This window comes from Mycolicibacterium sp. HS_4_1 (assembly GCF_054515875.1).
This window is the reverse complement of sequence record NZ_CM137261.1, coordinates 1-115,343: the sequence shown is the minus strand read 5'-3', so window position 1 is coordinate 115,343 and position 115,343 is coordinate 1. Positions and strand designations below refer to the sequence as shown.

Sequence of the window (115,343 nt, the reverse complement as noted above, 5' to 3'; positions counted from 1 at the left end):
GCACGCCCGTCCGGCCGCCGTCATCTCCGAAGCCGTCGTCAACTCGGGCGCGCAAGTGACCCTTGCGGTCGACGACGGTGAACCCGTGGACGCGGGTTCGGCGCTCATGATCATGACCCTCGGGGCCGGCAACGGAGCGCAGGTGACCGTGGCATCCGACGACGAGACCGCCCTCGCCGTGGTCGCTGACCTGGTGGCGCAGGACCTAGACGCCTGACGCGCATCGTTCTGGGCCACTCCCGGCGGGCACAGAAAGCGCACAGAGCCCCCGCTACGCACCACTAGTATGAATTCGTGCTACATGCGTATGGGGAGGGCATCGCGGTTCGCGGCGATGTCGTAGCGGGAAAAATGTCACGGGGGACTCGGAAGTTCACGAGCGGTCGTCCCCATGGTGGGGGCGGCAGCTCGTGCGTCGTCTAGCCGCCGTCGCCGCGGCGTTGCTGCTGGCTGTCGCCAGCGCCCCGCCCGTCCTGGCCATCGAACCGCCGGCCATTGACCCCGGCGCCGTCCCACCCGATGACACCGGCCCCGATCAGCCCATGGAGCAGCGCAAGATCTGCTCCGCGCCGACCGTGCTGCCCAATACGAACTTCGCCGACAAGCCGTGGGCGGCCGACTATCTGCACCTCGCCGAGGCGCAGAAATTTGCGACCGGGGCCGGCATCACCGTCGCGGTGATCGACACCGGTGTGAACGCCTCGCCCCGCGTGCCCGCCGAACCCGGCGGCGACTTCGTCGACAAGGGCGGCAACGGCCTGTCGGACTGCGATGCCCACGGCACCCTGACCGCGTCGATCATCGCCGGCCGCCCGGCGCCGACGGACGCGTTCATCGGCGTCGCCCCTGAGGCACGCATCCTGTCGCTGCGCCAGACTTCGGAGGCGTTCCAGCCGAAGGACTCCCGCAGCGACCCGAACGACCCGAACACCACCCAGACCGCCGGGTCGCTGCGCAGCCTGGCGCGCGCCATCGTGCACGCAGCGAATCTCGGTGCCCAGGTCATCAATATCTCAGAGGCCGCCTGCTACAAGGTGACCCGCGCCATCAACGAGACCACTGTGGGTTCGGCCATCGCCTATGCGGTGAACGTCAAGAACGCCGTGGTCGTCGTGGCGGCCGGCAATACCGGCCAGGACTGCACCCAGAACCCACCACCAGACGCCGGGGTGCCCTCGGACCCGCGCGGCTGGAAGCAGGTGCAGACCATCGTCTCTCCCGCCTGGTACTCGCCGCTGGTGCTGACGGTCGGCGGTATCGGGCCGCAGGGCCAGCCGAGCAACTTCTCGATGTCCGGCCCATGGGTGGGTGCCGCCGCCCCCGCGGAAGGCGCCACCGCCCTGGGCTACGACGGCAATCCCGTCAACGGGCTCAACGGGCAGGACGGCCCTATCCCCATCAACGGCACGTCGTTCGCCGCCGCGTACGTTTCGGGCCTGGCCGCCCTGCTGCGGCAACGGTTCCCGGACCTCACCGCGGCCCAGATCGTCACCCGGATCACCGCGACCGCGCGGCACCCCGGTGGGGGAGTGGACAACTACGTCGGCGCCGGCGTCATCGACCCGGTGGCGGCGCTGACCTGGGACGTTCCCGCCGGCCCCAAGCAGGCGCCCTACCAGGTCAAGAGCATCCCGCCGCCGGTGTACATCCCGCCGCCGGACCGCGGACCCATCACCATGGTCGTGGTGGCCGGCGCTGCGCTGATACTGCTGCTCGGCCTGGGTGCGCTGACCCGCCGTGCGCTGAGGCGCCGATGAGGCACTTCGGGTTCCGCTTCACCACGGGCCACCTGCTGTGGGCGGCGACGCTGGTGCCCGCCGTCGTGCTGCTGTGCATACATTTCCACCTGCTGTGGCTGGGTATCACGCTGGGCGTCCTGATCGCGCTGCTCTCGGTCCTGGCCATCCGCGGACGGCGGCTGACCGGCTGGATCGCTGCGATGTTCGCCTGGCGGCGCCGGCACAAAGTTGCCCCGCCGGCGCCGTCGGAGCCGGCCGTCGGCGCGACGGTCATGCCCGGCGACCACGTCGCGGTCCGCTGGCTGGGCGATCACCTGATCGCCGTGGTCGAACTGGTGCCGCGGTCGTTCACGCCGACCGTGATCGTCAACGGCGAGGCCTTCACCGACGACAATCTCGACACCCGGCTCGTCGAGCAGTTGCTCACGGCACACGGTCCGGACCTGGAGGCCGACATCGTCTCCGCCGGGTATCGCGTCGGCAAGACCGCGCCGTCGAGCGTCGTCGCGCTGTATGAGCAAGTCGTGGGCCCCTACGCCGCGCCCGCCAACCGGCGCACCTGGATCGTGTTGCGCGCCAGTCCCGACGAAACCCGCCGCTCGGCGCTACGCCGCGGCACCGGGGTGTCCGGCCTGGCCAGCTATCTAGTGGCGACCACAACCCGGATCGCCGACCAATTGGCCAGCCACGGCATCGACGCCCGCCCTGCGCGCAGCTTCGAGGAGTTCGACCGGGCCACGGCGATCAGCTTCGAGCGCGAAACCTGGTCAACCATCAAGGGCCGCAGCACATTTACCGCGGCCTACTCCGCACCGGGCGGGCCCAACATGTGGTGGTCTGCCCGCGCCGACCACACAATCACCCGGGTCCGGGTGAAGCCGGGTCAAGCTCCGACGGCGACCGTACTGCTGACGACGCTGGCCACGCCGACCACGCCCCGCGGCTTCTCTTGCCTGTTCGGTGGGCAGCGGGCCGCACTGGAGGGGTTGAGCCCGATCACCGACCGACACTACGAGCTGCCGATCGGCTCGGCGGGCGTGTTGGTGGGGGAGACCGCCGACCGCTATCCGGTGTACATGCCGTTCGACAACGTCGACTCCACGATCAACCTGGGTGACGCGCACCTGTTCACCCAGTTCGTGGTCCGCTCGGCGGCGGCAGGAGCCGTCGTCACGTTGGCACCGCAGTTCAAGGAATTCGCGGGGTTCATCAACGCCCGGATCGGGAACGTCCCCAAGGTGGTGTGGCCCAATGCAACAACCTATCTGGGCCCACACCCGGGAATTTCACGAATTCTGTTGCGCCACAACTTCATCGACACTCCTCGCCACCGTCAGCTGCCGATCCAGCTGATCAACCCGCGCGAGGAAAGCCGGTTCCAGATGGCGCTGGAGAAGTAAGGGGGAGCAGTAGATGGCTGGGAAATTGAAAGTGTCCTCGGAGACGCTGAACGCCAAGGCCGCTGAAGTTGACGTGGACCTGCCGACTTTGCCGCCAGCACCCAATGCGCCGTGCGGGTTGACAATCGCACAGGATGCCGCCGGTTTCCTCAAGAACAACCTGCAGCAGCTCGACGCCGCACTCAAGGCTGGGCGGGCCCAGAATCGGCGCTTGGCCGCCTGCCTGCGGGCGGCGGCCGCGGCCTACGACGCCGCCGACGCAGCCGCGAAATCCGGCATCAATGCCACCGAACTGGGCGGCGGCGGGGGTGCACCGATCACTCCTGACCTGCCTCCGGCGCCGGCTCCATCCGACCCGGTCGGCAGCTTGCCCTGGATGCTCGAATCGCTCGGCGGAGCCGAATCGCACCCCAGTAATCCCGGCATGGACTGGGAGGTGGCCGCTTCGCAGATCAACAGCGGCGACCAGGGGTCCTCGATGATCGAGTTCGGCGCGCAAATGGCCGGAGTGGCAGCGAAACTGGCTGAATTGAACGGCAAGTTCAACATGGCCGGCGTCGAGTGGGAAGGCGCAGCTGCCGAAGCGGCGGAGAACGCGCTGAAGGACTACTCGACATGGCTGACGGCGATGACCCAGGCGGCGAACAATCTCGCCGTCCAGGCCATTGACCTGTCCGCGATCCATGGCGGGAGGCGGCCCGAGCACCCCAGCATGCAGGACGTCGCGGACTACGAGAACGCCAGTGTGCTCGCGACGGCGGGTCAGGCGGCATACGACTTCTTCACGGGCCACGCCACCAAGCAGCAAGAATCCGACACCGTGCGGGCCAGGTACGCACAGCAGGCCTCCATCCGTTCCCTCGTCACACCGCCGCCGCCCAATTTCGGGTCGAGCGCGTGGCCCGCCGTCAAGCCCGGCGATGTAGCGCCCAAGAAGGGCGACCCGGGCAAGGACACACCTCAGGGTCCTGGCGGGGGTGGCCCGTCCGGGGGCGGCGGCGGGACCCCGAGCGGTGGGGCACCGGCGATGCCGGAATCGCCGAGCGTCAATCCGGCGAGCGCCGGAGCCCAGAAACCCGAGGGCGGTGGATCACCTTCTGGCGGTTCACCTTCCGGCGGCGACAAGCCCTCCGGCGGATCGGGACAAGGTTCGCCGAGCGGCGGGATGCCCGGCGGCTTGGGCGGCGACAAGCCCGAGATGCCGAGCCTGCCCGACAGCCCGAGCGTGAGTCCGGCCTCCGCCGGTGGTGGCTCTGGTGGGGGAGCAGGCAGCGGCGGACTCGGCGGTCAGCCGATGCAGCCGGCTGCCGTCGCGCCAGCGCTGGGTGCGGCCGGTGGTGCGGCAGCGGGCGGCGCCAGCACGGCCGCGGGTCGGCCCCCCGTCGGTGGCGGCGGGATGGGTGGCGGCATGGGTGGCGCGGGCCACGGTGGTGGCCGCGAAGGCGGCAAGGAGAAGAAGCGCAACGCGAATCTGTCGCCCGACGAGGTCCTTTACAAGGAGGACCGCGCCTTCACCGACGGCGTCATCGGACACCGGCGGCGCACCAAGATCGATGACAAGAAAGACAACAAATGATTGAGATGCACCCCGAGGTCGCTGCTGTACTCCAGCAGGCCCAGCGCCTGCAATCGATCATGGACGAACAGCTCGCCAAGATGAACACGGAGTCCTTCACCGCGACCGACGAGGCCAAGACCGTCGAGGTCACCCTGAACGGCCACCACTGGCTCACGGATCTGTTCATCGAGGACGGCCTGTTGCGACTCGGCGCGGACACCGTGGAAGCGCGGATCAACGAGGCCCTCGGCAACGCGACCGCGAAGGCGACCGAGTCCATCGACGCTGATCGGGCCCGGCTCAACGAGCTTGTCGCCGAGATCACTGCCGCCAATCCGCCCGTTGAGCCTTAACTATCACGGGATGAAAATCGCCAAGTTGGCCGCAGTGGCCGCGGCGGCGTCGCTGCTGGCCGGCTGCACCACAGTGACGAACGGCGACGCGACGAAGGACCCGTCGTTCAAGCCTGGTGACGCCATCGTCAGCCTGCTGAATCCAGGGAACTACCCGACGGCACCCAAGCCGGGGCCCGCGATGAAACCGGGCGCCGAGACCGGACGGATTATCGACGCGGAACGTCTCAGCGAGTTCGTCGTCGGGCCCTGGGAAGTCGATCCCGCTCTGATCAGCATCGGAGTGGACGTGACCGGCCTATACCTCGATGCCGAAAGCCTAATCAGCATCGAACGGCCCATGGTCCAGATCGCCAAGGATCATCAGCTGATCAACGGATTCGGCTCCGGTCGCGGAACAGTTCGCAACGCGGATCATCGGCACAGATTGACGATTCTGGTGCTGCGCTTCCCAACGGCCGATCTGGCCAACGATGCCGCACGCCAGTTCTCGGCCCAGGCCCCGCCCTTGGCCGGAGCCTCACCTCCCCAGACGCTGACGATTCCCGGGCACCAGGAGGCACTCGCTCATCAGGCCACACTGGCGGACGGCGCATTCGCGGTCACGTCCGTTACGCCGCACGGACCGTATGTCGTTTACCAGTTCGCGACGAGCGACCAGACCCTAGATGCGGCAACACAACTCATCATCAAATCCCTGGAGCTGCAGGTGCCCAGGATTGACGGCTTCAAGCCGACCGACCCTGGTCAGTTCGCTACCATGCAAACCGATCCCGACGGATTGCTCCCGCGAACCGTTCCCACCAAGGAACACATCGGCAATCAAGGCTTGTGGGGACCCCGGGGAATCACTCACTACGACGACGACCCGGTCGAAGTAGCCGCGGCGCTGACAGCAGCCAGTGTCGACGTCGTTTCGGTGCGCGGCACCCAGCTCTACCGGGCCAAAGACGCCGCCGCAGCGACGCAGCTCGCACAGAAATTGGCTGAGCCTGACGACAAGAACCCCACCGAGCCCGGCCCTATCGTGCCGGGCCTGCCCTCGGCGAAGTGCCGGGCAACCGACAACGCTGACGTGAGAGCGCGGATATTTACCTGCGCTGCACCGCTGGACCGGTGGGTATACGCGGCATCATCGTTACAGCCATTCGACGCCACACAACGAATGGCCTCCCAATATCTTTTGTTGACAGCGAAGTAATCGACGCACGCCGGCATAACGGGCGGTTCGCCGGCAGTTCCGCCCCGCCGAACTGTGGCGACAGCGGCTGAGGCAGCCAGGTGGTCGAGTGCGTACAGTTCGCGGAGAGTGACTGCGCGCCTCATGGGGCTCTGCAGTCGGGGGGAGACGATGGGGAGCGTCATGAAGACCGCCAAGTTGGCTGCAGCGACGGCAGTAGTGTCACTGCTGGCCGGCTGCGCGACGGTGACGAACGGCGACGCGACGAAGGACCCGTCATTCAAGGCGGGCGATGCCATCGTCAGCCTGCTGAATCCGGGGAACTACCCGACGTCACCCAAGCCGGGTCAAGCGATGAAACCAGGCGCCGAATCTGGACGGCTCATCGACACAGAGCGCCTTGGCGAGTTCGTGGTGGGACCGTGGGAAGTCGATCCCACTCTGGTCAGTATCGGCGTCAACGTGACTGGCCTATTTCTCGATGCCGACCGTCTGAACAGCGTCGAACCCGGCCCCATGAAGCAGATCGCCAAGGATCATCAACTGATCAACGGCTTCGGCTCTGGTCGCGGAACCATTCGCGGCGCGGATCACAACAACCAATTGGTGATTCTGGTACTGCGCTTCCCGACAGCTGACTTGGCCAACGATGCCGCCCGCCAATTCTCCGCGCAGGCCCCGACAATAGATCGAGCCTCACCCAATCAGCAGATACCGATTCCAGGTCATCCAGAGGCCCTGGCACACGAATCCACTACGCCCGACCGCGCGTTCACAGTCACCTCGTACACGTCGCACGGTCCATACGTGCTGTACCAATACGCATCGAGTGACGGAAACGTCGACACCGCAACACAATTCGTTGCCAAGTCGCTCGATCTGCAGGCATCCAGGATCGACAGCTTCAAACCGACCGACCCCGCTCAATTCGGCACCATGCAAACCGATCCAGACGGGCTGCTCCGACTGACCGTCCCCACCAAAGAACACATCGGCAATCAGGGCTTATGGGGGCCGCGAGGCATTCTTCATTTCAGTGACGACCCGCTGCAAACGGGCACCGCCCTGACGGGAGCCGGGGTAGACGTCGTTTCGGTGCGCGGCACCCACCTCTACCGAGCCAAAGATGCCTCCGCTGCAATGCAGCTCGCGCAGAAGTTCGCCGAGCCTGACAGTAAGAACCCCACCGAGCCGGGTCCAGCCGTGCCCGGTCTCCCCTCAGCGAAGTGCCAGGCAACCGACACCGCCGAGGTCCATGCTCGGATCTACTCCTGCGCTGCAGCACTGGATCGTTGGGTCTATACGGCATCATCGCTGCAGCCGTTCGACGCCACACAGCGAATGGCATCCCAGTATCTGCTGCTGACTGCGAAATAATCGGACGACAATGACATCGACCTTCAACCCCGGCGACATAGTCGCTGGTTACACCATCGAATCCGTCCTCGGTGTCGGCGGCATGGGTGTGGTCTACAAGGCCAAGAATCCGCAGCTGCCCCGCAGCGACGCCCTCAAGGTCCTCACCACCTCCGTTCAAGGGGACGGCCAGTTTCGCGAGCGCTTCCTCCGTGAAGCGAACGTAGCCGCCACGCTGGACCACCCCAATATCGTCGCGGTCTACTCACGTGGTGAAACCGAGGCGGGCCAGCTGTGGATCGCCATGCAGTACGTCGCCGGCACCGACGCCGACCAGGAAGTACGGTCCGGCCGGATGTCACCGACTCGCGCGGCGCGGATCATCACCGAAGTCGCCAAGGCGCTCGACTACGCGCACCGGCGCGGCATCATGCACCGCGACGTCAAACCCGCGAACTTTCTCCTGGCCAATGCCGAGGATCCCGGCGACGACGAACGAGTGTTCTTGGCCGACTTCGGGATTGCCCGTGCATTCGACGATGCCGCACACCTGACCACGGACGGTTCCGTAATGGCGTCCATCGCCTACGCGCCACCTGAAGCGCTCAGTGGCCAGCACGTCGATTCTCGCGCCGATGTCTACTCCCTGGCCTGCAGCCTCTTCGTGCTGCTCACCGGCAGGACACCGTACGGGGGGCTGCCCGGCGGCATTGCTGCGATCGCCGCGGCACACGTGACGGGGGAGATCCCACGCGTCACCGATCGGGTGCCTCACCTGCCATGGGCATTGAACGAGGTGATCGCCCGCGGGATGGCAAAAGATCCCAGCGCCCGGTACCAGACCGCGCGGGAATTCGCCACCGCGGCCATGGCCGCCGTCGCCGGTAATGGTGGCGCCGCGCCACGGCCACCCGGTCAACTACCGCCTCCGGGGCCACGGTCCTGGCCGCCGCACCAGGTGACGCCGCCCGGTGGCGTATTGACCTATCCGAGCGGACAGCTGAGCGGGCCCTATCCGCCGGGCCCACCACGCGGCCCGATGCCTCCGCAACTGTCGTCGTCCCGCCCGTCGCCTGCTCCGCCTAACAGCGGGCGCAAACGTCGGTGGATCATCGGCACCGGGGTCGTTGTCGTGGTCACAGTCATCGCGGTCGTCGCCTCGATCATGCTATTCGGCAAGCCGGATGCGCCGGCCTACACCGCGCAGTCGTTCGCGCACGCACACGGCACCACCGAAATCGCCAGCGCGCCGACAGCTATCGCTGCACTGGGCCCAGGTGATGCCGACGCGGTGCTGTCGCTCGGTCTCCAACCCGTGGCGATCGCCGGCGCAGGCACAAACCTGCCCTCGTGGTTGCAGTCCAAGATCACCGGTAACCCCTCGGTCAAAGACACCGTCGGTTTCATCGACACCAGCGCCATCCAGGCCGCGAAACCCGACGTCATCCTCGCCACAGGCGACATCGATGACGCGACCTACCAGCGTCTTGCGGCCATTGCACCGACCGTGACCCAACCGAAAGACACCAGCCGAGCGTGGAATTGGCAGACGCAGCTCAAATGGATCGGCAAGATCGTCGGCCGCGACAAGGAAGCCGACAAACTGATCGACCAGGTGTCGTCCCAACAGACCGATCTGAAGAATCAGAATCCGAGGGCTGCGGGGAAGAGCGTCCAGGTGATCCATGTGTCGGACGATGGCGTCAGTCAGACACTGACACCGTCCAACGCAGCGGACTATCTCAGTTCGCTCGGCTTGAACTACGACCCCGACTTGCGTCGTCAACCCAGTGAGAGTAGTTCAACCCGGTCGATGCCAGAGCTTGGCAAACTGTATTTGGTTCACAGCGAGGTGTTGGTCGTCGTGCGCACCGACAAGGCCGCCGGTAACGGCGGGGCGGCAGGTCTCCCGTACCAGTTGGCCGCCTACCGGGGGTCGATGATCATCGTTGACGACCCGAATACCGTTGCGGCATTTGCCGATCCCGGCGGTTACCTGGCGACCGAGTATCTCGATGCCAACTTCGTGCCATTGATGAGCGTCATTCGCTGATTCACAGGCCGGCGGCGATCTTCGCCACGAGCTCGCGCCCCTTGTTAGCCACGCTGGGAGCGCACACCCGCACGTCGATGATCACGTTGCGCCGAGCACCCAACGAGTGCTGACACATAACCCGGGTGCCATCTCCGGCCGTGGCTGACATCGAAACGCTGGCAATGGAATCGAGTGAGTCGACGCTATCCAGGTCATATGTCACGGCTTCCTGACCGCCCGTAATTGTCGCCTGCTGGTGCTGGCACGACCGCCACTGTCTGGCAGTGCCATCCCGGAAGTCTGCCGCATCTGAATCTGTCGGAAACGAGGCGACCACCTGCACGACTTGCGCATGTTGATCCCCATGGAGCAGCTGCGCCGCGAAACCTGTTCGGCTGTAATACGAAATGGTGTCGAGCGCCGGCATGACAGCTTCGAGGCAGCGGGTCGGGTCGACCCTCAGCTTGGTGTCGGGTTTCCTGAAGATCGCCTCCGGCGTCATGGCCACGCCCGCCAGCTCGCTGATCTCGGACACGGAACCCAACAACCGCGGCAGCCCGGCACCATCAATTGGTCTGGCGGCAGCTGACGTAGACGTCGTCGGGGAAGCGGCGGCCGTGGCTGTCGTCGCGGTGCCCGAGACTCTCCGGTCCGTGGCAGAACATCCCGCCACCTCCGCAACCGCTAGTCCTATCAGCAGTGCAGCACGCCAGAGGTTCATCTTTACCTTCCGTCAGCTGACTTTGTCAGCGATCTGCTTGGCCAGGTCCGCGGCCTGAGTGCCGCCGCCTGGACTGCACGCCAACACGTCGATCACCACATCAGCCTTCGTGGTCAGCACGTGCTGGCAGCTGTGCCCCGGCTCGGTGAAGACCGCGGTGAGAGTGCCCTTGTCAGCGGTCACCGCGCCGACCGCGAGCTGGCGCGGGGGCTGGCCGTCGGCCGTGAAGGTGCCGGTTGTATTCGCGCATCCCGTCCATGTCGCGGTGGCCGGAATACCTGCTGCCGCTCGAGGTCCCGGGTATCCGACGGCGTATGCAACCACCCAGGTGTTCGGATCCGCCGGGTTGTGCAATTCCATGCCCGACATGCCGGTAAATCCCGGCGCGAAGGTCGCGGAACTGCCCGCGTCCGCGATGCCGGCGCACGGTGGGGGAGTCGCTGTACCGCGGCGCGGGATTGTCGCTGTGACGATCGTGGCGGTGGCCATCGGCGGCGACTGCATGACGGCGCTCACCGCCTTGCCGTCAGGGAGCAGGTTGGCCAGATCGATGCGGTGCCCAGGGGTGGCCGCCTTGGGCGGCGCCGCGGGTGCCGTCGGTTGCGTGGGCCGGTTTCCGGAGTCCCGGGTCAGGTACGTCATGCCAGCCACAAACCCCACGGCCAGCACCACGGCGACGACGATCACCGCAGCTTTCGGCATCCCCGCTTTCGCGGCGCCACCAGGCAGACGCAGCCGCCGGTAGACCACTAACGCGGCTACCGCGCCCAGCAGCAACAGCACCCCGATATCCAGCGCCCACCAACGCAATTCGTGGTGCCACAGCTGATCGTCGACCGACATCAATGGCGCGATCTTCAGGAGGTCGACAACGCTGGCCGAGGCCGCGAACCCCCACCGGCCCGGCAGGAACCAGGACGCCTGATCCAGCCCGACTCGTCCGGTGACGGGAATCATGCCGCCGGAGAACACTATCGACAGCATGATGACGACGACGAGCATCGGCAGGATCTGCTCGCTGGAGCGCGCCACCGAGGACAGCAGCAGCCCCAGAATCGCCGAAACAATCGCTGCCACAGTCAGACTCACGTAGAGGTCCAGGGTCGGGCTACCCAACAGCAATGCGCCTTGAGTGGGCGCGCCTTTGCCGATCACCACGATCGCCACTACGATCGCCGTCTGAATGGCGGTAAACGCGCTGTAGACAACGATTTTCGCGAAGAGGTAGGCCGCCGCCGACAACCCCACCGCCTGCTCCCTACGGAAGATGGTTCGCTCACCGACCAGGTCGCGAATCGTCAGGGCGGTACCCATGAACACCGCCGCGATATTGGCGACGATTAACAACTGGTTCGGTTCATTGGGGGAGTGGCCCACAGTGGCCACACCAAAGCCGTTATCCCCCGGCACAATCAGTGACATCGCACCCAGGATGAACGGCAGCAGCAACAGGAAGCTGGTATAGATCCGATCGGCAAAGATCAGCTGCAACTGCCGGCGCGCGACGGTGAGCATCTGGCGACCGGTACTGGTACGGGCCGGGGCGCCCAACGGACCCGCCGGTTCGGGCGGTGCCGGCGATTGGTTTGCGGCCGGGTTGTGCTGCAGGAACACGGCATGCGCCGCATCGGGATTGGCCGAGACCCAGGCGAAGATGTCGGCCCAGTCCTGGGTGCCCATCGCCGATCCGACCGCTTGCGGCGGTCCCGCGTAGACCGTCTTGCCACCGGGTGCCAGGAGCAACACCTGGTCGCACATGTTGAGGTAGGTGAGGGAGTGCGTGACCACCAGCACCGTGCGCCCGGCATCGGCGAGTCGCCGCAGCATCTGCATGACCTGCCGATCCAGCGCCGGGTCCAGGCCAGAAGTGGGTTCGTCGAGAATCAAAAGCGATGGACCGGTGAGCAATTCGAGTGCCACCGAGGCCCGCTTCCGCTGGCCGCCCGACAACTTGTCCACGCGCTTGTCGTGGTGCTGGGTGAGTTCCAGCTCGGCGAGCACCCGTTCCACCACCGCATGGCGATCGTCCTTTCTGGTGTCCGGCGGCAACCGGAGTTCGGCCGCGTAATTGAGGGCCTGGCCGACCGTCAACTGCCGATGGACGACGTCGTCCTGGGGCACCATGCCGATCCGCGACCGCAGCGACGCATAGTGCGCATGGACGTCGTGCCCGTCGAAGGTGACCAGCCCGGAGGTGGGTTTCGTCACGCCACCGAGCAACCTGATCAACGTCGACTTGCCCGCGCCTGACGGGCCGATCACCGCCGTGAGGGTGCCGGGCCTGGCGTCGAACGAGACGTTTGTCAGTAGTTGGTGGCCGTCGATGGCGAGGCCGACCTGGCGTACCTCGATACCACCGGTAGCGACCGCCTGCCGGGGCTTGACCCCCGTACCACCGGTGAACACGAGGTCGGTGTTGCCGACGGTGATGACGTCACCGGGACGCAGGGTGACCGCCCCGATGCGGTGGCCGTTCACGAATGTTCCATTGCCCGAACCGTTGTCGTACAACTGGGTTCCGGTCGGGGCGGGCACCAGGTACGCGTGGATGCGGGAGGCCAGCGAATCCTCGACCTTGATGGTCGCTGTCGAGTGCCGCCCGATGGTGACCGCACCCGCGGGCGGGCCGGCCGAACGTTGTGGGGCGGGCACGGGTGGGCGCTGGGGTGTCGGCGGTCGAGGGAACGGCCGGTGCGGCGAGGGAGCGGGTTGGGGCGGCCGCGGCGGAGCAGGCTGAGCCAGGGGATGCCGGAACTTCGCGACAGGAATGACCTGTGTCGCGGTGCGGAATTGCAACTGTGGCCCGTCCGGAGCGCCGACCGCTAGTACAAGGTCGTCGCTGATGACGGCCGACGGGACCCGTGTGCGGTTGGCGAAGATTCCGTTGCGGGACTTGTCGATGGCCACCCACTGACCGACTGCGGGGTCGACCCGGATGATCAGATGCAGCCGGGACACCACGTGCTTGGCGCCGGGCCCGGCGTCAGGGATTCTGACGTCCGACGCCTCGCCGCGACCGACGGTGACCTCCTTGCCGGGCGGAAAGGTGAACATGGCGCCGCCGAGCGTCACGATGAGCGGCGGAATGGTGCTCAAGGATGCACTCTCCTCACTGGTAGCGCTTGTAGCAGCCCTCGGCGTCGGTGGCCAGGCCCGCCCGGAACGCCGCGATCCGGGTGAACGCCGCCGGCACACCCTCTCCGTCGACCGCCGTGGCTACATAGCCGTTGGTCAGCAGCCCGGCCACGGCCTTGTCCAGATCGCCGGCCGTCAGCTGCAGACTGTCGCCACTGGGTAGGTCATGCGGCTTTGCCATCTGGCGCTGGGCCTGAGCGGTCAGACAGGCTGTGCGTAGCGCCGCCGTCGGGTTGTCGAGCTTCACTCCGCGCTGGTTCTCCAAAGCCATGACGTACCGCGACACGACGATCGAGAACGCGGTGTTGTCTCCCTGGATGAGGGACTTCTCGGCCATGTCGGCTGGTGTGCCGATCTGCTGCAGGGCAGGCAGATTCACCGAGATCGTGTTGGTCGACGGGCAGTAGGAAGCGGGCGAATCACCTTGGGAAATATCGCATTTTGCCGGTTCGTAGGTTAGCTTCGGGGGCTGCTTGGGGGAATAGATAACCCCCAGCAACTCGACCAGAGTACCGATCGTGCCCTTGTCGACAGGCAGGTCGGAGGACCGGTGTTCATCGTCGGTCGGCTGGTCCTCGAGTTCCATCGGCAGCCCCTTGCGGCGCTGCTTGATGTCCTCCAGGTCGATGGCTGCGCAGGCTTGCGGCCCCACGGTGAAACCCTGCTGGAACGCGCTGACCCGGTCCAGCGCGGTTCCGTGGCCATCGGTGAGCATGTCGTCGTCGTGGGGACCGAGCGTTGGATCACGGACGGTGATCAATCCGGCCAGCACATGGTTGAGGCCGTCTCCGGTGCTCATCGTGAACCGCTTGGAATCGCCCGCCGCGACGTAGTGCAAGTATGCACCGGCAAAGCAGTCGGCCTGTTGTTCACGCACGATGACCGGCGTACTGCGGGTCACCAACTTCGCCATGTACTGGATGGCGTGGCCGTATTCGTGTCCGATCAGCCCAGCCACGGAGACGTCGCCGAAGTACTTGCGCCCCGTCGGCACCATGACGCCGCGGTCCCAGGCCATCAGCTTCTCGCTCGGGCAGTAGAAGGCGTTTACCAAACCGGCGGTGTCCTCGTCGCACGCCTCCGGACTGTTCCGATCGCGGGCGTCGTACGACAGGAACTTCTCGATGGGCTTGAACGAACCCTTCAGACCCGAAGCGCCGTAATCGTGTTGCCAGTACTCGGCGATGTCGTTGATCGCCTGCAACGCCAGCCGGTCGACATCGCCGTTGTTGGTGTTCTGCACCTTGCCGACCGCTGCGGGCGCGTTGTCCCGCAAACCACTCGGACCATCTTTGGCCGGTAGATCAGCGACGTGGAAGGGGTCGTTGACGGGTGACACCGCAGTGCCGGCGACAGTCGGCGCGCAGCCCGCCAACAGCGTCACGGCGCACACCGCGACCGAACGCCTCAGCGCTGTTCCGCGCATCACCCGCAATCCGAAGTCGTCTGTCATCGTGCCCCCCTGACGCTCCCGTCCAGACTATGGCCTGCCGGCAGCCTCAGAACAGCGAACGGTGCACCCCGAACTCAGGGTGCACCGTTCATCGTTCGGGTTGTCAGAACTGACCGGAAGCGATCTTCTGCATCCCCTTGTGGACCTGAATTCCGATGTAGCCCAGCACAACTGCGATGACAACATCGATCACGATGGCCAGGATCAGCATCGCCGTGAGGGTACCGCTGATGTAGGGGCTGCTGCTCACTCCCGCGAGGCCGATGACGCCGACCAACACACCCAGCAAACTGGCTGCCGCGCCCACACCACAAATGCCATAGGCGACGAACTGCGCAGCCAGCTTCGTCCCGAGCGCCAGGAAGCAGTACGCCAACCCGAGCCAGACCACGCATGCGATGAGGGACCCGATGCCGCCGAACAAGCTCAAGAACAGCCCGAGCAGCACCGCGCCGGCGTAGCCGAGATAGACGAACTGGTTGGAGCCCTGCGGGTTGGTCCGCATGTTCTGGAACCACGGCTGCTGGATCAGCTCGCCACGGACACCGCGCGTCATCAACCGGAAGATGAACGAATCACCTTTGTTGAGAAGCGATTTGGCCATGTCGACGGGCGTCTGCTGTGGTCCGGGCTGTCCCGGGAACTGCGGTCCACCCGGGCCGGGGTATCCGCCCGGCTGCGGTGCGCCAAAACCCGGCTGGGCACCAAAACTCGGCTGGGCACCAAAACTCGGCTGGGCACCAAAACTCGGTTGGGCACCACCCGGGCCGAATCCCGGCGGCGGCACCTGAGCACCGAAACCCGGGGCGCCATACGAGGGAGCGCCGAACCCCGGCGGGGGCGGCGGCACGGGCGCGCCCACCGGATTCCACGGCTGCTCAGGCTGCGGCGGCACCGGCGCGCCGGACTGACCGAACTGCGGCTGCGGAGCCGGCGGCTGATAGCCCGGCGGCGGCGGCTGCCACTGCGGCACTACGGGCGACGCGTCCTGGCCATAGGGATTCGGCGCGGCGGGAGGCTGTGGCGGCTGCCACTGCGGAGCCGTGACCGAGGGCGGCACAATTTGAGTCTGGTCACCGGCCTCCGAGGCGGTTGCGGTCGGCTGCTGGAACGCCGTCCGGTCGACGAACTGCGTCTTCTCCTCGAGATCAGCTGCCACCGGCGGCTGCTGGCCGCTCACCGAGCCGGCTTCATTGTTTTCGGACATATCGTGGTCTCCCTACAAATTCGACTACTCAAGACACCGTACGGGCGCCCACAGCCCCGCCGCGAAGCGGTCTCACGCGTCTGCGCGACCGAATAATCCCGTCAGAACCGGATGTTCCGGATGTTGTCGTAGACCCCAGCGATCCACAGCAGCAACGGAATCACCGCCGCTATCGCCGCACCGTCGGTCAGCTCGAGGATGCGCTTCGTCACCGGTGACACCCGACCGACGCCGTCCGTTGCTCCGACCATGATCAGCGTCACCACCGCGAGGGCGACATACAGCACGATCACCAGCCAGGCACCGTCCGGATCCCACGACGCCAACTTGATCATCACACCCGTGGGGATGGCCACCGTCGCCGCCAAAAGCGCCCAACCACACCACCGCTCGGCATACAGCCGCGACCGGAAGCCACAGACCACCGTGACCAGTCCCGCGACGATCAGTGAGTGCACGAAGAAATGTCCCTGCACGACGATCGTTATGGCGCCGTAGGTCAGCACCGACACGCCCGCGCCCAGGAATCCGATCAACAACTGCCGCGCCAGCGTGCTGCGTTCGGTCAGCCGGGCCGCGGAGTCGGGCACCGAATCGATGATCGCGCGCCAGGTCGCCGACTCCTCGTCCGTGACATTACTGTGCGCGGCAACAGGATCCAGCAGTTCTTCGTTCGCGATCACCTCACCGGGCGCCGGGATCGGCGGGAGCGCGATGCGCGCCACCGCGACAGTGAGCTTTGCCGCGTTGGTGATCACGATGAGGCCGAGGGCAATGGCGCCGGCGGGGACCCACGAGCCTCCGCCATATCCGTAGGCGATCGCGGCGCCCGTCACCGCGGCCGCGATGACCGCCAGGAAAGACGCGACAGCCGCACGTTTCCGTGGCCCGCCACGGGTCGCCAGCACGACGATCAGGATCACCGCGGCCGCACCCGCGAGTTGCGGCGCGCCCATGTCGTTGATACCGCGGGGCAGTGGCACGGCCAGTGCCGCCGCGCCGCCCAACAGCGGCAGCGACGCCACCAGAAGACTTTCGGCCAGGTCGGCATTGTCGTATCGCCCCTTGGCGATGAAGCTACCGGCCAACACCAAGGCACCCAGCAGACCGAGGGCGACCGGCCACCACCAACCGTGGCCGGACTGCGACCACGACCACAACGACACTCCCGCGGTAACGAGCGTACCGACTGGGATGGCAAGTCCGACAAGCTGTTTCAGGGCGTTGCTGTCAAACTCGGGGGACTCCTCGAGCACCGCCATAGCGTCGATGACGTCCTCGACCAGCGGTCGGTACCGCTCGGTCCGACTCACCGACACCAAGGTCAACAAGGCCCCGTCAACCACACCGGCGTCGTCGAGCGACTCGGTGGACTTCAGCGGCGGCGAGCCCGGGCGCGCGAACGCCCACACGCCCTGCGCCTTGAAGTCGAACCCAGCCAGCACGTTCGCCGGGGTGCCATCGAGCAGGTCGGCGAGGACGTCGACCGTCTCGTCGATGTAGGTCTCGATCGCCGTCGACGCCGGGAGCACCAGGTCGGTCATGCGTCGACCGGTCAGGATGGTGACCCGGGTGGTCGACTGCCTTGCCGGATTGTCAGCTGTCGCGGGAGGCGCAGCGGTTGCGGGGCCGGCCGACGCGGTCACCGGCGCTCGAGCCTGTCGAAGTCGTCGGACAGCGCCGCGGCGAGTTCGGTGATTCGGCGCTGATAGGTCTTGCCCAGTAGGTCGAACTGAATGTCCGAACCGGCTGCGATGTGCTTGTCCCAGGGCAGCACGACGACCCGTCCCGCCGGCACGTGCCGCTCGAACTGCTGCACTAGATCGTCCACGTCGATGTTGGTCTTGCCCGGTGTCACGTGGTTGATGACCACACACGCGCGGCCCAGCAGATCCTGATATCCGTTCTGCCGCAACCAGTCCATGGTCACCGCTGCCTGACGGGCACCGTCGATCGAGGCGCTGGCCACGATCACCAATCCGGACACGGTCGACAGCACCGCGCGCGAGGCCTGGTGGAACAACCCGGCGCCGCAGTCGGCAAGAACCAGGTTGTAGTACTGCGAGACGATCTTGACCGCTGCGGCCCAGTCCTCTTCGTTGAAGTCACGGCGCGCGACGCTGTACTCGGCCGACGACAATACCTCGAGGTTGGAGGCGTTCATGCTGGTGTACGCGCGGATGTCGTTGTAGCGCGCAAGTTCCTTGTCCGACAGCAGATCCGAGATGGTTGCCGCCGACTGCCGACCGGCCCGGTCGGCCAGGTTGCCACCGTCCGGATCAGCGTCGACAGCCAGAATCCGGTCGCCGCGGACCTTCGACATGACGGAGCCGAGGGTGACGGTGACGGCCGTCTTGCCGACGCCGCCCTTGAGCCCCAGCACACCGATTTGGTACGAGTCCCGCGCATTGCGGCGAATCCGCGTGTAGAGGTCCAACTCGTACAGCTCGTCGGGCGACAGGCCCAGGTTGATGCGCGTCAGCAGGTAGAGCACGTGGCGCCAGCCGCGCTGCGACGGCATCTTCACCCCGGCTCGCACACCCACGTGAGACAGCGCGTCGATGGCGCGGTGGTCGCCGATGGTGGCGGCCGATGTCTGGTCGGGCATGTGCTGCTCGGTCCACTGCATGTCGGCCTGGGGATCCATGGCGTAGTGCTGAGGTGGCGGCTGCATGTGTCGCGGCGGGGGCGGCATCATCATCGGCGCGTGCGGCTGCTCGTACTGGGCGCCGGCCATCGGCGCGCCCTGCGGCGAGCGCATCAGGCCGTTCTGCATGAATTGCGGTGGCGTCGGCGGCATTTGAGTCGTCACTTCGGACGCCCGCGGCGGCGGAACCATGCCTGGCGGCTGCTGCGGTTGCCCGGAAACGGGCGGGCCCGACGGCGATTCGGCCCCTGCAGCCGAGGCAGCGGCCGCAGAGGCCGACATCTGCGCTGCGGCAGCAAGGGTCGCATGGTCGACGGTGCGCGTGGCTTCCTCGTTGTCGGCCTGGCCCGGCGAGTTGTTGAAGAGCCGGTCATAGTCGGCGGACATGAGTACCTCTCAATTGTGGGTGGATTACACCGGAACGCACATGAGGTGGGCAGAGTCGACCCTACGCCGACCTGCCCACCTCCTGTATTGCGTCGTGTGGATCGCCTAGCCGAACATGCCGGTGACGCCGGACTCGGTGGACTGCATGTCGCCACCGGCCTGGCTGACGGCATGTCCGAGGCTCTGCAGTGCGTTGTTCAGCTCCATCGCGGTGTTGTCCCACCGCTGCTGGACGGCCTGGTAGGCCTCCGAACCCGAGCCGCCCCAAACGGAAGCCAGCTTTGCAAGCGAGGCTTTGCCCTCGTCCAGCAGACCGTGCGTGGTATTCACCGCACCAGCCAGATCGCCCGCACTTCCTTCGATACCCGCGAAATTCCATTCCTGTGCCATGTGTGTTCTCCGCTTCTAAGTCGTTTTAGTCGGTGGTGGTTGATGTAGAGCAGAGTCCGACTAGATCTGCATCTGGCTCGACAGCGACGACCCCGCGTCGGCATCGGCTGCGGTGTACTGCACGCCGGCGGTCTGGATGTTGCCGGAGATGTCAGCCAGCTCCTTGAGCTGCTGGGTCATGGCCTCGTCGAAGCGTGCCAACGCGGCCTGCGCCGCCATACCCGCCTCCGGCGTCTTCATGTGCGCCGACAGCTGGCCCGCGACCGCATCGACGTGGGTCTTGACGCCGGTCAGCTCGCCCGCGATGCGGTCGAAGTTCGCTGCCTCTGAGGCGAGGACTTCGGCATCTGTATGCATGCTTGTCATGTTGGATCACCTTTTCTTTTTCCTGTGTCCTCACCACGGGAATGGCGAGTCCTTGCCGACCCCCCTGGGCCGGAAAGCCTTTGTGTGACGCGACAACTCACCAGTCGTCGTCATCGTCGTCGAGGTCCTGCACCAGAACCCCGGGGGCTTTGAGGGCCTCCCTCGTCCCTCCGTCCTTCTCTTTTTTGGCACCGGGCCCCATTCCGGCCCCAGCACCACCGGCACTGCTCACCGGCGCCTTGCCGGCACCCGTCGCACCCGCCGCCGCGCCCGCCTCGAGCGAAGCGGTCGAGGCGCCGTCTAGACCACCGACCAGCGAGGCCATCAACGGCGTCCGCGCTACCGAACCGCCCATGCCCGGCAACGACGCCGCCCGGACCAGGCCAGCACCCGAGGTCGCCCCCGAGCCACCCGCCAACGGATGATTGGAGAACGGGCTGGCGCCCAACAGGCCGACCTGCGGCCCGTTGTTCTGGCCGAAACTGCTGCCCAGCTGACTGAAGATCTGCGTCACCTGTTGCATCGGCTGGCTCAGCTGCTGAACGGGCTGCGTGATGAGCTGGCCGAGCTGCTGCGGTAACTGTGCTACCTGCGAGCCGACCTGCGAAGCCACCTGCATCATCATCTGGGTGCCCTGCTGCGCCTTGTCCGTCTGCTCGCTCGACCGTTGCGACGCCGACTCCACCTTGGACACCTGGTTCTGGGCGGCTCCCCCCGCGAAACCGGCCTGAGAAGCCGCATTACCCACCATCAACGCCGCGTCTTCGATTACTGACTGGCCCGCCACCTGCGCGATGACCAGGTTGCGCGCCACCGCCTCGGAAACCCCCATCGCGGTTTGCGCGATGATTGCCGCTTCAGTCGCCTCGCCGACGCCAGGAATCACGATGGGCGTGGCCGGCAGAATCGGTTCGAACAGCGTGTTCGCCTCGGTATCGGCCTGGTACGCCTCCATGACCGAGCCCGCCAGCGCCCACATGCGGGCGTAATCCGCCTCATTGAAGCCGATGGGCACCGTGTTGATACCCAGGAAATTCGTACCCTCGAGCACCGCGTGCGTGACGTGGTTCGTCTCGATCTCCGGCAGCTGCGGAGTCGTCGCCAGCGCCAAGGTGTAGGACTCAGCCTGCGCCAACGCCTGCATCGCACGCTTCTGCGCCTGGATGGCCGTGGTGTGCAACCACGTCACCATCGGCATTGTCGCCGAAACAGCACGTTCACTAGCCATTCCCGACCAGTTCGCACTCAGCTCCGTCAAGCTTGCGGCAAGCTCCATCGCCTGTGTCTCCAGCGCAACTGCCAACGCCTCCCACCCCGCCGCCGCTTGCAGCATCGGCGCAGGACCCGCACCGGCCATCAGCCGGCCTGTGTTCATCTCCGGCGGAAATGCTCCGTAGAACATCACCGGCATGACGGGAAGTGGCGCCATTTCTTCGCTGTCCTCAGACTCTGGAAGGGCTCGTCGGGTACGACGGCTAGATCAGTGTCGCGGCGCTGGCCACGTCGGTGGCCTCGTACATGGCGCCCGCCTCGACGTAAGCCGCCCCGGCGCGCGCCAGTTCTTCCTGAGCGAACGCGTTGAGGCCCATGACCTCGACGCCTTCGACGGCGAACGCCATGGCCGCCTGCATCGACACCTCATCCGCGCCAGCCGGAACCAGCGCACTGGCCTCCGACAGGGTCGCGGTACCGGTAGCCATTCCACGGGCACCGCCTGCGACGACCTGGGTACCGACGCCGATTGCGCCCGGGTTGTGCTCCAAAGGCTGCATTTCTTTTCTCCTTACCAATTCGAGATCGCGGTATGGAATTGTGCGAACGGCACGGATACGAAATGAAGTTCCCCCATGGAACCCCCGTTCCCCTTTGCCGATCAGCGGGCGTTTAGCGTTGCTGAACGTCTGAATCAGATACTACCGACGGTTCTGGGGGGTCACCTACACTTATTCCGCGGGTGGATCAACATAGGCCGCCTGGATGACCTCCTTACCGTCCGGCGACACCAAAAGCGCCTGGCCAGGTGGCCTGCGGCGGAGCTTGAACTCACTCGACGGGAACTCCGCTTTCTCACCGGACAGGAATATCGTCGGCGTTCCGGCGCCGTATGCGGTACCCACGAACTTGTCCATCGTCGAGCGATGCGCCTGGCTCATCTGACACGTCACGATGATGTGCAGGCCGATGTCGGCGGCAGCGGGCAACAACGGAGCCAACGGGGCCATCGGTGATCCCATACCGCTGGCCGCGACGATCATGTGCCAGTCGTCCACGAGCAGCACCACGTCCGGACCGGTCCACCACGACCGCGAGCGCAGCTGCGACGTCGTCAGGTCGGGCGGTGGCAGCCGCTTCTTCAGGTTGACGGCCAGCGCCTTGATCGACTCCTCCAGGGCGGCGATGTTGCGGTTGATGGCACCCGCCGCGAGCAGATGCGTCTCCGGCACCGCGTCGAGCAGACCCGAGCGGAAGTCGGCGAGCATGAATCGCACCTGATCCGGGCTGTTGCGCTTGCAGATCGCCTCCGCCACCGCGTGTGCAATGGTCGTCTTACCCGACTTCGGCGCACCGAAGATGAGCTGATGCGGTGTGTTGTACATGTGGTTGTACGCCACCGAGAGGTCGGATTCGCGCACGCCCACCGGCACGGTCCAGCGGGTCCGGTAGTCGTTCTCCGGTCCGGGCGGGTTCGGGTCGAGTTCGTGCAGGTAGATTCGCTCGGGCAGGACGCGCACGCGCGGTGCCATGTCGGTATGCAGCGACGCGATGTGGTCGACGGCCGCGGTGATGGCCGGCACGAGGTCATCTGCGCTGTGCACCCCGTCCATCCGGGGCACACCGATCATCAAGTGGTGCTTTTCCATGGACACCGCCCGCCCGGGGCGGTTCGCCGGAATCTCCCGGGTGATGCGGTCGATCTGCGTCTCGTTGACGTCACCGAGCCGGAATTCGACCTTGGTGCCCAGGTAGTCGCGGACCCGGGATTTCAATTCCGTCCAGCGCGCAGTCGCGATGATGACGTGCACACCGAAGGCCAGGCCCTGACCGGCGAGGTCCTGCACCACCGGCTCCAAGTCCGGGAACTCGCCGACGAAGGCCGGCCAGCCGTCAATGATCAGGTAGACATCACCGAAAGGATCCTGCGACGCCGGATGATTCGGATCGTCACGCAGCTGACGGTAGCTGGCGATCGAACCGATGCGGTGCTCTTTGAACGTCAATTCGCGTTGCCGCAGAACGGCTTTCATCTCCGCGACGACACGCATCACCCGGTCCGGTTCGGAGCGGGTGGCGACGCCGCCCACGTGCGGCAGGTCCTCGAGGTACATCAGGCCACCACCGCCGAGGTCGACGCAGTAGAACTGCACATCTCGCGGGGAATGGGTCGCGGCCGCGGACAGCACCAATGTCTGCAGGAACGTGGACTTCCCGGTCTGCGGCGCACCGCCGACCGCGATGTTGCCACCGGCCGCGGAGGTGTCGATACCCCACACTTCCTGTTTGTGACGGCGCGGTTCGTCCATGATGCCGAGGCCGAATCGCAGCGGCGCCCGCTGGTCGCGTTCGATCAGTTCGTTGACCGGTACCGGATCCAACAACGGCGGCAGCCACATCTTGTACGCCCGGCTCTCGCCGGTGGTCAGCTGGTTCAGCACCACTTCACGCAGGGCGCGCTGTTCGGTGTTCGTCATCGCCCGACCCCCGAATCTGCCATCGGCGCCGCGGTGAACGGACGAATACGGAAGGTGTTCTGCGCCACGGCTCTTGGCGCGTCGTCACCGTCGTCGCTCTCCGCCACCGTCGGCACGTAGGTACCACCGGTGTAGATGCTCTTGAACTTCACCGGATCCTCCATACCCACCCGGAGGAAGCCGACGCCGCTCTCCTTGTTGGTGATGTACTGCGCCTCGGGCGTACCGATAACCGCCTTCGACTCAGCGGAACTGGTGGTACGCAAGGCGATTCGGTACGTCAGGTTCGGCTCCAGCTTGTCGATGCGGGCGCCGCCGGTGTTGAGCGACTGCGTCGCCAGCAGCAGATGCACGCGCAGCGAGCGGCCGACACGGCAGATCCGGTCGAACAAAGCGATGAAGTCGGGGTGATTCTGCAGCAACTCGGCGAACTCGTCGACCACCACGAAAAGTGTTGGCAACGGTGGCAAATCGGCTCCGCGTTCACGGTACTTCTCGTATTCCGCGACACCCGACAGCGCACCGGCGGCGCCCACCTGCATACCGGCCTGGCGCAGAATGCCCTGCCGACGGTCCAGCTCACCGGTGAGCACCTCGCCCATACGGCCGACGAGCTCGGCCTCCTCTTCCATGTTGGTGACGACCGCCGCGGTGTGCGGGAGCTTCTCCATGCCGAGGAAGGTCGAACCGCCCTTGAAGTCGGTCAGCAGGAGGTTGATCTGGTCCGGGTGGTGCGTCGCGACCAGCGAAAGGATCAGGGTCCGAAGGAATTCCGACTTACCGGAACCTGTCGTACCGATCAGCATGCCGTGCGGACCGGCACCAAATTCGGCGCCTTCCTTGATGTCGAGATGCATGACCTCGCCATTCTTGAGCTGGTGGCCGAAGGGAATGCGCAAACGGTCCTGATCCAAGTCCGAGTACATCCGCCACCGCCGCGGCGTGACCTCCTCGACGGTGCGTGCACCGACCAGGTGGTGCCACTCGCTCGACACCTTCTTCTGGACGCGGGTGCCCTTGTCGATAATCGTGCCGGTGATGGACCAGCCCGCCAGCTTGCGCGCCAACCGGCCGGCCGACGTCGGCGTCACCGAGTCGGTCACGGTGGTCACTTCGCGCCACGGCTGATTCGCCGCCCGGTCCTCGCACGAACCGTCGGGATTGACCTTGATGCGGTATCCGGACTTGTGGTTGCCCTTGGTGATGACGGTGACGCCGGCCCGACCGTCGACGGGGAAACCCGCCTTGCCGCCCGTCAGGTCGACCACCAGGACATATGGCCCCGATGGGGGCGCGTCAGCGCTGTGGGGACCGCGCGCCGTCAGATCGGCCAGCCCGTCGGGCTTGGTGAACACCAAGCGCTTGGGGCCGGCATCGTCGAACTCGGTCTGACTCTGCACGTGCGGCAGCCATTTGAGCCAGGCCCAGTCGGGATCATCGAGATCGTCCATCAGCACCCGGATCTGCAGCAGGTCCGGCGGATGGAAGACCGCCAGGTGGCAGATCATGGCGGCAAGCAGTCCTCGCGACCCTTCCGGATCGCCGCCGACGGCGATGGTCGGGTAGCTCTTGAGGATCACCAGCTTCGGGCAGTCGTGCACGAGGCCGTGGGTCCGCAGGAACTTTGTCACCCACATGTGGCTGACCGGTTCCAGGTGCGCCTGGGGCGCGGCCATCGGGCCCGCCAGGTCAGAACCGATGTTCGGCTTGAGCAGCCGGTCGACCGCCGCCTGCGCGCCGATGCCGATGCGGGCACCCATGAAGAAGTCCGCGTTGTTGCCGCTGACGCTGCGCGACCATTGCCGATGCGTCCCGACGATCGACAGCAGATCCTCGGGGTGCGGGGCGTGATAGCTGAAGAACGTCACCTGCGCGTCGGCCGACGACGTCACGCGGGTCCGCAGGCCGGCCAAGTACCGCAGGTATTCCTTGCGGTCTTCGTTGATCTCCGGGACCTTCTTGCCGCCGCCACCGCCGCTGGCCATGTAGCCGACGGTGCCCATGATCATCATCAGCGGCATCATCAGCATGTACGGCGACAGCTGGCGGACGCCGGTGAAGACCATGATCGCGATCATCCCGAGCATGCCGCCGCCCATGACGTACGGCATGGCCTTCTGCATGCCCGACGCCGGGATCTCGATGCCCAGATCGTCGGGCGGGGTCACGTTGATCTCACCCGGGGTCAGGCGCGGACCGCGCTTCATCGACGGGGTGAACTTCTTGGTCGTCATGACGCACCTCCCGGATGCGGCGGAGCCGCAACTTCGCTGGTGCCGGCCACCTTCCGCGGTTTCGGATCCGACGGCAGCGTGTCGTGTTCGAGCAATGCCGCCTCCTTCGACAGCACCGGACCTTCCATCAGCAGGCCGACCACCTGCCACGGCGCCGTCGATGCGCCGGTGAGGCCGAGGGCCTTGGCGGTGTCGTCGTTGGCCACGCCGTACCGGACGCCCTGGGCGTCGACGTAGTACTGGGATTCGCCGTAGCGCGGATCGGGTGACTGCAGCCGGATGTACTGGCCACCGTCGATGTAGACGGTGGCATCGCCACTGATCTGCTTGATGCCGTTACCCATCGAGCCCGCCGGGATCGGCAGATGTCGGCCGACGATCACCGTGGTCTTGGCGCCCTGATCGCCGGCTTCGCGCTGCCACGTCCAGCACACCGTCGGATCGTCCTGCGGCAGCAGCATGGTCATGGGCTTCGCCGGCAGCGGTGAGGTGTAGGTCTGCTCGGGGATTTTCGCCACCACGCTGGACTCAATGGACGGCGGTGAGATCAGCCCGTAGGAGTTGGTGGCCCGCAGTGCGGCCGCGGTGGTGTCATTGACCTTCGCGACGCCGTCCGGTAGCACCACGTACTGCTGCTTGCTGTTGTCCGTCATGGTCTGGAACACGGTGCCGTTCACGAGGTTCGGCGGCAGGCCGACGGTGTTGGGTGCGCCGGCGGCCGGAATCGGGGCGAGTACCCAGGGACCGACGTTCGGCAGTGCATTGAACAGGCCGGTCGAGATGGGAGCCGACTTCGAGCCGACCGGAATCCCGACGGCGGAGGTCAGGGCGCGATCGGCGAGATCGATCGAATGCCGGCCGTCCTTGGTGATCAGCCACGTCTTGTCCTGGTACTTGACCAGCACGCCCTGGTCCGGGCGGATGGGCGCGACGCCGCCGCTCATGACCACCGGCTCGACGAGCACCGAGGTTTCGACGGTCGGCGTGACGCTTTCGGGCTTGGTGACGGTGTCACACACCGACCAGGTGCCCGAGATGCCGTCCACCGGTGTCGCGTAGGGCGCACCGGGGATGCCGATCGGTTGGGCCTTCGACATCTTGGCGAGCTCGGCAGGTTTCACGACCTGCGGCTCACCGGTATGGCCGAGGACCAATCGGGCCGAGGTCAGGTTGTAGACCGGACGGATCTGCTGCGTGCCGGGCATCACGACGTACAGCTGGTTGGTGCTGCGGTCGACCAGCAGCGTGTCCGCGCCGCGTTTGCCCTGGGGTTTGAAGTAGGCCATCATCGCGGCGCCGAGGCAGATCAGCACCGCGACGGTGATGCCCGCCGACACCGACCGGCTGTAGAACTGCAGCGGATCATCGAACATCCGGGTGTCGCGCCGCACGATGGCGTGCTCGACGCGACGGAGGAGGAAGCGCCAGCCGCTGACCTGAACCTTGGTGGTGAGCCGGAAATCTGCCATCGGTTATTCGCCGATGTTCAGTCGCCGGTGCACCCCGCTGATCGCGGAAGCCATGTCGTCGCCGATGATCTCGCCCAGCGCTTCGACACTCAGGCTCTCGATGTCCATCGACCGCGCCAGGCGCATGTCGCGGGCCTGCTCGCCGGCCTCGACCAGCTGGCGCGCGTAGCGGCCGTTACCCGCGATGTCGATGGCCGGCTTGCCGTTCAGTTCGTGCTGGTACAGCGTGGTCGCCGCTTCCAGGACCTGCTTGGCGGCTTCGTCGTTGATCAGTGAATCATTGTTTTTGGCAATGACTTTCGCGATTTCGACGATCTCTTCGGGGGAGTACGACTCGAACTCGATGCGGGTCGCGAACCGGGATCGCAGACCGTCATTGGCTTCGAGCAGCCGGTCGATGTCCGAGCTGTACCCCGCGATGATGACGACCAGTCGGTCCCGGTCGTTCTCCATGCGGGCCAGCAGGGTGTCGATGGCCTCGGAACCGAAGGCGTCACCGCCCTGTAGGCCGTCCTGGATGAGGGTGTAGGCCTCGTCGATGAAGAGCACGCCGCCGAGCGCTCGGTCGATGACCTTCGACGTCTTCACCGCCGTGTGGCCCAGGTACTCACCGACGAAGTCTTTGCGGGACGTCTCGATCAGCTTGGGCTCGGTGATGACGCCGAGGCCGGCCAGGATGTTCGCGACCACCCGGGCGATGGTGGTCTTGCCGGTTCCCGGTGGCCCGGTGAAGATCATGTGCTTGGACTGCTGCGCGACCTTCATCCCACGCGCAGCCCGGATCTTCGCCATTTGCGTTGCGGCGCGGTAGGTCTCGATCTGCTCCTTGACCTTGGCCAGGCCGATCTGCCGGTCCAGTTCGGCCTGCGCATCGCTGAGCATCTTGTCGCGCGCCGAAGTGTCGGCCACGACACTGTTCGGATCCCACTTGTCGGAGCGGGCAGCGATCTTCTCCGATGTCGTGGTTTGCAGCCGGTAGTTCGGATCGCGAAGCGCCGCAGTGACTTTCGGCTCAGGGAAGTTGGCTTGCAACCACTCCAGCAGACGCCGCGCGCCCTCCTCGTTGCCCTGATCCCGAAACGCCATGGCCAGGTACCAGGCGATCGGTCGGCCGCACGCCGTCCCCGCCGGCGATTCGTTGGCCTCGGTCAGCTTGTCCTTGGCCTCGGTGAACAGCCCGAGGTTGGCCGCGGCCACCCCGCGGGCCACCCCCGCCGCACCGGCGAGGAAGGCGTCCGGCCAGCTCTCCGAACCCCGCAGCACCTCCATGACGTCGGTCCAACGCTGCGCACCGGTGTAAATGACGGCTTTGACCCAGGCCACCAGATGCTCGGAACCGCCGACGGCCGCGCTCTCGACGGCTTCCAGCGCATCGGCGTAGTTGCCCTCGGAGGCCTCATTGACCGCGAACGCCAAGGTGAGCGCGAGGGGCGAGTTCACGGGATAGGTGATGTCGCCGAGCTCGCCGCCGATCCGCACCCGCGCATTGACCTGCGCCAGCGAGACCTCGGCTTGTCCACAGAGCATGCCCAGGTTGCCGCGCGAGTACCACGCACGGAACAGCGTGGTGCGGTCCGCGTCACCACACCGGATGCGCCCGATCCAGGCGTCACACGCGGTCTCGTCCACCGAGGTGATCTCGGTGAACAGCTGCATCGAGCGTGCCGGCGCCGTATCCAGCATGCCGACGGCGTTGTTGAACATGGCGGCGAGTTGGTCACTCATGTGTATCCCCTGAATATCTGGTGGCAAAGATGCGGGCGCGGGTCGCAGCAGCCTCTTCGGGCGACGGCAGGTCGAGACTGCGCGACAGGAAGTCCTTGGCTTCGGCGCGGTCGTGGCCCAGTTCCTCGAGCCCCGAGTACATGACCTCGTACTGCGCCGACCGACCGTCCTGGCGGGCCAGCTCGGCGATCACGAGAATTTCTTGCGCCAGTTCGACTTCCGTCATGGTGGTGGCGCCGGGCGCCAACCGGACCCGGTGGATCCGGCCGTCCATGAGAGCCGTGACCGTCACTGTGTGCGGCGGGTTCGCGACCGTATATCCGAACTGGACCGGCTCATCGATGGAGGGCATCCCGCCCTCGGCCGCCACGGCGTCCGGGATGACGGCCTCGTCGTCGCCGTAGAGGAATTCGAGACCGCCGCCGAGATCGTCGTCGGGATGCTCACCCGATTCGTCGTCATCGAACCCGTCATTCTGGTGGGCCGCCAACGTCAGTCCTGGTAGTCGTCGCCGGAAGCACCCGCGGAGGGTGTGTCGAACCACGAACGCGACGGCAGGAACTCCAGCAGCCCTTGGAGCGCGCGCTCCAGGTTCTCGTCGGTGCCGGCGAGGAAGCTGCCGTACAGCTCGCCGCTGACCTTCCGCGGCAGTGACACGATGCGGCCCAGCCGGGAGTCGAGGACGCCGGCGGCCACGTCGGCCTCGGTGTGGGTGCCGCCCTCATGCCGCTCGTTGGCGGTGAGTTCGACCCACGAGTCCGGGTTGGCGATGAGTTCGGAGTAGGTCCGTGCCGAGTTCAGGCTGATACCGAACTGGGTGAGCTGGTCGGGCGTGCGGGCATCGCCGAGGCGGCTGGTCGACGCGGTCAGGGGTTCGACGTTGGCGGGATTGGCCGATCCGAGTACGGCGTTGACCATGCCGGCCAGGCCCACCTGCGGGGCGACCCGCTGTACGACCAGCATCTCGCCGTCACGCGCGGCGACCACGTGTCGTTCGCCCTTGCGACAGACCACGAACCGCACCATCTTCCCGCCGACGTCGCGGCGCCACCAGCGGCCCTCGATGGTCCGGTCGGCACGGCTCAGGGTGTCGACCATCGCGGCCACTTCCGGATGCGGGTTCCCGTAGATGTCGAGCACGCCTTGCGCCGTCAGGTCCCGGCGCACCTGTTCCCAGACCCTGTCTCGAAGGTCGAGCTGGGGGATGTTCGGCCGGATCCCCAGGCTCGTCGGGAAATCCATGAGACCGAGCTTGTCGGCGATGACCAGCATGCCGTCGATGGTGACCTCGACGGCCACAACGTCATCGATGCCACCCGAGGCGGTGCTCGCCGCGGTATAGGGGCCGGTCACGACCACTGCCCCGACGGCCTCGTCGACCCAGACGACCCGGCATCACGCCCGGTGCATGTGTCCACCCACTGCATCTCGGCTCCACCCCCTGTTCCCGCCGCCAGGCGCCGGGCATCGCTGTCCTCGGTGACCATCTTGGTACGCCACCTCACGGGCGGCAGGCCGATGGCCAAAACTCCTACGCGAGTCACGGCATCTGACCTGCACGGGCGGCCCCACACCACCCCCACAGCACTTCCCCACAACCCGCGTCGAGCCTACCAGCGGCTCATGGCCGGATCCGCACCAATTCGCCGACGGCGCCCATCGGCCCGACACCCGCACGCTGCGCCGAAAGGCATTGGTGGACAGGCACATCGACGCCACCCCGCGCAGTGATGCCGAACCGTCCGCCGAACGGGTGCCGGCGCAATTCGGCCCGGCGATCCCACCGCCGGCACCGGAGTGGTCGATACTGGGGTGGCATCCGTGTCTTGGCACCTGCATCGAGCGAACCCAGGAGAGAAAGCGCGTATTCGGTGACTGACCACTTCGAACCGCAGCCGGGCCCCCCGGACAGCGCTTTTGCCGGACATCCCGTGGACACGCCACCGGCCTGGCCCCGCGTGAATCCGGCCGGGCCCAACAGTGCCGGCATGCAGCACACCGAACCGCTGCAGCGCCGGACCGGCTACCCACCGCAGCCCGGCCCCGGTCAGCCCGGGCCACTGCCGTATCAGCCGTGGCCGCACCGTCCCCAGGGTCAGTTCGCGGCACCGGCGTCGTACGCCGACGCCATCCGCCGGGACGACCTGCTGCGGCCCCGCAAGCCCGAGCCGGGCCGCGGCTGGCGCAAGACGCTGTTCAAGGCGACGTTCGGCCTGGTCAACCTCGGTCCGTCACCCGACGAGATCCAGGAGGCCCAGCAGATCAACCGGATCCGGTCGGCTTTGTCGGGCCACTACAAGGTCGGCGTCATGGGCAAGGGCGGCGTCGGCAAGACGACGGTGTCCGCCTCACTGGGATCGCTGTTCGCCGAACTCCGACAGGAAGACCGGGTGGTGGCCGTCGACGCCGACACCGCGTTCGGCAAGCTCGGCAGCCGAGTCGATCCGAAGGCGCTGAGCTCGTACTGGGAGCTGGCCTCGGACCAGCATCTCGAGAGTTTCGCCGACATCCGCAACCGCGTGGGCAGCAATGCGGCCGGGCTGTTCGTGCTGGCCGGTGAGGCGAGCCCGGCGCGGCGCCGGGTGCTCGATCCCGCCGTCTACCGGGAGGCGGCGGCCCGATTGGACCGCCACTTCACCATCTCGATCATCGATTGCAGCTCCACGATGGACAGTCCCGTCACGCAGGAGGTGTTGCGGGATCTGGACGCGCTCATCGTGGTGTCTTCCCCGTGGGTCGACGGCGCCGGGGCCGCCGGGCAGACGCTGGATTGGCTGGCGGCGCACGGCCTCAACGGCCTGCTGCAGCGAACCGTGGTGGTACTCAACGATTCCGACGGCCATGCCGACAAGCGCACCCGCTCGGTCCTGGCTCAGCAGTTCGCCGGGCAGGGTCAAGCCGTTGTCGAGGTTCCCTTCGACGGGCACCTGCGGCCGGGCGGCGTCATCGCCGGCACCCGCGAGATGGCGCCCGCTACGCGACGCAAGTTCATCGAGATCGCTGCCGCGCTGGCCGCGAACTTCCCAACCAGCGACGACCGGCACCGCGAGCGGTCCTGACGCCGCGTTCAGACCAGCTGCACGAGTAGCTTTTCGACGAGCTGCTTGTCCTCATCGGATACTGCCGCTTCGGCTTCGGCACCGACCACGACGGCCTCGGGCACGCCGGCCGCGAGGGCCGTCTCCTGGATGGTCAGGTTGGCACCCCGGCGAGCGGCGTACAGCCGCTGCCCCAGAGTCGCGGTCGGCGCCTTGGCGCCGAGCAGCGTCAGTTCGTCGATGCGGGCGCGGACCAGGCCCAGTGCCTTGATGAGCGGCGGTGACACCGGACCCAGCCGAGCGGCGCTGGCCGCGACGGCTTCGAGCTGCCGCAGGTCGGACAGGATCTGCGTGACCCACGGCGTGAATTCGGAGTCTTCTATCGCCGGCAGTGCATCGGCAGTGGCACCCAAGGTGTTCACTGCGGCGACGACGGCCTGGGCGATCAGCGGGACCTCGCCCGCGTTGGAGAACGACGGCGCGGGCGCGCCGTGTGGTTGAAGCGCCACCTGCGCTTGCGTGGGGACCGGCTCGCCGCTGCGGATCCGGGCGATGGTTCCCGGCGGCCACTGCAGTACTTCTTCGAGGCGCAGCCGTGTCCTCTCCCGCGGCCAGCTGCGACCTTTCTCGAAGGAGATCAGTGCGCCGGCATTGATGATGCCGTCGGCCGCCAGACTGCGCTGACTGATGTCGAGTTCGCGACGCCGGGCTGCGGCAGCCGCACCAGCGCGCTCCATCCCGGGATCGACGGCGGGCAGGGCGATGTATTCGGTGACGTCATCGGGATCGATGTTCGGCACCCGGGGCCACCTCCCATCCCATTACAGCCCGCGCTCAACACGAAATCCGGAGCGCCATCAGCAGTCCGATACAGCTTAGCCGGTTCGGTCCCGCATAACCATTGCGTTGACGGTCACTGAACCGTATCAGTGGGGCTCCAAGCGCTTCAGTTAGACCGTACACCCTGCCCAAACAGTGACTTTCACCAATGTTATTCCGGACCATTCGGATGATTTTCGCGGCCTTACAGCACTCTGACCTGCATATATGCCAAACGCTACGGTTTAACTGTTGCATTACTCCGGTCTAGTGCTATAGATTCCTCTCAACCGCGACGGAACAGTCGCAGCGCAACAGCTAAGGAGTACCCCGATGACCGCAATTGCCATGGACGGCCTGCCGCTCGGTGAGTGCACCCGGAGCCCGGAGCAATGGACGACGATCGCCAGCGAGGAAGCCAAGAGCCTCTGCCGGCAGTGCCCGCGGCGTTGGGCCTGCGCGCGCGACGCCGTCGAACTGCCGCGCGCCGAAGGCCTCTGGGCCGGCATCGTCATCCCCGCCGAAGAGGGCCGCGGCCGGACGTTCGCGCTGAAGCAGCTGCGGTCCCTGGCCGAAGCCAACGGCTACCCGGTTCGCCGTCAGCGCCGCATCTTCCTCGAAGTCGCGTAGTACCCGCTGTCCACGCTGCCGTTTGAGGGGGCGGCAGCGCGGGCAGCGGTTTTACGTACGAGGGTTACCGTGGGCGGCATGAGTACCACCGACAAAACCGGAGCGCCTGCCACTGTGACCGCCGAAGACGGGCGATTCACCATCACCGTCGACGGCAAGACCGCCGGCCTGATCGACTACTTCGACCGGGACGGCCGGCGCGTCTTCCCGCGCACCGAGATTCAGCCCGAATACGGCGGTCGCGGGCTGGCGACGATCCTGGTCGCCGAGGCACTCGAGGCCACACGGGCCGCGGGGCTACGCATCGTCCCGCAGTGCTCGATGGTCAGTGGGTACATCGCCAAGCACCCCGAGTACGCACCGCTGGTCGACCCGGCCTGAGTGATTTGGGCGCGCTCCGTATCGGAGAGTGATACGGGGCGCGCCGAGATCACTCCTGGTTCAGGTACTGCGCGGTCGAGCCGCTGATCGGCATGTCGGGCATACCGAGCTTGCGGTGGTCCCAGCTGCGCATCCGCGACGGCACCACGCGCACCGCGATGCGGTTGTTCATCATCTGGTCGACGAACGGGCGCATCTCGTCGGTGTACGGGCCCGTGTAGCGCTCCCACACGCTGATGCCCACGCGCAGGCAGGCGTCGGCGTCCTCGACGATCTCGGCGGTGCCGTCGATCGAGACGCCGCGGAGGGTGCCGTACGTGTCACCGTCCTCGATCATCACCGTGATGGTGGGGTTCCGGCGCAGGTTGAGGGCCTTCTGCGACTTGGCCTTGGTCTCGAACCAGATTTCGCCGTCGAGCACGGCAAACCACATGGCCACCAGGTGTGGCCGGCCGTCAGCCAGGACGGTGGCCATGGTCGCGGTTCGGCTGCGATCGATGAACTCGACGATCTCGTCGTCGGTCATGACGATCTTCTTGCGCTCGTTCTGTCCCACGCTCTTATGCCTATCAGGCCGCGGCAGCGAGCTGCCCATCGGATCCAGCAGCGAGCTGCCCATCGGACCCGGCAGCGAGCTGCCCGGGGCGTTCGCGCTCTACTCGGCGCGCAGCGCCGCCACCGCCGGGCCGAACATCGTCTCCTTGATGGCGGCCATGGTCGCCGAATCCTTGCCGGCCACCGGCATCACGAGCTCCACCGCGGCAGGCACCACCGCGTCCTCGGCCGCCGCGACCTCCACCAGTCCGTACTTCGCGGCGTCGTCACCGCCGAAGCGCCGGCCGGTGGTCATCGACGCGATCGCCGCCTGCGGTGTCAGCTTGGCCTGGATCAGTGCCGCCATGCCCGGCGTGAACGGAATCCGGATGTCGACCTCGGGGAAACAGAAGAACCCGCGGTCGGCACGCATGGTCCGGTAGTCGTGGGCCATCGCGAGCATCGCACCGGCGCCGAAGGCGTGCCCGTTGACCGCGGCGGCCGTGGGGATGGGCAGGGTCAGCACGCGCGCGAACAACGCGTGCACCCGTCCGACGTACGACTGCATCTGGTCACCGTGTGCCATCAGCCAGTCGAGGTCCAGCCCGTTGGAGTAGAACTTGCCGGCGCCGGTGGTGACCAGACCCTGGGCGCCACCGGCGACGAGATCGTCGAGGGCGCCGTTGATGTCGTCGAGGAAACCGAGCGAAAAACGGTTCTCGTCGTCGCCGAGATTGAGGATGGCGATCTTGTCCTGGTAGGTGACGGTGATGGTCATGATTGTTTCCTCCTGGTTGGGGTGGGTTCCTCGGCAAGGACGGCGCGGACGGCTGCGGTCAGCCGATCACGGGCCCATTTGTTACTGATTCTGTTGCGGGACAGGATGATTGCGGTCGGTAGATCGACGATGCAGACGGTGATGGCGTCGACCGCGGCGCCGTCGCGCCGGTCCCATAGGTGCGACGACAGCCGCACCATCAGCTCGATCAGCTGACGGTCGAGGTCGTTGAGTGCGGCCGCCAAGGACGCGGGTAGGTCAGGGCCGAGCAACTGGTCGCGCTGCACCCGCCACACCAGTTGGGCCGACTGACGCTGCCGTTCGTAGAACACCGCGGGCGCCTGCGCGGCAGCGACGACGGCGTCCACGGGGTCGGCGGCCGCGCCGGCCAGGGCGGCATCGACCAATTCGGTTTGTACGGCGAGGAATCGGCGTGCGGCCCGCAGCCAGGTGCGGGCGACGAGTTCGGTGCGCGAGCCGAAGTTGTGGTAGATCGCGCCGTTCGAGATCCCGGCCGCGGCGGCCACCGAACGGGTGGTGACACCGGCCGGCCCGGCCTCGACAGCCAGCGATTCGGCAGCGTCGAGCACCGCATCGAGATCGTAGACACGAGGCCGGGGCACCGGCCCACAGTAACAGAGCGATTGCTCCGTTACTGTGGGGCGGGAGCGCGGCCCGTTACGGTGGGTAGATCTCCTTGACGGTCCCGTCGGGGTTGACCTGCATGTATCCGGTCCCTGGCGCGGTGGAGTGAATCGACAGGCCCAGGTTGCCACCCTCTTCACCCTCGATGATCAGGTAGGTCGACGTCCCGGGCTCGGCGCCCAGTTGCTGCGGCGCGCCGGCCAGCGTGGCGGCCACCGCCTGCTCGTTGATCGCACCGAGGTCCGCCAGCACATCGAACGAGCTGGTGCTGGTGTCCGAACCCCACTTGCTCCAGCTTCCGCCGCGGTACATGAAGCTCTGGTCGACGTGCTTGTTCGTGGGAGAGACGCGGTCCATGATCGCGTAATCCGGATAAACCACGAGCTTGAAACCCATGGTGTCGCCGAACTTCGCCTTGATGGTCCCGATGAGGTTGGTCAGGCCGTCGGCGGTCTGCAGCTGACTCGGCGGCGTCGACGCCGCGGTAGAGGCGGGCGTCGACATGCCACCGCTCGGGTACCCGCCTGTTCCGCCCGTGCCGGTGGGCATCGACGGAAATTGCTGTGCACTGGGCTGATTCGAGGCCATGGGCTGCTCGGCCGAGCCGCTGTCGGACCACATCACGTAGCCGATGACGGCACCACCGAGGATGATCGCCGTGACCAACGCCGCGACGATCACCACCGCCGAGTTACGCCACCACGATTGTGCCGGTTGAACATTCGTCATCTGTGGCGACCACTGGGCGGAACCGGGCGCGCTCTGGGCCGGGGTGGCGTACAGCGTGTGCGCATGCGCGGGGTAGGCCTCGGGCCCCGTCGGGGGATAGGGCGCCGGTGCGGCGGTCCACGCCGGGGGCGCTACCGGCTGACCGGATTGCAGCGGCGCGGTCAGCGCGGCCCGGGCGGCGAGCGCCAGATCCTTGGCTGTCGCATAACGCTTTTCGGGATCCTTGGCCATGCCGCACGCGATGACGTGATCCATCTGCGGTGATATCCCCGGCCGCAGCGCCGAAGGCCGCGGCGGATCGGAGTAGAGGTGGCTGGTGATCTGCCGCTCCATGCTGTCGCCAGGAAACGGGGGTGCCCCGGTGAGACATTCGTGCAGCACGCAGGTCAGCGCATAGATGTCGGACCGGGCGTCGCACCGATCACTGGTGAAGCGCTCGGGCGCCATGTACGCGACGGTGCCGATGGTGGCGCCGGTGTGCGTCAGCTTGGTCTCGTCGGCGGCGCGCGCGATACCGAAGTCGATGAGGTACGCGAAATCGTCTGGGGTGACCAGGATGTTCGCAGGTTTGACGTCGCGGTGTACCAGGCCGACACCATGCGCGGCGCCGAGCGCGGCGGCGATCTGCTCGGTGATCGAGACGGCGCGGTCGGGCGTCAGCGGGCCATCGGCCAACAGCTGCTGGACGGTCTTGCCGTCGATCAGCCGCATCGTCACGAAGAGCCGGTCGTCGATCTCACCGAAATCGTGGATCGGCACGATGTGCGGCTCGTCCAGACCGGCCGCGGCGTGCGCCTCCCTGCGGAAACGCACCTGGTACTGCTCGTCGTCCGCGAACGTCGGGGGCAGCACCTTCATCGCGACGACCCGCTTCATGGTGGTGTCGTAGGCCTTCCAGACCTCACCCATGCCGCCGCGGCCGAGCAGCTCAATCAGCCGGTAACGGCCGAACGGTGTCCCATCCACCGGCTAACCATAAGAGGCGGCCGCCTCCGCTGCCAGGGGTGGGCTATGCGCGCACCCTGCGACGATAGGTGACTTTGTCGAATTCCCGGCCGTGTTCGTCGACTGCGGTCACGTCCATTTCGCTGAGCAGCTGCCCGGGCCTGACGTCGACCCGGATGAAGGCGTAGTTACGGAAACGCACCCGCGACCAGCCGACCGCCTCGGCCTTCTTCTTCCCTTCGGCGGTCCAGACATAGCTGTTCGGCACGAACGTGTCGGGAACCTCGTGGCCGCGGTAGCTTTCCGGCTCACCCGGCTGGAAGCCGTAACGCGGCCGGCCCGCGCAACCCACCGTGTAGTAGACGGTGCCGTCGGTTTCGGGCTCCACGATGGAGTTGTCGCCGGCAACCTTGGTGGGGCGGTCGGCGCGAATCGGGTCGGTGCGTTCGTAGACGTGGTTGTGTCCCTGCAGCACCAGATCGACCTGGTAGCGGTCGAACAACTCGCACCAGGCCGCCCGCACGCCGCCGTCGCTGGCATGCGAGTCGGTGGTCGAGTAGGCGCAGTGGTGGAAGAAGCAGACAACGAAGTCGATGTTGGGATCGGCCCGGTAAGCCGCCAAGGTGCGCTCGACCCAGGAGTTCTGGGCACCGTCGGAATAGCCGGTGTTGGAACGGATTTCGAAGCTGACGTCGTTGGCGTCGAGCGACAGCACCGCGACATTGCCGTACGTGAACGAATACACCGATGGGCAGGCCGCCGGGCCGTTGTCCGGAAAGTCCATGCGCGCCAGGTGGCCGCCGTACCCATTGCTCGGATACGCGGCCTCCATGTCGTGGTTGCCGGTCGCGAACATCCACGGCGTGCTGGCCGCACTGGCCTCGATGGAACCCAGGTAGACGTCCCAGACGAACGGGTTGTACTTGTCGAAACCGGGTGCGGGTTTGGCGCCCGAAGCCACGAACGACAACGGCTTGCCGCCGCCCGACGGATCGGCGTAGGCGATATCCCCGGCCAGCAAGTGGAATTCGGGGTTGGACGCGACGATCTGGTTGAACACGTTGGCGGTGTGCGGGACGTCGGGCTCGTTGTCCGGCTTGTAGTAGCTGTCGTCGTAGTCGCCGCGCTTGAGCCCGGGCGGCTGGCGCGGGGTGTCATCAGTGCCCTGATCGCCCATCATGGTGAACCGGAACGGCGCCAACGCCTTTCGCACACTTGGCATCGCCGTCCTGGCCGACCGCACGTCGCTGACGAATCCGTCCTCGGTGCGCCACCGGTAGAAGTGCGCGGTGCCGGCGGACAACCCGTCGACCGGAACGTGGGCATAGAACTGTTCAGCCGCCAGGACGCCGCGGTCGCTGGTGGGAATCTGGGTGACGAGATTGCGTACCTCGGCCTCCATGGTCGCGCCCAGCTGATCGGTGGGCCCATGGTCGACGAACACCTTGGTGCTGCCGGGGTTCCGCGACAGCTGCGCGGCCAGCCTCAGCTGCTTGGCGGCGTCGCCGCCGAAGCCGACCCGACGGTTCGCGACGCTCAGTGGCGCGTCCTGTGCGTACGCGCGGCGCCCAAACGGCGCCAGGCCCAGGGCCGCCACCGCTGCGGCGGCCGCCGATCCACGCAGGAAATTCCGTCGCGATACGCGGTGCCGACGCAGGTACTGCCGGTGCCAGTCGTATTGCTCGGCGATGGTCATGGTCGACGACAGGTCGTCAGGGATGCCCGTGTCCGGGATTTCACCGGCGGCGGTCAGTCGGGTGGCACGCACCCGTCGATCGTGACCCAGCACGGTCCGTCTCGCGAGCCCGACACCGGAATCAGGGCCGAAGTTCAGCCGGGATTCACGGAATTGCGATCAACTACGCGGCCGCCGGACCAGGTGCGCCATACGCTGAACCCATGAGTCACCCCGCACCGGTACGGATGACGGTCGCGGTCCTGGCCGCGGCGGTGAGCGCCTGCACCACAGGCACCGGGCAGCCGACGACCACCACGGCGACCACCGCCACCACCGCCGCCGCCGCCACCGCCGCGACCACCGCGACGACCATCCGCGCCGACGCAGCGTGCGCCGGTTTCACAGCGCAACAGTTCGTCGGTGACTGGACCAGCCCGAATGACCCGGCCACCACGACGCTGACGCTGGACGGCGCCCTGCGGTCCCGCGGAGTCGGCGACGAGTCGGGCACCTGGAGCGTGCGACCCATCGGCCAGACACCGGGCTCCGGTCAGCTACCCGATGACTCCATATGCGTGTTGTGGCTGCACTGGAACAGTCCAGCGCCGGCCTTTGACGCCTACTACGTGCCGTTGAAAGTGACCGACACGCAGCTGCAGCTGAGCTATGTCGGGCGGGGCAACACTTTGACCTGGATCCGTGCCGCCGGCTCACCTTGACGCTCTTTGTGATCTAAAAGTCTTGGATTGTCCCGAACACTTTCTCAGCAGGGCCTCAGTTGACGACGGCACCGTGGAGACATCCAGCGCGAAAGCGCCTGTCTTACCGACGTTTCGAGAAAGTAGCCAACGCCAATGAGACACCCGACCGATCAGCCGGACAACCAGCACGTCTGGTCCCGCCAATACGCGGCTGACCAGGAAAAAATCGTCCAGTGGAGCCAGGACCGGTACCGGCGCCCCCACGTATCCGACGCGCACACCCAGCCGTTGCGGACACCGCACGGGCAGCAGAACCCGCAGTTTTACGGCGCGCCCGTCCCGCCGCGGCCGGCCAAGCGGTCACGGTCCGGTCTGATGGCGTTCGGGATCGCTGCCGTGGCCATGGCAGCCGGTGCTGCCGGCACCGTGGCCGTGGTCGACCACTACGGCAACACCGCCCCCAACGCCAGGGCGCCGATCACCGCTGCGCTCGGAAATCACTCGCAGCCAATACCGTCCGCGGCGGCGGCGCCCGCGGCGCCGGCCGCGGCCGCGCCGGCCGGGTCCGTTGAGTCGGTGTCCGCCAAGGTGCTGCCGAGCGTGGTGAAACTGCAGATCCAGTCCGGCCAGCAGAGTGAAGAAGGCTCGGGCATCATCCTCAGCGCCGACGGGCTCATCCTGACCAACAACCACGTCGTAGCCGCAGCCAACCAGGCCGCCGGCGGCCAGGATTCGATGCCGGCTCAATCCCTTCCCGGCGGCCGCCTGCCGCGTGGCATGTCCCCGTTCGGCCAGCTCCCCGGCGGTGCACTGGACGGTCCCGACGCTCAGGACCCGAGCCAGGGCGGTCCCGCCACCGCTCCGTCGGGCCGAGTGAGCCAGGGCCTCAAGGCCACCGTCACCCTCTCCGACGGCCGCACCGTGCCGTTCACCGTGGTCGGCGCCGATCCGGCCGACGACATCGCGGTCGTCAAGGCGCAGGGGGTGTCCAACCTGACCCCGATCAGCATCGGATCGTCCAAGGACCTGCGCGTCGGGCAGAACGTCGTCGCGATCGGCTCGCCGCTGGGTCTGCAGGGCACCGTCACCACCGGCATCATCAGCTCGCTGAACCGTCCGGTGAGTACCGGTGACGAGCAGACCGGGCAGCAGTCCGTGATGAGCGCCATCCAGACCGACGCCGCGATCAACCCCGGCAACTCCGGTGGCGCGCTGGTCGACATGAACGGCAACCTGATCGGTGTGAACTCGGCGATCGCGTCGCTCGGTGGCGGCCCGGATTCCGGTGGCGCCCAGCCCGGTTCGATCGGTCTCGGCTTCGCCATCCCGGTCGACCAGGCCAAGCGCATTGCCGACCAACTGATTTCGACCGGCACCGTGCAGCACGCCTCGCTCGGCGTGAAGCTGGCCACCAACAACAACGCCCAGGGCGCGACCGTGGCGGGTGTTGTCGCCGGCGGTCCCGCCGCGGCGGCCGGCCTGGACAAGGGCGCCGTGATCACCAAGGTCGACAACCAGCCGATCGACGGTCCCGAAGCGCTCGTCGCGGCGATCCGGTCCAAGGCGCCCGGCGACAACGTCACCGTGACGTACGCCGATCCGTCCGGAGCGGAACGCTCCGTGCAGGTGACTCTGGGGCAGACGGAGGCTTAGGCCGACCTAGCACGTCCTGCTCCCCATCCTGTGAGGGTTGTGTACGCGGAACCCGAGATATGCGTACACAACCCTCACAGACGTATTTCGGCCTCCGAAGCCAACCGGATTCCAATCGCGCCGCCCTAGGCTCTTCGTGTCGACCTTTCCGGAGGGGCCATGCGCGTCGAATACCTCGTGGTGCTGATCGCCGTCATCGTGATCGTGGACACCGGGATTCTCGTGGTGCTGCTACGCAAGCGCCGCGTCCGGCAGGCGTCGCGCGGCACAACGGAGACCACCGCAACCGAACTCGGCATCACCGGCCCCGCCAAGACATCCGCCGCACCCGTCCTGGCGAAAGTGTTCCTGTCGCTGGGGCTGTCGTTGGCCGTCGCAGCCGGTGTCAGCGCAGGATTTGTGGCCTACGACAATTCCGATGACAGTCACGCCGAGGGCACCGTCATCGAATTGGTGCCCAGTGGCCGCGGTAGCAGTCCCCGGTACCGGGCGCGCGTGGAATTCACCACGGCTGCGGGCGTTCCGGTTCGTTTCCTCAGTTCGGTGAGCAGCAATCCGCCACCGGCCCAGGTCGGCGAGCATGTGGACATTCGTTACGACGCCGGCAACCCGCACGGTGCCCAGATCAACACCTACTGGCAAGTGTGGTTCCTGCCGACGCTCCTCGGCATCATCGCAGCGCCATTCCTGCTGGTCGGTACCGGATTCGCGGTCGTGAGCCGCGCGAGCCGCAAGCGCGGCCCGCAGATCATCTGATCGGGCGATTGCATTCAGCAAATTGCCAGGTTAACCGGGATGTCACAGCTGACTCTCAGATGTATGGTCTCCCCAGTTCCACATTTGCTGTGAATCGGGGAAGATGGCGCAATATTTCCTCTCGGGTGCAGTGATGGCCCGCGCCGACGGCGCGCCGGCGGCGCTCGGCGGCCCGAAGCAACGCTGTGTGCTGGCGGTGCTACTGGCAAACCACGGCACCGTGGTCAGCATCGACCGCCTGATCGACGCGGTCTGGGGCGACGACCCACCGGCGAAGGCGCTGGCCTCGGTGCGTTCGTACATGGCGAACCTGCGGCGCGTCCTCGATCCCGCCGCCGACGGCGCCAACGAACCGGACGGGCGCCGCGCCGACGTCCACAACCAGCGCCTGGCCTCGCATCCGCACGGCTACCAGCTGAATCTGCTCCCGGGCGACACCGTCGATCTGTTCAGCTTCGAAGACCTGGTGGCAGGCGGCCGGAGCGCACTGATCCGGAACTCCGCCGAGACGGCTGTCGGGATGCTGACCGAGGCGCTGGCGTTATGGCACGGAGATCCGTTCGGCGAGTTCGCCTATCACGAATTCGCCGCCCCTGAGGCCATCCGCTTCTCTGCCCTGCGCTCCACCGCCATCGAGGCCCGCTTCGACGCCGCCCTGCAACTCGGCGGCGGCGGTGAGCTGGTGCCCGAGATCGAGGGTGCGCTGGCAGAACACCCTCTCCAGGAACGACTCTGGGGTCATCTGATGCTCGCGCTGCATCGCGCGAACCGGACTGCCGATGCGATCCAGGCGTTCGAACGAGCCTGCACCACGCTGGATCGCGAAATCGGCACTCGGCCCGGCGAAGGCCTACAGACCCTCTTCGAGAAGATCCGCGACGGCGCTCCCGAACTGAATGTCGCGCCAACACCGCACGTGCCCGATCTGTCTCCCGACACCGCCGCTCCGCCACCGTTCTTCGGCCGCGACGCCGAACTCGGCAGCGTCGCGGCCGCGATACGTCGTGGGCAGTCCGGCGCCGGTGGTCTCACGCTGGTGACGGGCGACGCCGGAATCGGCAAAACGTCCTTGGCGCAGGCGACCGTCGACCGCGCGGCTGCTTCAGGGCTGACGGTAGCGTGGGCGAGCCATCCGAGCAGCGTCAAACTGCCCCTGTTGTGGACGTGGATCCAGTTGCTGCGCCAGCTCGGCACCGAACTGGGACCGGAAGCGCGGCGGGCCGTGCTACACGAGGCGCCCGGCGTCGTCACCGCACTTGTGCCGGAATGGCACGGCGACGACGACCTGGCCTCGGCCAGCCGCTTCGCCCCAACGGGTTTCACGCTCGTGGAACGAATCGTGACGGCGCTGCGGGCGCTCTCCGCCATCAAGCCCCTGCTGCTCGTCATCGACGACCTGCAGCGGGCGGACCCGGCGTCGCTCAACACACTGGTTCTGCTCGCCGGGGAGTTCCCGCGTCTGCCGATCCAGATAGTCGGAAACTGGACGTTCTTCGGCGCCGACCGTCCGATGAACCGGTCGGCCTTCGAACGCCTCGTCCGTTCCAACGACGCAGTCACGATGCACCTCGACGGCATCGACTCGACCTCCGCCGCGCACTTGATCGACGCCGTCGCCGGCCGTGAAATCCCGCCTGCAGTCTCCGACGAAGTGTGGCAGCAAGCCGGTGGAAACCCGTTCTACATCAAGGAACTCGCCCGCACTCTCGGCACGGATGGAGCGCCGCAACGCGACCACCCGGCACTGTCGGATGCCGTCGTCGGCGTCGTCGGCCGCCGGCTCAGCGTGCTGGATCGGCCGAGCCGTCGCGTGCTCAGCGCCGCCGCCGTCGTCGGGCCCGAATTCGGTGTCGCGGACCTGGCCGACATCGTCGACCTGTCGATCTCGACGGTGCAGAGCCGGCTTCGGCCGGCGTACGAGACGGGACTGCTCGACGAATTGCCCGAGCGGCCGGGTGCCTATCGGTTCAGCCACGGGCTGGTCCGCGACGCGCTCATCGCGCAACTGGCCACCACCGACCGCACCAGCGTCCACGCGGCCATCGCCACCACCAGGACTCCGACGCTCGCCACCGCCGCCTACGAACTCGTGATCGCGGCCGCCGACCACGCCTGGCGCGCCGGCGCCGAACTGAATCCTGACGTCGCGCTCAGCATTCTGGAGACGTCGATTCCCCGGGCACTGAATCGTTCGGCGTACCACGACGTCGCCGGGTTGGCCGAACATGCACTGCAGATCTGCGAACGGCTACCGGCCAAGCCCGAACACCTGGACCGGCAGGCCACGCTGTGGCTGCATCTGGCGGGCGCACGCGGAATCCTCGAAGGGCAGGCCAGCAAGTCCGCCACCGCGGCGGTCCAGCGCGCCTTCGAGATCGGGCAGGAGGTCAAGGGGCGCAGCTTCTACGGCGCCATCGCCATGCAATGCCTCATGCTGTGCTGCCACGGGCGCATCGACGAGGCCGAGATCATCGCCAACGGCCTGCAGGACCAGTACGACAAGTCCGGAGATCCGGTAATCGGCGTCGTCAACGACTTCGCGCACATCATGGTGTACTCGCTGCGCGGTGAGACCGACCTGTTGATCGCCACCGGTCATCACATGATGACCAACTTCCCGCCGCCCGAGACGGTGACCGATCCCCTTCATTTCTTCCATCCGCGCGTGTACTGCTGGATGGCGCTGGCCGAGGCGGTGCGCGGGGATCAGGATGCGATGCGCGAATATCATCGTCGCGCACTGCATCTCGCGCAGAGCCGGGGGGATGTCTTCAACATCCTGGCGGCCAAGCTGACGTATGTCGAATGCGCTGCCATCCTCGGCGTCGTCGACGGCACCGCCGAACTGGCCGACCAGGTCGACGCCGAATTCTGTGCGGCAGGCGGCCAGCAGTGGGCGGCGACAGCCCGCATCATCAGCGTATGGGCCCAGACCCTCAGCGGCGGGGATATCGACCCCGACGTCGCGCGGCAGGCGTTTCAGCTGTACACGTCCGACGGGACGACAGCGATGAACACCATCTTCCTGAGTCTGCTGTCGGACATCGAACTGCATCACGGCCGGACCGAAGCCGCCCGCGATTGGCTACAGCAGGCCTGCCGCCTCGCCGATGCCACCGGTGAACGTGCGTACAACCAGATGATCGGCGAGCGACTGGCCTCGCTGTCGATCCAGTCCGTGTGAGATCAGGTCTTTACCGTGCTGTCCGGCAACGCTTCTCGCCACTGACGCCAGATGGCCCGGTCCGTCATCAGGTCGAGCACGCTGCCGAATCCCGATGGATACACCAGTGAGACAAGCCATTTGCGCGAATCGCCATGACTCACCTCGCAGCCACCGCGGTAGAACTGTCGGAGCCACTTGAGATTCAGAGCGTTCCGCGGGAAGTCGAAGATCACGACCTCCTCTCCCGCGGACAGCTTCGCCTGGTAATCGGTGAGGCCCAATTCCTCATCGACCCATTTCGCATATTCGGACGCAAGGCACCGCACGCGGGTATCCGTCAGTTCCAACTCGACGTTCACCCACCAGGTGTTGGCTTTGCTCTTGAGTAGATACGCCTTGGTCCGTGGTGGCGCTGTCGTCATCTACTGGGTGATGGCGAGAGATTTGTCGATGGAGTCCAGCGCCTGGAACAGCTCTTGACCCTGGGCTTCATCACTGGTCGCGTTCATCTGCAGGACATAGAGCCCGTCATTGCCCTTGAAGACGACGGTCTCCTGGCCGAATGCGGCCTTGCCGCTGGGCATGTCGTAGGTACCGGCGATCCGGAACGCCGGGAATCCCGCTGAGGTGCCCGGTTCCTCACCCGCCGATGAGAAACCTGGCAGGTTCTTCGCCTCCCCGCCCGCCAGCGACAGGAGCTTGTCCGGATCCACCGGGCCGTCCAGCCGGGACACCAGCGCAATGATGTTCGGCGTGTAGGCCAGATTGTCGGCGCCGGGTCCGCTGTAGACGATGGCGCCGTAGGCGTAATCCGGGGTGTCGTCCCCTGCGTTCTGCCAGCCGTCGGGGAACTGGATCTCGACCTTCGGGGCGCCCGCATCCGTCCGGTGAATCGGCGTCTCCTGGATCTTCTGCTGCGTGATGTAGTCGGCGATGGTCGGATTCGCAGAACCTGGTGTGGCGTCAGGCACCTTGCGGGGCTTGAGCTTGGGCGCTGCCTTTACCGACGACGAACTGGAGCTACTGCTGCTGCTCGAACTGGACGTGCTGGAGCTGCTGCTCGAACCCTTGTCCTTGTCACCGCCACAGGCGCCCAGCGTGATACTCAGGCACACCGCGGCGGCGACGGCGATGGCAGGTCGATGCGACATCTGCATCGTGACTCCTCAGGGGTAGACGGGGACGTCGGTCACGTCCTCGGCGTCACGATATGGACGGCGGATTGGAATTCCGTTGAATCCGGCACGCCAGGTGGTTGGAAAGCCGACGCCACCAACCCGACCTGAGTGAGCTTCCAACCGGATTCCAACAACACGGCGCTAACTTTTGCCGTCCGGCTTGAGAGGTGCGGCGCCGGTGGTTGGCGCCCGAACTTGGAAGGGGTTGGCGACATGACCAACACAACGTGTCAGAGGCTCGTTCTGGCGTCTGCGATCACGGTTGCCGTGTTCGGCGCTGCGGCCTGCTCCAGCGGGACGCCGTCGGTGAGCAAGAAGGACGTCGAGAGCCAGATCGTCACCAAGATGACAGGCGCCGACGGCAAGAAGGCGGACTCGGTGACCTGCCCCGAAGATCTCGCGGGCCAGAAGGGCGCCGAAACCAACTGCACCATGAAGGTCGGCGACAAGACCAGCACCGTCAACGTCACGGTCACCAGCATCGAGGGTGACCAGGTGAAGTTCGACATGGTTCAGACCATCGACAAGGCGCAGGTCGCCAGCCAGATCAGCGACCAGCTGGGCCAGCAGTTCGGGACCAAACCCGAATCCGTGACGTGCCCGGACAACCTGAAGGGTACGACCGGCGCCACGCTTCGTTGCGAGCTCAAGGACAGTGGCCAGACCTACGGCGTCACGGTCACCGTCAACAATGTCGACGGCTCCGACGTGAACTACGGGTTCAAGGTCGACGACAAGCCCAAGTCGTAGCGGATGGGAATCCACCGGGCCCTCCGGCGGGCCTGTGCACTACTGGCCGTCTGCGCCCTGGCTGTTGCCGGCTGCGGCGAGAAACAACTGAAGCCGCAGGCATCGGCATCGTCGACGAAGCCGATGGCCCCGCCTGCCGAGATTCACGGCGACACCTCGGATCCCGTGAACAAGATCGTCGCCCAAGCCATCGGCGACATCCAGGCGTATTGGCAGAACGAGTTTCCCAAGCTCTACGAGAAGGACTACACGCCGGTCAAGGGCGGCTTCTACGCCGTGTACCCGTCGAAGGGGACTCTGGCGCCTTGTGCCGAGTCGCCAGATGACATCGCCGGCAACGCGTTCTACTGCGCCAAGGCCGACGATGTCGCCTGGGATGCCGAGGGACTGCTGCCCAGCTTGCGAAAACGCTTCGGCGACTTCGTTATTCCGGTTGTGTTGGCTCATGAGTGGGGCCACGCCATCCAGGCGCGGTCCAACTTTCAGGGCGAGACCGTGACCAAGGAGATTCAGGCCGACTGTTTTGCCGGAGCCTGGGCCGCACACGCCAAAGACACCTTCAACCCCAGCGCCGACGATATGGACAACGCGCTCGCCGGTTTCCTGTTCCTGCGCGATGAGCCGGGTACCGCCAAACATGATCTGAGTGCACACGGCAGTGGGTTCGATCGAGTGAACTCGTTCCGCACCGGGTTCGACAACGGACCGAAGGCCTGCGCCGATTACCGCAACGGCAACCCGGTGGTGGTAGAGCTGCCGTTCAACGATGCCGCCGACCAGGCGTCCGGGGGCGATGCCCCGTATGACGCGATAATCGCGGGCGTCCCAGCGGATCTCGAGGATTACTTCACGCAGTTGATCCCCGAGCTGACCGGTGGCAAATACGACTGGACTCCGCTCGCGGCGCCGCGCAAGATCGATCCCGACAAGGCGCCCGACTGCGGCGGCAAGTCGATGAAGGGCTCGGTGCTGTACTACTGCGTGGACGACGACTATGTCGGCTTCGACAACGTCAAGACGATGCCCGACATTTATGACAGCGGCGGCGATTTCTCAGTGGCGACGCTCATCGCGACACAGTACGGGCTGGCCGCCCTGATGCGAATGGGTCAACCCGCGGACAAGAAGCAGACCTCGCTGCGCGCGGACTGTTTGGCCGGTTCCTGGGCTGCCAGCATCCTGCTGCACAACCGCCCCAACAGCAGGTACAGCCTCTCACCAGGCGACTTGGACAAGGCCGTCGCCGCCCTGCTGCTCTACCGCACCGACGGCGGTGATGTCGAGCACCACGGCCAAGGAACCGAACGCATCGACGCCTACCGCCGCGGGGTGTACGACGGTGCCGAGCCCTGCCTGACCCTTTGACGCTGAACCACTATCGGCTTCTCGGCCTCGCCGTTGGTTCAAACGCATCACCCGGCTCCTCGACAGAACCGAGCCGCCCCGCAGGCTCTTGGCGGATGGCATCGCCGGACGCATCCTGCCCTAGTTGTAACTCTTGGACAGGTTGTGAACGGCGTGGTGAGCGGAAATAGGTGAGGACCTCCGGTATCGCTGTGGTTACCACACACACATCGATCACCGAGAGGTCCTCGTGTCTCACCGTAATGCCTTCCTGACTCCGCGTGGCCGTTTGGCTCTGGCTCAGTGTGTTGTTGATGACCGATGGCCGCTGGCTCGTGCTGCCGAGCGATTCCAGTGTTCGAGGGCCACGGCCAAGAAATGGGCCGATCGCTACCGCGCTGGAGGTAAGCAGGCGATGGCCGATCGCTCCAGCCGCCCGCACCGTAGCCCGCGGCGCCTGGCGCAGCGTCGCGAGCGCCGGATCATCAAGGTGCGCTTCACCCGTCGCTGGGGCCCGCACCGCATCGCGGCGCACCTACGGCTGCCCCGCTCGACTGTGGAGGCGGTCCTGCGCCGCTACCGGATGCCGCTGCTGCGTGATCTGGACCAGAACACCGGGTTGGTCGTGCGCCGACCCAAACCTCACCGCTACGAGCATCCCGCGCCCGGAGACCTGGTCCACGTCGACATCAAAAAGCTCGGTCGCATCCCCGACGGCGGTGGGCATCGCAAACTCGGGCGCCAAGCCGGACGGCGCAACCGCAGCGGGGCCGGCTACGCCTACCTGCACCATGCCGTTGATGACCACTCGCGGTTGGCGTACTCGGAGATCCTCGGCGATGAGCGCAAACAGACCGCCGCCGATTTCTGGGTCCGGGCCAACGCCTACTTCAATGGTTACGGCATCACTGTTAAGCGGGTGCTGACCGATAACGGATCATGCTATCGGTCAAAGGTTTTCGCTACCGCGCTCGGCGATGGCATCAGCCACAAGAAGACCCGGCCGTACCGTCCCCAAACCAACGGCAAGGTCGAACGATTCAACCGGACCCTGGCCACCGAATGGGCCTACGCACGCACCTACCTATCAGAGGACGAACGCGCCGTGACCTATCCCCACTGGCTGCATCACTACAATCACCATCGACCCCACAGCGGCATCAAAGGCAAGACACCCATCGACCGCCTACGCGTTCACAACCTGCCTGTGAAGAACACCTAGTCCGTCGCACCTTCCAACGTGTGCCCGGCCATGGCCGCCAGAACCCGGTGGGCCCGGGCCACCATCGCCGCGGCGGGCTCCTCGGGATGCTTACGCCAGAAGAGCATCAGCGCAGACACCATGTGCTCCCACACGCCGGTGGCGGCGACCAGATCGACGGGATCCGTCAGGCCGACGCCCCCGAGCGACCGCGACACTCCCGCGAAGGCCTGCTCACGCAAGATCGTCCGCTGCTCCCGCGCCGCGTCCCGCGCCGGACCGTGGGGGACCGACCGGTCGAACAGCACATGCCAGTCGCCCGGGTGCCCTTCGAACGTCGTGAAGATCGCCGCCAGCACCGGCTCACCGGCGGCGGCACCGGCCCCCGCCAGGTGATCAGGGGACTTGAGCGCGGCGGCGACCGCCTGCTCGATCTGGTTTCCGATCCTGGTGACGCACGCTGCGTAGACGGCCTCTTTGGACCCGAAATAGCTGATGATGAGCGTCTTGGAGACGTCGGCCTGGGCGGCGATGGCAGCCAGGGACGCACCTGCGTAGGTAGCCCGGCTGAATTCGGCGATCGCCGCCTCGATGATGAGCTGCTCGCGCTCGCCGCGCGGCACACCTTTGGTGCCGGTTCTGCCGCTGACGGGGCGCGAGGTCATCCGGACAGCCTAATCAGCAGGCCCGCACCTTCGAGCCGCCGTCGATCATCACCCGGGACGAACGCGCCGATTCAGGCCGGCTGGACGTCGATCCACTCCAGGTAGGCACTGCCCTTGACTGGCTCGTTGTGCCAGGTGCCGGCGTAGGAATACGCGGTGGCGTACCCCGGCCCGTGGCCCAGGCGCCACGGCGCGTCGACGGTGCCGACCAGGGCCAGAATTTCGTCTCCGCCGTCACGAACCGACCATTTGAACTTGCGGGGGCGACGCATCGTGTCACCGCGGTCGTCGACGAGGGGCTCGCCGTATTCGGTGACCGCGAAGTGGACGTCGCTGTACACCTCGGTCTCGTGACCGAGCACCCGCACATGCGCCAGCTTGCACGCGGTGCGCCCACGGGCGCGGACATCGGTCAGCAATACCTGGGTGCGCTCGTCGAGATTGATGATCTGGTAGGTGAAGAAGTCCAGCGGCAGTTTGAGTCGCGCCGGTATCGGACGGCGCGTAGCTGCTTGGTGCGTACGGATTCTGGCGTATTCGAAGGTCCCGAGTCCACTGACCTCGACGCCGTCGACCGTGCCGGTGTAGGGCGCCAGCAGGCTCAGGTGGTCGTAGAGCGGTGACTTCACGAAGTACGAGACCTGGTCCGTGACCTTGAGTTTCAGGTCGACGTCGAACTGGGGGTAGCGGCCGCGGACGACGACGTCGGGCAGTGCGACATTGATCGCCAGGTCCTCGGCCCATCGCATCCGGCGGGCGTCGCCGGTGAACCAACAGTCGGTATGCATGTCGTACGCCCGGAAGAAACGCTGCTCCGCATGCGCCGTCGAGGAGAAGACCGTGGTGGTGTTCCGCGCGTCGCGGGCAGCCAGGTGGTCGAGGTCGAACAGTTCACTGCCCGAGGCACCAAGCAGCGTCATCGTGTTCAGATACCGGTACGGGTCCGGCAGGTCTGGGATGAAGACACCGAAATGTGTTACGCCCCAAGCCCGGGATACGTCGTGGGGGCGGAGAATCTCGGGCGCGTCGAACGGCCGGCGCGATGCCGGCAGGCGGTTGTCTACCAGCGGCAGCATGCCGTCGATGACGGCGCGCGACAGCGCGCGGGAGATCATGTGTTTCGTCATGGGGTCCTTGCCTGGGTTGCGCTGACGCCGGTCAGGTGAGGGCCGCGAGAGCGCGGTCCGCGGTGGCCGGGGAGATGAGATCGATCGTCGGCAGCACCGCGCGCAGCACTGCGGGGCTGACCTCCACCGGCTGATGAGTGACTGCCCGGATGATCCAGCGTCCGGCTTCTTCTGCCGACAGCGCCGCGGCATTCTCGTATTCGGCTGTGGGCGCGATCATTTCAGTGCGTACCAGCGGAAAGTAGACGTTGGTGGCGCAGATGCCGGGATGGGGCCGCTCGGCATTCAGACTTCGACCGAAGATCGCCAGCGCGCTCTTCGACGCGGCGTATGCGGAGAACCGCGGAAATGTGTTGGCGTACAGACCCCAGGTGCAGACGTTGATCACCTGTCCGCGGCCCCGCTCGATCATGCCGGGCAGCAGTCCCAGGCTCAGTTGCACGGCGGCCAGGTAATTCAGGGACATCGTCCGCTGGTAGTCGTGCAGCCGGTCGGTGGCGTCGACGATGCTGCGGCGAATCGAGTGGCCGGCGTTGTTGACCAGGACGTCCACCCGCTTATCGGCGAGATCCTCCAGCAGGCGGGCGGTGGCGTCCTGATTGCTCAGATCACAGGTGCGCCAATAACATCCGGTTGCCTCTGCCAGCGTCCGCAACTCGTCCTCACGGCGGGCAACGGCGATGACGGTGGCGCCGCGAGCGCTCAGCTGAGTGGCCGCCTCGCGGCCGATGCCGGCCGAGGCACCCGTGACCACGACGGTCAGGTCGCTGACATCGCGGCCCGGCCCGGCCAGTGCGGCATCGAGCCGCTCGGGCAACAGGGTTCGGCGCTGGACGAGATCGACGATGGCATTGCGAATGGACATGGCTACCTCCCGGGCCGGTGCGCTCACCGGCACGCGGGCGATATTACCAGATGGTCACTTTGTGCCGCCGGCGGCCGCCGAAGCGAAGAGCTGCGACGCGGTCGCGGTGGCGTGCTGGTGACCGAAATCGACCGCGACCGTGCGCTCTATGCATCTATTCGTGTCCCTTCGCGCGAACAGTCCCAAGCTCGGCCGCAGCCACCTAACCCCCGTCATCGGCAGCAGAATATTTTGTTCGTCCTCAATTGAATCCGCAGTTGTGGGACGGTGACCGTGTGTCGGATATTCCGCGGCGCACGCTGGGACGTGGCGCTAAGTTGGCCGGACTTTCGCTGGGGGCTGCCGGTCGAGCTGCACTGGGCTGGGGCCAGCGGCTCGGCGGCGGCGATGCGGAACTGATCGCCGAACAGTGGTCCGCGCGCAGCGCCGAGCAAGTCTTCGCAGTGCTCGGCGAACTCAAAGGCGGGGCAATGAAGTTCGGCCAAGCCATGAGCATCTATGAGGCCGCGATACCCGAGCGCTTCGCCGCACCGTATCGCGACGCGTTGACGAAGTTACAGGCATCGGCGCCACCGCTGACTGCCGAAAGGATACATCGAGTGCTCGACCGGCAATTGGGCGTTCGATGGCCCGAACGGTTCGCCGAGTTCGACGACGAGCCGGTCGCGGCGGCCAGCATCGGCCAGGTTCACCGCGCGGTGTGGCATGACGGTCAGCCGGTGGCGGTCAAAGTGCAATACCCGGGCGCCGATACCGCCCTGTTGTCCGATTTGCGTCAACTTGGCCGATTCAGCCGGCTCATCGAGCCATTGTTCCCCGGGCTTGCCGTCCGGCCGATGATTGACGAGCTACGTACTCGGATGGCAGATGAACTCGACTACCGCCACGAGGCCGACAACCAACGACGATTCGCCGCCGCCTTCGACAATGACCCACGGTTCGTGGTGCCCAAAGTGGTCGCGTCAGCCCCGAAAGTACTTATTTCCGAATGGGTTACCGCACGTCCGCTCTCAGATTTGATCACCCGCGGCGACCAGGTATCCAAGGATACCGCCGCGGGCCTGTTATTCGAATTCTGCGGTGCCTCGATGTCGCAACTGGGCGCGCTGCACGCCGACCCGCATCCTGGCAATTATCAGTTAACCGACGACGGTCGGCTCGTGGTGCTCGACTTCGGCGCGGTGGCTTCCGTGCACCGGTCGGCGCTGACGTTTTTGGATACGCTTCGCCTGGCTGAAGTTGCCCGATCGGTGGTGTTATCTGACGTGCAGGATCCACGGTTGCAGACAGTGATGCTGGCTGAGGTCGCCTCCGCCATGCGCGCGATCGGATTCTCTGACCCCGATAACCAGGTGGAGCCCGAGGACGTGCTGTCGTACTTCGGGCCATTCACAGAACCGTTGTGCGCACATCGGTTTCAGTTCAATCGGCAGTGGATGGAGAACCTGGCTCCGCGCATACCTGGGTTGGCACGCGGCCAGGATTTTCTCGCCGGCTCGTCGCTGACCATTGCGAAGGAGCATGTGCTGATGTTCCGCACCCTCGTGGGTGTCGTGGCGGTCGCCTGTCAGCTCGAAGCCGAGGTTGCATTACGCGAGATCGTCATCCGGTGGTATCCCGGTTTCGAAGATCCCAAAATCCCCCCAGATCTCGCTCGTGTGCTCGGATTCTCGAACTAGCTAGTTCAACGGCGACAACGGCCCGTTCACATCCAGCGGCGCGCAACTATCGGCGCCGACGGTCGTCGAGCAGTGCGCTGCCGGGATCACCGGCCGGTATCCCGGTGGGGTGCCGCCGTCGCGGGTGATCTGCGTGTAGGTCGGTACGGCATCGGTCGGCACCCGGCGCAGCGCTGGATCACCTACGGCATCAACCGAATACAGGCCGAACCGGGGGCGGTAGCTGCCCCACTCGTAGTTGTCGACCAGGGACCAGTAGTTGTAGCCGATGATGGGGATGCCGTCGGCCTTCGCGCGCTGCAGCCAGAACACGGTGTCACTGAGGTACTGCGACCGGGTCACGCCGTCGGCTCGCGGTTTGCCGTTGTCGGTGACCATACCGTTCTCGACGACGTAGATGGGCAACCCGGGATACCGCTGGGCGTAGTGGCGGGCCACGTAGTAAATGTCCTCGGGCTGCAGCTTGATATTCCATCGCTGCGCCATGCTCTGACTTGCCGCCGGATTGTCCTTGGCCGTTCCGGTGTAGTAGTCGAAGCCCAGGTAGTCCAGGGTGTCCTTGACCCGGTCGAAGAACGATCCCTCGATGCCCTTCACCCCGAGACCGGTGAACTGCGCGAGCACTTCCGGCGGGATGTAGGCCTCGTTCGTGGTGACCTTCGCCCCCGGGTCGGCATCGTGGGCCGCGCGGTATACCGCGCGGTGCGCGTCCGCGACGCGGTCGAGAAAGGTCGCGAACTGCTCGGGTTTGATGGCGCCCGTGCGTACCTCCATGGCGCCGAACGCCAGGGGCTCGTTGACACTCACCCACAGCACGCCTTGGCCCGCATAGCGTTTGGTGATCGCGGTGGCGAAGTCGTCGAACGCCGCGACGTTGTTGAGGAAGCCACCACGGTCAGCGACCCAGCCGGGGTACACCCAGTGCATGAGCGTGATCATCGGCGTCATGCCGTTCGCGCGCAGCGTCGCGACGACGTCGTCGTAGTAGGCCAGTTCCTTCTCGTCCCACTTACCCGGCTCGGGCATCACCCGCGCCCACTCGATGCCGAGCCGGAACGTGTTGACGCCCATGGCATGTGCGTTGGCAATGTCTTCGCGGTAGCGGTGCCGGAAGTCATCCGCTTGCTTGTAGGGCTCGACTGCCCCAAACGGATCGGCCTGCGGCTTGCCCGCAGCGCGGTCGACGTACCGGCGCCAGTTGCTGTCGGGTGCGTCGCCTTCCACCTGATAGCCCGCGGTCGCGGTCCCCCAGTAGAAGCTGCGGTCCCAGGCCTGGGCCGGCTTGGCCGGTTCCTCCTTGCCCGCGTCCTGTTTGGTGCCGCAGCCGGCCATGCCCATCACGACGGCCGACGCCAGCATCACCCTGATCCACTTCATATTAAAACCGTACATTGCACTGTTTTGAAGTGCGAGTGACGTTGGCTACACGGTCGGGTCAGCTACCCAACCGAGCGGAGGCACCGGCGTCGACGGGCAGGACGGTGCCTGTGATGTGTGCGCTGTCCCGGTGCGCCAGAAACATGACGGCACGGGTGATCTCGGCCGGTTTCATGAACGCCACCGGCTGCAGATGCAAAGAGGCGAACACCGATTCCACGTCGGCGAGCGTCGGGTGGTCCAAATCCGGGCGCATGGCGCCGAACAAGGCATCGTTGAAAGTCATGGGGGTTTCGACGTTTCCAGGCGCGACGGCGTTGACGGTGATCCCGAACCCGCCGAGGTCGTGCGCCGCCACCTTCGTCAGACCGATGACGCCCCATTTGGACGCCGCGTACGCAGCCTGGGCGAAGTTTCCGCTACGCCCGAGCATCGAGGACACCGTGACGATCCGTCCGTACCCGCGCGCCTTCATCCCCGGCGCCACTGCCGCGATCGTGTTGAACGTACCCGTCAGATTGGAGCCGATCACCTCATCCCATTGCGCCGAGGGCACGTCCGGCAGCATGGCGATGGCGCTGACGCCGGCGTTGGTGACGGCGATGTCGATTCGACCGAACTGCGTCTCGACGTCGGCCACGAACCGCTCCAGGGCCCCGCGGTCGCTGGTCGACAATTTCGCGGTCAGACAACGCCTTCCGGCCGCCTCGACCATCTCGGCGGTGGCCGCCAGATCAGCCTCCGTCGCGAGCGGGTATTTGATTTCGTCGTGATTCTCGCAGCGATCGCAGATGGCGATGTCCGCGCCCGCCTCGGCGAGTGCCATCGCGTGCGACCTACCCATACCGCGCGCTCCGCCGGTGATCAGCGCAACGAGGCCATCAAAGTCACCCATACAAACTCCTATTGCAGTATTCGAAAATCTTCTGGACGTGCCCGCGTCAGATGGAGTCGGGCTTGCCGGTCACGACGCAGTGGGTGTGCGTGTAGATGGTGGGCATGCACAGGTTGCAGTGGGTGCACGCGGATCTAACTGGGTTTTCACGGTCTTCTGATCGGATGCGGTTGAGTAGGTCGGGTTCGGCGAGCAGGGCGCGACCCATCGCGACGAACTCGAATCCTTCGGCCATGGCCAGGTCCATGGTGTCCCGGTTGGTGATCCCGCCGAGGAGAATCAGCGGCATCGACAGCTCAGCCCGAAATTGGCGGGCCTGCTCGAGCAGATAGGCCTCGCGGTAGGGGTACTCGCGGAAGAACTTGTGCCCGCTCATTCGGATGCCCCAGCTGATCGGAGGCTTGAAGTTGGCCGCGAATTCTTTCACCGGGGCATCGCCCCGGAACAGGTACATCGGGTTGACCAGCGAGCTGCCCGCGGTCAACTCCAGCGCATCGAGGGCGCCGTCGTCTTCGAGCCATTTCGCGGTCTGCAGCGATTCATCGATCGGGATGCCGCCACGAACCCCATCGGTCATGGTGAGTTTGGCGATCACCGCGATCTGGTCACCCACCGCCTCGCGGACCGCCTGCACGGTGCCGCGCGCGACCTTCGCCCGGTTTTCCAGGGAGCCCCCGAACTCGTCGCGACGCTTGTTGATCAACGGCGACAGGAATGACGACGCGAAGTAGTTGTGCCCCAGGTGCACTTCGACGGCGTCGAATCCGGCGTCGATCGCCAACCTGGCGGCATTGGCGTGGGCAGCCATGATCGCGTCGATGTCGGCGCGGGTGGCTTTGTGGGCGAAGCGCATCGACAGCGGATTGAACAACCGCACCGGGGCCAGGGCGGTGGCCTTGTTGGTGCGGGCGTTGGCGACCGGCCCGGCGTGCCCGATCTGGGCGCTGATCGCCGCCCCCTCACCATGGATCGTCTCGGTGAGCTTGCGTAGCCCGGGGACCGCTTCGGGGCGCATCCACAACTGCCAACCATCGGTACGCCCACCCGGGGACACCGCACAGTACGCCACCGTCGTCATCCCCACCCCGCCCGCGGCGGGCAACTGGTGATACCGGATCAGATCATCGGTGACCAGGGCATTCGGAGTAGCCGCCTCGAACGTCGCGGCCTTGATGATCCGGTTCCGCAACGCCACCGGACCCAGCTTGGCCGGTTGGAATGGGTCCGGCACTGCGGGCCCCTGGGCGGTCGACGTGGCGTCGGCGGTCATGGTGTCAGTATCCCTTCGATAAACCTCTGTGCGACAACATTTCTCGAAATCAAGGCGTCACGGCTTCGCGCCATGCTGGGTGGCGGTGCCGGGCGGAATCGCGAAGGGGTCCGCGGCCTGGCCTGACAGGTTCGCGAGCGCTCCGACCAGGAAGTCTGGGGGATTGACGACCTCGGACAGGTGCGGCATGTTCGGGTCGAGCGCCGAGGTCGCGAGCACGTTCTCGCCGAGGCGGCGCATGGTGAGATCGAATGTCGAGTAGACATTCAGGTAATCGCCGCGCACGGCGTTGCGCAGATATTTCCGGTCGAACGGGAAGGTCGGTATCAGTTCCAGATCGTGGATGAAATCGTCGGCGTTGTCGTTGAGGGCTTTGATGACAGGGAAGACGTCCCTGAAGTCCGCGGCGAAATCGTCTTTGGTCTGTGACACCACGCGCCCGGCAGTGGAGGCGAGCCTACGCAGCGCCGCAAAGGCCGCGACGATGCTGCCGCGATTGCGGTTCAGGACATCGAGTGCGAGCGGAAGCGTCTCCAACGTCCGGCCCAGCGCGCGAGCGTTGCGGGCCAGTACCGCCGCTGTCCGGTCGACGCCCTCGATCGCCGCGACGATGGTGCCGGTTTGCGCATCGAGAAAGCCGGTCAGCTCGGCCAACCGGGCCAGCAGACCGCTGAACGTTCCCACCCGTCCGGCCACGGCTGCGTAGGCCTGGTCCGTGATGTCCTGCAGGGCACCGAGATTGCCTTTGTTGACGATCAGGCCCAGCGCCGCCAGCACGTCCTCCGTGGTGGGGTAGTGGCCCGTGCGGTTGAGTTTGATGTGCGCCCCGTTGGCGAGTCTGCCCTGCGCGGGCTGGTCGGTCGGCGACGCGAGTTCGACGTGCTGCGAGCCCAGCAACGACGTCTGGCCGACGGTCGCCGTGGCATTCGCCGGGAGATCGACGTGCCGGTCCAGCGAAAGCCGAACGGCCGCATAGACAGTGGTGTCAGGCCGCTGCACGACGGCGACCCCGGAGACGCTTCCGACGGTGACGTCGCCGATTTTGACGGGCGAGTTCTGCGGCAAACCGACCACGTTGTCCAGGTCGAGGACGACCTCGAAGGAGCCCGGGCCGTGGCCCTTCGTCCCGGGCAGCGCGAGCGAGTTCAAACCCCCGAACTGGCACCCGGACACCAGACCGGCGAGGCAGACGAGGATCGCGCCCCCGCGCAGACCAACACGCCGATCACCCATTTTCCGAGCACCGGCCCTTCGACGGGTCCGGCGCTCCGCCGATCGGAACGATGATGTCGCTGCCGGCGGGCCCGTTGATCTTGATCTTGCTGGAGCAGAAGAAGATGTTGAAGAACGCGCCGTATGCGCCAAGGGAGTTGAGCCGCAGATAGTTCTCGGCGAGAGGATCGATGGCAGCGTTGATGTCTGCGCGGCGTTCGTAGGCCCGCTGGGCGAAGGGCCGCGCGTTTTCGAGGACGCCCTGGACCGGGCGGCGGCTCTCCTGCAGCATCTGGGTCAGCGACGTCGTCGACTCCGCGAGGGGAGTGATGGCGCCGGCGACAGCGTCGCGGTCCTGCGCCAAGCCCGTCAGCAATTGTTGGAGTTCGTCGACCGTGTCCCCAAACTGCTTTCCCTTCGCGTCGACAGCTCCGAGAACGCCGTTGAGGTTGTTGATGACGTCGCCGAGAAGCTGATCACGGTCCGACAGGTGCTGCGTGAAACTCCCTGTGGTCGAAAGCAGTTGGGCCACGGTGCCCCCTTGGCCCTGGAGCAGGTCGATGACGGCCGCGCTGATCGCGTTGATCTTGGCGCCGTCGAGGCCCTTGAGGACCGGCCGCAGGCCGCCCAAGAGCGCGTCGAGATCGACCGCTGGCTGCGTGTTGCTCAACGGGATGGTGGCTCCGGGATTCAATGCACGCAAATCCCCTGCGGTGAAAGCCAATTCGAGGTATCTATCCCCGGTCAAATTCAGATAGCGGATCACCGCCTTCGTCGTCGCGTACAGGTGGTAGCGCGAATCAACGTTGAACAGGACGTCGACGGTGTTGTCTGCGTTCAGCGAGACCCGGTCGACGGAACCCACCGTCAGACCCGCCATCCGAACGTCCTGCCCGGCCTTCAAGCGGGAGGCGTCGGTGAACTCGGCGTGGTACTGCTCGCCCGTACCGAACCGGAACTGGCCGAACACCACGACCAGAGCGGAGGCCACCAACAACATCACGACGGTGAACGCCGCGACCTTCACTTCTGTCACACGCACGGGCACGTACCCCGAGACCTCGCATCATCGTCGGTTGCGGTGAGCGGCAAATGCCCAGGTAGACGACGCAGGGGTACATCCATGGCAGCGGTCACCAGCAACCTCCTTAATTAGTGATCCAGTGGTACACTAATTGCTGGTTGGCGTCAATGCCCGCCGCGGCCCGCACCCATCGGAACTCGGGATCGCGGCCGTCCGAACACCCCCTTACCGATGCTGGATGATGAACGTGTGAGCAGTCAGTCAGGGCCCGGTCGGCCGCGCGACGTGAGCATCGATGACCGCGTGCTCGCCGCGACCCGAGAGTTGTTGTCGGAGGGCGGTTTTCGGCAATTGAGCATGCGGTTGGTCGCGCAGCGCTCCGGCGTCACCCGCGCCAGCCTGACCCGGCGCTGGCCATCGAAGGCTGCGTTGGTCATCGACGCGGTGATGGGCCTGACACCCGACCTGACGCCGTTTGCCGGCACGGACGTCTACGGCTGGATCGATTTCGTCGTCCGGGGCAGTCGCGCAATGTTCAACCGCCCGGAGATGAAAGCGACCGCACCGGACCTGACTCTGGCCCTGGTCGAAGAGCCCCAACTGGGGAGATCGCTGTGGAACCGGTTCACCGGTCCGGCGGTGGAGCTGTTCGCCGACGACGTCGGCGCCGAGACCGAGGCGGAGCGCCGGCGTGCCGAATTGGACGCGCGCGCCGTGGTGATCATGGCCGCGGGAGCCGCGATGTACCTGACCACCATCGCCGCCGACGACGATTCAGCTGAACTCGAGGACCGGATGGCCGAGCTCCTGACGTCCGGGTACCGCGCCCTGTCAGCCGCACGAGACGCCGCCAGGTAGGCGACGGCCGGCCTAGCTTCTGAGTGCTTGGGGTGCTTTCCAGGTGCCGTTGAGCGCTTCTTCTTTGGGCAAGTACAGGCGCAGGATCATCTGGAACAGCCCGCTCGGCGCGGGCAGCCAGTTGGCCTCCTTGTCGGTGCCGGGCGACTGATTCTGCACGTAGATGGTGATGCCGCCGTCCGGGTCGTGGATGAGGCTGGGCAGCATGGGCGAGTTGATCAAGTACCGATTGATGGGGTTGGCCACCAGCAGGCTTTGCGGCATGTTGTACATCGTGATCGACCAGAACGAGTTGACCGGCGGCAGCTGCCCTGGCCCGAACCGCAGGGTGTAGCTGTTGGTGCCGGTCAACGGCGCCCCGGCGGAGTCGGTCGCGATCACCGGGTACATGGCCTCCTGCGCGACGTTGCCGTAGATGCCCAGCACCGCACCGGCCATCCGGTAGAGGTAGTTGTCCTTCAGTTCCGCGTGGGTGCCGAACAGCTGCCCGGAGGTGACCCGGCCGGTGTTGAGCTTGTCCTTCTGGAAGCTGGTCAGCTCGGCCCAGGCGTCGGCCATCCCGTCCCGCACAGCCTGCAGCGTCTCCTTACTCATGGTGTCGGGGTTGAAGTCCCCGTCGGGGCCGATGCCGATGGTGGCGAACCGGTCCCGCAGGTTCTTCTCGTCGGGGAGTACGGGCGCGAACTTGAGGACGAAGTTGAGGATCTGGAAGAACCTCGGCGAGGTCTTCTGTTCGTCCGGAGTCAGCGGGGCGACGAAGTCCAGGGGCGGGGCCGCAACGAAGGGCCGGTGCTCAAAGGCTGACAGCGGTTCGACGGTGTAGCCGGCCTGGATCTTCTTGACGTTGTCGATGTCGGCGGGATCGAACAGCTGGGTGCGGTAGATGACCACGGAAAAGTCGGTGTCCGAGCGGATCACGTCGTTGATCCCCTCGGGCTTGTCGCCCTTCCAGCCCGGCCCGGCGAGCAGGTACTTGCCGCCGCCGTTGCCGGTGGTGCGGCTGCCCACATAGGCGTAGTCGTGGGTGTAGCCGTCGACGAACTGCAGCGAGAAGTATCTGGCGGCGTCGATCGGCGGCACCGTCAGCACCAGGGGTTCGGCCCGCAGATCGGCGCCCAGCATCGTGTAGGGAGTGTCGGAGTTGGGGGTCTGGATGGTGGTGTCTTCGGGGGTGAATACCCGCGCGATGCTGTGCGTCTGGTTCCAGTCGCCCTCGTACTGCGGAGTGGTCTTGTCGACGAAGTAGGAATGCTGGACGCGATAGCTGTCGACCATTGGGAAGCCGTAGGTGTAGGCCTCTTTGGCGATCTCGCGCACCTGCTGCAGCGTCGGCGCCGAACTCGAACCAGCTTGCGGTTCAGCGGATTTGGCGCTGCAGCCCGTCGTGGCGGCCACCAGCAGCGTGGCCAAACCGGAAACCCAAGCCTTCATTCGTTTCCCTCCAAATCGATGCCCTTGCCCGTCGTGACACCGTAGGTCACGATCGGACGGTTCAGTCCTTCAGATGCGACAACCGTCCGGCCGTATCGATCCCTCATTTGTTGACAGGGACGCCGTCGGAGCGAAGTCAAGGCACTCCGTCGACGGTGCAGCAGGCAATCTTTCCCCGGTCACGCAACGTGCTCGCCGCGAGCACAGCACCGGGCGGCGACCGGTGCGGTGTTTCCAGCATTTGCGCGCAACCGGCCTGCACCCACACCGCGGGGCACAAGCCGGGTACGACCGCCTATTGTTACTTGGAATCGCTGGATTGCTTAGCGCTCGCCGACGAGCCGCCACCACTAGAGCCCGCGCCCTTCACCGCCGAGCCGCCGCCACTCGATCCCGCACCCTTGGACTCGGTCGAATGCTGCCCACCCGCCGACGAGGAGCCCGCACCCTTCGTCGACGTACCGCCACCACTAGAGCCCGCACCCTTGGACTCAGCGGAATGACCGCCCGCCGACGAGGAGCCCGCACCCTTCACCGACGAACCACCACCGGAACCTGCTCCCTTGGTCTCAGTCGAATGCTGCCCGCTCGCCGATGTCGAGCCCGCGCCCTTGGTCTCGGTGGAATGCTGGCCCGTTGTCGAAGTGGAGCCAGTCGACCCGGCATCTGTTGCCGTGGTCGGCGACGTGGCTGGGGTTGCCGCTACCGGCGCAGTCTCTGTCTTCACGGCAGCAGGCTTTGCTCCGGCCTCGGTCACGGGCGTTGCGGGGGCCGTAGGCGCTCCGGTCGTCGCTGGCGCCGCGGCCGGTGCCACCGGCGCGGTGCTTGCCGATGCCGGCGCACTGGCCGGGGTCGTAGTCGTATTCGCGGCCGGCACAACTGCAGACTTTGCCGCTGTGGCTGGCGGCTTGGCGGCCGCCGCGGGAGTTTCAGCAGCACCTGCAATGTTGGCCGGGCTGAGCAGCTGCACAACACCCGCCAGTCCACCGAACAACATGTTTGCTGCCGATTGATTGACCTGACCGAGCTGCCCCATTGCGGTCTGGATCGTCCCTAGCGAGAGTGGGGAGTAGCTCTTCGAGTTCGCTATCGCCACTGACAGGTCGTCTCGCGCATTGAGGAAGCCCGCAGTGATACTCGTGGCCGGGTCGACGAATGTTTGGTTGGCGAGCGTTCCCAGCCCTTGAATGCCGGCGCCCACTGCTTGCAATGCCCCGACTAGTTGGCCGGCTGTGAGTTCATGGAGTACCGACGCAGTGGTGTTGCCGACCAGCATGCCCAAGCGTAAGACAGCCAAAACTGCCGGTGCCATGATGTCCTGTGCGGCAAGGGGCAAGTTTCGGACAATGGCTGACAGGCTGCGGCTGGGGTCGGCCAAAACGGTGCGGACAAGGGACAGATAGTCCGGCGTGAGCGCAGGGTTCAGGACGCGGTCCAGGACCGACGGCACGTTGGGCTGGCTGCCGAATATCTCGTTGTAGGTGCTGGTACCGATGGCGGCCTTTATTTGATCGTTCTCCAGATTCCCCGTCACCCAACCGACCGCGGTGTTGTTCTGATCACGAAAATAGTTGTATTCGAAGAGGCGCTCTTTGAGCTTGGCCGCGTATTGCGCCGGGGTGACCGCCGGGGTATCTGCAGGCAGGTTCTTGAGGACATCGGCGATAGGCACGACTACAGCCGTGACCTGAGTGTTAGACGGGTTCCCCGCGAGGTTCTGGAATCGGAGAGAGATCGATCCGTCCGTCGTGCCGCCGGTGTTGAGCCAGTTCGCAACACCTGGATTCTGTGCGCTGACCACGTAATAGGTGTAGCCGTCACTTGACTTGAATACGTCGCTGCTATTGATGCTGCCGGTCGCGGTCGCGTACGGGAGATCTAGTTGCCAGGCATTGGAGAGTTGCGCACCGGTATATCCGGCCGCGACATCGGGCACCTTGACGATGAGCGCTTGATCTGGCTGCAGATTATAACGCCCGAGACTCGATAATTGGCCGGGCAAGATCGGCCCTCCGACAGCGGAGGTCGTTGGAGCGATAGGTTTGAACGTATTATCCGGGATCGAGGCGAACATCTTTTGAATTCCAAAATTGGTGACGCTGGAATTCAAGCCAGACAGGTTCGTGGCGATGTTGTTCAGTATCGATGAGATCTGGCTCTTCGATAGCACGGGGAGGGTGAATGTTGACGGCTCGCCCTGCTGCTGGAGGGTGATGCTGTCGTGCAGTAATCCCCAGTTGCCGACGGTATCGCGCAGGAGGAGCGTTTGGGCGCCCGTACTATTCACCCAGTTGCCCGGCTGTTGGTTCGGGCTCATGGTGATGGTGTACGAGCCGTCGGCATTGGGTGTGAATTGTGATAAATCGTAACTGAACCCGGTAGAGAGAAAGTTCCCATTCAAGCCGGTCCCTGACATTGGTACGAAGGTTACATCCTTTGTTCCGGCTTCTGGGTGGATGGTAATGGTGTAGGCCCGGGAGTCGATGGACGCAACGATATATTTATTGTCTGCATTTGGGTCGTTGAGAAATTGCAGTGGCTCGGTCGAGGGGGCATTCCAGGGAAACGCCTGGTACGCCATGTTTGGATCGTAATGATTGGTCAAGGCCAACTGGCTAAACGAGGCGGAGAGCCCGCTCGCCGCCAGGGCCCGTGTATAGGCGGGCAATGACGCGAGGTCCGACTGGGTGATAAATGAGTAGCCACTATTGGTGGCTGCGATTTGCTTTTCCGTAGCGATGATTTGATCTGTAATCAACTGGTAGCTACTCGACGTAAGCAAAACCGAACGCGACATGACTGCTTCACCAGGAGTCGATTGCGCGACGGTCAGCACCATCGTCATCGCGGCGGTCATCGCGGCGGTCATCGCGGTGCCGCCGGCTTTGCGAAGTCGCCGTGTCTGTGCTCGATTCAATCGGCGCTCAGCGGATGGGCAGCCCCGACTTTTTGCGCTGAATTGTTGCCCGATGAATCCAGCATGTGACACGCGGTTCTCCTCTGATGAATGCTGACGTTTCTTGCTGCGCTCGGACGGGAACGCGTTGCACGGAACGGCCGGCGAGCGTTCTCAGCTTGTTGGCAATCAACGCCCAGGTCAATAGGCAGCCTGCACACTTTCATCAGTTAGAATGATGCATGGTGCACTCACCTGGATATTCCTTGCCCGCCAGTTGGGACCCTCCCTCTGACCGTGTGCGGGAGCTGATCCGCCAGGCCGCCAAGATCGTGATCCATACTCGCCAAACCTTTTACGACGAGGTGAGCAGGCTGTCGCTGACCTCAAACCTCATGGCAAGTGTGTCCGGCCATTCGCTGGCCGACGATCCGATCGCTGCAGAGGCGATCACCCGCAGCAATCGGTCGAATCAGCTGCACTGGGCGGCAGCGAACATCAGTCACCCCGGCGAACCGGTTCCAGCCAACACAGATGCGGAGACCCTGGCGATCGCGCGTTACCTCGTTCGGCGCGGCATCAGTGAAGCCGCAGTGGTGGAAACTTATCGGCTGGCGCAGAGCATCTCACTGCAGTCCTGGATGAAGGTCGTATACCGGTTGACATCTGATCCCGAGGACATGCGGGAGCTGTTCGAAGTGTCTGAAAGATCGATCACCATGTTCTTGGGCGAGACGATTTCGGCGGTGCACCGCCAAATGCGGATTGAGCGTGACAATCTCACCAGCGAAGCCCACCCGGAACGCCGGGCAACAGTCATGCTCATTCTCGATGGCGCACCACTAGGTCGCGACGACGCCGAGCGCCAACTCGGGTACCAACTGGATCAGGGACACACCGCAGCCATCATCTGGGGCAATGAATCGGCCGCCAACCTCGCCGATCTCGACCAAGCCGCGGAATTGTTGATACACACCGTCCACGGGAGCCGCACCCTGTCCGTGCTGGCCAGCGCCGACACCCGTTGGCTCTGGTTACCCGGCACCAACAATCCCGACTTCTCCGGCATTACTACTGCGCTCGGCCAACTACCTGGTGTGCGGATCGCCATCGGTTCGACGGCAGCGGGAATCGAAGGGTTCCGGCGGAGCCATCTGGATGCGATCGAAACCCAGCGGGTGATGACGAAGGCCGGATCAACCCAACAGATCGCGAGCTTCGCCGACGTTCAAATCGTCGCGTTGCTCACCGCCGACCCCGAGCAGGCGAACCGCTTTATCAGACACACGCTCGGCGATTTCGAATACGCCGACCCGGAACTTCAGCTGACTGTGCTTGCGTACATCTACGAGCAATGCAACGCCTCGCAAGCGGCTGCACGCCTGTTCACCCATCGAAACACCCTGATGCGCAGGCTTATTCAAGCCGAAGCGCTGCTGCCACGACCGCTGGAAGGGGCGACTGTGCATGTTGCACTGGCATTGGAGGCGCTGCAGTGGCGAGACGCCGGGGGAAGTGGGCGGCTTCCCGTCGGATAAGCGGGTCGACCCCGATAGCTGGTGTCGCCACGTGCCCTGCGTTGGTTGGGTGGTGTGCGACGCTGACGGCTGAAACCGCCGCGAACGTCGCGCTGTTAGGGGGTCTCGACTTCGGACTTGATCCGGTTGAGTGTTGTGGTCATGTCCCGGATGTTGCGCCGGGTGCGCAACTGGCCACCGAAGATGCCGAACACGGTGTCGAGCAGGCCCGGCGTCATCCGGAAGGACTCGGTGACATCCGTACCGTCGCCGGCGGGCGTGAGGGCGTAGTGCCAGTTGTTTATCGCCTTGTCGCCGGCGAGCACCGCGAAGCCGAACTCACGGCCGGGCTCGCACGCCGTGACGCGGCACGTCGTCCAATAGATCGGCCCGATCTCGTTGCGCTTGACGTGGCCGCGGAACCGCGCGCCCAGTGCCGGTCCGGTCGCTCCGTCGAGCCATTCGGATTCGAACACCTCCGGCGAGTACTTCGGGGTGTTGCGAATGTCGGCAATCAGGTTCCAGACCCGATCTGCCGGGGCGTTCATGTGCACGGTGACCGAACCCTTCATGGCGCGATCCTATCGGTCAATGCCACCCGCCGGACTCATCAGCTTGTCCACGAATCGCTTGGGCGTGTGCGCGACTCGTGAATCTGTACACCGACAATGCAAATTCGAGACAAGCGGTGTGAGACGAGAAGCGAGACACCGCGAGCTCCGGCGATGGGTCGGGGAAGGGGAGGCCGGATTGGCTGTCTCGTTTCTCTGGAAATGAGTCCGGCGCTCAGTGGACAGCCGGCGTCTATGTGGAGTGAAGACCGTCGATTAGGCCTGCGGTGGGTCGGCCGAGGAGGGTCGTGAGGTCGTCGCCGAGTTTGGCGTACGCCCCGGCGGCGATGGTGGTGTCCAGGTCGACGAGGAATTCGGCGAGTTCGGCGGGGATGCTGTCGCTGGTGAGCATGGCTTGGAGGTCGCGGGCCGTGACGGGTTGATAGGTGACGTCGCGGCCGACCACCGTGGACATGGCATCGGCGATGTCGGCGTAGGTGAAGTTGGTGTCGCCGTTGAGGTGGTAGGTGAGGTTGTCGTGTCCGTCGGTGGTGATGACGACGGCCAGTGCTTCGCCGAGGTCCTTGCGGGTTGCAGCTGCGACGACGGCGTCGCCGGTGGCGGCGGCCAGGATGCCGGTGTGGCGGGGACCGTCGAGGGATTGCTGGTAGTTCTCGATGTACCACGTATTGCGCAGGATCGTATGAGTCAGCCCGGAGGCGGTCAGCGCGTCCTCGGTGGCTTTGTGGTCAGCGTTGATGCGGAAGCGGTCGTCGTCGGCTCGCAATCCGCTGGTGTAGTAGAAGTGGGCGACACCGGCGCGCTTGGCCGCCTCGATCACTGACAGATGCTGGGCGAGGCGATCTGGGTCGCTGCCGGAGATCAGCACGATATTGCGGTGGCGAGCGACCAGCTCGGCAACCTTTCCGGTGTCAGCGAGATCCACTGCTGCGACACCGAACCCGGCGGCCGCCAGCTCGTCGAGCCGCTCCTGGTTGCGGCCGACTGCGGTGATTGATCCGGGTGGGACATGTCGCTCGTCAAGTCCGGCCAGGACGTGGCGGCCCAGGGCTCCGGTGGCGCCGAAGACCAGGATTGAGCGCTCAGGCGCGGTCATGGAGGGTGACCTGGTAGCCGTTGGGGTCGGTGAAGGTGAACGTCCGGCCGAAGGGGCCGTCGAACGGGTCGACGACGATATCCGTGCCGCTTGCGACGAGGGCGTCATGGATGGCCTGCACGTCGGTGGCGCGCAGCCAGAGCGCGACGCCGATACCGGGTTGGTCGACGGCGTCGAGGTCGACCCCCTCGACAATGTCGCGCAGCGCGAAAGCGATCGGTGTGGTGTTGAAGACGACAGCGTGCGGGGGTCCTGCAGGTGAGCGGACAAGTCCGAGGTACCGCTCGTAGAACGTCTGGGCGGCGTCGAGGTCGCGGACTTGCAGGGAAATGAAATCTGGGCCGGTGACAGCCATGCTGGGTCTCCTTCGATGCGTGTCAGTTATCTGACATTAGGAATGTATGTCAGACTACTGACATGAGTCAAGGCGGCGGGATCGACTTGGAGAAGTCAGTGGGCTACCTGCTCAAGGAGGCGTCGACCGCACTACGGCAGGCTATGGAAGAAGTGTTGCGCCCCTTGGGGATGACGGTGACCCACTACGCCTGCCTGGAGCTACTGGCCCAGCGGCCGGGCCTGTCGAATTCTGAACTTGCGCGCGGCGCGTTCGTGACGCGTCAATCGATGAACGTGCTGCTGCAAGCCCTGGAACGAGACGGCGACGTCACACGGCCGACCCAAGCGTCCGTCGGAAAGATCCTGCCCGCCCAACTGACGCCGCGTGGTCGGCGCACCCTGAACGCCGCCAGCGCCGCCGTCCGCGCCGTCGAACTGCGCATGCTCGCCGACCTCACCGATAGCGAGCAGACAGCTGTCGCACATACCCTCCGCAAAATGGCCCAATCCCTACAAAGCAACGCACGCTGACACAGGACATCAGACGTCTGCTTTCTCTACGAACGAGACGCGACACGTTGGCGAGTTAGGGTGAAACAAGCTGCCAATGCGGCGGACGTCGATCTCCAGCCGAGAAGATCGCCGACAAATGCGCCGGCGGGTACGCCGAGGACGAGGACACCCTGGCTGCGCCCCTGGATCAGCCGGCGAGCTCGATCGTTCCGCCGGGAATCGCGTCGATCAACATTCGGGTGTAGTCAGATGTTGGGTTCTCGTACACCTGGTCGGTAGGCCCGGAATCCACCACCTCGCCGCGGGACATCACGATCACGTTGTGGGCGATCTCCTTCACCACCGCCAGGTCGTGGGTGATGAACAGGTAACTCAGGCCGAGCTCCTTCTGCAGCTCGCTGAGCAACGTGAGGATCTGTGCCTGCACCAGGACGTCCAGCGCCGACACTGCTTCGTCGCACACGACCACCTCAGGATTGAGGGCGAGCGCGCGGGCGATCGCAACGCGCTGCCGTTGACCGCCGGACAGCTCGTTGGGGAAGCGCTGCATGACCGACTGCGGCAGCGCGACCAGGTCCAGCAACTCCTTCACGCGGGCGGTGCGGGAGGACTTGTCCCCGATGCCATGGATGTTCAGCGGCTCGGCGATCGCCCGGTAGATGGAGTACATCGGATCCAGCGACCCATAGGGGTTCTGGAACACCGGCTGTACCCGGCGGCGGAACTCCTTCGCGTCGGCGCCGCGCAACGACGTGACGTCCTTCCCGTCGAAGTGCACCGTGCCCGAGGTCGCGTCCAACAGTCCCAGCACCATGCGCGCCACCGTCGACTTTCCCGAGCCGGACTCGCCGACCACCGCGGTGGTCGTCCCCCGCCGCAGGGTGAAACTGACGTCGTTCACGGCACGAAAAGTCGAACCGCCGCTGAAAGGGACGGCACCGCGGATCGGGAAATCCTTGACCAGGTTCGCCGCAACCACCACGTCCTGGGGGCCGGACGACGCGTACTGGGCGGGTTCGGCGACGGTGCCGGTGACCTTGAGCGGCAACGCCTGATCGCCGACGAGCCCGCCGTGGTCCAAGTCGGTGAGGGTCTTGCCGTGGGCACGCCGGGAGGCCAACGAGGGCGCCGCGCGCACCAGCCGCTTGGTGTACTCGTGGTGCGGGTCCTGCAGGATCTGCAGGGCGGGTCCCGACTCGACCACCCGCCCCTTGTACATGACGACCAGGTGGCTGGCGCGTTCCGCGGCCAAGCCGAGGTCGTGCGTGATGAGTAGGACCGCCGTGCCGAGCTCGGCGGTCAACGCCTCGAGATGGTCCAGAATCTGCCGCTGCACGGTCACGTCCAAGGCCGAGGTCGGCTCGTCGGCGATCAGCAGCTTCGGCCGGCACGCGAGCCCGATCGCGATCAGCGCCCGCTGGCGCATGCCGCCCGAGTACTCGTGCGGGAACTGATTGATTCGCTTGTCGGCGTCGCGCATGCCTGTCTCGCTGAGCAACGCGATCGCGCGTTTACGCGCGGCGCCCCGCTTCGCCGCGCCATTCGCCTGCAGGGTTTCGCGGATCTGGAAGCCGACGCGCCACACCGGGTTGAGATTGGTGTTGGGGTCCTGCGGCACCAGACCGATGCCACTGCCCCGGATCTTCTCGAAGTCGCGGCGGGACGCGGCGGCCAAGTCCTGGCCGTCGAACAGGATCTGACCACCGGTCACCTTGCCGGTCCCCGGCAACAGGCCGAGCACCGCGGCGGCCGTGGTGGATTTGCCTGACCCGGACTCTCCGACGATGGCCACCGTTTGCCCCGGGTAAACCGTGAGGCTCGCGTCTCGCACCGCGGGTACTGACTTTCCCTGCACCCGGAACTCGACCCGCAGGTCTCGGATGTCGAGCAGCGGCGCAGGTCCGTCCTGCGACGTCTGGGTCATCAGCGGGTCCTCGCCTTCGGGTCCAGCGCGTCGCGCAGCACGTCACCGAGCATCATGAAGGTGAGCACGGTGATCGCCAGCGCCGCCGCGGGGTAGAACAGGATCGGCGTGCCCTCGCGGAGTAGTTGCTGCCCGGCCGCAATGTCGATGCCCCACGACACTGCCGTGGACGGCAGTCCGATGCCGAGATACGACAGCGTCGCTTCGGTGACGATGAAAATGCCGAGCGAGATGGTGCCGACCACGATCACCGGACCGAGCGCGTTGGGTATGACGTGGGTGAACAGAGTGCGAACCCGCGACGCTCCCAGCGAGCGCGCCGCCGTGATGAACTCCTCGCCTCGGACCGCGATAGCGGCTGATCGGGCGATGCGCGCGATCTGCGGCCAGCTGAAGATCGCGAGCACGATCACCACGGTGAACACGGTGCGGGAGCTGATCACCTGCATCGTGACTACCGCCGCCAGGATCAGCGGGATGCCGAAGAAGATGTCCGACAGCCGCGCGATCACCGAGTCGATCCAGCCACCGAAGAACCCGGCTACGCAGCCCAGCAGACCGCCGATCAGGACCACGGCGATCGTGGTCAGCACGCCCACCGCCACCGAAGCACGGGCGCCGTAGATCGTTCGGGTGTAGATGTCGTAGCCCTGCCGGTCGGTCCCGAACCAGTGCTCGGAGCTGGGCGGGAGCAGCGACTGCTCGAGCGAACCGTAATGCGGGTCCTGACTGGTGAACAGTCCTGGAAAGAGCACGACGACCACGATCATGGCCAGCAGCACCATCGACACGATGAACTCCGGCTTGATGCGCAGCTCCAGCCACGCCGACTTCCAGAAACCGGCGGGCTCCACGTCGGCGTCGACCGCGTCGACTGCGGCCACGCTGACCGCGTCTGGGCCCGCGACGAAACGCTCCTGGCCGGGATAAGGGGTGGGTTGGGTCCGGGGCTCAGGCATAGCGGATCCTCGGGTCGAGGGCGGCGTAGAGCAAGTCGACCACCACGTTGGACGCCAGGTAGATGAGCACGAGCACGGTCACAAAGGACACGACGGTCGACGACTCGCCCCGGATCACCGCCTGATAAATGGTTCCGCCCACTCCTGGAATGTTGAAGATCCCCTCCGTGACGATCGCGCCGCCCATCAGAACACCGAGGTCGGCGCCGAGAAACGTCACCACCGGGATCAGCGAGTTGCGAAGCACGTGCACCACGATCACCCGCGGTCGGGACAGCCCCTTCGCCGTGGCGGTCCGCACGTAGTCCGCCGAGAGGTTCTCCGCGACCGACGAGCGCGTCAGCCGGACAACATATGCGAACGACACCGCACCGAGCACGAATCCGGGCAGCAGCAGGTGGTAGAGGTCGAGGTGGCCGCCGACGGTGACGGGGACGATCTGCCAGCGCACACCGAACAGGTACTGAGCCGCAAAGCCGATCACGAAGATCGGGACGGCGACGATGAGAAGCGTCACGATGAGGATCGTGGTGTCGAACCACTTTCCCTTGCTCAGACCCGCGAGCACGCCGAACGTCACACCGAACACCGCCTCGACGGCGATCGCGATGAGCGCGAGGTCGACCGTGACGGGGAAGGCGCGCTTCATCACGTCGAACACCGGCTGGCCCGAGAAGGAGGTGCCGAAGTCCAACCGGAACACTCCGCTGATGTAGTGCCAGTACTGCAGGTAGAACGGCTGATCCAGGTGGTACTGCGCGCGCAGCGTCGCGATCAGCGCGGGCGACATGGGCTTGCCGCCGCCCAGCGCGGAGATCGGGTCGGCGGGCAGCAGGAAGACGAGCGCATAGATCAGGAAAGTGGCGCCGAAGAACACGATCACCAGCTGTCCGAGCCGACTCAATCCGTATCTCAGCATCGGTTATCCCTTGGTGTTCTCGGCGACGTCGCCCTTGGTGATCTGGGTGAAATCGGCCAGACCGTTCCAGGTCAGCTGGGCCGTCACACCCGGCCCGACGCCGCCGGCCGCGGTGTAGTCCCAGAGCGGGATCACCGGGAGGTCGTGCATGAGGATCGCCTGGGCTTGATTGACCAGCGCATACGACTGGTTCGGGTCGAGCGCCCGCTCCGCCTCGATCAGCTTCGCGTCGAACGCCGGTGAACTGTAGACGGGATCGTTGGAGCCCGCGCCGGTCACGAACTGGGGCTGCAGGAACTCGATCATCGACGGGTAGTCGCCCTGCCACCCGCTGCGGAACGCGGTCCGAATGGTCCGCTTGGTGATCGCGTCCCGGACCTGCTTGAACGTCGGCTGCGGAGCGCCGTGCGCGTCGATGCCGAGCGTGTTCTTCAACTGGTTCGACAGCGCGTCAATCCACTCCTGGTGATCGCCGTCGGAGTTGTACGCGACCTCGAAGGATCCCGACCACGGCGCGATCGCGTTGGCCTGCGCCCAGAGCTGCTTGGCCTTGACCGGATCGAACTTCAGCACCTCATTGCCCGGGATGTTCGGGTCCCAGCCCGGTAGCGACCGGGCGGTGAAGTCCTGCGCCGCGCCGCGGGCGCCGCGGAAGATCGCCTTGATGATCTCGGGCCGGTTGATCGCCATCGAAATCGCCGCGCGTCGTAGGCGACCCTCCTCGCCGCTGAAATGCGGCAGGTAGTAAGGGATTCCGAGTTGCATGTTCTGAGCGGTCGGTTTGGTCAACGCCCGGCTGCCGAGCACCTTCTGGTACGTGCCCAACGCACTCACCGGCACCGTGTCGAGCACGTCGAGGTTGCCGGACTCGAGGTCGGTGTACGCGGTGTCGAAGCTGCTATAGAAGATGAAGCTCAGGCCACCGTTTTTCGGCTTGTCCGAACCCCGGTAATTCGGGTTGCGCACCACGTCGAGCTTGACGTTGTGCAGCCAGGCGTCCGGGCCCTTCAGCATGTACGGGCCGTTACCGACGGGATGCTCGCCGAACTTGGCCGCGCCCTCGGTGAAGAACACATCGGGTAATGGCTTGAACGGCGTAAACCCGAGCCCCAGCTTGAAGTCGATGTTGGGGCTGGTGAGGCGCACCGTGAAGGTGTAGTCGTCCACCACCTTCAAGCCCGACATCTCGGTCAGCCGGGAGGCCTCGGCGGCGACGGCGTCGTATCCCTCGATCGGCGAGAAGAAGCTCTGCTGCAGTTGCCCATTGACGGTGGCCGCACCGAAATTCCAAGCGCGGACGTAGTTTTCGGCCCGCACCGGGGTGCCGTCGGTGAAGGTCCAGTCCCGTCGAAGGTGCACCGTGTAGTTCTGATTGTCGGTGGTGTCCACGGACTCCGCGTTGGCCAACATTGGCGTGCCGTCAGCGGTGTAGCTGTAGAGCCCCGTGAACAACGAATCGACGACGCGACCGCCCATGTTCTCGTTGGTGTTGGTGGGCACCAATCCGTTCTGCGGTTCACCGCCGTTGACGGTGATGATCGCGTCCGGGCCGGTGCCGTAGTTGCCGCGTGCGCCTTCCAGGCTGCATGCCGACGCGGCCAGCACCACGCCCAACGCCGCCGCGCACACTGACCTTGCTGCCCATTTCACTGTGGACCTCCGATCGGGTCCTTCACATTCCCACAGCTCGATTCGGTCGGCCAGGCGAGGAACGTCAGGTGTGAGCCCTGGTGCCGGCGTAGGACGAGTGTGTTCAACCGTCTGGCGGCAGTGATCGACGAGCCGGTGTTCGGGTCGACACTGCAAACTGCCGCCTCTATATCCAGGTGGGCCGGAAATCTCCCGCGAAGCAGCACAGTTAGTCGAGTTCCGCGACCAGCAGGCGATAGCCGAGGTCCAGTTCCGGAAGGTCTAAGAGATGCGCGTTCTTGAGGGCCCAGTCTCCCGTGTTCAGGTCGATGGCTAGACGCGAAAGTCCTTCTTCTAGTTGATGATTCGGCGTCAATGCACACAGCGACATCCCCGCGCGAACCGTCTCGTCCAGGTAGGCATGGGGCCGGCGCCAATACGCACCGCCGAATCCGTCGGTGCAGTCATGTGGCACAGAGATAGTGACGACCCGTGCGTCGCCCAGCAGTGACATCAGCCTCGACATGGGGACGGCCAACTGAGCGTCAGTCGCCGCGGCCGCGGGCAGGTAGTCGCGCAGCAACCAAAAATCCTTGAAAGTGCCGTGGTCCCAAGTCAATACGACTACGCGCCGGCGAGCGACACGGATCATTTCGCAGATGCCGCGCTCAAGATCCTGCCAATGGTGCACTGTCAGTACCGCGACCGCCGCATCGACACTGTTGGACCGAAGTGGTAGGTGCTCGGCAATTGCCTGCACCGCTGGGGCAGCGTTAGTACTTCGTTGGTCGATCATCACGCGACTGGGCTCGATCGCGATGACCGTCTCGGCTGGTTCGTACGACCCGGCGCCCGCACCGATGCTGGCCACGGAGGCCATGCCGGCCAAAACGGCATTGATCGCGGCGGCGATACGCGGGTCGGGTTGACGGGTGCGCCCATAGGTCAGACCGGTCTCGTCATACCGGTGCTGTGATCCGCCGCCAGGCACGGACTATTCCTAGCACCAAATCGGTGGGCGGCGGTCCGCTACGAACCGGTCGCGAAACCCATCGGGAGGGGTTGGAACGCTAAATGATCTGACATCGCGGGTGAGAACGGGCCATCCACCGCCATCGACACATTCTTATTGTTTGCTTACCTTTCGGTTGGGCGCCGTATGGTGAATGGGACGTTCATTGCGAGCGTTTCGGTGCACCCTTGCCGATGCTCCAAGGGTGTCGGGGGAACGCGACGATGACGGCACTGTTGCTGACATTGGCGGGTTTGGCGTTCCTCGACTCCCTGAATGTCCTGAACATCGGCGTCGTCTCGGCGGTGATTTATGGCAGCCGATTGAATCGCCAGTCTGCGCTCCCGGGTGGCGTCAGCTTCATCTCCGGACTCCTCGCGGTAACGACCACTTTCGGCCTGTGCGCCGTGCTCGGCTTGGGATTGCTCACCGACCTGACCGACTTCCATCTGACGCCGTCGGTGAGGTACTGGGGCGAGATCGTGCTGGGACTGGTGCTGATCGTGCTGGCATTCTTCCCACTGGTCGCCCAAACCACCGCGCCAGGGTGGGCCTTGGCTGCGATGCGCCAGCGCCCGTGGCTGCTCGGATTCCTGGGCGCCGCAATCGGTCTCGGCCAGGCTCCTACTGCTGTTCCCTACTTGGCTGGCCTGGCAATGATCGCCGCGCTACATCCCCGGCCGCCAACCTGGCCAGTGGTCGTAATCGTGTACTCGGTCCTGACCATGTTGCCGTGCATGGTGCTTCTCGGCCTGTCCACCAGCCGAAGTAGACGGGCCGATCAGGCGCAGCGCTGGCTGATACGAAGTCTCACTCGATACGGTCCGATCGGGGTGCGCTTCTTATTCCTGGTCGCTGGAGTGGCCTTGTTCGCTGATGCCGTGGTTCACCGCAATCAATGGTGGTGACACCGAGCTCAGATGCACGGGTCCGCGACATCCGGCCCCCGCACCGGACACCTACAAGGCCGTCTACACCGAGCTCTAGTGAGGATTAGGAGGGCCGTCAGATGCCCGAGAACAAGGCGATCGTTTCCGATACCTCTATCGATGTCGGCTGGCCGGTGGTTCTTGGCGTGGTCGTCGTCTTCGTCGGCGCGCTGGTTGCGGTGAACTCGTTCTGGCCTGACTACCTCTCCGTTGCTGCCTGGGTGGCCGTCGTCGCGTTGATCGTCCTCATCGCATTCCCTCTTGTCCGCCTCGCCCGGCTGCAGAGCCGGGTCATGACTTCAGGGCACTTAGCCGTTGGTGTTGTCGAAAAGGCGGCAGAGTGGCGAACGCACCACGACGAGGGCACCGGCTACACCGTCGGGACGGTGGTCACCGTCCGTTTCACCGACCAGGACGGCCAGATGCGCCGGACCACGCAGTCCGTCGAAGGCCTCCTCGAGATCGGGCAGCAGGTCAGCTTGAAATACCTCCCGGACCGAGTGGGGTTGACCCCGTTTGGTAGACATCCTGATCGCTCGGCTGCGGCTGGGCAGGGAAGGATGGCACCTGATGGGTGCGAAGAGGAAGTCGTATACCCCGGCCTACCGGCGGGAGGCGGCGCATCTGGTGATCGATACCGGGCGCACGATCGCTGAGGTGGCGCGGGAGATCGGCGTGGGTGAACAGCTGCTGGGCCGGTGGGTGGCGATCGAGCGGGCGCAGATGGCTGATCCGCCGACGGCGATCGATGCTGATGAGCGGGCCGAGCTGGCGCGGTTGCGCCGTGAGGTGGCCGAGTTGCGGATGGATCGGGAGTTCCTGAAAAAAGCCGCGGCCTTCTTCGCTGCGGAGAACTCGAACCCGCCGAGGCGTTCGAATTGATCCACGCGCAGAAGGCCGTCGCGCAGATGCCCACCATCGCCCGGATGTGCACGCTGCTGGGTGTATCGCGGTCGGGCTACTACAAGTGGGTCACCGGGCTGCTGGCCCGCGCAGCCGGCACGCTGAGCGGGCGGGCGGCGCGCAACGCGGACCTGGTGGTCAAGATCCGGGCGGCTCATGACGCCTCCGATCAGGTGAACGGCGCTCCGCGGATCACCGCCGATCTGCGGGCCGCCGGTGAAGTCGTTTCCCTCAAGACTATTGCCAAACTGATGCGCCAGAACGGGATTCGCGGTATCAGTCCGCGACCGTGGACACCGCCGACGACCATCGGCGGTGGCGGGCCATGCGTCATACCGGATCTGGTGGCACGCCAATTCGATCGCGGCGAGCTGAACAAGGTGTGGACCTCTGACATCACCTACCTGGCCACCGGGCAGGGCTGGTTGTATCTGTGCGCGGTCCGTGACGGCTGCTCGCGCCGAGTCCTGGGGTACGCCTTCGCCGCCAGTCTGCACACCGACATAGTCGAGCAGGCCTTGCGGCGGGCTGTGTTGTTCCGTGACCCGCCACCGGCCGCCGCGCCGGCCGATCGGGTGATCTTTCACGCCGACCGCGGCTGCCAGTACACCTCGGCGCAGTTGACCGGCGTGGCTAAAGAGGTCGGGGTCCGGTTATCGGTCGGTCGGACCGGTGTCTGCTATGACAACGCGCAACAGGAATCGTTCTGGTCGACACTGAAAACCGAGTTTTATCAACGGCATTCGTTCACCACGCATCGCGAGGCGATCCTGGCGGTCAGCAACTGGATCGAGAACACGTACAACCGGTCACGCCGACACAGCAGTCTGGGCATGATCAGTCCGATAACCTTCGAACGACAGCTCGTCACAACGGCCAACCAGGCCGCTTAACCGATGTCTACCAAACGGGGTGAACCCCACACCACATCAACAGCGACCGCAACTACTGGCCCAACAAACAAAAACCCCGGCCAAAAGGCCGTGGTTCCCTGTAACCGATGACTCGAGTCGTCACCACTCCAGGGTTCTCTAGATTTGAGAGTGCAGCGCCTCAATGAAGCCATCCGGGTCCGTGAGACTCAGGTACAGGCAACCGAACTTCGCCCCAGGTGAGACTCAGCATCTGCACCGATTTCGAAGCAACCGGATGGTTGAGCTTCAGCTCGGACTATCCCGCCCCACGGAGAGCGATCGATCCGCGCGCTGGATCGTGCGTTAGCCCAGACTGGGGCGTCGTGCGTGTTTGCTGTACTGCGGCTAGTCGCCCCGCTAAGGGGAACGTTGTTGGACGATAGGACTGATCATAGGATCGCTTGCCTAACCCGACCACACGGATTGACACGTCAGCTCCAGTATGTGATGGTAGCTGAGAATGCGCTGGGGGGTGCAATTCGGCGACACTGAGGGGGAAACTTAGTGACCATACGAACGCGGCTACCGCGGGGCTTTCGGCGCGCAATGGCTGTAACGGCCGGGGCTGCGGTGATGCTAGCTAGCATCGTGGTGATCGACCGGGACACCTCCGGCGGGGTGGGGCTGTCAGCGTTGCCTGGTGCCACTGGTCAGCCGGCGCCCACCGGACCGACTGGCGGCGGCTCCGGGAGCGGTTCCGGTAGTGGGCCAGCATTCCCGATGCAGCCGCCGGATATGCCCAGCCGCCCACCAAACGGGTACAACAGCGGCTCGTATCCGGCACCCGATCAGGGCAATGGAATATCCATCTACAACTCTGGCGCTCCGGAGAGCCCAGGAAGCCAGGGCGGCTCTCAGCAGGCTCCGAACTACCCGCAGCAGTTGCAGCCGGCCAACGGATCTCAGCCGCCTAATTACGATGCTCCGCTGCAAACCGCGGCACAGCCATCGGTCGCGCCGACGCAGGCACCACACAGCGCCGCACCGCAACAACGGCAGCCTAGCCAGGCCCAACAGCAACCCTCGCAACAACCCCAAGACACTCAACAAAGCGAGCAACACCAGACTCAATGCCAGCAAGCCGCCGCTCAGTTGGCTGCGCAGTCCGCCGGGTCTGCGATACCCAGTGGCGGTGGCCGGGGCATCCTGATCGGGGGCATTCGGAAGAATGGTGGGCCGTGGAAGCTCGACCCACCACCGCCACCGAACCCCTCATGCCCGAACTGCCCACCCACCACGGCAAAACAGCTCCCTCCTGAGATAAAGGACGGGGACTGTCCGAACAACGGTGGATCTGATCTTGGTCTGACACGCCGAGCGTGAGCTTGGCGGGAAGGACTGACGATGTCAGAAACACTCGAATCTATGGCGATTGACCTGGATCAACGGCAGCTAGCGGAGCAGCTGCTCGCACAAGCGAAGGAACAAGGCGTCGAGCTGGTCGGCCCGAATGGGCTGCTGAACCAGTTGACCAAGAACGTGCTGGAAACGGCACTGGATGCCGAGATGGCCGAGCACCTGGGCTATGACAAGCATGACCCGGCTGGCCGCGGCAGCGGTAATTCCCGCAACGGCACCCGGACCAAAACGGTGTTCACCGAGATCGGCCCGGTCGAGATCGACGTGCCGCGGGACACCAACAGCTCGTTCGAGCCGCAGATCGTGAAGAAACGTCAACGGCGCCTGACGGGGATCGATGAAATCGTATTGTCGCTGACGGCAAAGGGATTGACCACTGGGGAGATTGCCGCCCACTTCGCCGACGTCTACGGAGCCACGGTATCCAAGGACACCATCTCGCGGATCACCGACAAGGTGGTCGGCGAGATGACCGAGTGGTGCAACCGGCCGCTGGAGTCGGTGTATCCGGTGGTGTTCATCGATGCGATCTTCGTCAAGGTCCGCGATGGTCAGGTCACCAACCGGCCCATCTACGTCGCGATCGGGGTCACCTGCACCGGTGAGCGCGACATCCTGGGCCTGTGGGCCGGCGATGGCGGTGAGGGTGCAAAATTCTGGTTGGCGGTACTCACAGAGATCAAGAACCGCGGCACCGCCGATGTGTGCATGGTGGTCTGTGACGGCCTCAAAGGGCTGCCGGAGGCGATCAACACGGTGTGGTCCCGCGCGGTGGTGCAGACGTGCGTGATTCATCTGCTGCGCAACACCTTTCGTTACGCGTCGCGTAAGTACTGGGATCAGATCGCCAAGGACATCCGGCCGGTCTACACCGCGGCAACCGAGGCTGCGGCCAAGGAACGGTTCGTCGAGTTCACCGCCAAGTGGGGTGCGCAGTATCCGGCAATCACGGCGCTGTGGGAGAACGCCTGGAGTGAGTTTGTGCCGTTCCTGGACTACGACGTCGAGATTCGTCGCGTCATCTGCTCGACGAATGCGGTCGAATCCCTCAATGCCCGCTACCGGCGGGCGATTCGGGCCCGCGGGCACTTCCCGACCGAACAGGCCGCGCTCAAGTGCCTCTACCTGGTGACCCGATCCCTAGACCCCACCGGCCGCGGTAAGGCACGATGGGCGATGAGGTGGAAGCCCGCACTGAACGCGTTCGCGATCACCTTTAACGGCCGGATCACTCCGACTGGCAACTAACCAAATGCCAGGATCAGATCCACCGTTTATCTGACAGTCCCAAAGGACGCGATTCACCAGGAAGTGAAGCAGGAGGTTAAGGAAGCCACGAAATGCACGTGGGACACCTACGCGGAGGACGCGGCCGGGATGGTAGTCGGATTTCTTGGAATGGTCGGCGGCGCACTGACATCTGAGTTCGGTGTTGGCCTTGTCGTTATTGGGGCGGGCGCTACCGCTACTGGCATTGCCTACCATCAGTTACTTAAGTGCAGTACTTCGGTAGGCGGTAGCTAAATGGAGGATAAACAATGAGCGATGTTGCTATCGACATTGCAACGGCACTTTTCGTCCTTGTTGCAATCGCACTCGCAGTCAGCCTACGTATGTATGTGTTCCGCCGAGGCGCCGCCACAGAGCCTCCGCAGTTAAAAGTGGCGATATTGATTTTCACCTGCGGAGTAGTGACAGCTCTTCTCGCAGTGCATGCAACGGGATTGAGCCGCGTTGGGTTCTTGGTCAGCGGAGGTCTCGAGATTGCCTGCGCTGGGGTCATTTATGTCCGCGGTCGGCGTCGTGATTAGTGCAGGCGTCGCAAGAAATGGATGCTTCACACAAATTGGCGAAGTTAGAGTGGTTACCCGAGTCATGAATAGCTTTAAATCCGTCGGGCGGCGCATGACGCTCACGTACATCGCTATGGCTCTGCTGTTGGTTGGCTCCGTTACGGGGTGTGGTGACACGGCTTCGGATCGTGCGGTACATCCGGTTGCCACGACGAATTCGCCAGCAGCAAGTCCGGTCGCGGATTTCGGGAAGATTCCGGGGGAATTCCCCGTGGGAGAACCGGTCGCGGCGGGGGCGCAGTTGGCGCCGGTGGGTGCTTGCGTAAGCCTCCAGGGAGCGCCGCCGGAACCGTCGTTGTCCGTCGTCGATTGCGGATCGGCCAACAACGGATTCAAAGTCGTTCAACGCGTATCAACCCCAGCTGAATGTACGCCCGACGTTGATCAGCGGTTCTATATGAATCCTGAAGGTGGGCAGTTCACCGCCTGTCTGGACTACGCCTGGAGCAGCAAGGACTGCCTGACCATCAGCAAATACAGTGCTACGCGCGTTGCCTGCGACGCGACCGGCGTGGGTGATCGAGAAAAGCCAGTGAACGTGATCGCCGATTCCACGTCCATAGCTGGGTGCCCGACCGGCGGCTTCGCACACGCAGTGCGGCGGTTCACGGTGTGCACCCAGACCGTGCACTAACACTAGGTTTGTTGTGGGTAGGGGTAGAGGTAGGGAGTTTTCTGCCGCTGAGCGGGCTGTGGCTCTGGATTTGTCGGTGCCACCCAAGCAGGCCGCGCAGCAGTTGGGGCGCAGCGAAGGCACTATCCGGTCGATGCGCGCCAAGGAACGGTTGCAGCGCCGGCCGGTCCCCGAAGACAAGCACGGCACCCAATACGCGGCGAGGACCTACGGCTGCCGCTGCGAGCCCTGCCTTAACGCCGCGCGTGCGCATGAGCGGGCCTGGGCAGCACAGAGGCCGCTCGAAGCCAAGGTCCGCAAAGCAGCCCGCACTGCGGTGCGCCATGCGGCGCAGCGGGAGCAGCGGAGTGAAATCTGGCGAGCGCGCAGTGCCACGGTCGCGGAGATCACCGGGGCCAAGGCGATTCGGTCCGGTGAGCCTGTCACCGATGAGGACATCGAGATCGCCTGCGATATGTCGTTGACCGCTATCGAGGCGGCGTTAGTATTGGGCCGCACGGCGACGGCGGTGGACAAGATTCGCTTTCGGTATCGCAATCGGTGTGACCCTGCTCAGCAGCCCCGCAGCAGGCCATGGACCGACGACGAACTCGCCATCGCCCTCGATGAATCAATACCGCTGGAGCAAGTGGCGACTCGCCTTCACCGCAGCCCCCAGGCCGTCGCCGCCAAACGCGCAACCGCAACTCGCACAGGCACCCAGCCACCACGGCACGAACGCTGATCGCCAACGTCAGTGGCGTCTCGTTTCTTTAGATGCGAGACGGGCTATCCGTTCGACAATGACCTGCCGGTCGAGATCCCCCGCTAACCTGACCTGACACCGTGACTAATCGGGTCAATGAGTCTGCCAACGGCGATGACGACGACACCGACTTCTGGCTAGCGATTCCGGGCTTCTGCGGGTGCTTCGGTCGATTGGGCAGCCGGACGCCCAGGTGTGCGAGCAGCTGGACGTTGCGGTCCCAACCACGGAGTCATCAACTGCGGCGTAGCTATCCGCTTCTAGCCCGCAGCGGCGAAGAGCCGCCGGGGGACCGTGCTCGACGCGCGGTTTCATGACCCACGTTGCGACCCAACCTCAGTCGCAACTATCGCCCACCCTGATCGCAGACGGTGTGGCGTGTTCCCTGTGAATGGGTCCAACTGATCTGTCCCCGCTGTTTCGAGCCGCGGTCATGCGAGTTGAGGGATCGAATAGGTGGATGTCCAGAGCGTTTCGAACTCCGTGGGGCTGATGTTACCGAGGTAGCTGTGGCGGCGTTCGACGTTGTAGAAGTTGTCGATGTAATCGGCCATGGCGGCGGCCAATTCGATGGTGGTGGCCCACTTGCGGGTGTTGAGTAGCTCGACCTGCATCCGGGCCCAGAACGACTCCATGGCGGCGTTATCGAAGCAGTCGCCCACCGTGCCGAATGAGCCGAGCAGGCCCCATCGGCGCATGTTCTCCCCGAAGCTCCAGGACGTGAACTGCGTGCCGTGATCGGTGTGCAGAATCGTTGAACCACTTCGGTTTCGGCTTTCGACGGCCATGTTGACCGCATTGTTGACCAATGCGGTGTCCGCGGTAGTTGAGAAGGTGCGGGCCACGATCATCCGGGAGAAGCAGTCCAAGATCGCGCAGCAGTACACCTTCCCATCACGCGCGGGGTGTTCGGTGATATCCGTGCACCAAAGTTCGTTGGGCCTGCTAGCAGTGAACCGTCGATTTGAATCGCCCCGAGTTTGGTGCACACCTGGTTATGGGTGTGCAGCCTCGGATTGGGCTGTCTTCGTAGCGTAGTAGATCTGCTCGTACTCGATCGGTGGGATGCGGCCCAGTCGGTGCATGAGCCGATGGGTGTTGTACCAGTGCACCCAGTCGGCGGTGAGCAGTTCGACGTCGGTCAGGCGGTGCAGGGGGCCACGCCGCAGCGGTGAGTCGTCGCGGACGGCCTCGGTCTTGTACAAGCCGATGGTGGTCTCGGCCAGGGCGTTGTCGAAGGCGTCCCCGACCGTTCCGATCGACGGCACCAATCCCGATAGCGACAAGGTCTCCCCGAACCGCACCGAGGTGTACTGCGACCCCGCATCTGAATGGTGAATTGTATTGCCCGTCAATGGGTTACCCTCACGGCGCCGTAGCTCGGCGGCGTGCTGGATCGCCCGGCGTACGAACCGGTCTTCCTTGCTCGCTGAGCAGGTCCAGCCAACGATCCGTCCGGCGTAGGCGTCGATGGCGAACGCGGTGTAGACGAACACCCCGCCGGCCAGCCGGACATAAGTGAAGTCGGCCACCAGCAGCATGTTAGGGGCCGGCACCCGGAATTGGCGGTCCACCAGATCCGGAGCGCGGTCGGCCGCCGGATCGGCGATGGTGGTGCGGACCTTCTTGCGCCGGCGCACACCCTGCCAGCCGTTGGCCTTCATCAGGCGCTCGACGGTGCAGCGGGCCACCGGGATGCCCTGGCGCTGTAGGTGCGCCCACATCTTCACCGCGCCATACAACGACTCGGGCTTGCGTCGGCCCGCCTCGTCAGGTTCGTAGTAGCCGGCCAACACCTCGGTGATGACGGTGTCCCACAAGGCCCGCGCCGACGGCGGTCGGGCCAGCCAGGCGTAGAAGGTTCTCGGGGCGATCTGGCAGCCATGCTCGGACAGCACGCGGCAGATCGGAGCGACCCCGAACCGAGCGCGATGCTCGGCGATGAACCCGCAAATCAGCGGTGTCGCGGGTCGCTCTCCCGCGCGAAGAAACTTGTTGCCGCCTTGAGGATTTCGATGGTTTCCTCAAGCTCACGGTTCTTACGTTTGAGTTCCCGCAACTCCCGTGCGGTATCGGACGGGACACCATCGCGGACCCCGGTATCGACCTCGGCCTGGTTGACCCACCGGCGCAGCGATTCGTAGGACACCCCCAACCGCTTGGCGACCGCGGTGATGCAGGCCGTGCGGGTTTCGTACTCCTCGGCATGGTCAGTGACCAGCCGCACCGCCCGGGCCTTGAACTCCTCGTCGTACTTCTTCGGCATGATGCGGACAACCTTCCCTCGAAAGAAGGTGTGCATCAAACTCGGGGCGATTCAATTGACCAGGTCAACTGGGGTGTCGACGCCGATCAGGTTAGGTTTTCGCCGCCCGGGGCGCGGCAACCCGTAGAGACCTTGCTCGGACATGATCGAGTTGACAAGTTTGTGGTTGACGTTCATGTCGTAGTCGGCCAACAGCGCAGCGCGCACCCGCTTGCGCCCGTAGGTACCGCGGGATCGCTGATAGATCTCGGTGATTGTGTCAGCCACAATTAACCGCCGCACCTCACGGTCCGGGACGGGCCTGCGCCGGTGATACTGCAACAGGGAACGGGCCAATCCGGGTATCCGGCAGGCAGATCGGGCTGAGTGTCCTCGCGCGATCAGTCCCTCAGCGATCGCGCGTCGGCGTTTTGGGGGCACCACCGCCTGTTCGTCGAATAAGGCGCACGCGTCGCGTGTCAACGCCAACTCGGCCTCGAGTTGGGCGATGCGCTTGTGGGCGGCTGCCAGTTCGTCGGCCTCCACGCTCGGGGTGCCCTCGATGACGCCGGCATCGATGAGCGCTTGATGTTTCCAACGGAACAGCGTCGCCTGGCAGATACCGGTTTCGGCAGCCAACACGGCTACCGGTTCACCCGACCGAAGCCGGGCAACGATTTGCCGACGCACCGACGACGAATACTGACGGGGCATGTGACCTCCCGATGATCACTCTGCCCTCGACTCTCACAACCGTGGACCAACAACACGGGTACAGATCAGTTGGTCTCATTCACGGGGAACACGCCACGAGCGCCTGCGAGTGGCGACGTTGCGGGCCGGCATGCCTTCAACCGAGCGCGCAACGTAAAGGTGTTGGGCTGCAAGCTAAGTCAGTCCATATCGGTACGCTTCGCATGCCGCGGCAGTATGCCTCGAACGAAATTCGATCGACCACTTCATCTGTGTTGCTGGACTCAGCCTGGCACTACAGCTGTGGCGGCGATGTTGGTCAACAACCCCGAAGCAACAGTTGTAGATGCAGTGAGCACCTCACTCTTAGCGCAGTCAGCGTTCATACGCATCGCCTCCTTTCGCTTGCCATCTCGAAGCCGAGAAACGAGCACCGGAAGAACGTTGAGAAAAACAGCCACCACAACCAGGAGCAGTGCCAGACCCGGACCTGCCGGGCTCAATCCAGCCAGATGATTCTATCCATCCTCGACCTCAGCGGGGAGATGGAGTCCATCGACTCAATTTCGGGACCCACGCGACGAAGTCCCACTTGCCCCAATTCCTGTGGCTTCGGCACGCCATCTCGACAAAACACAAAGGTCACGAACCCTTTTGAGTTCGTGACCTTGATGCCGGCAGTTCGTAGAACTGCTGTTGAGTGGGCGAAGGGGGACTTGAACCCCCACGTCCCGAAGGACACTGGCACCTGAAGCCAGCGCGTCTGCCATTCCGCCACTCGCCCCAAACAACTGGGAGAGAGTATCACCACCCCTACCCCCGGCTCCAAATCCGGCGCTGAGCACCGGCTTCTGCACAATTCGGCTCGCGGAAACCGCAAAATCGCGCGCTCGGACGCTCCGCGTGCCGGCTCGCCACCTCCTGACCTGCACCTTTGGAATTCTCACGATTCTGTTTGTCACGTATTGCAAGGTCAGGCCGATACCATGCGTAACAGTGATGTCCGCATTTATTGCTCACATCACATCTGGACCACCGAGACGAAGCGAGGCAGGGGTACATGGGTCTGGTCGACCGGATCGAGCGCAAGCTCGAGACCACGGTCGGAGACGCTTTTGCCCGCGTCTTCGGGGGGTCGATCGCGCCCCCTGAAGTCGAGGCCGCATTACAGCGGGAAGCAGAATCCGGTGCCCACGATGTCGGTGGCGGCCGTATTTTGGCACCGAACCAATACGTCATTACGCTCAGTAACACCGATTTCGAGAAGGTGAACGCCGATCCTGACCTCACACCCAGTGCTTTTGCCAAACACCTCGAGGGATTCGTCCATGAGCGGGGATGGCAAACGTATGGTGAGGTGGTCGTCAGGTTTGAGCCGTCACCTGGCCTTCATACCGGCCAATTCCGCGCCCACGGCGTGGTCAACCCCGACTCAACCGCCGGGCCACCGCGGCCGGCACCCAGCGACCGCGTGCACACCGCAGAACCAGGAGTACCAACGATGACTGACAACCCGACCCACCGCCCCGGCCAGGGACAGGGCCAGCCAGGCGACGAGTACGACTACGGACGGCAGCCCGACGAGCAGCAGCGCGGTCAGCAGTACCCCCAGGACCCGAGCCAGGGCGGCTACCCGCAGCAGGGTTACGGACAGCAGGGCGGCTACGGCGCTCCGCAGGGTGGCCCCGGTTACGGACAGCCTGGTGGTTACGGGCAGCCGGGTGACCAGGCCGGTTACGGCGCGGGCCCGGCCGGATACGGCCAGGGTGGCTACGGCGGCCCGCAGGGTGGCCCTCCCGGACCGCCGCCCGTCGGTCCGCAGGGTGGCTACGGCCAGCCCGAGCAGGGCTACGGCCAGCCCACCTACGGCCAGCAGCCCGACCAGGGCTACGGCGGTCAGCAGGGCGGCTACGGACAACCCCCGCAAGGCGGCTACGGCCAGCCCGACCAGGGCTACGGCCAGCAGGGCGGCTACGGCCAGCCCCCGCAGGGCGGTTACGGCCAGCCCGACCAGGGTTACGGTCAACCGGCTGGCCAGCCCCAGCAGAACTATGGTCAGCCGAGCTACGGCCAGCCTTCGGGCCAGGGCGGCTACGGCGAGCAGAACTACGGACAGCCGCAGCAGGGTTACGGCCAGCCCCCGGTGGATCAGGGCTATGGCCAGGCCCCTGCCGCGGATCCGGGTTACGCCCCGGCCCCGGCCGGCTACGGCGAACAGGGCTACGGCGCCAGCGCCGGCGCCGGTTATGCCGAGCCCGACTACGGCCAGCCGGGCGGCTACGGCGGTGGCTACGGTGCCGCCGGCGCGAACGTCACCCTGCAGCTCGATGACGGCAGTGGCCGCACCTACCAGCTGCGCGAAGGCGCGAACGTCATCGGTCGCGGCCAGGACGCCCAGTTCCGCCTGCCCGATACCGGCGTCTCGCGCCGTCACCTCGAGATCCGCTGGGACGGGCACACCGCACTGCTGTCGGATCTGAACTCGACCAACGGCACCACCGTCAACAACGCCCCGGTTCAGGAGTGGCAGCTGGCCGACGGCGACGTCATCCGGGTGGGTCACTCCGAGATCGTGGTCCGCGTTCACTGAGCCCGGTTTCCGTCACCGGCCGGATGATGTGCACACCGGCCGGTGATCGCCAAAGTATCGTGACGATGCCGACGGCTACCGGGCACCGGGCCCAGCCTCGACGCGGCAACGGAGAGGACGTCGGATGCAGGGGTTAGTTCTGCAGCTGACGCGTGTCGGTTTCCTCCTGTTGCTCTGGCTTTTCATCTGGTCGGTCCTGCGCGTGCTGCGCACCGACATCTACGCACCCACCGGAGCCGTCATGGTGCGGCGCGGCCTGGCGATCCGGGGCACTTTGCTGCCCAATCGGGACCGACGCCGGTTCGCGCGCCAGTTGGTGGTGACCGAAGGCGCCCTCGCCGGCACCCGGATCACCCTGACCAGCCAGCCCGTCCTGATCGGCCGGGCCGACGACTCCACCCTGGTGCTCACCGACGACTACGCCTCGACACGGCACGCCCGGCTGTCACCGAGAGGCTCCGAGTGGTACGTCGAAGACCTAGGATCGACCAACGGTACATACCTGGACAGGGCGAAAGTGACGACGGCGGTAAGGGTTCCAATGGGAACGCCGGTTCGAATCGGCAAGACGGTAATTGAGCTGCGCCCGTGACACTCGTACTCCGATATGCCGCGCGCAGTGACCGCGGCCTGGTCCGCGCCAACAATGAGGACTCCGTCTACGCCGGGGCCCGCCTGCTGGCTTTGGCCGACGGCATGGGTGGCCACGCCGCGGGCGAGGTCGCCTCGCAGCTGGTCATCGCGGCCTTGGCGCACCTGGACGACGACGAACCCGGCGGCGACCTGCTGGCGAAGCTGAACGACGCCGTCCACGACGGCAACACGGCCATCGCCGCCCACGTCGAAGCCGATCCCGAGCTCGAGGGCATGGGCACGACCCTGAGCGCCATCCTGTTCGCGGGCACGCGCCTCGGCATGGTGCACATCGGCGACTCCCGCGGCTACCTGATGCGCGACGGCGAGCTGACACAGATCACCAAGGACGACACCTTCGTCCAGACCCTGGTCGACGACGGCCGCATCACTGCCGAAGAGGCCCACAGCCACCCGCAGCGCTCGCTGATCATGAAGGCGCTGACCGGCCACGAGGTCGAGCCGACGCTGACCATGCGCGAGGTCCGCGCCGGCGACCGCTACCTCCTGTGCTCGGACGGGCTGTCCGACCCGGTCAGCCACGAAACCATCCAGGCCGCCATGCAGATCCCGGATGTCGTCGACTGTGCCGACCGGCTCATCGAGCTGGCGCTGCGCGGCGGCGGTCCGGACAACGTCACCGTCGTCGTGGCCGACGTCGTCGACTACGAATACGGCCAGACCGCACCCATCCTGGCGGGCGCGGTGTCCGGTCAGGACGACGACACCCTGCCGCCCAACACCGCGGCCGGACGCGCCTCAGCCTTCAATCCGAAGCGCACGGCTGCAGCGAAAAAGCCTGTGGCACAACCCGATCCACCGCAGCGCAAGCGGCACACCCGACGCAACCTGATCATCGGCGCCATCCTGCTGATCCTGCTGCTCGTCAGCGGACTGGCCATCGGGCGCTACCTGATCCGGAGCAATTACTACGTGTCCGGCTACAACGGCTCCGTCTACATCATGCGCGGGATACCAGGCTCCCTGCTCGGCCTGCCGCTGCAGGAGCCGTACTTGCTGGCCTGCCTGGACACCCACTCCGAGATGACGATCATCGGCGTCGACGACACCCATCCCGGCTGCCAGCCCATGAAGGTCGCCGACCTGCGCGAGTCGGGCCGGGCCCAGGTCACCGCCGGCCTGCCCACCGGCACGGTCGACGACGCGATCCGTCAGCTCAAGGAACTCAGTCGCAGCTCGCTGCTGCCGCTGTGTGCGCCGCCCGTCGTCGCCCCGCCCGCCCCCGGCGCACCCGCACCGTCGCTGTCCGTGGTGCCCCAGCCGCCGCGCGGGCCAGCCCCCGGACCTGAGGCGCCGGCCTCCACGACGCCGGCCCCCACCACTGCGCCGACCGCGGCTCCCAGCCCGGCGCCGGTCCCCAACCCGTCCAGCCCAGCGCCTGTCCCGGCCACCCCCTCCGTGCCCGCGGCTCCGTCCCCGACGGCCACGGCACTCCCTCCGCCACCTCAGGAGCCGGGCACAAACTGCCGGAACGCGTCATGACGACCGGAGGACGACCGGAGCGAGCGGGAGTCGACGCATGACCACGCCGGGGGGATCGCAGCGACGGGAAGACACCCAGCCGCAGTCCCCGGTCGCGGTCGCTCCTCCACTGCCAAACCGGCGGAATTCCGAGTTGGTCCTGTTGGGGTTCGCCGCGGTGATCACGACGGTGGCGTTGCTGATCGTCGAGGCCAATCAGGAGAGCGGCCTGCGGATGGACCTCATCCAGTTCATGGTCGGCTTCATCGTGCTGTTCGGCGGCGCTCACCTGGCCGTGCGCCGCTACGCGCCCTATGCCGACCCGCTGCTGCTGCCGGTGGTCGCGCTCCTGAACGGCCTGGGCCTGGTGATGATCTACCGGCTGGACCTGTCGGCGCACGCCCGGCCGGCGGGCATCGTGCCGGGCGGCAACGCCAACCAGCAGATGCTGTGGACGCTGCTGGGCGTCCTGGTGTTCACCGCGATGCTGATGGTCGTCCATGACCACCGGATGCTGGCCCGCTACGGCTACGTCTGCGGCCTGGCCGGCCTGGTACTCCTCGCCATCCCCGCGGTGCTGCCCGATTCGGTGGCCGAGCAGTACGGCGCCAAAATCTGGATCCGGTTGCCAGGCTTCTCGATTCAGCCCGCCGAGTTCTCCAAGATCCTGCTGCTGATCTTCTTCGCCAGCGTGCTGGTCACCAAGCGCAGCCTGTTCACCAGCGCCGGCAAGCACATGTTCGGCATGGACCTGCCCCGGCCGCGCGACCTGGCGCCGCTCATGGTTGCCTGGGTCGGCTCCATCGGCGTCATGGTCTTCGAGAAGGACCTCGGGGCGTCCCTGCTGCTGTACGCGACGTTCCTCGTGCTGCTGTACGTGGCGACCGAGAAGCTCAGCTGGGTGGTCATCGGGTTGAGCTTGTTCTGCTTGGGAAGCTTTGTGGCATACCAACTTTTCGACCACGTGCGGGTGCGCGTGCAGAACTGGCTGGACCCGTTCGCCGATCCCGACGGCGCCGGTTATCAGATGGTGCAGTCCCTCTTCAGCTTCGCCACCGGCGGCATCTTCGGCACCGGCCTGGGGAACGGGCAGCCCGGCACCGTGCCCGACGCCTCCACCGACTTCATCATCTCCGCGGTGGGCGAGGAGCTCGGGCTCGTCGGGCTGGCCGCGGTGCTGATGCTCTACACCATCGTCATCATCCGGGGCCTGCGCACCGCCATCGCTGTGCGCGACAGCTTCGGCAAGCTGTTGGCCGCCGGCCTCGCCGCCGCGCTGGCACTGCAGGTGTTCATCGTCGTCGGCGGTGTCACGAAACTGATTCCGCAGACCGGCCTGACCACGCCATGGATGTCCTACGGCGGCTCGTCACTGTTGTCCAACTACGTGCTGCTGGCCCTGTTGCTGCGGGTCTCGCACGTGGCCCGCCGGCCGCTGTCGACCCGCAGCCCCAACACGTCGTCGATCGCGTCGGCCAGCACCGAGGTGATCGAGAAGCAATGAACACCTCACTCCGTCGCGTCTCCGGACTGGTCATGGCACTGGTCGTGCTGCTGCTGGCGGGCGCCACCACCACCCAGGTGTTCGCGGCCGACAGCCTGCGCGCCGATCCGCGGAACCAGCGGGTGCTGCTCGACGAGTACTCACGCCAGCGCGGTCAGATCACGGCCAACGGCCAGCTGCTGGCGTACTCGATGCCGACCAACGGCCGGTTCCGGTACCTGCGCATCTACCCGAACCCGCTGGTCTACGCGCCCGTCACCGGCTTCTACTCCCTGCAGTACTCGAGCACCGGCCTCGAACGCGCCGAGGACAGCATCCTCAACGGCTCGGACGAGCGCCTGTTCGGCAACCGCATCGCGGACTTCTTCACGGGCCGTGACCCGCGCGGCGGCAACGTCGACACCACGATCGTGCCGCGGGTGCAGCAGGCCGCGTGGGACGCGATGCAGCAGGGCTGCGGCGGCAACCCGTGCAAGGGCTCGGTGGTCGCGCTGGATCCGTCCACCGGCAAGATTCTGGCCATGGTGTCGTCTCCGTCATACGACCCCAACCTGCTCGCCTCGCACGAGGGCGACAAGCAGTCCGCCGCCTGGCAGGAGCTGCGCGACAGCCCCGACTCACCACTGCAGAACCGGGCGATCTCCGAGACCTACCCGCCCGGGTCGACGTTCAAGGTGCTGACCACCGCCGCGGCGCTGCAGGCCGGCGCCACCCCGGATACCCAGCTGACCTCAGCGGCACGAATCACGTTGCCGGACAGCACCGCAACGCTGGAGAACTACGGTGGCGCGGCGTGCGGCGGCGGCCCGACGGTGTCGCTGCGCGAGGCATTCGCCAAGTCCTGCAACACCGCCTTCGTCGAACTGGGATTGCACAACGGCGCCGACGCCATGCGGACCATGGCCAAGCAGTTCGGCCTGGACACCCCGCCGCCGGCGATCCCGCTGCAGGTCGCAGAGTCGACCGTCGGCCCGATCTCCGACGCCCCGGCCCTGGGTATCTCCAGCATCGGCCAGAAGGACGTCGCCCTGACCCCGCTGCAGAACGCGATGATCGCCGCGACCGTCGCCAACGGCGGCGTCAGCATGGCCCCTTACCTGGTCGACGACCTGAAGGGACCTGACCTTTCCAACATCGCGGCCACCTCACCCCACCAGCAGCGCCGGGCCATCTCATCCCAGGTCGCGGCTACACTTACGGATCTGATGGTCGGCGCCGAGCAGGTGACGCAGCAGAAGGGAGCCATAGCCGGCGTGCAGATCGCATCCAAGACGGGCACGGCCGAACACGGCACCGATCCACGGCACACCCCACCACACGCGTGGTACATCGCTTTTGCCCCGGCGAAATCCCCGAAGGTCGCAGTCGCAGTCCTCGTGGAGAATGGTGGAGACCGTTTGTCCGCAACCGGCGGTGCGCTGGCCGCACCCATCGGGCGGGCCACCATCGCCGCGGCGCTACGGGAGGGATCATGAGCGGGCAGCGAGAAGCGGAGGCGGATCGCGGATGAGCGCACGCGTCGGAGTCACACTTTCCGGCCGCTATCGACTTCAGCGACTCATCGCCACAGGTGGCATGGGTCAGGTCTGGGAAGGCGTCGACAGCAGGCTCGGCCGACAGGTCGCCATCAAGGTGCTGAAGGCCGAGTATTCCACCGACCCCGAGTTCGTCGAGCGGTTCCGCGCCGAAGCGCGCACGGTCGCCATGCTGAACCACCCCGGCATCGCCAGCGTCTACGACTACGGTGAGACCGAGCTCGACGATTCCGGCCGCACCGCCTACCTCGTCATGGAGCTCGTCAACGGCGAGCCGTTGAACTCGGTGATCAAGCGCACCGGCCGGCTGTCACTGCGGCACTCGCTCGACATGCTGGAGCAGACGGGCCGGGCCCTGCAGGTCGCGCACAGCGCCGGCCTGGTGCACCGCGACGTCAAGCCCGGCAACATCATGATCACCCCGACCGGCCAGGTGAAGCTCACCGACTTCGGTATCGCCAAGGCCGTCGACGCGGCCCCCGTCACGCAGACCGGCATGGTGATGGGCACCGCCCAGTACATCGCGCCGGAGCAGGCCCTGGGCCACGACGCCACCGCCGCCAGCGACGTCTACTCGCTCGGTGTCGTCGGCTACGAGTCCGTGTCCGGCCGCCGGCCGTTCACCGGCGACGGCGCCCTGACCGTCGCGATGAAGCACATCAAGGAAGCGCCGCCGCCACTGCCGGCCGACCTGCCCCCTAACGTCCGCGAGCTGATCGAGATCTCGCTCGCCAAGGACCCCATCCACCGGTACCGCAGCGGCGGCCCGTTCGCCGACGCCGTCGCCGCGGTCCGCGCCGGACGCCGCCCCCCGCGGCCCAACCAGGCACCGACCATCGGACGGGCCGCTCCCGCGGCGATCCCGTCGAGCACCCAGGCGCGGGCAGCCGTCGAGCCCGCCCGTCCGGCTCCCGCGACGCCGCGGCCGCGGCCCGCGACCGGAAACCACCGCACGTCCCCGCCCGCGCGGCGGACGTTCTCGCCCGGACAACGCGCGCTGCTGTGGGCGGCAGGCGTACTGGGTGCGCTGGCCATCGTCATCGCGATCCTGATCGTGCTCAACGCGCAGGACCGGCAGGACCAGAAGAACCAGCAGCAGTCCACTGTCACCAACACCATCACCGAGACCACGAAGACGCCCGGCGCACCGGCGGGTCAGTCGGCTTCGCTCCCTGAGCTGTCAGGACCGGCCATCTCATGACCACGCCCCAGCACCTCTCCGACCGCTACGAACTGGGGGACATCCTCGGTTTCGGTGGTATGTCCGAGGTCCACATCGCCCGCGACCTGCGGCTGCACCGCGACGTGGCGGTCAAGGTGCTGCGCGCCGACCTGGCTCGGGACCCCAGCTTCTACCTGCGGTTCCGCCGCGAAGCCCAGAACGCCGCAGCACTGAACCACCCGGCCATCGTCGCGGTCTACGACACCGGTGAGGCCGACACGCCGAACGGCCCGCTGCCGTACATCGTCATGGAGTACGTCGACGGCGTGACGCTGCGCGACATCGTGCACACCGAGGGTCCGCTGCCGCAGCAGCGCGCCATCGAGATCATCGCCGACGCCTGTCAGGCCCTGAACTTCAGCCACCAGCACGGCATCGTGCACCGGGACATCAAGCCGGCGAACATCATGATCAGCAAGTCCAACGCGGTCAAGGTCATGGACTTCGGCATCGCCCGTGCCATCGCCGACAGCAGCAACCGGATGACGCAGACCGCGGCGGTCATCGGCACCGCCCAGTACCTGTCGCCCGAGCAGGCCAGTGGGCAGAACGTCGACGCCCGCTCGGACGTCTACTCGCTGGGTTGCGTGCTCTACGAACTGATCACCGGTGAGCCGCCCTTCGTCGGTGACTCCCCGGTCGCGGTGGCCTACCAGCACGTCCGTGAGGACCCGGTGCCGCCGTCGCAGCGGCACGCGGGCATCTCGCCGGAGTTGGACGCCGTCGTGCTCAAGGCCCTCGCGAAGAACCCGGACAACCGCTACCAGAGCGCCGCGGACATGCGGAACGACCTCATCCGCGTGCACGCCGGCGAAGCTCCCGATGCGCCCAAGGTGCTCACCGACGCCGAGCGCACCGCGCTGATGGGCTCCGGCGGCGGCTTCGGCGGCCCGCGCAGCATGATGCCCGAACCGATCAGCGTCAATCCGCAGCCGTACCGGTCGACGGACCGGGCCGCAACGCCCATCGGCCGCTGGCTCATCGCCGTGGCCATCCTGGCCGTGCTGACGGTCGTCGTGACCGTCGCGATCAACCTGATCAACGGCAGGCCGCACGACCAGCAGATTCCGGATGTCCGCGGGCTGGCTCAGGCCGACGCCGTCGCCAACCTGCAGAACCGCGGCTTCAAGACCCGCACGCAGCAGCGGCCCGACTCCACGGTGGCGCCCGACCACGTGATCGGCACCGAGCCGTCGGCCAACACGTCGGTCGCCGCCGGTGACGAGATCACCATCAACATCTCGACCGGTCCGGAACAACGCGAGGTGCCGGACGTCTCGAAGCTCTCGCCCGCGGACGCGATGGCCAAGCTGCAGTCCGCCGGTTTCCGGAACATCCAGCAGACGGTCTCGCAGTCGCTGCCGGAACAGAAGGACCGGGTCATCGCGACCAACCCGCCGGCGCATCAGACGTCGGCGATCACCAACGTGATCACCATCATCGTCGGCTCCGGGCCGGGCCTGGTGCCGGTTCCCGATGTCAACGGGCAGACCGTGGACGTCGCGACGAAGAACCTCAACACCGTCGGCTTCCTGACGATCCTGACAGCCCCGACCGACAGCCCCAAGCCGGCCGGCGAGATCATCGGCACCGACCCGCCCGCGGGTACTCCGACCGCCAAGGACGCGCCGATCACCCTGAAGGTGTCTCAGGGCAACCAGTTCGTCATGCCGAACCTGACGGGCCAGTTCTGGACCGACGCCGAGCCGAACCTGCGGGCCCTCGGCTGGACCGGCGTGCTGATCAAGGGTGCCGACGTGCAGAACAGCGGCCAGCGCAGCAATGCGGTGGTGAGCCAGATGCCGGCGGCCGGCAGCGGCGTCAACTTCAACGCCTCGATCACGCTGAGCTTCGCCTCGTAATTCGCGCTATCCCGCGCCGAAGCGGCGTTCCAGCAGACGGCTACTCGTACTTCCGCTGCTGGAACGCGGTTCCGGCGAATTGCGGAATCAGGCGGTGCGGGTCGCGGCCGAGACCGCGTCGGCGACTTCCTGCTCCAGGCGACTGACCAGCCCCTCGTCGAGAGCCTGGCCGCAGAACGCGAGCCAGTTGGCCAGCATCCGGTGGCCGCCCTGGGTGAGGATGCTCTCCGGGTGGAACTGCACGCCGTGGATCGGCAGCTCGCGGTGCCGGACCGCCATGATCACGCCGCTGTCGGTCTGCCCGATGGCCTCGAGCTCATCCGGCAGTGTCTCCGGCAGGATGGTCAGCGAGTGGTAGCGCGTCGCGGTGAATGGGTCCGGAAGTCCTTGCAGCACACCACTGTTCGCGTGGTGGACCAGACTGGTCTTGCCGTGCAGCAGTTCCGGCGCGCGATCCACCGTGCCGCCGAAAGCCACCCCGATGGCCTGGTGTCCGAGGCACACCCCGAGTAAGGGAGTGTGCGTCTCGGCGCAGGCGCGGACCAGGGGAATGGAGGCGCCCGCCCGTTCGGGAGTGCCGGGACCGGGGCTCACCAGGATCCCGTCGAACTCCGCGGCCACGGCGGCGACGCCTCCCGGGGTGGAGACGCGCTCGTCGTCGCTACGCCAGACCTGCGCGTGCACCCCGAGCTGGCCCAGGTACTGGACCAGGTTGAACACGAAGCTGTCGTAGTTGTCGAGGACGAGAACCTGCATGTCGTCAGGCTACTGGGTCACCCGTGGACCCGATCAATACGTAACCGGTCCGGCCGGTTGGGCGTACTTGAGTTTCACCGGCATCCGGTGGCCGACGACGTCCACCGACGCTCGCGACTCCTCGGTGTAGCCGAGCCCGAACCGCACCACATACTGCTTGTACAGCGCCACCAGCGGCGCGGCGGCGAGCGCGGCGCGCATACCGTCGACGTTGCCGATGACGGTGATGACGTACGGCGGGCTGTACGTACGGCCATTGAGCAGCAGGGTGTTGCCGACGCAGCGCGGGGCCGAGGTGGCCAGGATCCGCTGGTCCTGCATCTGGACGGCCTCGGCACCGCCCAACCACAGCGCGTTGAGCACCGCCTGGACGTCCTGCTGGTGCACCACCAGGTCGTCGGGCGTGGCGTCACGGGGGTATTGACCCTGCGCGTTGCGCTGCGCGTCGTTGAGGGTGATCACCAGGCCCGGGCCACGCATGGGATCGAGACCCAGTTCGAGCCCGAGTTCGTTGGCCCGGCTGGTGATGGCACCGAGCGCGGCATCGGCACCGGGCGTACCGCCGTGGTGGTTGTCGAGCTGATGCTGCAGGCTGTCGCGTTCGGCGGTCCGGGCATCTACCGTGCGCTGGGCTTCCTTGACCATGTCGACGAGGCGCGGCGCATCGCTGCGCCGGATTTCGCTGCCCCCGGACACGCTGTGTGTGGTCGCGAGCAGAAGGCCGGCGAGCACACAGACCACGGGCACGCCTAAACGCCAGGCGGAGTGCCGGGACGGCTGGGCAGGTTCCGAGGTCCCGGCCGTCCACCAGGGCCTGCGAGGCGACACGTCTTCTGCGTTAGGCTCTGAGTGCATACCGCTCCATCGTCGCACCGAATTGCCGGTTTTTCTCCACCGGCGCGGGAGTGCGGCACCGACTGTCCGCGAAGGTACCAATGCCCAAGTCCAAGGTTCGCAAGAAGAACGACTTCACCATCAACCCGGTGAGCCGGACGCCGGTGAAGGTCAAGGCCGGACCGTCGAGTGTGTGGTTCGTGGTGTTCTTCTGCTCGCTCATGCTGATCGGGCTGATCTGGCTGGCGGTGTTCCAGCTCGCCGCTCTCAACCCGGCCGGCACTCCCCACCTGCTGAAGTGGATGGCCGACCTCGCCCAGTGGAACTACGCGATTGCCTTCGCGTTCATGATCACCGGCCTGCTGCTGACCATGCGCTGGCGCTGACCTGGGTTTTCAGCCCCGGATCGTTACAAACCGGTCTCGCTGCGTAACCCAATCGGCAACCTCAAGGCCACACAATCACATCGATGTGATTCATCCCCATTGGGGATAGTGCCTGTGGATAACTTGCCCCCGAGGGTGTGGATATCTCATGGAACAAACTCAATGGAGCCCGCCGACGGCCGGCATCGCAGCCTGCGGAGCGGGCGGCCTCGTCCTCGCCGCGGTCGCCCTGACGTCGGTCACTGACCTGCCGGGACGCTTTCTCGGCGGCATCGCCGCCATCGGTCTGCTGGTCTTCGCGATCATGTCCTGGCGCGCCCGCCCGAAGCTGGCGATCACGCCGGCAGGGTTGGTGGTGCGGGGGTGGTTCGGCACGCAGACTTATAGACAGGCCGACCTCAAGAGCGTGCGCATCACCGAGTTCCGGCGGCTCACCCGCAAGGTCCGGCTGCTCGAGCTCGACACCGTCGACGACCGACTACTGGTCGTCACCCGCTGGGACGTCGGCACCGACCCCATCAACGTCCTGGACGCCCTCACCGAGGCCAGCCTCATTCCGTAATTCCGTTGATCCTGTACCAGGGGCGCAGAAGTACGAGCAGCGCGCACCCTCACTACAGACTCAACCTCAACACGCGACAGTTCCGTGTTGACCCTGTACTCACGGCGGAAAAGTACAAGTAGCCCACATCCCCATTACAGGCTCAACGCAAACGGCGCGACAGCCCCGCTGGGGGACTGCCGCGCCGCGCGTCAGGCTGAGAACTAAGAAACGGTGACCGAGTCGACGACGACCGGCTCCGTCGGGCGGTCGCCGCGGTCGACGGCGGTGGAGGCGATGGCGTCCACAACCTTCTGCGAATCCGGGTCGACGACCTCACCGAAGATGGTGTGGCGCCGGTTCAGGTGCGGGGTGGGGCCGACGGTGATGAAGAACTGCGAACCGTTGGTGCCCGGGCCGGCGTTGGCCATGGCAAGCAGGTACGGCTTGTCGAACTGCAGCTCCGGGTGGAACTCGTCGGCGAACTGGTAGCCCGGGCCGCCGCGACCGGTGCCGGTCGGGTCGCCGCCCTGGATCATGAAACCGTCGATGACGCGGTGGAAGATGACGCCGTCGTAGAACGGGCCGGAGGTGCCGCCCGAGGCGTTCTCGGTGGAGTAATCCTTGGTGCCCTGAGCCAGTCCAACGAAGTTGGCGACGGTCTTGGGCGCGTGGTTACCGAACAAAGCAATCTTGATGTCGCCGCGGTTGGTGTGCAGCGTCGCGGTCGCAGTCTGAATGGGGCTCGTCACGGAAAGTCAGTCTGCCACTCACATTTAAGACCCCGAAGTCGCCCCCCACCGAATAACGTGGAGGGCCGAGCGAAGAACCGAGCACCTGCTTCGGTCGCTCCATCCAAATCGTGTCCGCCAGAGAGGTTGGTTGATGAGCACTGTCACCGAGAACGTCCCCGAGGTCAGCCGCCCCAGCTCCAGTGCCCGCCTGGGTCGTGGGCTGAAGTACTCGATCGTCGGGCCGGTGCTGATCCTGCGCGGCGTGCTCGGGCTCGGCGTCGGATCCACCGTGGGTACCGCCCGGTGGGTAGGTCGGCGGTGCCACCGCAGCGAGGACGCCGCGGGCGACCTGGCCGTGGTGGTGCAGTCGGGCAGCAAGCGTCGCCGCCCGCTGTTGATCGCGGGCGCGACGGTCGCGGTCCTGGCCCTCGGCGGCATCACCTTCTCGATCGTCCGGCGCTCGATGCAGCCCGAGCCCTCGCCGCTGCCCCCGAGCGTGGATGTGACGCCGCAGCCCTAGTTTTTCGCATCGAGACTGAGCTTGCGTGCCAGATCCAGGCCGGATTTGGCACACAAGCTCACCCTCGTCAGCGGCGGAATTCCTCAACCGGGGTGAATTCCGCGGCGGCGTCGCCCATTTCATTGCGGTACCAGGCTTCACGCCGTCGGCGCTGCACCGTGTCCGCGACATCGTCGAGGCGGGGCACTACGCGGCGTACGGTCTCCATCACAAATGTCACGGGCGCAGCCACTGCGGGCATGAGCACCCATGGCATCCGCCGCGGCATGCGGTGCCGGGAGTAGGTGGTGGGCAGCAGCCAGACACCGGTGTAGCCGATCTGCAGCCGGTAGTTGAATTCGTCGCGGATCCGCTTGCGCAACGGCGTACCCGGTTTGGGCTTGAACGCGGGCAGGTACGACTCAACGAGCTCCTTGCCGTCGTCGCCGGCGGTGTATGCCCGCTTCACGAATGCCGCGAACATCAACTGAACGGACTCCCGGAAGTCGCGTGGATACCAATCCGGCTGCACGCCAAGGAGGTGCCCGACGTAGCGCCAAAAGTGCAGCGTCGCTTCGATTTCGGTGATCGTGGTCTGGTGTCCGGCGCTCCACAGCGCGAGCCCGGGGACGATGCTGCCGCCCATCAATGTGAGCGACGCATCACCGATGCTGATCGGCACGCCCCAGGCATCCAAGTTCCATTCGGGTCGCTGCATCAGCTTGCGCCTGATGAACACGTGCATGATGCGCACCCTCATGGCCGTCGCCCGCCCGCGCGCACCCGGGCCCAGGCCATCCGGCTCGGACACGTCGATCCAGAACCGCACCGTCTCCATCTGGCGCTTGTGGGCCTTGTCTCCGGCGTATCCGCCCGCGTATGACAGCGGCTTGGTGATCGAACTTTCCGAGTACATCTCGAGCGTGCTGGTGGTGGCGAAGCTGAACACTGCCGTGCCCCAGCGCCGAAATACCTTGGCGCCCTTCTCCATGAGCTCCTGGTCGAGCCAGTCCGGCGCCGTCTCGAATTCCTCGAACAACCTGACCATTGACGCCGGCGCATTGGGGACCGATTCGATGCCGTGGTCCAGTGCCTGGTCCAGCATCTCGCGGCCGGCCTTCGGCCCGATCTCGCCGAGGTACACCTCGTCGACGAACGCCTCTGCCACCGGGTCTGCGTGGTAGTAGGCCTGCGCGAACCTCCGGACGTAGTCGTCGGACGGCTGGGGATCGAATCGCCACACCTTCTGCCACGCTTTGCGCGCACGCTGCACGACTGGGTCGTTGATGCGCTGCCAATACAGGAATTCCGTCGGTGTCCGGCCCGGTGTGGCGGCGTCGATCGCCGCGGCGGATTTCATGTCCAGAGGATTACCGACACAGGTGTCGGTTGTCAACAGACATCAGTGTCGGTTACTGTTTTCCCGATGGCCGAGAAGCGACGAATGAACGGCGCGCAGCGGCGCGTGCTGATCGTCGACGCGGCCCGCACTTTGCTGGCAGAACGCCCATATGACGACGTGTCGATCGGCGACATCGCTGCCGAGGCGGGGGTGACGCGAACGGTCGTCTACGACCATTTCCCGTCAAAGAAGGAATTGGTGCTGTCGTTCTTGGCCGACGAGGTGACGGCCTTGGTGGCCGTGCTGTCCGAACGGATTTCGGGCAGCACCGGAACGCCTCGCGACCGCGTGGCGGCAGTGCTGGATACACACTTCGAGTTCTTGCAAACGCGTCCGCTCGCGTTTCGCATCCTCGCGCTCGACTCTCTTGCCGACCCGGAAATCGCCGAAGTGGGCCTTCAACTCAGCCAGACGGCCGATCAAGCCCTTGGCACCGCACTGGCTGGCGACCTGGCCAGCGCGGGGGTTCCGGCCGACAGCCCCTTGCTCGAGGCAAAGCTCGTCCTTCTGACTTCGTCCATCAGGGGCGTCTCCACGTGGTGGCTCAACCATCCGGAGGTATCTCGCCGCGACATCGTCGACACCACCACCGAATGGCTATGGCACGGGATCCGTGGCCTGGCCTGCGGCTAGGACACTGCCACTCCGCTCCGTCAATCGGTCGTGGTGCATGCCGCGATGAGAGCGTCGGGGTCTGTGACGCTGACCCCGAGCTCCCGCAGCGTCACCGGCACGCCGCACACCTTCGCCGTGACCGGTGGATCCATGGTCAGTGCCACCACGCCGTCCGACGAACCGTTGACCAACCACCGTCCTCGGAAGCCGTGCACGCCCCAGGACGTGATGCGCCCCTCCCAGCGGCTGGCTTTGGTGATGGAACTCAACGGGATCCCGGCGGAGAAGCCCCACCCCATGGCGACATGCAGCGCGCCATCGCGTATGTCGACCTCGCTGTGTTTCGGTCCGAGGCCAAACGGTGCCGACAGCGGCAACATCCACTTGGCGTAGCTGATCTCTGTCGTCATGACGGCCAGGGTAGGACCGCATAATTGGAGCGTCCTTGGAGGCGGAGCGCTGCCAACAAAAAAGCGGCGCCGATGATTCGGACCCGCTTCTGTACTGCCGCGAGTTTGTGGAGCCTAGGAGATTCGAACTCCTGACATCTGCCTTGCAAAGGCAGCGCTCTACCAACTGAGCTAAGGCCCCTCGATGGTGTCCGGTTGAATGGAGTGCCAGACCTCTGCGCCATGCCTGGTGCGCCACACGAAGCCGGCGGCGACTGCGACCATGGCACCGAGCACCAGCAGAACCAATCTCACGGTGCACCCTTCCGGTGGGGGAGTCGGTGATACCGACTTCCGTGGGCCTAGGAGGACTCGAACCTCCGACCTCTTCGTTATCAGCGAAGCGCTCTAACCGCCTGAGCTATAGGCCCGAAAGTGGCCTTGCGGCCGAGCGATGAGATTACCGTATGGGTACCTCTGCGCCCAAAACGCGACGTCAGTCGCGCCCGCAGGCCCTGCCGACTAGTCGCGATCGGCGAGCGTCACCTCAACGCCGCCGACCAGATCGGTCGTCAGGTTGTAGACGAACGCCGCCACGGTGGCCATCGCCGTCAAGAGCACGATGTTGACCAACCCGATCAGGGTCGCGCCACCGAAAATCGTGCCCGCAGAAACCAATTCACCGCCGCTGCCGCCACCGCTGGTGAGCAGATCACCGACGTTGCTGTTGAGCTTGCTCCACACACCCATGCCACCGAGGACGAGGTACAGGAACGCGACGGCGATCATCCAGACGAAGAACAGCGCCACCGACAGCACGAGCGAGACTTTCAACACGCTCCACGGATCGACGCGGCGCACCTGCATGCTGGCCCGCACCGGGCCCTCCTGCCGGGCGCCCGCGCGGGACCGCGGCGCCGCCGAACGAGCCGGCGCCGGGGAGACCGTGGCGACGGTGCTGCGGGGCTCCCGCGGCTCGCCCGCCCGGCGCTGCGGCTGACGGGACAGGTCCGGGATCTCGCTCGCGTACGCGGCGTCGGGCCGCGTTTCCGTCCGGACCGTCTCGGTCGTGCGGACCGGCTTCGGCGGCACGTTGCCCGTCGGAGTCACAGCCGGTACCGGGGGAACAGCCGGCGCCGGGGGCGGGGTGTCAGGAGTGATGGCCGGCGTGATGGTCGTCTCCGCTTCCGAAGCCGAACCGCCAGACGCCCCACTGCCGCTGACGAACCGGTTCAGCCGGTCGTCCAGGCTCTGGCCGGCAGCCGCGGGTCCGTCCGCCGGGGCCCCCGTGCGGGCTCGCTGCCAGGGCGGTGCCTCACCGCTCTGGTCGGCCGCATGGGCGCCGCCACCCGATCCGGTGGCCGGCCCGGCCGCAGACGAATTGCTGCTCGCGGGTCCGTCACCGGCGCGGGTGTATCCCGGCTCGTTCGGGGAACTCACCTGGAGGCTCCTTCAATCGGTGCGGCTGGGACAGCCGCAGCACTACGTTTCGTCGGTCTCGGTCTCGGGCGCGGTTTCGATCTCGGTGTCAGCATCGTCGCCGCCCTCGGCCTCTTCGGCGTTGCGCGCGACGGCAATCAGTGTGTCGCCCTCACCCAGGTTCATCAACCGCACACCCTTGGTCTGCCGTCCGGCCTTGCGCACCTGACGTGCCGCGGTCCGGATGACACCACCGCCGGAGGTGATGGCATACAACTCGGTGTCGTCATCGACGATCAACGCACCGACCAGACTGCCACGCTTCGGGTCGTACTGGATCGTGAGGATGCCCTTGCCGCCGCGGCCCTGCGCCGTGTACTCGTCGATGGCCGTCCGCTTGGCGTAACCACCGGCCGTCGCGACCAACAGGTAGGTGTCCGGGATCACGACGTTGAGCGACAGCAACCGGTCGTCCTCGTTGAATCGCATGCCCTGCACACCGGAGGTGGCCCGGCCCATGGGCCGCAGTGCCTCGTCGGTGGCCGAGAACCGGATGGACTGGCCGTTGGCGGAAACCAGTAGCAGGTCCTCTTCCGCCGAGCACAGCACCGCACCGACCAGCTCGTCACCGTCGCGCAGGTTGATCGCGACGATGCCGCCGGAGCGGTTCGAGTCGAAGTCAGCCAACTTCGACTTCTTCACCAGACCGTTGCGGGTGGCGAGCACCAGGTAAGGCGCGTCCTCGTAGCTCTTGATCTGGATGACCTGAGCGATGCGCTCCTCCGGCTGGAAGGCCAGCAGGTTGGCCACGTGCTGACCGCGCGCGGTGCGCGAGGCCTCCGGCAGGTCGTAGGCCTTCGCCCGGTACACCCGACCCTGTGTGGTGAAGAACAGGATCCAGTCGTGCGTGGAGCACACGAAGAAGTGGTTGACGATGTCGTCCTGCTTGAGCCCGGCACCTTGCACGCCCTTACCGCCACGCTTCTGGCTGCGGTAGAGGTCGGTCTTGGTGCGCTTGGCGTAGCCGGTCTCGGTGATGGTGACGACGACGTCCTCGCGCTGGATGAGGTCCTCGTCGGTGACGTCGCCGTCGGCCGCGATGATCCGGGTGCGACGGTCGTCGCCGTACTTGTCGGCGAGTTCCTTGAGTTCGTCGTGGACGATCGCGCGCTGCCGCTCGGGCTTGGCCAGGATGTCCTCGAGGTCGGCGATCTCGGCTTCGATCTTGGCCAGATCGTCGACGATGCGCTGCCGTTCCAGGGCGGCCAGGCGACGCAGCTGCATGTCGAGGATGGCCTGGGCCTGGATCTCGTCGACGTCGAGCAGCTCCATCAAGCCGGTCCGGGCGGCGTCGGCGTTGGCCGACGCGCGGATCAGCGCGATGACTTCATCAAGGGCGTCAAGGGCTTTCACCAAACCGCGCAAGATGTGCGCCCGCTCGTTGGCCTTGCGCAGGCGGTAGCGGGTACGCCGGTTGATCACGTCGAGCTGGTGGGCGACGTAGTACCGGATCATCTGGTCCAAGCGCAGGGTGCGCGGCACACCGTCGACGATCGACAGCATGTTGGCGCCGAAGCTCGTCTGCAGCTGGGTGTGCTTGTAGAGGTTGTTCAGCACCACCTTGGCGACGGCGTCGCGCTTGAGGTCGACGACGATGCGCAGACCCACGCGGTCACTGGACTGGTCCTCGATGTTCGAGATGCCGGCGATCCTGCCGTCGCGCACCTGCTCGGCGATCGAGGTGATGAAGTTGTCGTGGTTGACCTGGTAGGGCAGCTCGGTGATGACGAGCGAGGTGCGGCCCTTGGCGTCTTCCTCGATCTCGACGACGCCGCGCATCCGGACCGAGCCGCGGCCGGTGCGGTAGGTGTCGGAGATCCCCTGCGTCCCGACGATTAGGCCGTGCGTGGGGAAGTCCGGGCCCTTGACCCGCTCCATCACCGCTTCGAGGGTCGCCTCCTCGTCGGCTTCGTGGTTCTCCAGGCACCAGTACACCGCCTCGGCGAGTTCGCGGAGGTTGTGCGGCGGGATGTTGGTGGCCATACCGACGGCGATACCGCCGGAGCCGTTGGCCAGCAGGTTCGGGAACCGGCTGGGCAGGACGGTCGGCTCTTGCACACGACCGTCGTAGTTCGGGATGAAATCGACTGTCTCCTCGTCGATTTCACGCAGCATCTCCATGGCCAGCGGGGTGAGCCGGGCCTCGGTGTAACGCATGGCGGCCGCGGGGTCGTTACCCGGCGAGCCGAAGTTTCCCTGACCGTCGACCAGCGGGTAGCGCAGCGACCACGGCTGGGCCATGCGGACCAAGGTGTCGTAGATCGACGAGTCACCGTGCGGGTGATAGTTACCCATGGTCTCGGCGACCGAGCGCGCAGACTTGGCGTGTGAACGATCCGGCCGGAAGCCCGAGTCGTACATGGCGTAGAGCACGCGGCGGTGCACCGGCTTGAGGCCGTCGCGGACCTCGGGGAGGGCGCGGCCGACGATGACGCTCATGGCGTAATCGATGTAGCTGCGCTGCATCTCCTGCTGGATGTCGACCGGTTCGATCCGATCGCCTTCGGGAGGCAGGGTGTCGGTCATCGAATTCCTTCTGCGGATTGTTTCACGTTAAACATTGATTTTTGGTGGTCGCGTCGGCCCCGGCTCACCGTGCTTCGGTGCGAGGTGACCGCTAAACATCAAGGAAGCGGACGTCTTTCGCGTTGCGGGTGATGAAGCTGCGGCGTGCTTCGACGTCCTCGCCCATCAGGATCGAGAACAGTTCGTCGGCCGCGGCGGCATCGTCGAGGGTGACCTGACGGAGCACGCGGACGGACGGATCCATGGTGGTCTCCCACAGCTCCTTGGCGTCCATCTCACCCAGACCCTTGTACCGCTGGATGCCGTCGTCGGTGTTGATCCGCTTACCCGCCGCCTTGCCGGCTTCGAGCAGACCATCGCGCTCGCGGTCCGAGTAGGCGAATTCCGGCTCGCTGCGCTGCCATTTCAGTTTGTACAGCGGCGGCTGAGCCAGGAAGATGTGGCCGTTTTCGACCAGCGGCTTCATAAACCGGAACAGCAGCGTCAGCAGCAGGGTCGAGATGTGCTGGCCGTCGACGTCGGCGTCGGCCATCAGCACGATCTTGTGGTACCTCAGCTTCGACAGGTCGAACTCATCATGAATACCGGTGCCCAGGGCGGTGATGATGGCCTGGACTTCGTTGTTCTTCAGCACGCGGTCGATGCGGGCCTTCTCGACGTTGATGATCTTGCCGCGCAGCGGCAGGATCGCCTGGAACATCGAATCGCGACCGCTCTTGGCCGAGCCACCGGCCGAGTCGCCCTCCACCACATACAGTTCGGACTTCGTCGGGTCGGTGGAGCGGCAGTCGGCCAGCTTGCCGGGCAGACCACCGATATCGGTCGCGCTCTTACGGCGCACCAGCTCACGCGCCTTACGCGCGGCGAGGCGCGCCTGGGAGGACGAAACCGCTTTGTTGACAACCGTTTTGGCTTCGGCAGGGTTGGCCTCGAACCAGTGCGTCAGCTGCTCGTTGCAGATCTTCTGCACGAACGACTTGACCTCGGTGTTGCCCAGCTTGGTCTTGGTCTGGCCCTCGAACTGCGGCTGCCGGACCTTGACCGACACGACCGCCGCGAGACCCTCACGGATGTCGTCACCGGTGAGGTTGGCTTCCTTTTCCTTCAGCAGCTTCTTGTCGCGCGCGTACTTGTTGACCACCGTGGTCAGCGCGGCGCGGAAACCCTCTTCGTGCGTACCGCCCTCATGCGTGTTGATGGTGTTCGCGAAGGTGTGCACCGACTCCGAATACCCGGCGTTCCACTGCATGGCGATCTCGACCTCATGGCCGTCACCCTTGCCAGCGAAGTCGATGATGCTCTGCTGGATGGCGCTCTTGGTGCGGTTGATGTGCTTGACGAAGTCGACCAGACCGTCGGGGTAGTGGAAGGTCCGGTGCTTGACCTTCTGCGGACCCGCCGCTTCGGCGGCCTTTTCCTCAGCGGTCTTGGGCGCTTCGGCGTGATCGCTGACGACCTCGTCGACCACCGCGGCGGGGGCGACGCGCTCGTCGGTCAGCTCGATGGTGAGGCCCTTGTTCAGGAAGGCCATTTCCTGCAGACGCCGGGCGATGGTCTCGAAGTCGTAGACCGTGGTCTCGAAGATGTCCGGATCAGCCCAGAACCGGATGGTCGAACCGGTCTTCTTGGACGGCTCACCCTTGCGCAGCGTGCCGGGGACCGATCTGTCATACGTCTGGTGCCATTCGAAGCCGTCTTTGTGGATGTCCGCCTCGAGTCGCGTCGACAAGGCGTTGACAACCGAGACGCCGACGCCGTGCAGACCACCGGACACCTGGTAGGCGCCTTCTTCGAACTTTCCACCGGCGTGCAGCACGGTCATGACCACATCGATGGTCGGGATCCCGGTGGCGTGCATCGCGACGGGGATACCGCGGCCGTCATCGGTGACCTGGACGCCGCCGTCCTCCAGGATGCGGACGTCGACCTTGGTTGCGAAACCGGCCATCGCCTCGTCGACCGCGTTGTCCACAACTTCCCAGATCAGGTGGTGCAGACCGCGCTCGCCGGTCGATCCGATGTACATACCGGGACGCTTACGAACCGCTTCCAGACCTTCGAGGACCTTGATCGAATCGGCACCGTACTCAGCCGGCGCATCCTTCTTTTGGGCAGCCACGTCGGACGCGTCTCCTTGGGGTTCGCGGGGGCGGTGAGGACACCGCACTCAGATCTGTCGACAGTCTACCGGTATCGACGGGCGGCACTGACTTTCTGACAGCGTTTTGACACGTCTGTTCGCGCCGTGCGGGGAATTTCTCGGGTCATGTCGCGTCCGGACGCTTCAGAAGCGTCATCTTCAACGCATCGGCGCGCTCAGAGACGCCCACAACTGACTCAGCCGAAGGTGTCGCGCGGCCCGCGGGCGCCGTAATTGCGCGGGCCCTTCTGCCACGTCGGGCCCGACGGACCCACGATCTTCAGCGACGTGACGACCCCGTCGCCGACGGAGGCGGCGATTTTCGCCAAGATCTGGGACTGCACCATCCGCAGCTGGGTCGCCCAGGCCGTGGATTCGGCCGTCACGGTCAGGACGCCCTCGCGCAGGGAGGTGGGCGAGGCGTGTTCCGCGATCTGGTCGCCGACCACCGTCGACCACTGGCCGAACACCGATCCTTCGGCCATCCGGCCGGACCAACCCCGGATGCGTGCCATGTCCATGGTCGCCGAGCCCAACAACTGTGGGTCCCGGCGATCGGGCCCAGGTCCGGACCAGGTCCGCCGACCACCGCCGCGCCGGGTCTGGGAGACGGGGGCATTACGACCCCGGCCGACATCTTTTCCTTGGCTGCGAGCCGCGCCGCGGGCTTCCTCGAGCGTGCGGCGCACCAGGTCCATACCCTTTAGATGCGCGAGATGCGGTGGCGGAAAAGCACTTTCGGGTACATCCGGCGTCGCAGGATCAGCCGCGCCATCCGGTTCATTCGCTCGGCCAGCCTCGCTCATGCGTCCACCACCGAAATCCGCCCGCCGTCGTCGTCACGCATCACCACATTGACCCGGGTGCCGTCCCAGTCCTGGGGAATGTCGTCGGGCACCGCCGCGGTGACCAAAACCTGCTCCGCCGATTGTGCCACGTCGGCGAGGGCGCGGCGGCGTGCCGAATCGAGTTCGGCGAACACGTCATCGAGGAGAAGGACGGGATCGGTGCCGTCGGTCCGCAGCAGCTCGTATGCGCCGAGGCGGAGGGCCAGCGCCATCGACCACGATTCTCCGTGGCTGGCAAAACCTTTCGCGAGCTGGTCGCCGAGGCGTAGTTCGAGGTCGTCGCGGTGCGGCCCGACCAGGCAGACTCCGCGCTCGAGTTCCGCCGACCGGCGCCGGGTCAGTTCGTCGAGTAGTGCGGTCTGATACGCCGCGACGTCGACCGAGCCGGCGCCGGCCTGTTCTTCGACGGCCTCCACCGAACTGCGATAGCGCACCGACGCCGGCCGCGACGCGGGTGCCAGCAGGTGGTAGGCCTTGGCGATCTCCGGATGTAACTCATTGATCAGGCCGACGCGGGCGGCGATCAGCTCGGCGCCGTGGCTGGCCAGATGACCGTCCCAGACGTCGAGGGTTTCGAGCGCACCCGCGTCGCTCCCACGAAATCGGCTGGCGCCCGCAGATTTCAGCAGTGCGGTCCGCTGCCGGACCACTTTCTCGTAGTCCGCGCGGACCCCGCCCAACCGCGGCCGGCGGGTGCTGGCCAGTTCATCGAGGTAACGCCGGCGTTCGCCGGGATCCCCTCGCACCAACGACAAATCCTCGGGGGCGAACAACACCGCCCGAAGGGCGCCGAGAATTTCCCGGGCGGACCGGACGGGGGAGCGGTTCAGCCGTGCCTTGTTGGCGCGGCCGGCGGTGATGTCGAGATCCACCGCAAGTTCCCGGCCATCGTTGACGACGATGGCCGAGACGACGGCACGGTCACAGCCGGCCCGGATCAAGGGCGCGTCCGACGCCACCCGGTGAGAACCCAGCGTGGCGGTATACCACAGGGCCTCAACGATATTCGTCTTACCGAAGCCGTTCTGGCCGACGAATACGGTCCGGCCGGGCGCTAATTCCAGGTCGAGTCGGGGCCATGATCGGAAATCGGTCAGGGTGAGCTGTCGAACAAACACCTAGCCGGACTTACTGACCCTCTGTACCGCGTGGCCACCGAACTGGTTACGCAGTGCCGCAACGGCTTTCATGGTCGGCGAGTCATCCTGCCGGGACAGGAACCGCGCGAACAGCGACGCCGCGATACCCGGCACCGGGACCCGCAGCCTGATGGCTTCCTCGACCGTCCAGCGGCCTTCACCGGAATCCTCGGTGTAACCACTGATGTCTTCGAGCTTGGGATCTTCCTTGAGCGCCTTGGCCAGCAGCTGCTGCAGCCAGGACCGCACGACGGTGCCGTTGGTCCAGGCTTGATAGACCGCCTGCGGGTCCTTGATCAACGGTTCGGCGGCCAGCATTTCGTAACCCTCACCGTAGGCGGTCATCAACGCGTACTCGACGCCGTTGTGCACCATCTTGGCGAAGTGGCCGGCACCGACCGGGCCGGCGTGGACGAAGCCGTCGGCGAGATCTCCCTCGGGCCGCAGCGTATCGAAGATCGGCATCACGCGCGCAACATCATCGTCGCTACCGCCGACCATCAGACCGTAGCCTTCGGTCAGACCCCAGACACCACCGGAAACACCGGCGTCAATGAAGCCGATTCCCTTGTCCGCCAACAGCTTTGCGTGCACAACGTCTTCAGTGTAACGCGAGTTCCCACCGTCGATCACCAGGTCGCCGCTGCTGAGCACCTCGGCGAGATCCACGATGGTCTCGCGGGTGATCTCACCCGACGGCACCATGACCCACACCACGCGCGGCGCTTCGAGCTGCTCGGCGAGGGCGGCGAGCGTCGGTACGTCGCTGACTTCCGGTCGCGGGTCGTACCCGATGACTTCGTGGCCACCACCGCGCAACCGCTCGCGCATGTTGAAGCCCATTTTTCCGAGGCCGATCAACCCCAGCTGCATGTGTGCGTCCTCCGCTGTTCTGGTCCGGTCAGCCCGGCAGGCGCACCGGCATCAACAGGTACACGTAGTCGGTGTCCCCGGCGGGGAACGGTCCGGATCCCGAGTACTGATTCTCCCCGGCCGGACGCAACACCGCAGGCTTGCTGGGTGTCGTGAACCCGAACGTCACCCGATCGGCATGCAACGAGCCCAGACCATCGGTCAAGTAGGTCGGGTTGAACGCGATGGTCAACGGTTCGCCGTAGAACTCCACGGGGAGGTCTTCCTCGGCGCGACCGACGTCGTCCGCACCGGCCGACAGCCGCAGGATGTCGTCGGCGAACTCCATGCGTACCTGCGCGCCGCGATCGGCAACCAGCGCGACGCGCTTGATGGCCTCGGCCAGCTCGGCCACGCCGATGGTGGCAACCGCGGTGTGCTCGGCGGGAAGCAGCTGACGGAATTTCGGGAATTCCGCGTCGAGCAGGCGCGTGGTGGTGCGCTTGCCGTTGCTGCGGATACCCAGCATGCCGTCCTTGCCGACAGCCTGGCCGGCGCCCAGCGACAAGTGCACCTCGGTGCCGTCGGCGCCGGACTTGGCGGACTCGGCCAATGTCTTGGCCGGAACCAGCACGGCGGCTTCCAGATCCGGCACCGCTGAATTCCAGGTGAGTTCACGAACAGCGAGGCGGAATCGATCGGTGGCGGCCAGCACGACCTTCTCGCCCGAGATCTCGACGCGGACACCCGTCAGCATCGGGAGGGTGTCGTCTCGTCCGGCGGCGACGGCCACCTGACCGATGGCTTCGGCGAAGACGCTGGCGGGCACGATGCCCGTCTCGTCCGGCAGTCCCGGCAGCGCGGGGTAGTCCTCGACTGCCATGGTCGGCAGCGAGAAACGGGCACTACCGCAGCTCAACGCCACGCGGGTGCCCTCCACGCTGAGCTCCACGGGCTTGGCCGGCAGCGCCCGAGTGATGTCCGAGAGCAGCTTGCCCGACACCAAAACGCTTCCGGGAGAGGAGATTTCAGCCGCGACACGCACCTCGGCGGATACCTCGTAGTCGTAGCCGGAGATGGTCAGACCGTCGTCGGAGCCGGTCAGCAGCACACCGGCCAGGACCGGGTTGAGGGGCCGGGACGGCAGGATCCGGGCCACCCATGCCACGGCGTCGGCGAAGTCTTCCCGAACGAGACGGAACTTCAAATCGGTCAGACCCGCTGTCGTCGCCACGTCCATAGCGTCCCTTCGCTGTAACCCCACCACGCTTGTCTGCCGGATCCAGTCGACGCAGGTCGCATGGGCGCTGGGCGCGTGCGTATGCATCGGCGTTGGTTCCGGCTATCGAAGAACACCGTAGAGCGTTCTGCGTGAAGTTGAAAGCTAAACGATCAGCCGGGACAGCCTGTGACGACCCCCGGAAACCCGTCGGGATCCGGCTGTCCACCGGGAGTTTCCCCAACGGACTGCTTTTAGAAGAAGATCTAGAGAGATCTAAAGGTATTAGTAATAGGGGCTGTGCACGCTGTGGATGGATCCACGGAGTTGCTGGTCGGGGGCTCAGCGGCGGGATCTCGGGCTGTGAGCAGACTGTGCACGCGCCGTTAATCCAATCCGTGTATTTGTGGAGCGATCCGGCCATGTGGATTGTTCTGAGCAAAATCCCAGCGTTTATCCCATGTAGTCCACAGCGCTGTGCACGCCCGAAACGCGTGACTAATGGTGCTTGTGATGCCAAAGTTTTTTCTCACGATGCGGTCCGCCGAACGGAAAATTGCCCTGGATCTCGTCGGATCCGGGTGAGATGAAGGGCACGCTTGTGCCGGAAAACAACAGCGGCCCGCAGGCAGGATCGCCTGGGGCCGGTGTCGAAAAAGCCAGATTCAGTGCTTGGACCGCTGCCGGATCCGGGTGGTGAGTTCCTTGACGTGATCGAAAACCTCACGCCGCGAAGCCATTTCCTTCTTGATCTTGCGCTCGGCGTACATCACCGTGGTGTGGTCGCGCCCGAAGGCCTGGCCTATGCGCGGCAATGACAGGTCGGTGAGCTCCCGGCACAGATACATCGCGATCTGCCGGGAGAGGGCCACCGCGCGGGTCTTCCCGGGGCCGCGGAGTTCCTCCACGGTTGTCTCGAAGTACTCGGCGGTGGCGGCCATGATCGTGGCAATACTGATCTGGGTGGTGCCGGCGTCGGCGATGAGATCTCGCAGCACGATCTCGGCCAGAGACTTGTCGATCATGGTCTTGTTGAGCGACGCGAACGCCGTCACGCGGATCAACGCACCCTCGAGCTCGCGGATATTGCGGTCGATGCGGCTGGCGATGAGTTCCAGCACATCGTCCGGTACGTCCAGGCGATCCATCTGTGCCTTTTTGCGCAGGATCGCGATGCGCGTCTCCAGTTCGGGCGGCTGGACGTCGGTGATCAGACCCCATTCGAACCGGGTCCGCAACCGGTCTTCCAGCGTCGCGAGCTGTTTCGGCGGCCGGTCCGACGAGATGACGATCTGCTTGTTCGCGTTGTGCAGCGTATTGAAGGTGTGGAAGAACTCTTCTTGAGTGCTTTCCTTGCCTTCGATGAACTGGATGTCGTCGACGAGCAGCACGTCGATGTCACGGAAGCTGCGTTTGAACGACGCGGTCCGGTCGTCACGCAACGAGTTGATGAAGTCGTTGGTGAACTGCTCGGTCGAGACGTACTTGACCCGCATGCCGGGGAAGAGCTTCTGCGCGTAATTGCCGGCCGCGTGCAGCAGGTGCGTCTTGCCGAGACCGGATTCACCCCAGATGAACAGTGGGTTGTAAGCCCGGGCCGGTGCTTCGGCGATGGCCAACGTCGCGGCGTGCGCGAAGCGGTTGGATGCCCCGATGACAAAGGTGTCGAAGGTGTAGCGCCGGTTGAGGCTCAGATCGGCCGATTCGTCGGCGGGCGGCCGGTTGAAGTACCGGGGCCAGGTCTCTTCTGCGCTGGACAGCTCTTCGGCGTCGTCTTCCAGGTCATCGACGGCGGTGAGCGGTTCGGGCTCGGGTGCCTCCATGGACTCCGATGGGGCCGGCCGGTCCTCGCTATCCGGGACCGCGATGCGAACGCCCAGGTCAACGCGCTGTCCGAGGTGTCGGCTCAATGCGGCGATGATCGGTTCGCGCAGGTGCCGTTCGATCTCGTTCTGGACGAACTGGGTCGGCACCGACAGCAGCGCGAAGCCTTCGGTGAGCACGAGCGGCTGAACCATGCGCAACCAGGCCCGTTGCTGGGCGGTCAGCGTGGTGGTGCCGCCGAGGTCGCCGTTGAGTTCGGCAACCACGCTCTTCCAGATCTCGGCGAACGATGCACTGGGGTTAGCGGTCAA

Annotated in this window: 98 protein-coding genes and 3 tRNA genes (1 of these 101 running past the window's edge); 39 read left to right on the top strand and 62 right to left on the bottom strand. The window is 65.6% G+C overall.

What is annotated here, in order from left to right; genetic code table 11:
* From ACX12F_RS00505 to ACX12F_RS00470, 8 genes are all read left to right on the top strand, one after another.
* Window positions 1–217, top strand: the 3' portion of a protein-coding gene (locus ACX12F_RS00505; protein WP_155900347.1) for an HPr family phosphocarrier protein. 41 nt of this gene lie to the left of the window's left edge; only the last 217 of its 258 coding nucleotides appear in the window; the start codon falls outside the window, past its left edge; it ends in the stop codon at window positions 215–217.
* Window positions 218–410: 193 nt separating this feature from the next.
* Window positions 411–1,757 carry a type VII secretion-associated serine protease mycosin gene (mycP, locus tag ACX12F_RS00500; RefSeq protein WP_459367785.1) on the top strand — a complete coding sequence of 449 codons (1,347 nt, stop codon included), beginning with the start codon at window positions 411–413 and terminating at the stop codon, window positions 1,755–1,757.
* Window positions 1,754–3,139 carry a type VII secretion protein EccE gene (eccE, locus tag ACX12F_RS00495; RefSeq protein ID WP_459367784.1) on the top strand — a complete coding sequence of 462 codons (1,386 nt, stop codon included), beginning with the start codon at window positions 1,754–1,756 and terminating at the stop codon, window positions 3,137–3,139. Before mycP ends, eccE begins: the two co-directional genes overlap by 4 nt.
* A 13-nt stretch (window positions 3,140–3,152) precedes the next feature.
* Window positions 3,153–4,715, top strand: coding sequence for a PPE domain-containing protein (locus ACX12F_RS00490; protein WP_459367783.1), 1,563 nt, complete (start codon window positions 3,153–3,155; stop codon window positions 4,713–4,715).
* A complete protein-coding gene (locus ACX12F_RS00485) occupies window positions 4,712–5,050 on the top strand; it encodes a YbaB/EbfC family nucleoid-associated protein (RefSeq protein WP_459367782.1) in 339 nt (112 codons plus the stop codon). Before ACX12F_RS00490 ends, ACX12F_RS00485 begins: the two co-directional genes overlap by 4 nt.
* Before the next feature lie 34 nt (window positions 5,051–5,084).
* Window positions 5,085–6,251: a DUF7373 family lipoprotein gene (locus tag ACX12F_RS00480; RefSeq protein WP_459367781.1), complete on the top strand. Its 1,167-nt coding sequence runs from the start codon at window positions 5,085–5,087 to the stop codon at window positions 6,249–6,251.
* A 162-nt stretch (window positions 6,252–6,413) separates the two neighbouring features.
* A complete protein-coding gene (locus tag ACX12F_RS00475) occupies window positions 6,414–7,607 on the top strand; it encodes a DUF7373 family lipoprotein (protein WP_459367780.1) in 1,194 nt (397 codons plus the stop codon).
* A 10-nt stretch (window positions 7,608–7,617) separates the two neighbouring features.
* On the top strand, window positions 7,618–9,639 hold the full coding sequence (locus tag ACX12F_RS00470; RefSeq protein ID WP_459367779.1) for a serine/threonine-protein kinase: 2,022 nt from the start codon (window positions 7,618–7,620) through the stop codon (window positions 9,637–9,639).
* Window position 9,640: 1 nt separating this feature from the next.
* On the opposite strand, the gene ACX12F_RS00465 is transcribed toward ACX12F_RS00470, so the two are convergent.
* The 16 genes from ACX12F_RS00465 to ACX12F_RS00390 form a co-directional block, all read right to left on the bottom strand.
* Window positions 9,641–10,156, bottom strand: a complete 516-nt coding sequence (locus ACX12F_RS00465; RefSeq protein ID WP_459367778.1) for a sensor domain-containing protein — start codon at window positions 10,154–10,156, stop codon at window positions 9,641–9,643.
* 198 nt (window positions 10,157–10,354) lie between these two features.
* Entirely contained in the window at window positions 10,355–13,438 is a 3,084-nt protein-coding gene (locus ACX12F_RS00460; RefSeq protein WP_459367777.1) for an ATP-binding cassette domain-containing protein, read from the bottom strand.
* 13 nt (window positions 13,439–13,451) lie between these two features.
* Window positions 13,452–14,903, bottom strand: a complete 1,452-nt coding sequence (locus tag ACX12F_RS00455) for a neutral zinc metallopeptidase (protein WP_459370564.1) — start codon at window positions 14,901–14,903, stop codon at window positions 13,452–13,454.
* Between the two features lie 130 nt (window positions 14,904–15,033).
* Window positions 15,034–16,137, bottom strand: coding sequence for a hypothetical protein (locus tag ACX12F_RS00450; protein WP_459367776.1), 1,104 nt, complete (start codon window positions 16,135–16,137; stop codon window positions 15,034–15,036).
* A gap of 101 nt (window positions 16,138–16,238) precedes the next feature.
* Window positions 16,239–17,681: a type VII secretion integral membrane protein EccD gene (gene eccD / locus ACX12F_RS00445; RefSeq protein ID WP_459367775.1), complete on the bottom strand. Its 1,443-nt coding sequence runs from the start codon at window positions 17,679–17,681 to the stop codon at window positions 16,239–16,241.
* 98 nt (window positions 17,682–17,779) lie between these two features.
* Complete coding sequence (locus tag ACX12F_RS00440; RefSeq protein ID WP_459367774.1) at window positions 17,780–19,171, bottom strand: MinD/ParA family ATP-binding protein; 1,392 nt, start codon at window positions 19,169–19,171, stop codon at window positions 17,780–17,782.
* Between the two features lie 105 nt (window positions 19,172–19,276).
* On the bottom strand, window positions 19,277–19,561 hold the full coding sequence (locus ACX12F_RS00435; protein WP_459367773.1) for a WXG100 family type VII secretion target: 285 nt from the start codon (window positions 19,559–19,561) through the stop codon (window positions 19,277–19,279).
* 60 nt (window positions 19,562–19,621) lie between these two features.
* On the bottom strand, window positions 19,622–19,927 hold the full coding sequence (locus ACX12F_RS00430; RefSeq protein WP_459367772.1) for a WXG100 family type VII secretion target: 306 nt from the start codon (window positions 19,925–19,927) through the stop codon (window positions 19,622–19,624).
* 97 nt (window positions 19,928–20,024) lie between these two features.
* On the bottom strand, window positions 20,025–21,356 hold the full coding sequence (locus tag ACX12F_RS00425) for a PPE family protein (protein WP_459367771.1): 1,332 nt from the start codon (window positions 21,354–21,356) through the stop codon (window positions 20,025–20,027).
* A gap of 46 nt (window positions 21,357–21,402) precedes the next feature.
* Window positions 21,403–21,699 carry a PE family protein gene (locus ACX12F_RS00420; RefSeq protein ID WP_459367770.1) on the bottom strand — a complete coding sequence of 99 codons (297 nt, stop codon included), beginning with the start codon at window positions 21,697–21,699 and terminating at the stop codon, window positions 21,403–21,405.
* Window positions 21,700–21,870: 171 nt separating this feature from the next.
* Window positions 21,871–23,616, bottom strand: a complete 1,746-nt coding sequence (gene eccCb / locus ACX12F_RS00415; RefSeq protein WP_459367769.1) for a type VII secretion protein EccCb — start codon at window positions 23,614–23,616, stop codon at window positions 21,871–21,873.
* On the bottom strand, window positions 23,613–25,850 hold the full coding sequence (gene eccCa, locus ACX12F_RS00410; protein WP_459367768.1) for a type VII secretion protein EccCa: 2,238 nt from the start codon (window positions 25,848–25,850) through the stop codon (window positions 23,613–23,615). Before eccCa ends, eccCb begins: the two co-directional genes overlap by 4 nt.
* A complete protein-coding gene (gene eccB, locus ACX12F_RS00405) occupies window positions 25,847–27,319 on the bottom strand; it encodes a type VII secretion protein EccB (protein ID WP_459367767.1) in 1,473 nt (490 codons plus the stop codon). The genes eccCa and eccB overlap by 4 nt, the downstream gene beginning before the upstream one ends.
* 3 nt (window positions 27,320–27,322) lie before the next feature.
* A complete protein-coding gene (gene eccA, locus ACX12F_RS00400; RefSeq protein WP_459367766.1) occupies window positions 27,323–29,044 on the bottom strand; it encodes a type VII secretion AAA-ATPase EccA in 1,722 nt (573 codons plus the stop codon).
* On the bottom strand, window positions 29,037–29,534 hold the full coding sequence (locus tag ACX12F_RS00395) for a hypothetical protein (protein ID WP_459367765.1): 498 nt from the start codon (window positions 29,532–29,534) through the stop codon (window positions 29,037–29,039). Before ACX12F_RS00395 ends, eccA begins: the two co-directional genes overlap by 8 nt.
* Before the next feature lie 2 nt (window positions 29,535–29,536).
* Window positions 29,537–30,397: an ESX secretion-associated protein EspG gene (locus tag ACX12F_RS00390; RefSeq protein ID WP_459367764.1), complete on the bottom strand. Its 861-nt coding sequence runs from the start codon at window positions 30,395–30,397 to the stop codon at window positions 29,537–29,539.
* 377 nt (window positions 30,398–30,774) lie between these two features.
* Between ACX12F_RS00390 and ACX12F_RS00385 the strand changes: the two genes are divergently transcribed.
* On the top strand, window positions 30,775–32,103 hold the full coding sequence (locus ACX12F_RS00385; protein ID WP_459367763.1) for a MinD/ParA family ATP-binding protein: 1,329 nt from the start codon (window positions 30,775–30,777) through the stop codon (window positions 32,101–32,103).
* Between the two features lie 8 nt (window positions 32,104–32,111).
* Here the strand turns inward: ACX12F_RS00385 and ACX12F_RS00380 are convergent, their stop codons facing one another.
* A complete protein-coding gene (locus ACX12F_RS00380; protein WP_459370563.1) occupies window positions 32,112–32,819 on the bottom strand; it encodes a transcriptional regulator in 708 nt (235 codons plus the stop codon).
* A 415-nt stretch (window positions 32,820–33,234) separates the two neighbouring features.
* Here ACX12F_RS00380 and ACX12F_RS00375 point away from each other — a divergent pair, with 415 nt between their 5' ends.
* Entirely contained in the window at window positions 33,235–33,531 is a 297-nt protein-coding gene (locus ACX12F_RS00375; RefSeq protein WP_029104857.1) for a WhiB family transcriptional regulator, read from the top strand.
* 78 nt (window positions 33,532–33,609) lie between these two features.
* On the top strand, window positions 33,610–33,912 hold the full coding sequence (locus ACX12F_RS00370; RefSeq protein ID WP_459367762.1) for a GNAT family N-acetyltransferase: 303 nt from the start codon (window positions 33,610–33,612) through the stop codon (window positions 33,910–33,912).
* Between the two features lie 49 nt (window positions 33,913–33,961).
* Here ACX12F_RS00370 and ACX12F_RS00365 read toward each other — a convergent pair whose 3' ends face one another.
* The 5 genes from ACX12F_RS00365 to ACX12F_RS00345 all read right to left on the bottom strand — a co-directional run bounded on the left by ACX12F_RS00365 (window position 33,962) and on the right by ACX12F_RS00345 (window position 39,239).
* Window positions 33,962–34,468, bottom strand: coding sequence for a pyridoxamine 5'-phosphate oxidase family protein (locus ACX12F_RS00365; protein ID WP_459367761.1), 507 nt, complete (start codon window positions 34,466–34,468; stop codon window positions 33,962–33,964).
* Window positions 34,469–34,567: 99 nt separating this feature from the next.
* Complete coding sequence (locus ACX12F_RS00360) at window positions 34,568–35,224, bottom strand: enoyl-CoA hydratase-related protein (protein WP_459367760.1); 657 nt, start codon at window positions 35,222–35,224, stop codon at window positions 34,568–34,570.
* Window positions 35,221–35,847, bottom strand: coding sequence for a TetR family transcriptional regulator (locus ACX12F_RS00355; protein ID WP_459367759.1), 627 nt, complete (start codon window positions 35,845–35,847; stop codon window positions 35,221–35,223). The genes ACX12F_RS00360 and ACX12F_RS00355 overlap by 4 nt, the downstream gene beginning before the upstream one ends.
* A gap of 55 nt (window positions 35,848–35,902) precedes the next feature.
* Window positions 35,903–37,564: a serine/threonine-protein kinase gene (locus ACX12F_RS00350; RefSeq protein WP_459367758.1), complete on the bottom strand. Its 1,662-nt coding sequence runs from the start codon at window positions 37,562–37,564 to the stop codon at window positions 35,903–35,905.
* A 43-nt stretch (window positions 37,565–37,607) separates the two neighbouring features.
* On the bottom strand, window positions 37,608–39,239 hold the full coding sequence (locus tag ACX12F_RS00345; RefSeq protein WP_459370562.1) for a metallophosphoesterase: 1,632 nt from the start codon (window positions 39,237–39,239) through the stop codon (window positions 37,608–37,610).
* 203 nt (window positions 39,240–39,442) lie between these two features.
* Between ACX12F_RS00345 and ACX12F_RS00340 the strand changes: the two genes are divergently transcribed.
* From ACX12F_RS00340 to ACX12F_RS00325, 4 genes are all read left to right on the top strand, one after another.
* A complete protein-coding gene (locus ACX12F_RS00340) occupies window positions 39,443–39,940 on the top strand; it encodes a hypothetical protein (RefSeq protein ID WP_459367757.1) in 498 nt (165 codons plus the stop codon).
* A gap of 357 nt (window positions 39,941–40,297) precedes the next feature.
* Window positions 40,298–41,575: a S1C family serine protease gene (locus tag ACX12F_RS00335; RefSeq protein WP_459370561.1), complete on the top strand. Its 1,278-nt coding sequence runs from the start codon at window positions 40,298–40,300 to the stop codon at window positions 41,573–41,575.
* Between the two features lie 159 nt (window positions 41,576–41,734).
* Entirely contained in the window at window positions 41,735–42,331 is a 597-nt protein-coding gene (locus ACX12F_RS00330) for a DUF3592 domain-containing protein (protein WP_459367756.1), read from the top strand.
* Between the two features lie 103 nt (window positions 42,332–42,434).
* Window positions 42,435–45,515 carry an ATP-binding protein gene (locus ACX12F_RS00325; protein WP_459367755.1) on the top strand — a complete coding sequence of 1,027 codons (3,081 nt, stop codon included), beginning with the start codon at window positions 42,435–42,437 and terminating at the stop codon, window positions 45,513–45,515.
* Between the two features lie 2 nt (window positions 45,516–45,517).
* On the opposite strand, the gene ACX12F_RS00320 is transcribed toward ACX12F_RS00325, so the two are convergent.
* On the bottom strand, window positions 45,518–45,919 hold the full coding sequence (locus ACX12F_RS00320) for a hypothetical protein (protein WP_459367754.1): 402 nt from the start codon (window positions 45,917–45,919) through the stop codon (window positions 45,518–45,520).
* The gene (locus tag ACX12F_RS00315; RefSeq protein ID WP_459367753.1) at window positions 45,920–46,648 is read right to left on the bottom strand and encodes an LpqN/LpqT family lipoprotein; all 729 of its coding nucleotides are present in this window, start codon (window positions 46,646–46,648) and stop codon (window positions 45,920–45,922) included.
* A gap of 240 nt (window positions 46,649–46,888) precedes the next feature.
* Here ACX12F_RS00315 and ACX12F_RS00310 point away from each other — a divergent pair, with 240 nt between their 5' ends.
* The 3 genes from ACX12F_RS00310 to ACX12F_RS00300 all read left to right on the top strand — a co-directional run bounded on the left by ACX12F_RS00310 (window position 46,889) and on the right by ACX12F_RS00300 (window position 49,991).
* Entirely contained in the window at window positions 46,889–47,425 is a 537-nt protein-coding gene (locus tag ACX12F_RS00310; protein ID WP_459367752.1) for an anti-apoptotic protein, read from the top strand.
* A 3-nt stretch (window positions 47,426–47,428) separates the two neighbouring features.
* Window positions 47,429–48,790 (top strand): neutral zinc metallopeptidase, encoded by a 1,362-nt coding sequence (locus ACX12F_RS00305; protein ID WP_459367751.1) that lies wholly within the window; start codon window positions 47,429–47,431, stop codon window positions 48,788–48,790.
* Window positions 48,791–49,019: 229 nt separating this feature from the next.
* Window positions 49,020–49,991: an IS481 family transposase gene (locus ACX12F_RS00300; RefSeq protein WP_459367750.1), complete on the top strand. Its 972-nt coding sequence runs from the start codon at window positions 49,020–49,022 to the stop codon at window positions 49,989–49,991.
* Here the strand turns inward: ACX12F_RS00300 and ACX12F_RS00295 are convergent.
* From ACX12F_RS00295 to ACX12F_RS00285, 3 genes are all read right to left on the bottom strand, one after another.
* Window positions 49,988–50,593, bottom strand: a complete 606-nt coding sequence (locus ACX12F_RS00295; RefSeq protein WP_459370560.1) for a TetR/AcrR family transcriptional regulator — start codon at window positions 50,591–50,593, stop codon at window positions 49,988–49,990. The two genes, ACX12F_RS00300 and ACX12F_RS00295, sit on opposite strands and share 4 nt — an antisense overlap.
* Before the next feature lie 113 nt (window positions 50,594–50,706).
* Window positions 50,707–51,762 (bottom strand): DUF6670 family protein, encoded by a 1,056-nt coding sequence (locus tag ACX12F_RS00290; RefSeq protein ID WP_459367749.1) that lies wholly within the window; start codon window positions 51,760–51,762, stop codon window positions 50,707–50,709.
* A gap of 31 nt (window positions 51,763–51,793) precedes the next feature.
* The gene (locus ACX12F_RS00285; RefSeq protein WP_459367748.1) at window positions 51,794–52,627 is read right to left on the bottom strand and encodes an SDR family NAD(P)-dependent oxidoreductase; all 834 of its coding nucleotides are present in this window, start codon (window positions 52,625–52,627) and stop codon (window positions 51,794–51,796) included.
* Between the two features lie 245 nt (window positions 52,628–52,872).
* On the opposite strand from ACX12F_RS00285, the gene ACX12F_RS00280 reads away from it, so the two are divergent.
* A complete protein-coding gene (locus ACX12F_RS00280; RefSeq protein ID WP_459367747.1) occupies window positions 52,873–54,306 on the top strand; it encodes an ABC1 kinase family protein in 1,434 nt (477 codons plus the stop codon).
* Here ACX12F_RS00280 and ACX12F_RS00275 read toward each other — a convergent pair whose 3' ends face one another.
* From ACX12F_RS00275 to ACX12F_RS00255, 5 genes are read right to left on the bottom strand one after another with little or no spacing between them, the layout of a single operon-like run.
* Window positions 54,307–55,698 (bottom strand): glycoside hydrolase family 1 protein, encoded by a 1,392-nt coding sequence (locus ACX12F_RS00275; protein WP_459367746.1) that lies wholly within the window; start codon window positions 55,696–55,698, stop codon window positions 54,307–54,309.
* A gap of 43 nt (window positions 55,699–55,741) precedes the next feature.
* Window positions 55,742–56,578: a mycofactocin-coupled SDR family oxidoreductase gene (locus tag ACX12F_RS00270; RefSeq protein WP_459367745.1), complete on the bottom strand. Its 837-nt coding sequence runs from the start codon at window positions 56,576–56,578 to the stop codon at window positions 55,742–55,744.
* Between the two features lie 46 nt (window positions 56,579–56,624).
* Window positions 56,625–57,848, bottom strand: coding sequence for an NADH:flavin oxidoreductase (locus ACX12F_RS00265; protein WP_459367744.1), 1,224 nt, complete (start codon window positions 57,846–57,848; stop codon window positions 56,625–56,627).
* 57 nt (window positions 57,849–57,905) lie between these two features.
* Window positions 57,906–59,081, bottom strand: coding sequence for an MCE family protein (locus ACX12F_RS00260; protein WP_459367743.1), 1,176 nt, complete (start codon window positions 59,079–59,081; stop codon window positions 57,906–57,908).
* Window positions 59,074–60,060, bottom strand: coding sequence for an MCE family protein (locus ACX12F_RS00255; RefSeq protein ID WP_459370559.1), 987 nt, complete (start codon window positions 60,058–60,060; stop codon window positions 59,074–59,076). The genes ACX12F_RS00260 and ACX12F_RS00255 overlap by 8 nt, the downstream gene beginning before the upstream one ends.
* A 255-nt stretch (window positions 60,061–60,315) precedes the next feature.
* Here ACX12F_RS00255 and ACX12F_RS00250 point away from each other — a divergent pair, with 255 nt between their 5' ends.
* Window positions 60,316–60,942, top strand: a complete 627-nt coding sequence (locus ACX12F_RS00250) for a TetR/AcrR family transcriptional regulator (RefSeq protein WP_459367742.1) — start codon at window positions 60,316–60,318, stop codon at window positions 60,940–60,942.
* Window positions 60,943–60,954: 12 nt separating this feature from the next.
* Here ACX12F_RS00250 and ACX12F_RS00245 read toward each other — a convergent pair whose 3' ends face one another.
* Both ACX12F_RS00245 and ACX12F_RS00240 read right to left on the bottom strand, forming a co-directional pair.
* The gene (locus ACX12F_RS00245; protein WP_459367741.1) at window positions 60,955–62,373 is read right to left on the bottom strand and encodes a DUF1254 domain-containing protein; all 1,419 of its coding nucleotides are present in this window, start codon (window positions 62,371–62,373) and stop codon (window positions 60,955–60,957) included.
* Window positions 62,374–62,674: 301 nt separating this feature from the next.
* Window positions 62,675–65,242 carry a hypothetical protein gene (locus ACX12F_RS00240; RefSeq protein ID WP_459367740.1) on the bottom strand — a complete coding sequence of 856 codons (2,568 nt, stop codon included), beginning with the start codon at window positions 65,240–65,242 and terminating at the stop codon, window positions 62,675–62,677.
* 326 nt (window positions 65,243–65,568) lie between these two features.
* On the opposite strand from ACX12F_RS00240, the gene ACX12F_RS00235 reads away from it, so the two are divergent.
* Window positions 65,569–66,807 carry a PucR family transcriptional regulator gene (locus tag ACX12F_RS00235; RefSeq protein WP_459367739.1) on the top strand — a complete coding sequence of 413 codons (1,239 nt, stop codon included), beginning with the start codon at window positions 65,569–65,571 and terminating at the stop codon, window positions 66,805–66,807.
* Between the two features lie 95 nt (window positions 66,808–66,902).
* Here ACX12F_RS00235 and ACX12F_RS00230 read toward each other — a convergent pair whose 3' ends face one another.
* The 3 genes from ACX12F_RS00230 to ACX12F_RS00220 form a co-directional block, all read right to left on the bottom strand.
* Window positions 66,903–67,358 carry an SRPBCC family protein gene (locus tag ACX12F_RS00230; RefSeq protein ID WP_459367738.1) on the bottom strand — a complete coding sequence of 152 codons (456 nt, stop codon included), beginning with the start codon at window positions 67,356–67,358 and terminating at the stop codon, window positions 66,903–66,905.
* Between the two features lie 232 nt (window positions 67,359–67,590).
* Window positions 67,591–68,454, bottom strand: coding sequence for an NAD(P)H-binding protein (locus ACX12F_RS00225; protein ID WP_459367737.1), 864 nt, complete (start codon window positions 68,452–68,454; stop codon window positions 67,591–67,593).
* Complete coding sequence (locus ACX12F_RS00220; RefSeq protein WP_459367736.1) at window positions 68,441–68,809, bottom strand: VOC family protein; 369 nt, start codon at window positions 68,807–68,809, stop codon at window positions 68,441–68,443. The genes ACX12F_RS00225 and ACX12F_RS00220 overlap by 14 nt, the downstream gene beginning before the upstream one ends.
* Window positions 68,810–68,871: 62 nt before the next feature.
* Between ACX12F_RS00220 and ACX12F_RS00215 the strand changes: the two genes are divergently transcribed.
* Window positions 68,872–69,321, top strand: coding sequence for a MarR family winged helix-turn-helix transcriptional regulator (locus tag ACX12F_RS00215; protein WP_459367735.1), 450 nt, complete (start codon window positions 68,872–68,874; stop codon window positions 69,319–69,321).
* Window positions 69,322–69,490: 169 nt separating this feature from the next.
* Here ACX12F_RS00215 and ACX12F_RS00210 read toward each other — a convergent pair whose 3' ends face one another.
* From ACX12F_RS00210 to ACX12F_RS00190, 5 genes are all read right to left on the bottom strand, one after another.
* A complete protein-coding gene (locus tag ACX12F_RS00210; RefSeq protein ID WP_459367734.1) occupies window positions 69,491–71,227 on the bottom strand; it encodes a dipeptide ABC transporter ATP-binding protein in 1,737 nt (578 codons plus the stop codon).
* Window positions 71,227–72,186 carry an ABC transporter permease gene (locus tag ACX12F_RS00205; protein WP_459367733.1) on the bottom strand — a complete coding sequence of 320 codons (960 nt, stop codon included), beginning with the start codon at window positions 72,184–72,186 and terminating at the stop codon, window positions 71,227–71,229. Before ACX12F_RS00205 ends, ACX12F_RS00210 begins: the two co-directional genes overlap by 1 nt.
* The gene (locus ACX12F_RS00200; protein WP_459367732.1) at window positions 72,179–73,105 is read right to left on the bottom strand and encodes an ABC transporter permease; all 927 of its coding nucleotides are present in this window, start codon (window positions 73,103–73,105) and stop codon (window positions 72,179–72,181) included. The genes ACX12F_RS00205 and ACX12F_RS00200 overlap by 8 nt, the downstream gene beginning before the upstream one ends.
* Window positions 73,106–73,108: 3 nt before the next feature.
* The gene (locus ACX12F_RS00195; protein ID WP_459367731.1) at window positions 73,109–74,755 is read right to left on the bottom strand and encodes a peptide ABC transporter substrate-binding protein; all 1,647 of its coding nucleotides are present in this window, start codon (window positions 74,753–74,755) and stop codon (window positions 73,109–73,111) included.
* Window positions 74,756–74,963: 208 nt separating this feature from the next.
* On the bottom strand, window positions 74,964–75,614 hold the full coding sequence (locus ACX12F_RS00190) for a class I SAM-dependent methyltransferase (RefSeq protein WP_459367730.1): 651 nt from the start codon (window positions 75,612–75,614) through the stop codon (window positions 74,964–74,966).
* A gap of 356 nt (window positions 75,615–75,970) precedes the next feature.
* Here ACX12F_RS00190 and ACX12F_RS00185 point away from each other — a divergent pair, with 356 nt between their 5' ends.
* The 6 genes from ACX12F_RS00185 (at window position 75,971) to ACX12F_RS00160 (ending at window position 83,062) form a co-directional block, all read left to right on the top strand.
* Window positions 75,971–76,654, top strand: coding sequence for a GAP family protein (locus tag ACX12F_RS00185; RefSeq protein ID WP_459367729.1), 684 nt, complete (start codon window positions 75,971–75,973; stop codon window positions 76,652–76,654).
* A 101-nt stretch (window positions 76,655–76,755) separates the two neighbouring features.
* The gene (locus tag ACX12F_RS00180; protein ID WP_459367728.1) at window positions 76,756–77,331 is read left to right on the top strand and encodes a hypothetical protein; all 576 of its coding nucleotides are present in this window, start codon (window positions 76,756–76,758) and stop codon (window positions 77,329–77,331) included.
* Window positions 77,246–78,471 (top strand): IS3 family transposase gene (locus tag ACX12F_RS00175; protein WP_280109264.1). Its coding sequence is split into 2 segments (ribosomal slippage): window positions 77,246–77,506 and window positions 77,509–78,471, totalling 1,224 coding nucleotides; the frame shifts between segments, so codons are not numbered across the junction. Before ACX12F_RS00180 ends, ACX12F_RS00175 begins: the two co-directional genes overlap by 86 nt.
* Window positions 78,472–79,857: 1,386 nt before the next feature.
* A complete protein-coding gene (locus tag ACX12F_RS00170) occupies window positions 79,858–81,099 on the top strand; it encodes an IS256 family transposase (protein WP_459366463.1) in 1,242 nt (413 codons plus the stop codon).
* Window positions 81,100–81,915: 816 nt separating this feature from the next.
* Window positions 81,916–82,338, top strand: coding sequence for an LppU/SCO3897 family protein (locus ACX12F_RS00165; RefSeq protein ID WP_459367727.1), 423 nt, complete (start codon window positions 81,916–81,918; stop codon window positions 82,336–82,338).
* Between the two features lie 58 nt (window positions 82,339–82,396).
* A complete protein-coding gene (locus ACX12F_RS00160) occupies window positions 82,397–83,062 on the top strand; it encodes a hypothetical protein (protein ID WP_459367726.1) in 666 nt (221 codons plus the stop codon).
* Between the two features lie 452 nt (window positions 83,063–83,514).
* Here the strand turns inward: ACX12F_RS00160 and ACX12F_RS00155 are convergent, their stop codons facing one another.
* The 4 genes from ACX12F_RS00155 to ACX12F_RS00140 all read right to left on the bottom strand — a co-directional run bounded on the left by ACX12F_RS00155 (window position 83,515) and on the right by ACX12F_RS00140 (window position 86,805).
* Complete coding sequence (locus ACX12F_RS00155; RefSeq protein WP_459367725.1) at window positions 83,515–84,072, bottom strand: IS3 family transposase; 558 nt, start codon at window positions 84,070–84,072, stop codon at window positions 83,515–83,517.
* Between the two features lie 6 nt (window positions 84,073–84,078).
* Window positions 84,079–85,349, bottom strand: a protein-coding gene (locus ACX12F_RS00150) for an IS3 family transposase (protein WP_459367093.1) whose coding sequence is annotated in 2 segments (ribosomal slippage) — window positions 84,079–85,076 and window positions 85,076–85,349 — 1,272 coding nt in all. Because the reading frame shifts where the segments join, the coding sequence is not laid out codon by codon here.
* Window positions 85,350–85,400: 51 nt separating this feature from the next.
* Window positions 85,401–86,042, bottom strand: coding sequence for an IS3 family transposase (locus ACX12F_RS00145; protein WP_459367724.1), 642 nt, complete (start codon window positions 86,040–86,042; stop codon window positions 85,401–85,403).
* Window positions 86,043–86,722: 680 nt separating this feature from the next.
* Window positions 86,723–86,805 (bottom strand) — tRNA-Leu (locus ACX12F_RS00140).
* A 276-nt stretch (window positions 86,806–87,081) separates the two neighbouring features.
* On the opposite strand from ACX12F_RS00140, the gene ACX12F_RS00135 reads away from it, so the two are divergent.
* The 7 genes from ACX12F_RS00135 (at window position 87,082) to pknB (ending at window position 96,849) form a co-directional block, all read left to right on the top strand.
* Window positions 87,082–88,611 (top strand): FHA domain-containing protein, encoded by a 1,530-nt coding sequence (locus ACX12F_RS00135; RefSeq protein ID WP_459367723.1) that lies wholly within the window; start codon window positions 87,082–87,084, stop codon window positions 88,609–88,611.
* A gap of 124 nt (window positions 88,612–88,735) precedes the next feature.
* On the top strand, window positions 88,736–89,203 hold the full coding sequence (locus ACX12F_RS00130) for an FHA domain-containing protein FhaB/FipA (protein WP_459367722.1): 468 nt from the start codon (window positions 88,736–88,738) through the stop codon (window positions 89,201–89,203).
* Complete coding sequence (locus tag ACX12F_RS00125; protein WP_459367721.1) at window positions 89,200–90,747, top strand: PP2C family protein-serine/threonine phosphatase; 1,548 nt, start codon at window positions 89,200–89,202, stop codon at window positions 90,745–90,747. Before ACX12F_RS00130 ends, ACX12F_RS00125 begins: the two co-directional genes overlap by 4 nt.
* A gap of 37 nt (window positions 90,748–90,784) precedes the next feature.
* Complete coding sequence (locus tag ACX12F_RS00120) at window positions 90,785–92,230, top strand: peptidoglycan glycosyltransferase RodA (protein ID WP_459367720.1); 1,446 nt, start codon at window positions 90,785–90,787, stop codon at window positions 92,228–92,230.
* Window positions 92,227–93,705, top strand: coding sequence for a D,D-transpeptidase PbpA (gene pbpA, locus ACX12F_RS00115; RefSeq protein ID WP_459367719.1), 1,479 nt, complete (start codon window positions 92,227–92,229; stop codon window positions 93,703–93,705). The genes ACX12F_RS00120 and pbpA overlap by 4 nt, the downstream gene beginning before the upstream one ends.
* Before the next feature lie 31 nt (window positions 93,706–93,736).
* Entirely contained in the window at window positions 93,737–94,966 is a 1,230-nt protein-coding gene (locus ACX12F_RS00110) for a protein kinase domain-containing protein (RefSeq protein WP_459367718.1), read from the top strand.
* A complete protein-coding gene (gene pknB / locus ACX12F_RS00105; protein ID WP_459367717.1) occupies window positions 94,963–96,849 on the top strand; it encodes a Stk1 family PASTA domain-containing Ser/Thr kinase in 1,887 nt (628 codons plus the stop codon). Before ACX12F_RS00110 ends, pknB begins: the two co-directional genes overlap by 4 nt.
* Before the next feature lie 87 nt (window positions 96,850–96,936).
* Here the strand turns inward: pknB and ACX12F_RS00100 are convergent, their stop codons facing one another.
* Complete coding sequence (locus tag ACX12F_RS00100; RefSeq protein WP_459367716.1) at window positions 96,937–97,605, bottom strand: aminodeoxychorismate/anthranilate synthase component II; 669 nt, start codon at window positions 97,603–97,605, stop codon at window positions 96,937–96,939.
* A 33-nt stretch (window positions 97,606–97,638) separates the two neighbouring features.
* Window positions 97,639–98,460, bottom strand: coding sequence for a DUF881 domain-containing protein (locus tag ACX12F_RS00095; RefSeq protein WP_459367715.1), 822 nt, complete (start codon window positions 98,458–98,460; stop codon window positions 97,639–97,641).
* A gap of 80 nt (window positions 98,461–98,540) precedes the next feature.
* On the opposite strand from ACX12F_RS00095, the gene crgA reads away from it, so the two are divergent.
* Both crgA and ACX12F_RS00085 read left to right on the top strand, forming a co-directional pair.
* The gene (crgA, locus tag ACX12F_RS00090) at window positions 98,541–98,825 is read left to right on the top strand and encodes a cell division protein CrgA (protein ID WP_155900292.1); all 285 of its coding nucleotides are present in this window, start codon (window positions 98,541–98,543) and stop codon (window positions 98,823–98,825) included.
* A gap of 148 nt (window positions 98,826–98,973) precedes the next feature.
* Window positions 98,974–99,387, top strand: coding sequence for a PH domain-containing protein (locus tag ACX12F_RS00085; protein ID WP_459367714.1), 414 nt, complete (start codon window positions 98,974–98,976; stop codon window positions 99,385–99,387).
* A 203-nt stretch (window positions 99,388–99,590) separates the two neighbouring features.
* Here ACX12F_RS00085 and ACX12F_RS00080 read toward each other — a convergent pair whose 3' ends face one another.
* A complete protein-coding gene (locus ACX12F_RS00080) occupies window positions 99,591–100,118 on the bottom strand; it encodes a peptidylprolyl isomerase (RefSeq protein ID WP_459367713.1) in 528 nt (175 codons plus the stop codon).
* A 133-nt stretch (window positions 100,119–100,251) separates the two neighbouring features.
* Between ACX12F_RS00080 and cwsA the strand changes: the two genes are divergently transcribed.
* A complete protein-coding gene (gene cwsA / locus ACX12F_RS00075) occupies window positions 100,252–100,620 on the top strand; it encodes a cell wall synthesis protein CwsA (protein WP_459367712.1) in 369 nt (122 codons plus the stop codon).
* A gap of 67 nt (window positions 100,621–100,687) precedes the next feature.
* On the opposite strand, the gene ACX12F_RS00070 is transcribed toward cwsA, so the two are convergent.
* A complete protein-coding gene (locus ACX12F_RS00070) occupies window positions 100,688–101,959 on the bottom strand; it encodes an oxygenase MpaB family protein (RefSeq protein WP_459367711.1) in 1,272 nt (423 codons plus the stop codon).
* A 66-nt stretch (window positions 101,960–102,025) separates the two neighbouring features.
* Here ACX12F_RS00070 and ACX12F_RS00065 point away from each other — a divergent pair, with 66 nt between their 5' ends.
* The gene (locus tag ACX12F_RS00065) at window positions 102,026–102,634 is read left to right on the top strand and encodes a TetR/AcrR family transcriptional regulator (RefSeq protein WP_459367710.1); all 609 of its coding nucleotides are present in this window, start codon (window positions 102,026–102,028) and stop codon (window positions 102,632–102,634) included.
* Between the two features lie 20 nt (window positions 102,635–102,654).
* On the opposite strand, the gene ACX12F_RS00060 is transcribed toward ACX12F_RS00065, so the two are convergent.
* The 12 genes from ACX12F_RS00060 to dnaA all read right to left on the bottom strand — a co-directional run bounded on the left by ACX12F_RS00060 (window position 102,655) and on the right by dnaA (window position 115,343).
* Entirely contained in the window at window positions 102,655–103,026 is a 372-nt protein-coding gene (locus tag ACX12F_RS00060) for a hypothetical protein (protein WP_459367709.1), read from the bottom strand.
* A gap of 108 nt (window positions 103,027–103,134) precedes the next feature.
* A tRNA-Ala gene (locus tag ACX12F_RS00055) sits at window positions 103,135–103,207 on the bottom strand.
* Window positions 103,198–103,320, bottom strand: a complete 123-nt coding sequence (locus ACX12F_RS00050) for a hypothetical protein (RefSeq protein WP_459367708.1) — start codon at window positions 103,318–103,320, stop codon at window positions 103,198–103,200. The genes ACX12F_RS00055 and ACX12F_RS00050 overlap by 10 nt, the downstream gene beginning before the upstream one ends.
* Window positions 103,321–103,362: 42 nt before the next feature.
* Window positions 103,363–103,436, bottom strand: a tRNA-Ile gene (locus tag ACX12F_RS00045).
* Between the two features lie 91 nt (window positions 103,437–103,527).
* The gene (locus ACX12F_RS00040; protein WP_459367707.1) at window positions 103,528–104,445 is read right to left on the bottom strand and encodes a DUF3566 domain-containing protein; all 918 of its coding nucleotides are present in this window, start codon (window positions 104,443–104,445) and stop codon (window positions 103,528–103,530) included.
* Window positions 104,446–104,487: 42 nt separating this feature from the next.
* Entirely contained in the window at window positions 104,488–107,010 is a 2,523-nt protein-coding gene (gene gyrA / locus ACX12F_RS00035; protein WP_459367706.1) for a DNA gyrase subunit A, read from the bottom strand.
* A gap of 91 nt (window positions 107,011–107,101) precedes the next feature.
* Entirely contained in the window at window positions 107,102–109,129 is a 2,028-nt protein-coding gene (gyrB, locus tag ACX12F_RS00030) for a DNA topoisomerase (ATP-hydrolyzing) subunit B (protein ID WP_459367705.1), read from the bottom strand.
* A gap of 218 nt (window positions 109,130–109,347) precedes the next feature.
* Complete coding sequence (locus ACX12F_RS00025) at window positions 109,348–109,848, bottom strand: DUF721 family protein (protein ID WP_459367704.1); 501 nt, start codon at window positions 109,846–109,848, stop codon at window positions 109,348–109,350.
* A 104-nt stretch (window positions 109,849–109,952) separates the two neighbouring features.
* Window positions 109,953–111,116 carry a DNA replication/repair protein RecF gene (gene recF, locus ACX12F_RS00020; protein ID WP_459367703.1) on the bottom strand — a complete coding sequence of 388 codons (1,164 nt, stop codon included), beginning with the start codon at window positions 111,114–111,116 and terminating at the stop codon, window positions 109,953–109,955.
* Window positions 111,117–112,010, bottom strand: coding sequence for a phosphogluconate dehydrogenase (NAD(+)-dependent, decarboxylating) (gene gnd / locus ACX12F_RS00015; RefSeq protein WP_459367702.1), 894 nt, complete (start codon window positions 112,008–112,010; stop codon window positions 111,117–111,119). It abuts the gene before it with no gap.
* Window positions 112,011–112,038: 28 nt separating this feature from the next.
* On the bottom strand, window positions 112,039–113,229 hold the full coding sequence (gene dnaN, locus ACX12F_RS00010) for a DNA polymerase III subunit beta (protein WP_459367701.1): 1,191 nt from the start codon (window positions 113,227–113,229) through the stop codon (window positions 112,039–112,041).
* 644 nt (window positions 113,230–113,873) lie between these two features.
* On the bottom strand, window positions 113,874–115,343 hold the full coding sequence (gene dnaA, locus ACX12F_RS00005; protein ID WP_459367700.1) for a chromosomal replication initiator protein DnaA: 1,470 nt from the start codon (window positions 115,341–115,343) through the stop codon (window positions 113,874–113,876).

What these genes read in the sequence shown, in the direction of transcription:
- ACX12F_RS00470 (WP_459367779.1), top strand. Translation starts at nt 7,618, where the DNA reads ATGACATCGACCTTCAACCCCGGCGACATAGTCGCTGGTTACACCATC.
- ACX12F_RS00315 (WP_459367753.1), bottom strand. Translation starts at nt 46,648, where the DNA reads ATGTCGCATCGACCTGCCATCGCCGTCGCCGCCGCGGTGTGCCTGAGT.
- pbpA (WP_459367719.1), top strand. Translation starts at nt 92,227, where the DNA reads ATGAACACCTCACTCCGTCGCGTCTCCGGACTGGTCATGGCACTGGTC.
- ACX12F_RS00210 (WP_459367734.1), bottom strand. Translation starts at nt 71,227, where the DNA reads ATGACCCAGACGTCGCAGGACGGACCTGCGCCGCTGCTCGACATCCGA.
- ACX12F_RS00485 (WP_459367782.1), top strand. Translation starts at nt 4,712, where the DNA reads ATGATTGAGATGCACCCCGAGGTCGCTGCTGTACTCCAGCAGGCCCAG.
- ACX12F_RS00145 (WP_459367724.1), bottom strand. Translation starts at nt 86,042, where the DNA reads ATGCCCCGTCAGTATTCGTCGTCGGTGCGTCGGCAAATCGTTGCCCGG.
- ACX12F_RS00360 (WP_459367760.1), bottom strand. Translation starts at nt 35,224, where the DNA reads ATGACCATCACCGTCACCTACCAGGACAAGATCGCCATCCTCAATCTC.
- ACX12F_RS00380 (WP_459370563.1), bottom strand. Translation starts at nt 32,819, where the DNA reads ATGGAGCGCGCTGGTGCGGCTGCCGCAGCCCGGCGTCGCGAACTCGAC.
- ACX12F_RS00085 (WP_459367714.1), top strand. Translation starts at nt 98,974, where the DNA reads ATGGAACAAACTCAATGGAGCCCGCCGACGGCCGGCATCGCAGCCTGC.
- ACX12F_RS00305 (WP_459367751.1), top strand. Translation starts at nt 47,429, where the DNA reads ATGGGAATCCACCGGGCCCTCCGGCGGGCCTGTGCACTACTGGCCGTC.
- ACX12F_RS00100 (WP_459367716.1), bottom strand. Translation starts at nt 97,605, where the DNA reads ATGCAGGTTCTCGTCCTCGACAACTACGACAGCTTCGTGTTCAACCTG.
- dnaN (WP_459367701.1), bottom strand. Translation starts at nt 113,229, where the DNA reads ATGGACGTGGCGACGACAGCGGGTCTGACCGATTTGAAGTTCCGTCTC.
- ACX12F_RS00070 (WP_459367711.1), bottom strand. Translation starts at nt 101,959, where the DNA reads ATGAAATCCGCCGCGGCGATCGACGCCGCCACACCGGGCCGGACACCG.
- ACX12F_RS00255 (WP_459370559.1), bottom strand. Translation starts at nt 60,060, where the DNA reads ATGTTGTTGGTGGCCTCCGCTCTGGTCGTGGTGTTCGGCCAGTTCCGG.
- ACX12F_RS00250 (WP_459367742.1), top strand. Translation starts at nt 60,316, where the DNA reads ATGCTGGATGATGAACGTGTGAGCAGTCAGTCAGGGCCCGGTCGGCCG.
- ACX12F_RS00170 (WP_459366463.1), top strand. Translation starts at nt 79,858, where the DNA reads ATGGCGATTGACCTGGATCAACGGCAGCTAGCGGAGCAGCTGCTCGCA.
- eccB (WP_459367767.1), bottom strand. Translation starts at nt 27,319, where the DNA reads ATGGCAGATTTCCGGCTCACCACCAAGGTTCAGGTCAGCGGCTGGCGC.
- ACX12F_RS00025 (WP_459367704.1), bottom strand. Translation starts at nt 109,848, where the DNA reads ATGGACCTGGTGCGCCGCACGCTCGAGGAAGCCCGCGGCGCGGCTCGC.
- ACX12F_RS00450 (WP_459367776.1), bottom strand. Translation starts at nt 16,137, where the DNA reads ATGTCCGAAAACAATGAAGCCGGCTCGGTGAGCGGCCAGCAGCCGCCG.
- ACX12F_RS00225 (WP_459367737.1), bottom strand. Translation starts at nt 68,454, where the DNA reads ATGACCGCGCCTGAGCGCTCAATCCTGGTCTTCGGCGCCACCGGAGCC.
- gyrA (WP_459367706.1), bottom strand. Translation starts at nt 107,010, where the DNA reads ATGACCGACACCCTGCCTCCCGAAGGCGATCGGATCGAACCGGTCGAC.
- ACX12F_RS00230 (WP_459367738.1), bottom strand. Translation starts at nt 67,358, where the DNA reads ATGAAGGGTTCGGTCACCGTGCACATGAACGCCCCGGCAGATCGGGTC.
- ACX12F_RS00065 (WP_459367710.1), top strand. Translation starts at nt 102,026, where the DNA reads ATGGCCGAGAAGCGACGAATGAACGGCGCGCAGCGGCGCGTGCTGATC.
- ACX12F_RS00095 (WP_459367715.1), bottom strand. Translation starts at nt 98,460, where the DNA reads ATGCACTCAGAGCCTAACGCAGAAGACGTGTCGCCTCGCAGGCCCTGG.
- ACX12F_RS00265 (WP_459367744.1), bottom strand. Translation starts at nt 57,848, where the DNA reads ATGACCGCCGACGCCACGTCGACCGCCCAGGGGCCCGCAGTGCCGGAC.
- ACX12F_RS00220 (WP_459367736.1), bottom strand. Translation starts at nt 68,809, where the DNA reads ATGGCTGTCACCGGCCCAGATTTCATTTCCCTGCAAGTCCGCGACCTC.
- ACX12F_RS00455 (WP_459370564.1), bottom strand. Translation starts at nt 14,903, where the DNA reads ATGCGCGGAACAGCGCTGAGGCGTTCGGTCGCGGTGTGCGCCGTGACG.
- ACX12F_RS00110 (WP_459367718.1), top strand. Translation starts at nt 93,737, where the DNA reads ATGAGCGCACGCGTCGGAGTCACACTTTCCGGCCGCTATCGACTTCAG.
- ACX12F_RS00285 (WP_459367748.1), bottom strand. Translation starts at nt 52,627, where the DNA reads ATGTCCATTCGCAATGCCATCGTCGATCTCGTCCAGCGCCGAACCCTG.
- ACX12F_RS00135 (WP_459367723.1), top strand. Translation starts at nt 87,082, where the DNA reads ATGGGTCTGGTCGACCGGATCGAGCGCAAGCTCGAGACCACGGTCGGA.
- ACX12F_RS00385 (WP_459367763.1), top strand. Translation starts at nt 30,775, where the DNA reads ATGCCGAACCGTCCGCCGAACGGGTGCCGGCGCAATTCGGCCCGGCGA.
- ACX12F_RS00205 (WP_459367733.1), bottom strand. Translation starts at nt 72,186, where the DNA reads ATGCCTGAGCCCCGGACCCAACCCACCCCTTATCCCGGCCAGGAGCGT.
- ACX12F_RS00430 (WP_459367772.1), bottom strand. Translation starts at nt 19,927, where the DNA reads ATGACAAGCATGCATACAGATGCCGAAGTCCTCGCCTCAGAGGCAGCG.
- ACX12F_RS00425 (WP_459367771.1), bottom strand. Translation starts at nt 21,356, where the DNA reads ATGGCGCCACTTCCCGTCATGCCGGTGATGTTCTACGGAGCATTTCCG.
- eccCa (WP_459367768.1), bottom strand. Translation starts at nt 25,850, where the DNA reads ATGACGACCAAGAAGTTCACCCCGTCGATGAAGCGCGGTCCGCGCCTG.
- ACX12F_RS00345 (WP_459370562.1), bottom strand. Translation starts at nt 39,239, where the DNA reads ATGACCATCGCCGAGCAATACGACTGGCACCGGCAGTACCTGCGTCGG.
- ACX12F_RS00215 (WP_459367735.1), top strand. Translation starts at nt 68,872, where the DNA reads ATGAGTCAAGGCGGCGGGATCGACTTGGAGAAGTCAGTGGGCTACCTG.
- ACX12F_RS00180 (WP_459367728.1), top strand. Translation starts at nt 76,756, where the DNA reads ATGCCCGAGAACAAGGCGATCGTTTCCGATACCTCTATCGATGTCGGC.
- ACX12F_RS00340 (WP_459367757.1), top strand. Translation starts at nt 39,443, where the DNA reads ATGAGTCACCCCGCACCGGTACGGATGACGGTCGCGGTCCTGGCCGCG.
- eccE (WP_459367784.1), top strand. Translation starts at nt 1,754, where the DNA reads ATGAGGCACTTCGGGTTCCGCTTCACCACGGGCCACCTGCTGTGGGCG.
- ACX12F_RS00240 (WP_459367740.1), bottom strand. Translation starts at nt 65,242, where the DNA reads ATGACCGCCGCGATGACCGCCGCGATGACGATGGTGCTGACCGTCGCG.
- ACX12F_RS00320 (WP_459367754.1), bottom strand. Translation starts at nt 45,919, where the DNA reads ATGACGACAGCGCCACCACGGACCAAGGCGTATCTACTCAAGAGCAAA.
- ACX12F_RS00270 (WP_459367745.1), bottom strand. Translation starts at nt 56,578, where the DNA reads ATGGGTGACTTTGATGGCCTCGTTGCGCTGATCACCGGCGGAGCGCGC.
- ACX12F_RS00200 (WP_459367732.1), bottom strand. Translation starts at nt 73,105, where the DNA reads ATGCTGAGATACGGATTGAGTCGGCTCGGACAGCTGGTGATCGTGTTC.
- ACX12F_RS00185 (WP_459367729.1), top strand. Translation starts at nt 75,971, where the DNA reads ATGACGGCACTGTTGCTGACATTGGCGGGTTTGGCGTTCCTCGACTCC.
- ACX12F_RS00325 (WP_459367755.1), top strand. Translation starts at nt 42,435, where the DNA reads ATGGCGCAATATTTCCTCTCGGGTGCAGTGATGGCCCGCGCCGACGGC.
- ACX12F_RS00435 (WP_459367773.1), bottom strand. Translation starts at nt 19,561, where the DNA reads ATGGCACAGGAATGGAATTTCGCGGGTATCGAAGGAAGTGCGGGCGAT.
- eccCb (WP_459367769.1), bottom strand. Translation starts at nt 23,616, where the DNA reads ATGACGAACACCGAACAGCGCGCCCTGCGTGAAGTGGTGCTGAACCAG.
- ACX12F_RS00330 (WP_459367756.1), top strand. Translation starts at nt 41,735, where the DNA reads ATGCGCGTCGAATACCTCGTGGTGCTGATCGCCGTCATCGTGATCGTG.
- ACX12F_RS00260 (WP_459367743.1), bottom strand. Translation starts at nt 59,081, where the DNA reads ATGGGTGATCGGCGTGTTGGTCTGCGCGGGGGCGCGATCCTCGTCTGC.
- eccA (WP_459367766.1), bottom strand. Translation starts at nt 29,044, where the DNA reads ATGAGTGACCAACTCGCCGCCATGTTCAACAACGCCGTCGGCATGCTG.
- ACX12F_RS00440 (WP_459367774.1), bottom strand. Translation starts at nt 19,171, where the DNA reads ATGTCCGCCGACTATGACCGGCTCTTCAACAACTCGCCGGGCCAGGCC.
- crgA (WP_155900292.1), top strand. Translation starts at nt 98,541, where the DNA reads ATGCCCAAGTCCAAGGTTCGCAAGAAGAACGACTTCACCATCAACCCG.
- ACX12F_RS00335 (WP_459370561.1), top strand. Translation starts at nt 40,298, where the DNA reads ATGGCGTTCGGGATCGCTGCCGTGGCCATGGCAGCCGGTGCTGCCGGC.
- ACX12F_RS00375 (WP_029104857.1), top strand. Translation starts at nt 33,235, where the DNA reads ATGACCGCAATTGCCATGGACGGCCTGCCGCTCGGTGAGTGCACCCGG.
- ACX12F_RS00490 (WP_459367783.1), top strand. Translation starts at nt 3,153, where the DNA reads ATGGCTGGGAAATTGAAAGTGTCCTCGGAGACGCTGAACGCCAAGGCC.
- eccD (WP_459367775.1), bottom strand. Translation starts at nt 17,681, where the DNA reads ATGACCGACCTGGTGCTCCCGGCGTCGACGGCGATCGAGACCTACATC.
- pknB (WP_459367717.1), top strand. Translation starts at nt 94,963, where the DNA reads ATGACCACGCCCCAGCACCTCTCCGACCGCTACGAACTGGGGGACATC.
- ACX12F_RS00245 (WP_459367741.1), bottom strand. Translation starts at nt 62,373, where the DNA reads ATGAAGGCTTGGGTTTCCGGTTTGGCCACGCTGCTGGTGGCCGCCACG.
- cwsA (WP_459367712.1), top strand. Translation starts at nt 100,252, where the DNA reads ATGAGCACTGTCACCGAGAACGTCCCCGAGGTCAGCCGCCCCAGCTCC.
- ACX12F_RS00290 (WP_459367749.1), bottom strand. Translation starts at nt 51,762, where the DNA reads ATGACGAAACACATGATCTCCCGCGCGCTGTCGCGCGCCGTCATCGAC.
- ACX12F_RS00310 (WP_459367752.1), top strand. Translation starts at nt 46,889, where the DNA reads ATGACCAACACAACGTGTCAGAGGCTCGTTCTGGCGTCTGCGATCACG.
- ACX12F_RS00060 (WP_459367709.1), bottom strand. Translation starts at nt 103,026, where the DNA reads ATGACGACAGAGATCAGCTACGCCAAGTGGATGTTGCCGCTGTCGGCA.
- ACX12F_RS00275 (WP_459367746.1), bottom strand. Translation starts at nt 55,698, where the DNA reads ATGTACGGTTTTAATATGAAGTGGATCAGGGTGATGCTGGCGTCGGCC.
- ACX12F_RS00130 (WP_459367722.1), top strand. Translation starts at nt 88,736, where the DNA reads ATGCAGGGGTTAGTTCTGCAGCTGACGCGTGTCGGTTTCCTCCTGTTG.
- ACX12F_RS00475 (WP_459367780.1), top strand. Translation starts at nt 6,414, where the DNA reads ATGAAGACCGCCAAGTTGGCTGCAGCGACGGCAGTAGTGTCACTGCTG.
- ACX12F_RS00370 (WP_459367762.1), top strand. Translation starts at nt 33,610, where the DNA reads ATGAGTACCACCGACAAAACCGGAGCGCCTGCCACTGTGACCGCCGAA.
- ACX12F_RS00120 (WP_459367720.1), top strand. Translation starts at nt 90,785, where the DNA reads ATGACCACGCCGGGGGGATCGCAGCGACGGGAAGACACCCAGCCGCAG.
- ACX12F_RS00190 (WP_459367730.1), bottom strand. Translation starts at nt 75,614, where the DNA reads ATGGCCTCCGTGGCCAGCATCGGTGCGGGCGCCGGGTCGTACGAACCA.
- gnd (WP_459367702.1), bottom strand. Translation starts at nt 112,010, where the DNA reads ATGCAGCTGGGGTTGATCGGCCTCGGAAAAATGGGCTTCAACATGCGC.
- ACX12F_RS00420 (WP_459367770.1), bottom strand. Translation starts at nt 21,699, where the DNA reads ATGCAGCCTTTGGAGCACAACCCGGGCGCAATCGGCGTCGGTACCCAG.